An 86,808-nucleotide genomic window follows, 5' to 3' on the forward strand; every position below is an offset into this window, starting at 1 on the left:
TCCGCCGCCCGCGCGGTTCCCGCGCCCGCCCCTGCGGGGGCGGCGGGTCGGGCGGGAGCCGGCGGGGTCGACGGCGCCGCCCGCGGCCTCCGGGGAGGAGAAGAGCACCGGGACGCCCGGCCCGGGGGCGGCGGGGACGGCCGGGGGCGCGGTCCGGGGCTCCGGCACCCGCTCCGGCCCGCGGGTCTCGGCCGGGCTCGCGGCGCGCGCCACGATCCGGGCGTGGGTGATCAGCGGGGCGCACGCCTCGCAGATCTCGGCGAGCGTCCACACCTCGCCGACGGCCGGGTTGTGGATGAGGACGAGGAGGGTGCGGCCCGAGCACAGCGCCCGGGCCTGGTGGTGTCGGCAGCCGGCCCCGCCGCAGGCGCACGCGGCGTGGGGGCGCGGGGTCGCCAGCCGGGCGTGCGCCCGGACGTGCTCGGCGGCGAAGGCGCGCAGCGCGCGCACGTCCTTGGAGCGGTCGGGCATCCGGCAGCCCGCGGTGGTGCAGCTGACCCGCGCCGAGTGGTCGTGGTGGCCGGTGAGGCGAATGGTCCAGGTCCTGCCTGGCACACGGGATCCGAGTGGCATGCTCAACGCGCACAAGTCCGTTCGGGAGAGGAGGCGTTCGGTCTCTGTTTACCCCGAAGTCGGGGCCTCGACGCGTCCTGCCGGGGCGTGTCAGCCGGTGGCGTCGTCCTTCTGGTCGCCGTCCCGCAGGCCGCCGGGCCCGGACGGGGCGGACTCCCCGCCCGCCGCCCTCACCCCAGGGGGCCGGTCTCCGTCGCCGGGACGGCGGGTTCGCGCAGGCGGACGGCGTCCGGCCCCGCGGCGCCCCGCCGCTCGGCCCAGGCGTCGAGGGCCGCGCGGGAGGCGTGGTCGAGGTGGGCGACGCCGGAGAGGTCGAGCTCGACCCTGCGGTCCCCGGGCACCTTCTCCAGCGAGTCCAGCAGCTGGGGCAGCCTCAGGAAGGTGACCGTGCCCAGCAGGCGGACCCGGACGGCGCCGCGTCCGTCGTCGGTGCGCTCCACCCGGAGCTGCGAGCCCTCCCACGCGGCCTTCGCCACCGACAGGACGAGCCCGACGAGCACCCCTTCGAACATGCCGACCGCCAGGATCGCCACCGCCGTGGCGACCAGGACCAGCGCCTCGCCGCGGTGATCCCGCCACAACGCCACCACGCCCCGGAAGGGGATCAGCTTCCAGCCGGCGTGGACCAGGACTCCGGCGAGCGCGGCGAGCGGGACGAGCGCCAGCACCGCCGGGAGCAGCACGGCAAAGAGCAGCAGCCAGCCGCCGTGCAGGACGCGGGACGCCCGGGTGCGGGCACCGGCCTCCACGTTGGCGGCGCTGCGCACGATGACCGCGGTGAGCGGGAGGGCGCCGAGCAGGCCGCAGACGGCGTTCCCGGCCCCCTGGGCGAGGAGTTCGCGGTCGTAGTCGGTGCGCGGGCCGGGGTGGAGCCGGTCGACGGCCGCCGCGCAGAACAGCGACTCGGCGGAGGCGATCAGCGTGAAGGCGAGGACGGTGCCGAGGACGGCCGGTGACGCGAGGACGGCGAGCCCTTCCGCGCCCGGCGGGCGTACGGCCTCCAGGACGCCGTCGACCTCGACGGTGGCCACCGGCAGCCCCGCCAGGGCGGTGACGAGGGAGGCCAGGAAGACGGCGACCAGGGCGCCCGGGACGGCCCGCGCGCGGCGGGGGGCCCGGCGCCAGACCACCAGCACCAGGACGGTCCCGGCGGCCAGGGCGAGGGAGGCGAGCGCCTCGGTACTGCGGACGGCCTGGGCCGCGGCGGCGGGCAGTCCGGTGAGCTTCGCGAGGCCCGAGGCGGGCGCGGAAAGACCGGCGGCGGCGTACGCCTGCCCGGCGATGAGGAGCAGTCCGATCCCCGCGAGCATGCCCTCGACGACGGAGAGCGAGATGGCCCGGAACCAGCGCCCCCAGCCGAGCAGGCCCATCCCGGCCTGGAGCAGTCCGGTGAGGAGCACGATGGCGCCGAGGGCGGCGAGTCCGAAGGCGTGGACGGTCTCCAGGACGAGGACGGTGAGTCCGGCGGCCGGGCCGGAGACCTGGAGGCTGCTGCCGCGGAGGAAGCCGGTGACGAGGCCGCCGACGATGCCGGTGACCAGACCGAGTTCCGCCGGGACCCCGGAGGCGACGGCGACGCCGACGCACAGCGGCAGCGCGACCAGGAAGACGACGAGCGAGGCGGCGAAGTCCTGCCGCAGGTGGGAGAAGGAGCGGGCGGGGGCGGAGGGAGTGGAAGGCACGGGCGGTTCCTCACTGGCGCGCGGTGGGGCGCGCGTCGGTCCGACGGGGCGTCACGGGGCGTCGCCCCGGTCAGCACCGGAAGACCTGGAGGGCCGTCACGTCGGGGGCGGGCGGTCCGGTCGCCGCGCCCGGACTCCCCCGGCTGCCGTGCGGGCCGCCGGCGGTCCGTCGCCCGGCGGGCCCCGCGGAGCCCGGCGGTCCGGCCGGCCCCGCGGACGTGGCGCGGCGGTCGCGGTGGGGGGCGGCGCCGCGCGCGGCCTCCGTCTCGCCCTCGCCGCGCGGGCCGGGTTCGTACGCGTACGCGGGGGCGGACTCGGCGCGCGGCGGCGGTGCGGCGGCGCCCGGTGCGGCGGCCGTCCCGAGGACGCCGCAGACCACGAGGAGCAGGGCGACGAGGGTGCGCGCCAGGGCGCGCGGCGGGAGGAGGAACGACGCGGCCACCGTCCTCCTCTCCCTGGGGTCCCCGGCACGTCGGCGCGTGCCGCGTTCGCCCGTGCCACGTTTCCGCTCGGGTCAAGGAAGAGTAAACCGCGCAGGTGGGCGGCGCGGGCCGACAAGCGCGTGTACGAACGGTTTTCGATGGGAACCGGTCACGGTTCGGCTCAAAGAGAGGCGATCAGGCCGTCGAGCGGGGCCGGGACGCGGTCGGGGTCCAGGCCCTCGACGAGGACGCGGCCGTACCGGATCTTCCGCCCCGAGGTCGTGCCGAGGAAGCGGCGCATCCGCAGCAGCGGGCTCCGGTCGCGCTGGGCGGGCTGGTTCAGGAAGGTGCGCAGGGCGCGGCCCTCCCCCTCGGCGGCGACGAGTTCGCCGACCCGGTCCACGCCGAGGGCGCGGATCAGCTCGTCCTCCAGGTCGGCGACGCAGACGAAGAAGGCGTCCGGGTCGGCGCCGGCGGCGGCCAGTCCGCGGGCGTAGTGGGCGCGTTCGGCGTCGTCGCAGAGGCCGGTGAGGCGCAGGCCGAGGCCGGACGGGCCGAGGAGCCGGGCGTGCCGGGCGGCGTTGGTGGCGCCGTTCATGGAGAGCGCGCAGACGCCCTCGGCGGCGAGGTCCCGGCCCCGGCGGGCGGCCAGCGCCTCGACGGCGGCGACGTCGCTGCGCCCTTCCAGGAGCACCACGGTGCGCACGGGCAGGCGGACGGCGAGGTCGCGCGCGGTGTCGCCGGGTCCGCCGGCCGCCCAGGCGGTGACGGCGGTCCGGAAGGCGTCCATGTCGGTCATGGGAGGAGTCTGCGGGCCGGTCGGTCCGGACGGTAGCGGTTTTCCGCCCCGCGGCGGGGTCAGTAGCGCAGGGCGCTCGCGACCGAGGGGGTGACGGAGCCGGAGAGCTTGTGGGTGCTGCGGGCGGTGCCGTCGCCCGGCTTGCCGGCGGGCACGTCCGAGATCGTGAGGACGACGGCGTCGAGCAGCTTGCCGTCACCGTCCTCGAACCGCACCTGGATCGCGAAGGACCGCGCCTTGTCGTCCGTGTTCCGCACGGTGACCGGGACGGTGGTGCGTCCGTCGGAGTCGGTGGCGGGGTCGCCGAGCTCCACCTCGTCCCCGGCGTCGACGCCGTCCTTGATCTCCGCCATCTGCCGCTCGGCCTTGTCGGCCGCCTCGGAGGCGGCGTCCGTGACGCCCTCGGCGGCGGAGGCGACCGCAGAGGCGGCCTCGCTGACCGCTCCCGACACGGGGTTGTCGCCGTCGTCGGAGCAGCCCGCCGTACCCGTCAGGACGGCTCCCGCCAGCAGGCCGCCGGCGGCGGCCCGTACCCAGCGTCCGGTCATGTCGTGGTCTCCCTCGGCTCGCCCGTGCTCGTGGGCCCCAGTCAACGGCAGCGTCCGGCGCCCCGCATCCCGGGGCCCGGGTTCAGTGGCGGCCGAGGGCGATGACGGCGATGTCGTCGGCGAGGTGGTGGGTCCAGTCCCGGACGTCGTCGTCGAGGTGGCGGACGAGGTCGTCGGGGGCGTGGCGGCCGGCGGCGGCGAGCCGCTCGGCCAGCGGGTAGAACTCGCCGCTGGAGTTCCGCGCCTCGCTGAGGCCGTCGGTGTGGGTGAGCAGGGTGGAGCCGGGGGCGAGGGCGACCCGGTGGGGCCGCACGGCTCCCGCGTCCAGCGCGCCGAAGCCGAGCGGGAGGACGGCGGGGACGTCCAGCTCTCGGGTGTGTCCGGGGCCGACCTCCAGCGGGGCGAGGTGGCCGCAGTTCACGGCGTGGAGGTCCTGGCGGGGGCCGGAGTGCTGGAGGAGGAGGGCGGTGGCGAAGAGTTCCTCGTCGCCGCGGGCCAGGGCGGCCCGCCGGACCTGGCGGTCCAGGGAGGCGGCGACCTCGCCGAGGTCCTCGGTCTCGTGGGCCCGGCTGCGGAAGCAGCCCAGGAGGTCGGTGACGGTCTGGACGGCCTGGAGGCCCTTGCCGCGCACGTCTCCGATGAGGATGCGGGTGCCGTAGGGGGTGTCGAGCGCTTCGAGGAAGTCGCCGCCGATCGCGGTGCCGGCGGTGGCGGGGCGGTACAGGCCGGCGAGGCGGAGCCCGCCCAGCCGGGGCGGGACGGGGTGGAGGACCGCGCACTGGAGGGCGGTGGCGGTCTCCCGGGTCCGGGTCAGCCGCTCGGTCTGCTCGCGGCGCGACCAGGCGACGGCTCCGGCGGCGGCGCCCACGGCGAGGGCGACGATCACGCTCATGGGCTGGCTGGTGTCGGCGTCCACCATCACGTACTGGAGGACCGAGGCGGTGGCCACGACGACGGCGACGACGGGCCGGCCGAGGGCGAGCGCGGCGACCGCGACCACGACCGTGCCGACCCACAGCAGCTCGCGGGCCTCGGTCGGCAGCGGCGGGGGCCCCAGGGGCGAGGTGTAGGGCAGCGCCTGGGCGGCGGCGGTGCCGACGAGGATCGCGCAGGGCAGCAGGGCCGCGTTCACGCCCAGGTGCGGGCGGGGGACGGCGGCGAGGAAGCGGGCCATCTGCGGGGCCGCGGCCAGCATGGTGCCGAAGCCGATGAGGGTCACGACGGCGAACCCGCCGGCCAGGGCGTGCGAGGCGTGGTCGACCAGGGCGTGCAGCAGGGCGAGCCCGAGCGCGGCGAGCGGCAGCCCGAGGGAGGCTCCGGCCAGCGGGGAGACGTTCCGGTGGCGGACCAGGAGGCAGGCGGCGGCGCCGCCGACGCCGAACGCGGACAGCACGAGCGCCGTGACCGCGCCGGAGAGGCCGACGGCGGAGACGAGCGCGGGCACGGCCATCGTGAGGACCACCTGGGTGAAGCCGAGGGCGAGGCCCGCGACGAGCGCCCCGGTCCACACGGCTCCGGGCACCTGCTCGGAGCGGCGGCGCTCGGGGACGCGCCGCAGGGCCCGGGCCCGGGCCGCCGCGCAGGAGAGCACGGCGACGGTGAGCAGGGCGCCGACCCCGGGGTCCTGCCAGCCCCAGAGCGGGGCGAGCTGGAGGGCGGCCGCCAGGCTGACGGCGCACAGGACCTGGGAGACCGTGCGGACGGCGTCGGGCAGCGCCTCGCGGCCCAGCGGCCCGGCGTCGGGGAGCAGGCGGCGGACGAGCACCAGGGCGCCGCCGGCCGCGGCGGCCATGAGGGCGGCGGTGATCCGCCAGCCGGTGAGGGCGGCGGCGTGCGGGGCGAGGTTGACCGCGAGCACGAAGCCGGCGGACATGGCGGCGAGCCAGCCGCCCATGATCCGGCGGATCCGGCCGGGCATGGAGACGGTCGTCATGAAGGCGAGGCAGGAGACGAAGACGGCGGCGAGGGCGGCGGCGACCACGATCCGGCCGAGCACGTAGGTGGCGGGGCCAGAGGAGGTGGCGAGGGCGACGGAGCCGAGGCAGAGCGCCGCGAGCGAGCCCGAGAGGGCGGTCCGGCGGCCCTTGAGGTCGCCGGCCCGGCCGGTGGCCGCGAGGACGCCGATGGCGAGGCAGGCGCCGGCGATCTGGGCGACGGCGTTGTGCTCCGCGGTGACGCCGAGGTCCGTGTGGACGAGGGGAGCGACGGCCGCGTTCATGGCGGGCGCGACGACGTACAGGGCGGCGACCAGGGCCAGGACCAGGCCGATCAGCCGGGGGGAGACGGCAGGGCCGCTCCCCGGCGCCGGTGCGGCACCCGCCCCGTACGGCGTGGTGGTGCCGGTCATCGACAGAACCTCCTCGTGTTCCCCCGTGGACTTCCCCACCCACGAGGCTCCCAGCGAAGAGATGTACGGGCCCAGGGGCGAAAGGCCCTGAAGTCGTATCAACGCGTGCCCGTGGCCGTCTCCGCCCCTGTCCCCCAGGCCGCCCGGAGCTCGGGCAGCAGGGTGGTGCGGGCCCATTCCAGGAAGGGGCCCTGGTGGTCGCCGCCGATCTGGACGAGCGCGAGGTCGGTGAAGCCGGCCCGGCGGTAGGCGTCGGCGGCCTCGACCACCGCGCCGGGGTCGTCGCCGCAGGGGATGGCCCGGGCCACGTCCTCGGGGCCGAGGTGCTCGGTGGCCTGGGCGAAGCCCACCGGGAGCGGCAGCTCGGGGTTGACCCGCCAGCCGCCGAGGGACCAGCGGAACTGCTCGTGGGCGCGGGCCACGGCGGCGTCCCGGTCGGTGTCGTAGCAGAGGGGGAGCTGCCCGATCCTCGGCTTTCCGGTGCCGCCGTGCCGGTCGAAGTCCTCGATGAGCTCGCGGCGCGGTTCGACGGCGACGAGGAGGTCCGCCCGGCGGCCGGCGAGTGCGCAGGAGCGCGGGCCCGAGGCGGCGATGCCGATCGGGGGCGGCCGGTCGGGCAGGTCCCAGAGGCGGGCGGCGGTCACGTCGAAGTGACGCCCGTGGTGGGTGACGTATCCGCCGGCGAAGAGGGCGTCGATGATGTCGACGGCCTCCTCCAGGCGTTCCAGCCGGTCCCGGGCGGTGGGCCAGCCCGCTCCGGTGATGTGCTCGTTGAGGTTCTCGCCGGAGCCGAGGCCCAGCCGGAAGCGGCCTTCGGACAGCAGCTGCACCGTCGCCGCCTTCTGCGCGATCACGGCCGGGTGGTAGCGGAAGGTCGGGCAGGTCACGAAGGTCATCAGCGGGATGCGGCTGGTGGCCTGGGCGGCCGCCCCCAGCACGCTCCAGGCGTACGGGGAGTGTCCCTGTTCGTCGAGCCAGGGGAAGTAGTGGTCGGACACCACGGAGAAGTCGAAGCCGACCCGTTCCGCCTCGACCACGTGGTCGACCAGCTCACGGGGGCCCGCCTGCTCGGTCATCATCGTGTAGCCGAAATGTGTCATGCGCGGCGCCTTGCCGGGGTCGCCCGTCCGTAAACGGAAGCCGGGCGACCGCCGGGCGGCCGGGCGGGGGCCGGGGCCGCCCGGCGGGACGGGCTACTCGCGGAGCGGGGCCGCCGTGACCGCGGCCTTGACCGGGCCGACGACGGTGAGGGGTATGCGGACGTTCTCGCAGAAGCGGCGGACGCGGGAGAGCACGCTCAGGGAGGCGGGCGAGGGGTCGGCGGTGGAGAGCTGGACCCGGACGAGCCGGGGCCGGTGGGCCAGGGCCAGGGCCTGGGCCTCCAGGTCGGCCGCGGAGCGGCTGGTGAGGGCGAGGTCGCCGGGGAGCGACAGGTGCAGGACGCCCTCTTCGAAGGCGTGGCCGATGAGCATGACCGCCTCCTTCCGTCGTACGCCGTCCCACCGCCCGGAGGCGGTGGGACGGACGGTTTCCGTCAAGGCGTTGTGCCGGGCACGCTGGCACCAGGCTGGCAGACGCGGACCGTGTCCGCACCCGCACGGCCCGCAGCCCCCGGACCGGCGGGCCGGGCGAATCCGCTGGTGGGAAGGGGTCGCGCGGGTCAGCGGAACACGGTCGCCCCCGGCCCGGTCCGGCCGCCGTCCGCTTCGGCGGCGGCCCCGGCGTCCTCCAGGAAGCCGCCGGACTGGTGCTGCCACAGCTTGGCGTAGGTGCCGTCCGCGGCGAGCAGGTCGTGGTGGCTGCCCTGCTCGACGATCCGGCCGCGGTCGAGGACGACGAGCCGGTCCATGCCGGCGACGGTGGAGAGCCGGTGGGCGACGACGAGCGCGGTCCGGCCCTCCATCAGCCGCCACAGCGCGTCCTGGACGAGGAGTTCGCTCTCGGAGTCGAGGGCGCTGGTCGCCTCGTCGAGCAGCAGGACCGGCGCGTCGCGCAGGATCGCCCGGGCGAGCGCGACCCGCTGCCGCTGCCCGCCGGAGAGCTTGACCCCGCGCTCGCCGACCAGGGTGTCGAAGCCCTCGGGCAGCGCGTCGGCGAACTCGGTGACGTGGGCGGCCTCGGCGGCCCGCCGGACCTCGGCCTCGGTCGCCCCGGGCCGGGCGAAGGCGATGTTCTCCCGGAGGGTGCGGTGGAACATCGCCGGGTCCTGCGGTACGGAGGCGATGAGGCCGCGCAGGTCCGACTGGCGCATGCGGCTGATGTCCTGACCGCCGATCAGGATCCGCCCGCCGTCGACGTCGGTCATCCGCAGCAGCAGCCGGGTCAGGGTGGTCTTGCCGCCGCCGGAACGGCCGACGAAACCGACCTTGGTGCCGCCGGGCACGTCCAGGTCGAGCCCTTCGAAGAGCGGCTTCGCTCCCCGGTGGGCGAAGTGCACGCCCTCGAAGCGGACCGCGCCGGACCGGACCGCGAGGGGTTCGGGGTCGGGCGGGTCGACGACGGTCGGCGGTTCCAGGAGGAGTTCGGTGAACTGGGCGGCCTCCGTCATGGAGCTCTCCAGCCGCCGGTAGATCTGGTTGAACTCGAACATGATCCGGGTGGCGTTGGCGTAGTAGGTGAACGCCACGATGATCGCCTCCACGCCCCGCTCCCCCGCGCCGAGCGTCAGCGCGAGCACGAGCCCCAGCACGTTGGTGAGGACGGAGAGGGGAGCGACGAGGGTGTCGATGCGCAGGTTGCCGTAGTCCCAGGAACGCAGGGTGATCCGCCGCGACTCGGCGACCCGGGAGCGGTGTTCGGCGGCCTCCCGCCGCTCGGCGGCGAAGGAGCGGACGCTGTCCATGTTGGTGAGCACGTCGGCGACGTGGCCGGACACCCGGGCGATGGCCTGCTCGCGGTCGGCGACGATCCGCTGCCGGCGCCGCACCAGCGGGAAGACGCAGGCCCCGGTGAACGCGATCATGACCAGCAGCCCGATGACGAGCGCCGGGTCGTACTGCCAGAGGACCACCGAGGCGAACAGCAGCGGGACGAGGCTGCCCATCACCTGGAAGGTCAGGGTGTCGACGAAGTCCTCGAACCGCGAGGCGAAGCTGATGACCCGCTTGGTGAGCGAGCCGGCGAAGTTGTCGTGGAAGAACGCCGCGTCCTTGGCGAGGAGTTCGTCCATGCCGACGACGTAGAGGTGCTCGATGCCCCGGGCGTCGAGCCGGTTGAGGCAGTGGAAGCCGGCCCGCCACAGCGCCTCGCCGAGCAGCAGGACGCCGGCGAACCCGAGGGCGTAGGGCAGGACCGCGGAGAGGGTGGTGGGGCCGCCGTCGGCGACCCGGCCGACGAGTTTGGCGACCACGAGGGGGGCGAGGTACTGGATCCCGATGTTGCCGAGCGCCGGCAGCAGCAACGCCGGCACGGCCACCCGCCGGAGCCGGACCAGCTCTCCTCCGTAATGGCGGAGCGCGAGGTGGACGGAGCCTTTGCCCGGTCCGCCGCCGCGTTGTTCTGACGTTCCCATCACGACCTTCCGTCGTCGTACCGATACGTTCGGTGACGGAGTGTGGCGGAGGGCGGGCGCGCCGGTCCACGGGTTTTCCGGCGGGTCGGGGGGCCGGGGGGCGTACGGTCAGCGGCGCAGCGCGGCGGTGAAGGCGGCGAGTTCGCGCACGACCCGGTCCGGGTCCTCCCAGTACACGACGTGGCCGGCGCCCTCGTGGACGAGGAGGCGGGAGTCCGGGATCGCGTCGAGGATCAGCTGCTGGTCCGAACGGGTGAGGACGGGGTCGCGGTCGCCCCAGACCACGAGGGTGGGGACGAGGATCCCGGTGAGCGTGGCCGCGAGGTCGGTCTCCAGGAGGCCGCGCAGGGTCTCGCGCCAGACGCGGGCCGGGACCTTCAGGTTCTCGTCGACGACGGTCTCCAGGAAGCCGGGCGCCACCCTGCCGACCGCCAGCCCGCGGGTGAAGTCGGCGGCGAACGCCCGGTCCACGGGGTCCTCCAGCGCCCGGACCCTCTCCCGGAACCCGGGGACGCCGGGCTTGTCGGCGAGCAGGGCCGGGACGCCGAGCAGCACCAGTCCGGCCACCCGGTCGGGCCGCCGCCCGGCGACGATCCGGGCCTGGACGCCGCCGCTCGAACCCCCGACCAGGACCGCCCGCTCGATGCCGAGGTGGTCGAGGAAGGCGACCAGGTCGTCGGCGAAGTCCTCCGGGAGGTAGCCCTCCTCCGGCTTGCCGGCGTCGCCGTGGCCGCGCTGGGTGGGCGCGTAGGCGTGCAGGACGGACGGCATGGCCCGCAGCATCGGCTCCCAGGTCCACCAGGAGTCGGCGTAGCCGTGGACGAGGACGAGCGGCGGCCCGCTCCCGGGCCGCCCGGTCTCCGCGTACGGCAGCGTGGGGCGGCCGTCGCCGAGGACGGCGCGGTGCACGGCGACGCCGGCCATCGGCACCTCCTCGTCGCTCCCCCTTTTCCCGAACCGCGGACTTTCCCAGCGTAGGGAGGGGATTCCGCGGGTTCAACAGGAAAGCCCCCGCGGGGACGGGCCGCTTTTCCGGCGCATTCCGCGCGGCCCGGCCCTGCGTGTTCGCGTGGCCGGGGGCACCCCGGTGCGCGACCATACGGACGCGCCGTCGTGAGAATCCCGGCCGGCGGCGGGAAAGAAGCACGCACACAGGAAGAAGGCCGTACGTGACCGGCAGCGAGAGCGAGAACCCGGCAATTCCCTCCCCCAGCCCCAAGGACACCCGGCCCCGGACCAATCGGGACTGGTGGCCGAACCAGCTGGACCTCTCCGTGCTCCATCGGAACGATCCGCAGGCCGACCCCCTCGACCAGGGCTTCGACTACGCGAAGGAGTTCGCCGGCCTCGACGTCGAGGAACTGCGGCGGGACGTCATCGCCCTGATGACGGATTCGCAGGACTGGTGGCCCGCGGACTACGGCCATTACGGTCCGCTTTTCATCCGGATGAGCTGGCACGCGGCCGGAACGTACCGCATCGCCGACGGCCGCGGCGGCGGCGGGAGCGGCGCCCAGCGATTCGCGCCGCTGAACAGCTGGCCGGACAACGCGAGCCTGGACAAGGCGCGCCGGCTGCTGTGGCCGGTCAAGCAGAAGTACGGACAGAAGATCTCCTGGGCCGATCTCCTGGTTTTCGCCGGTAACTGCGCGATGGAATCCATGGGGTTCAAGACCTTCGGGTTCGGATTCGGCCGCGAGGACATCTGGGCGCCGGAGGAGATCTTCTGGGGCCCGGAGGACACCTGGCTCGGTGACGAGCGCTACAGCGGCGACCGGGAGCTGACGGGCCCGCTCGGCGCGGTCCAGATGGGCCTGATCTACGTCAACCCGGAGGGTCCGAACGGCAATCCGGACCCGCTGGCCGCCGCCCGCGACATCCGCGAGACCTTCGCCCGGATGGCGATGAACGACGAGGAGACGGTCGCGCTCATCGTCGGCGGCCACACCTTCGGCAAGTGCCACGGCGCCGTGTCCCCCGAGTACATCGGCCCCGAGCCGGAGGCCGCGCCGATCGAACAGCAGGGCCTCGGCTGGAAGAACGCCCAGGGCACCGGCTCCGGCGCCGACTCCCTCACCAGCGGTCTGGAGGGGGCCTGGACCAACCACCCGACCACCTGGGACAACGGCTTCCTCGACAACCTCTTCCGGTACGAGTGGGAGCTGACCACCAGCCCCGCCGGCGCCCAGCAGTGGAAGCCCACCGACCCGGCCGCCCAGGACACCGTCCCGGACGCGCACGACCCGTCGAAGCGGCACGCGCCGATGATGCTGACGACCGACCTGGCGCTGCGCATGGACCCGGTGTACGGCCCGATCGCCCGCCGCTACCACGAGAACCCGGAGCTGCTGGCGGAGGCGTACGCCAAGGCCTGGTACAAGCTCCTCCACCGCGACATGGGCCCGATCTCCCGGTACCTCGGCCCGTGGGTGCCCGAGCCGCAGCTCTGGCAGGACCCGGTGCCGCCGGTCGACCACGACCTCGTCTCGGACGAGGACATCGCCGCCCTCAAGGAGCGGATCCTCGCCTCCGGGCTGACCGTGCCCCAGCTGGTCACCACCGCCTGGGCGTCGGCGGCGAGCTTCCGCGGCACCGACAAGCGCGGCGGCGCCAACGGCGCGCGGATCCGGCTCGCGCCGCAGAAGGACTGGGCGGTCAACGACCTGCCCGAGATCGGCGAGACGCTGCGCGCCCTGGACGCGATCCGCGAGGAGTTCGCCGCCGGCCGGAGCGACGGCACCCGGATCTCGCTGGCCGACCTGATCGTGCTGGGCGGCTGCGCCGCGGTCGAGAAGGCCGCGGAGGACGCCGGCCACCCGGTGACCGTGCCCTTCGCCCCGGGGCGGACGGACGCCACCCAGGAGCAGACGGACGTGGAGTCGTTCGCGGTCCTCGAACCGCGCGCCGACGGCTTCCGCAACTACCTGCGGCCGGGCGAGAAGCTGTCACCGGAGACGCTGCTGCTCGACCGGGCCGCCATGCTCACCCTCACCGCGCCGGAGATGACGGTGCTGATCGGCGGGATGCGGGCGCTCGGCACCGGGCACGGCGGGACGCGCCACGGCCTCCTCACCGACCGTCCGGGCAGCCTGACCAACGACTTCTTCGTCCACCTGCTCGACATGGGCACGGAGTGGAAGGTCTCGGAGCGGGACGAGAACGTCTACGAGGGCCGCGACCGGGCCACCGGCGAGCCGAGGTGGACGGGCACCGCCGTCGACCTGGTCTTCGGCTCCCACGCCCAGCTGCGGGCCCTGGCGGAGGTGTACGCCGCGAGGGACGCGGGCGCGAAGTTCGTCCGCGACTTCGTCTCCGCCTGGTCCAAGGTGATGGAGCTGGACCGCTTCGACCTGCGCTGACACCCCGCCGCCGGCAACGGGCCCGGACACGGGCCGGCGCCCGGACGGTCGCAGCACGACCGTCCGGGCGCCGGATCCGCGCGGTGCGCCGGGGGGCGGGGGTCAGGTGGAGATCTCGGGGAGCAGCCCGGTGACCGGCGCGGCCTGGTCGGTGAGCTGGTGCAGCTGGTGGAGTTCGTTGACCCGGCTCAGGCCGCCGAGCTGCTCACCGACACCGGGGTAGCCGGCGCGGGCCTCCTCCGTCATGCCGGTGGTGGCGAGGGAGTCCAGTTCGGCGATCGGGCTGATCGGCGGGCCGAGCGGGCCCGCGGGAGCGGCGACGGCCTGCGAGGCGGCACCGCCGAGGCAGGTGAACGCGGCGGCGACGGCGAGGACCGAGGAGATGCGTCGAGGTGAGGTCACACCCTCACAACGGAACGTTCCGCCGGGGGACACGCGACCGGCCCCGGCGTCCTCCGAACGGGCCACACCGCCCCCGGGACGCCCGGCCGTCCCGGCCCCTCCGGGGGCCCGGAACCGCGCTGTAGGCTGGCCGTTCGAACCGAGGCCGACCCGTGTGCGGAGGGCAAGTGACCGAGCTCGTCCGCGGAACCCCCGGACTCGTGCGGGCGGTCAACGACCGCGCCGCGCTGCACCTGCTGCTCCGTCAGGGGCCGCTCACCCGGCCCGAGATCAGCCGGCTCACCGGCCTCTCCAAGCCCACCGCCTCGCAGGTCCTGGCCCGGCTCGAGGGCGCCGGACTCGTGGTCGGCGACGGGCTGCGCACCGGCCTGCCGGGCCGCGTCCCGGAGACGTACCGGGTGAACGCCGCGGCGGCCTACGCGACGGCCGTCGACGTGACGCCGGACCGGATCGCGGTGCGGACCGCCGACGTCACCGGCGCGGTGCTCGGCGAGGCGGAGGCGCCCGTGCCGGCCGGGCCCGGCCGGGAGGCGCTGGTGGAGGCGCTGCGGGCGGCGCTCGCCCTGGTCCCGGCGCCCCGGCCGCCGAGGCGGGTCGTGGTGGGCGTGCAGGGGGCGGTGGACCCGACGACCGGCCGGCTCGGCTACGCCAGCGAGGAGGACATGGCGGCCTGGCTCTTCCCCGGCGTGGAACGGAGCCTCGGCGAGGCCCTCGGGCTGCCCGTCCGGATCGAGAACGACGTGAACCTCGCCGCCGTCGCCGAGCGCGCCCACGCCGCCGCCGACTGCCCGGACTTCGTCCTCCTGTGGGCCGACGAGGGCCTCGGGGCGGCCCTCGTGTTCGGCGGCCGTCTCCACCGCGGCCACTTCGGCGGCGCCGGCGAGGTCGGCTACCTCCCCCTCCCCGGTGTCCCCACCGCCCGCGAGGCCGGCGACCGCTACGGCCGCCACGGCTACCAGGAACTCGCCGGCGGCGAGGCGGTGCGGGACCTGCTGCACGCCCACGGGGTGCCGGGCGCGGACTTCGTCGAGACGGTCGCGGAGGCCGTGCGGCGGGCGGGGTACGACGGGGCGGCGGCCGGGCCCGGAGCGGGCGGAGCAGGCGAAGTGGGCGGGGTCGGCGGGGAGGCCGTGGAGGCGGCGCGGGCCGGGCTCGGGGCGGTGGCGGGGCGGCTGGCCGCCGGGCTGGCCTCCATCGTGACCGTCGTCGATCCGGGCGTCGTCGTGCTCGCGGGGCGGCTCTGCGCGGCGGGGGGCGAGCCGCTACGGGCGCTGGTCGAGCGCGAGCTGCGGGTCCTCGCGCACTCCCGGGCCCGGATCCGGCTGTCGGCCGTGACCGGGAACCCGGTGCTCGACGGCGCGCTCGACCTCGCGCTGACGGCGGCCCGCGACGAGGTCTTCGGCGGGCCGCCGCCCGTCACACACCGTCCCTGACGCCCCCTCAGCGGCCGCGGGAGAGCCAGCCCTTGCGCTCGGCCGGGGCCGGGGTCCGCCAGGGGCTCGCCGGGGCGCCGCCGGGGAAGAGCGGCCCGGTGCGCGCCTGGACGCGCTTGAGGTGGGCGCGCCACGGTCCGTCCGCCATCTCGAACTGGACGATCAGGGGGCCTTCGGTGAGCGGGACGGTCTCGCGCCGCTTGCCGATCTCGTTGACCACGTTCTCGTCCCGGGGGAGGACGGTGGGGTCGTCGTGGCCCGCCAGTTCGAAGACGTTGACGATCAGGTTGTCGTCGCCCTTGTAGCGGATCGCGAGATCGGCCACGCCGCCGGTGTGCAGCAGCACGTCCGGTCCGCGGAAGTCCGCCTCCTGCTCGGTGAGCCGGCGGGCGGCGGCGAGCGGCGAGACCTCCACCCGCCAGTGGCCCTCGGCCTCCAGACGGAGCCGCAGGGTGCCGTGGGAGGGGACGACGGCGAGGACGCGGCCGAAGTACTGGTCCTCCGTGCTGTTGACGAGGTTGTCCTTCTCCTTGTTGCGCCGGTCGAGCACCCACAGCCCCGTGTACCCGGCGTCCGGCACCTCCAGCTGCACGACGACGGGCCCCGGCGGCAGCCCGTCCACCGTGATGACCTCGTTGTCGCGCCCGGTCTCCGTGTACGGCGCGAACACCGGCCCGTACGCCCACTCCTCGTCCTGCCCGGCCGCCACGGGAGCGGCCAGGGGCACGGGCACCGGCGCGGCCGGGTGCTGCGGCGGTACGGACGCGGGTACGGGCGCGGGCGGCGCGAACGCTGCGGGCGCCACGGGCGCGGGCCCCGGCGGCGGCGCGAAGGCCGGGGCGGGGGCGGCGGGAGCGGGAGCCGCGAAGGCGGGGGGCGTCGAGAAAGCGGGGGGCGCCGGGGAGGCGGGCGGCACCGGCGCCGGGGGCGCCTGCGGCTCCGTACCGGCCACGTGGACGCCGTGGTCGGTGGCCAGGCCCTCAAGGCCGTTGGCCCAGCCCTGTCCGACGGCCCGGAACTTCCAGCCGCCGGCCCGCCGGTAGAGCTCGCCGAGGACCATCGCGGTCTCCCCGGCCGCGTCCGTCACCTCGTACTGGGCGACCGGGGTGCCGTCGGGAGCGAAGGCCTCGACGCCGAGTCCGGGCACGTCGCGCAGGGAGCCGCGGTCCGTGGAGCCGACCACGAGGACGCGGGCGACGTCCGGTTCGAGGGCCGGCAGTCCGAGCTCCAGCCAGTCGGTGCCGTCCTCGGCCCTGAGGAGGCGCACGGCACCGTTCGGGTGCGCGGGCTGTCCGTGGAAGACCACGTCGGCGTCGCCCCGGACGAGCCCCCGCTCGGTGAGGAGGAGCGCCATCGCGTCCATCCCCCGGCCGCGCACGGCGATCCGCAACGGCACCGAGGGAACGAAGCCGTTACCCCCCTTGATCAGCGTCGTCATCGTGCTCGAACCCTTCCCTTCGTATCCCCACCCGGTCGAACAAGGAAGATCCTGCGCGACGCGCGGCCCGCCGACAAGTGCCGTCCCGGCGGGCGCCGTCCGCCGGGAGCCGCCGTCGGCGTTTCGGCCACCGGCCGCACGCGGCCCGCGCCGCGCGCACCAAGGGTCGGTGTATCCCGCACAGGTGCCCGATCGCTCTCCCATGCGGTTCCGGCGCCGACCGAAATACACGCGTTCGAAAGACGGCGGGCGTCGTTGATCCGCGTGACACCCCCTCACCCCCCTTTCCACGGAGGCTCCGTGCACCCTTCACCCCTCCCTCTCCCGCTTCCCCTCCCGCGCCCGCCCGCCCTGCCCCTTCCGCCGTCGGCCGTCCCGCCGCCGTCCGGCGGGGACGACCTCACGGAGGGCGTCGAGGAGGCGTACTGGGCCGCCTACGACGAGGCCGCGGCGCGTGCCACCGTGCCGCAGGTGCTGCTCCGGCTCCCCGCCATCACGGGGCGGATCGGGCGCCTGGCCTGGCGGGCCGATCCCCGGGCGACGGCCGTGGTGGCGGCCGGCCGCATCGCCTCCGCCGCACTCGGCGCCTTCGGGCTGCTCGCCTCGGTCGGCGTGCTGCGGGAGCTCTTCGCCCACGGACCGACGCCCGACCGGCTCCGCGCCGCCGTCCCCGCCCTGCTGCTCGTGGTGGGCCTCCTCGCGCTGCGGGCGCTGCTGGACGCGGCGGCGGACATGGCCCAGGCGCGGGTGACGCCCCGGATCCGTACGGCCCTGGAGTGCGAGTTCTTCCGGCTCACGGCCCATGTGCGGCTGGCGGCGGTGGAGGACGCGAACTGGCACGACGAGGTGCACCGCGCGTACGACCAGGGGCTGTTCCACGCCCGGCAGATCGTCGGCCGGGTCGTGACGCTCGCCTCGGCGGCCCTGGGCCTGGCCGGCACCGTCGGGATGCTGGGCACCCTCCATCCGGCGCTGCTCCCGCTCGTCCTGCTGTCCGTGCTGCCGGCCGGTGCGGCGGCGGTCCGCAGCGCGCGGGCCCGCTTCCGCTCGTTCAAGCGGTGGAACGCGCTCCAGCGCCGGGTGCGGGTCTTCTCCTGGCTCCTGCTCGACCAGGACGCGGCGGCCGAGGTCCGTTCGAACACGGCGGAGGGGGCGCTGCTGGACGAGCACCGGCGGCTGGTGACGCGCATCGCCGAGGAGGACACCCGGCTGGGCACCCGGGCCGCCCTCCTCCACCTGGGCGGGCGCGGGGTCGGCGGTCTCGGCACCGGGGTCGCCTACGCGGCGCTGGGCGGGATGGTCTTCGGCGGGTGGCTCGCGCCGGCGGCGGGGGCGGCGGCGGTCTTCGCGATCCAGGCCGGCCAGTCGGCGCTGACGCGCCTGGTCGAGACGGGCCAGCTGGTCTACGAGCACGCCCTGTGGGTGGACGACCTGCTGGCGGTCCAGGAGCGGTGCCGGAGCCTGCTGCCGCGCCCGGGCGGCTCCCCTGCCCCGGCCCGGGTCGGGACGGTGACCCTGGAGGACGTCTCCTTCACCTACCCGGGCAAGGACCGGCCGGCGCTGCGCGGGGTGACGATGACGCTGCGGGCCGGTGAGACGGTCGCCTTCGTCGGGTTCAACGGCTCGGGCAAGAGCACCTGCGCCAAGCTGCTCGCCGGGCTGCACGAGCCGCAGGGCGGGCGGATGCGCTGGGACGGCGTGGACGTGCGGACCCTGGACGGCGAGTCGGTGCGGGCGCGGGTGGCGTGCGTGCTCCAGGCGCCGGTGCGGTTCCCCTTCAGCGCGCTGGCGAACGTGACGGTGTCGGCGGGCTCGCTCACCGAGGCGGATCCCCCGCGGGTGATGGCCGCGGCACGGGCCTCCGGCGCCGACGGGGTCGTCGCGGGGCTCCCCGGGCAGTGGGAGGCGCTCCTGTCGAAGCGGTTCCGGGGCGGGCAGGAGCTGTCCGGCGGGCAGTGGGCCAAGGTGGCGGTGGCGCGCGGGCTGTACAAGGACGCGGCGCTGCTCCTGCTCGACGAGCCGACGGCGAGCATGGACCCGCCGTCCGAGCACGCCGTGTACGAGGCGGTCCTGCGGGACCGGGGGCGTACCGACCGGATCACGGTGCTGATCTCCCACCGGCTGGCGAGCGTGGCGGCGTGCGACCGCGTCTACGTCTTCGACGGGGGGCGCGTGGTCGAGGCCGGCACCCACGAGGAGCTGCTGGCCCTCGGCGGCACCTACGCGGGGATGTTCGCGCTCCAGGCGGGCGGCTACCGCGGCCGTGGGGACGGGAACGGGGACGGCTGAGGGAGGGTGGTACCGGCTTTCGCGAGTGCTCCGCGCGACGCGGGGCACTCGCGGGGGTGTGACTCCGGTTCCGTCCGGGCGCCGAGGAGGTGAGGACGTGCTGCACGACACGATCAGGGTCGACGCGCCGCTGCGGCAGGTGTACGACCAGTGGACGCAGTTCGAGGAGTTCCCCCGCTTCATGCACGGCGTGGTGGCGGTGGAGCAGACCGACGAGCGGCATCTGCGCTGGCGGACGGGCATCGCCGGGATCCGCCGGGAGTTCGACACCGAGATCGTGGACCAGCTGCCGGACGAGCGGATCGCCTGGCGGACCGTGGGCGGCGGGGCCCGCCGGCGGGGCGTCGTCACCTTCACCCCGGTCGACGCCACCCACACGCGCGTGCGGCTGGCGATGGAGGGGCGGCCCAAGGGGATGACGGAGCGGGCGGCCGTGGCGCTGGGCATCGTGTCGAGCCGGGTCTCCGGCGACCTCCGGCGGTTCAAGGACTTCGTCGAGGACCGCCACGCGGCGACCGGCGCCTGGCGCGGCCGCGTCCGCCCGGCGGACGCGGACCGGCCGCCGGCCCCGGCGCCCGGTCCCGTACCGCCTCCGTCCCCTGATCGGTCCGCGCTTCCGGATCCGTCCGCATCCACGGATCCGTCCGCGTCCACGCGTCCGCCTCCGCCTCCGGACTTCCCGCCCGGGCGGCGGCCGATGCCGCCTCACTGACCCGCCCCTCCTGGCATCCGAAAGGCTTCGTCATGGTCCCCCTCCTGCTCGTCCTCCTGCTCATCCTGGTGCTCTTCGGCACCGGCTTCGCCGTCGAGGCCCTCTGGTACATCGCCATCGCGGTGCTGGTCCTGTGGGTACTGGGCTTCCTTTTCCGCGGCTCGGGCTCGCGGTGGTACCGCTGGTGACCCGCGCCTTCGTCACCGGAGTCCGCCGCCCGCCCGGGCGGCGGACTCCTTTCACGGCAGCCCCGCTTTAGTTTGATTTTCAACTACCTTTCGGGGGAAGATGGGCCCACGCCCCGCCGCACGCGCGGGACGACGGTGAAGGAGCGGACAGTGAGCGACGTCGTGGCGGCATCGGCCGGGCAGCGCATCTTCCTCGACAAGCAGACCCCGGACGCCTACAAGGCCTTCGTCCGGGCGGCACAGACGGTCCGGAGCGCCGCCGACGACGCGGGACTCGACCGCGTCCTGGTCGAGCTGGTGAACCTGCGGGTCTCCCAGCTCAACGGCTGCGCCTACTGCCTCGACACCCACACCCGCGCCGCCCTCCTCGCCGGCGAGACCCCCCGCCGCCTGGGCGTGCTCGCCGCCTGGCGGGACACCGCGCTCTTCACCCCGCGCGAGCGGGCCGCGCTGGCCCTCGCCGAGGCCACCACCCACCCGGCCGAGGCCGACGCGCAGGAACGGGCCTACGCCGAGGCCCGCGAGGTCCTGGACGACGCCGAACTCTCCGCCGTCGTCTGGGTGGCCATCACCATCAACGCCTTCAACCGGGTCTCGATCCTCAGCAAGCACCCGGTACGACCGAGCTGATCACCACCGGCCCGGCCCGGCCTGGACCGCAGGCCCGGACCCTCGCTTGGACCGCTCGCTTGGACCGCCGGCAGCCAGGGCACGGCGAGTGAGGGACGGGCGGGCCGAGGGGCGGGAGCGGGCGCGCCTAGGACCGGGGCCGAGGGATCGGCAGGCGGAGGGGTGAGCGGGGGCGGGCGGGTAAAGTCGGTGGGTCGCCCCCGCCCGCCGGGTCATCGCCCGGGTGGTCGCCCTCCCCCGTACGACAGGTCGCTCCTCCTTGCCTTCCCCCGCCGCCTCCGCGCCCGCCCCCGCACCCGCCTCCGCTACGCCCACCCCGGCCGCGTCCCGGCTCCGCGGCCTGGCGCCCGACTGGCTGCGCGACCCCCGGGTGTGGCGGACCGAGGTGCTCGCGGGGCTCGTCGTCGCACTGGCGCTGATCCCGGAGGCCATCGCCTTCTCGGTGATCGCCGGTGTCGATCCGGCGCTCGGGCTCTTCGCCTCGTTCACGATGGCCGTCACCACCGCGATCGTCGGCGGCCGGCGGGCGATGATCTCGGCCGCCACCGGGGCCGTGGCGCTCGTCATCGCGCCGGTGAACCGGGAGCACGGCGTGCAGTTCATGATCGCCACGGTCATCCTCGCCGGCCTCTTCCAGATCGTGCTGGGGCTCGTGGGGGTGGCCAAACTGATGCGGTTCGTCCCGCGTCCGGTGCTGGTCGGCTCGGTGAACTCGCTCGCCGCGCTGGTCTTCCTCGCCCAGCTGCCCGAGACCCGGAACGTGCCCATGGCGGTGTACGTCCTGATCGCCGCCGGGATCGTCCTGCTCGTGCTCTTCCCCCGGGTGACGACGCTGGTGCCCGCGCCGCTCGTCACCATCGCCGTCCTGACCCTGGTCACGGTGGCCGCCGGGATCGCCGTGCCGACCGTCGGCGACCGGGGCGCGCTGCCGTCGGCACTGCCGGTGCCGGGCCTGCCCGACGTGCCGTTCACACCGGGCACCCTGGCGACGATCGCCCCGTACGCCTTCGCCGTCGCCCTCGTCGGCCTGGTGGAGTCGCTGCTCACCGCGAAGCTCGTCGACGAGCTCACCGACACGCCGTCGAGCAAGACCCGCGAGTCGGTCGGACAGGGCGTCGCGAACGTCGTCACCGGCCTCTTCGGCGGGATGGGCGGCTGCGCGGTGATCGGCCAGACGATGATGAACGTGAAGGTGGCGGGCGCCAGGACCCGGGTCTCCACCTTCCTGGCCGGCGCGTTCCTGATGGGCCTGTGCGTGGTCCTCGGGCCGGTGGTCTCGCGGATACCGATGGCCGCGCTGGTGGCGGTCATGGTCATCGTGTCGGTCGCCGCCTTCGACTGGGAGTCGGTCGCCCCGCGCACCCTCCGGCGGGCACCCGTCGGGGAGACCGTCGTCATGCTGGTCACGCTGGCGTGCGTCCTGGTCTCCCACAACCTCGCCCTCGGCGTGATCGTCGGCTCCCTCACCGCCACCGTCGTCTTCGCCCGGCGGACCGCCCGGCGCACGGTCGTCACCTCGGTCACCGACCCCGACGGGACGACGGTCGTCCACCGGGTCTCGGGCGAGCTGTTCTTCGCCTCCGCGGAGGCCTTCGCCGAGCGCTTCGACCCCGCGGCGGACCCGGACCGGGTGGTGATCGACCTGTCCGCCGCGCGGCTGTCCGACGCGACGGCCGTCGCCGCGCTGGACGCCGTCGAGGCGGCGTACGCCCGGCGCGGCAAGACCGTCGAGCTCACCGGCCTTGACCCCGCGGACGCCGCCCTGCGAGCCCGCCTCGGCAGCACGGCGGGTCCGGGTCCGGACCCGGACCCGACCGCCTCTTCGGCCTCGGACTCGGAGTCGGAGTCGGAGTCGGAGTCGGCTTCGGCCTCCGCTTCAGTCTCGGCCTCCGCCTCCGCCTCTGCTTCCGCTTCCGTCGGCTAGGAGGCCGGGGCCTCCCCGTCCGGCAGCGAGCGCGCCGCCACCCGGCGCAGGTGGCCGGCGAAGACCTCGGGCGCGTCCGGGGTGAGGGTGCGCAGCGCGACCATGGCGGTGATGACGACGTCGCAGAGTTCGGCCTCGACGTCCTCCCAGCTGTGGCTGGTGCCCTTGCGGGGGTTCTGTCCTGTGGCCCCGATCACCGCCTGAGCCGCCTCCCCGACCTCCTCGGAGAGCTTGAGGACCCGCAGCAGGATCTCCTGCCCCGGCGGCAGGGACTGATGGCGCGTGAGCCAGTCGTGGAGGCGGGTGACGGTGGTCCAGGTCTCTTCGTCGCTCATGCCCGCAGCCTGCCAGGCGCCCCGGTGACCACGGCCCCCGGCAGGTCGCGGGCACGGGCACGGGCACGGGAGACGCTAGTGGGCCTCCGCCGGGACGTCCTGGGGGTACCAGCGGAGCTCGACGGTGTTGCCGTCCGGGTCCTTCACGTAGACGGACTGGGCCGAGCCGCGGGCGCCCCAGCGCGGGACGGGGCCCTCGACGACGTCGAAGGCGCCGGAGCCGATGACCTCCTGCCAGTCGAGCGGGTCGACGACCAGGCAGATGTGGTCCACGTTGGACTCGCCCCGGGGCCTGGAGAAGAGGTCGATGACGGTGCCCTCGTCGATGCGCACGGACGGGAACGGCACCTTCCCCGCCCGCCACTCCTCCACCCGCTCCGGCGCGAGGCCGAGGGGGCCGGTGTAGAAGGCGAGGGACCGCTCGACGTCGGTGACGTTGAGGACGAGGTGGTCGAAGGCTTTCACGCGCATGCGGTGTCTCCCGTGTTTCCGTTCGGTGGTGCCGGCCGTACGGGGACGATGACCGCGACGGCGTCCGGCCGCGCCCGCTCGCCCGCCGGACCTCCGTGCGCGCGTACGCGCCCGTGACCGGCCCGCACCTCCCCCGTGCAGGTAGTGCCTATCACGGCGGACCGGCCCCCACCCACCCGTTTCCGGCGGGTCGTCAGGTCGCGCACCGAGGGTCGGCATTCCGCCGGCGGGCCGGGCCGGAGGAATCCCCCGCAATGGTCCACTTGCCGCCCCTATCATCCCCTTGGCCTGCCCGTTCCGCGCCTTCGACGGAGCCCCCGCGCACGACGTCCTCACCTGCGCGGCGCCCCCGTCCCGCCACCGTCGCCGCGCGACTGCCTCGTTGCTGAAGCCATCGCCCCGGGCTCGTTTCCACCGCCCTCCTGGGCATCCCCACATGGGATCCGGGATCCAAAGGCTTGGATCCGAGATCCGAAGGATTGGATCCGATACCCGGGATCCGAAGGATTGGATCTGGGATCCAGGATCCGAAGGCTTGAGTTCGGGATCCGGGATCCGGGATCCGGGATCCGGGATCCGAAGGCTTGAGCGCTGGATCCGACCTCCGACCTCCAACCTCCAACGCCCGCCTGAACAGGCATTCCATGGAAGCGCTCCCACTCCTCCAAAGACCCACCACATTCCAGCCGTGTCCGAAGTCTTGTCAGGTACGCGATCGCCCCCCTATCGTCACCCGCCAGAAAGCGCTTTCTAGCGCTTCGGCCCAGGGACGGGACTCACGACGACACGTCACGCGCCGCCACGGAGCGGCGCGGACGCCAACGAAAGGGCAGGCGAGCATGGGACGACGCTCCCCCTCCACGCGACTCCAGGCGGCCCTGGCAGCCTTCACGGTCGCGGCCGCCACCGGCGTGATCCTGACCATGCCGGAGGCCTCGGCCGCGGTCGCCGGCGGCGCCACCGGTTACGCGAGCCAGAACGGCGGCACCACCGGTGGCGCCGGCGGCCAGACCGTCCGGGCTACCACCGGCACCGAGATCCACGCGGCCCTCTGCGGGCGCGCCTCCAGCAGCACCCCGATCGTCATCCAGGTCGAGGGCACCATCAACCACGCCAACACCGCCAAGGTGTCCGGCGACAGCTGCAACACCGCGGCCGGGGTCATCGAGCTCAAGCAGATCAGCAACGTCACGCTCGTCGGCGTCGGCGCGGGTGCCGTCTTCGACCAGGTCGGCATCCACATCCGCGAGTCGAGCAACATCATCATCCAGAACGTCACCGTCAAGAACGTCAAGAAGTCCGGTTCGCCGACCTCCAACGGCGGCGACGCCATCGGCATGGAGAGCGACGTCCGCAACGTCTGGGTGGACCACAGCACCCTGGAGGCGTCCGGGGGCGAGTCCGAGGGCTTCGACGGCCTGTTCGACATGAAGGACAACACGCAGTACGTGACGCTCTCCTACAGCGTGCTGCGCAACTCCGGCCGCGGCGGTCTCGTCGGCTCCAGCGAGACGGAGCTGAGCAACGGTTTCATCACCTACCACCACAACCTGTACGAGAACATCGACTCGCGCGCCCCGCTGCTGCGCGGCGGCACCGCCCACATGTACGACAACCACTACCGGCAGCTGAACGAGTCGGGCATCAACTCCCGCGCCGGCGCCCGCGCCAAGGTGGAGAACAACTACTTCGAGGACTCCAAGGACGTCCTCGGCACCTTCTACACGGACGCGGCCGGGTACTGGCAGGTCGCCGGGAACGTCTTCGACAACGTGACCTGGTCCCCGAAGGGCACCGACTACAACCCCGCCGGTCCGAACCCGACCTCCAACACGACCGTCTCCGTCCCCTACGCCTACACCCTGGACAGCGCCTCCTGCGTCCCGGACGTCGTCGCGCGCACGGCCGGCGCCGGCAAGGGCCTGCTGGTCTCCGACGGCTCCTGCACCCCGCAGACCCCGAGCCCGACCCCCACGCCCACCGCGACCGCCACGGCGTCGCCCACGCCCACGCCCACCCCGACCCCGACGGCCACGGCCACCACCGCCCCGCCGTCCGGCACCAACCTCAGCATCGGCGCCGGTTCCGACGGCTCCAGCAAGGCCGACGGGACGAGCTACGGCAACGTCCGCGACGGCAGCCTCACCACCTACTGGTCGCCCGCCGGCACCACCGGCTCGGTGTCGATCAAGTGGGGCTCCCCGACGACGGTCTCGTCGGTCCGGATCCGCGAGGCCTCCGGGGCGGGCACCGTCACCGGCTGGCGCCTCCTGAACGCCGACACCGGAGCCGTACTCGCCACGGGCGGCGCGGCCGGCACGGTCACCTTCCCGGCGACCGCGCTGAGCAAGGTCACCTTCGAGATCACGGGCGCCACCGGCACCCCGCGCGTCGCCGAGTTCGAGACGTACGCGTAGCCGCACGGAGGAAGGGCCCGGTTCCCGCGTGGCGCGGGGACCGGGCCCTTCCTCCGTGTCGTCCGGAAATCAGCGGACCGGGGTCGCGTGGGCCGTCTCGAAGGCGGCGAAGGCGGCCTCCTGGCGCCATTCGAGGGCGGCCTTCGGGCTGCCCTCGACGAGCCGGCGGCAGGCCGTGGAGCGGACCGGGGTGCCGGGGCGCTCGCCGCGGCAGGCGGGGACGGTGCGGTAGCCCTCGGCCGTCGGGTTGCCGCGCCACAGGCTCGCGCCCGGGACGAAGGCGTACTCCAGCGAGGCGCGGGCGAGGTCCTTCAGCTCCGGGTACGACAGGCCGTAGGTGCGGGCCGCGTACTGGTACTCGTGGCTGATGTCGATCCGGGACACGCCGGGGTCGTCGGTGGCGAGCACCACCGGCACGCCGTAGGCGCGGTACGTCTCGAAGGGGTGCTCGGCGCCGCGTACGCCGAGGATCTGGGCGTTGCTGGTGAAGGGCACCTCGACGGCGACCTCGCGGGCGGCCATGGTGCGGGCGGTGGACCGCCAGCCGTTCTCGTGGACCAGGTCCACGCCGTGCCCGACGCGCTCAGTGCGGGCCACGTCGACGGCCTCGGCGATGTGGAAGGCGAGGTCCTCGGGCTTGACCAGGCCGGGCCACAGCTCGCCGGCGTGCAGGGTCACGTGCGCCTTCGGGTGGACCCCGCGCAGGTGGGCGAGCATCCGCATCTGGAGGCCGTAGTTCTTGAGGGAGCTGTCCCAGTCCTCCGGCTGGACCAGGTTGACGGCGACGAAGCGCTCGTCCCGCTCGGCCAGCCGCATGCCGAGCGCCATCTGCGTGAAGACCCGGACGGGCGTGCTGCCGCGCGAGACCTGGGAGATCCAGCGGACGGTGAGCCCGCAGGCGGGCCGCTCGCGCTCGGTGCCGCAGCCGGCCGCCTCGCGGAACTCGGCGTCGCCGTCGTCGGCCTCCTCGACCGCCTCCTCGACGAGGGCGTCGAGCCGGCCGTCGGCCGTGAGCTTCTTGTAGAGGGCGGCGAGGTCCGGGTCCCAGCCGACGCTGTCGGCCAGCTTGTTGGCGCTCCAGGAGGCCGGGCTGACCATCGTCTCCAGGTACGACTGGTTCTGCGCGGCGACGTCGTCGGCGAACTCGGCGAGCAGCTTGCCCCGGTGACGCCACGTCACCTCGCCGAACTTGCCGAAGGTGTCGAAGAAGTGGTCGTGGCCGTTGCCGTCCGACGGGAAGTCCTCCATGGACCAGGCGCGGACGAGCGCGTCGTGGAAGGCCCGGTCGCCCGCCGCGTCGGCGGCGGGCCGGGTGCCGGGGCCGCAGGGCGGGACGACCGCCGTCATGGTGGTGGTGTCGACGCAGAGGCCGTCCTCGGCGGCGAGGGTGATCAGGTACTCGGTGGAGACGGCTCCGGAGAGGTGGTTGTGGAGCTCTCCGCCCTTGGGCATCATCCGGAAGAACGCGCCGAGCCGGGCGGGCTGTTCGCGTACGGCCTCCAGGTAGGCGTCGGTACGGGCCTCGCCCGGGGTCGGCACCCGGGGCACGGCGGCGGGCCCCGCGGCCGGGAGGGCGGCGGCGGCCGGGGCGCCGGCGGGCTGGGCGGAGGCGGGGAGGGCGGCGCTCAGCGGCAGCAGGCCGAGCACGGCCACGGCGGCCGGCAGGAGCCGGCGGCGCGTGGCGGATCGGTGGGGCGTAGTCACCCCGGCATGATCGTGAACTCCGGGCGGCCCTCGGGGCCGGTGAGACGCCGCGCCGGGCCCGACCACCCGACCGGGTGACCGGATCCTCCTCGAACGAGTGGTCCCGGGGATCACGTTCGGGTGCCCGGCACCGGGCGGGGTGCCGGGCGGGGCCGGGCCGTCAGAGGCGTCGCAGGGCGCCCTCCGCGCGCAGGTCGGCCAGGGTCGGGTAGCCGTCGACGGCCATGATGAGGTCCGCCTCGGCGAGGAGGGAGCGCAGGACGTGCACGACGCCGTCCTCGCCGCCGGCCGCCAGGCCGTACGCGTAGGGGCGGCCGACGCCGACGGCGGTGGCGCCGAGGGCGAGCGCCTTCACGACGTCGGCGCCGGTGCGGACGCCCGAGTCGAAGAGGACCGGCAGTCCGTCGGCGGCCTCGACGACGCCGGGGAGCGCGTCGAGGGCGGGCAGGCCGCCGTTGGCCTGCCGGCCGCCGTGGTTGGAGCAGTACACGGCGTCCACCCCGCCGTCTCGGGCGCGGCGCACGTCCTCCGGGTGGCAGAGGCCCTTGAGGATCAGCGGCAGGTCGGTGAGGGAGCGCAGCCAGGGGAGGTCGGCCCAGGTCAGGGGGTTGCCGAAGACGCCGACCCATTCGAGGATCGCGGCCCCGGGGTCCTCCTCGGGTGCCTTGGCGAGGCGGGCCCGGAAGACGGGGTCGGAGGTGTAGTTGGCGAGGCAGTGGCCGCGCAGCTGCGGGAAGTTGCTCGCGGCGAGGTCGCGGGGGCGCCAGCCGGTGACCCAGGTGTCGAGGGTGACGACGATGCCCTGGAAGCCGGCGGCCTCGGCGCGCCGGACGAGGCTCTCCGCGAGGTCCCGGTCGGTGGGCGTGTACAGCTGGAAGAAGCCGGGGGTGTCGCCGAACTCGGCGGCGACGTCCTCCATCGGGTCCACGGTGAGGGTGGAGGCGACCATGGGCACGCCGGTGCGGCGGGCCGCGCGGGCGGTGGCGAGGTCGCCGTGGCCGTCCTGGGCGCAGAGTCCGACGACGCCGACGGGGGCCATGAACAGGGGTGAGGGCAGCCGGAGTCCGAAGAGGTCGACGCCGAGGTCCCGGGTGGCGGCGCCGACCATCATCCGGGGCACCAGGCCCCATCGTTCGAAGGCGGTCACGTTCGCCCGCTGGGTGGACTCGTCGCCCGCGCCGCCCGCCACGTAGGACACGACCGACGGGGGCAGCGCGGCGGCCGCCCGGGCCTCCAGCTCGCTGTAGGTCATGGGGAGGCCGGGGAGCACGCCGCCGAGTCCGGCGAGGTAGATCTCGTTCTGGTAGTCGCCGTACCGCCCGCCGAACGCGCCGCTCATCCTGGGGCCCCGCCCTTCCGTCGCCGTCCCGGGGCGGGCCCGTCCCGGCCGCCGGTGGCGCCCACGGTGCCAGTCCGCGGGCCGGAACGCCATGGCCCGGAGGGGGCGTGAGGCTCCCGGGCTTCACGGGATCGCCGCTCCTTGCCGTCGGGTGGCCGCGGGACCGGGCCCGGGCCCGGGCCCGGCGGTCCGGCGGTCCGGCGGTCCGGCGGTCCGGCGGTCCGGCGGTCCGGCGGTCCGGCGGTCCGGCGGCGAACATATTCCGGTGCGTTCCGGGGCGGACCGGTGGTGGAATCGCCGGATGCGCGGGAACGAGGAACGGACGACCGTGGTGGACCGGGGCCGGTTCGCCGGCTCGGTGACCCCCTGGGACGACACGGCGTGGCGGAGGGAGGTCCTCGGCTGGGCCGAGCGCGCCCTGGCCGGGCACGGGCTGGTGGAGACCGGCGCGCGCGAGGTACGGGTGCGCCCCTGGTCGGTCCTCGTCCGGTTCCGTACCGGCGCGGGCGAGCGGGACGCGGTGTGGCTGAAGGCCGGGGCCCCGTCGAACGCCTTCGAGGCCGGGCTCTCGGCGGCGCTCGCCGCGTGGGCGCCGGAGCACGTGATGACCCCGCTGGCGGTGGACGCGGGGCGCGGCTGGGTGCTGCTGCCCGACGGCGGACCGCTGTTCCGCGGGGTCCTCGACGCGGGCGCGGCGGGCCCGGAGTCGTGGGCCACGGCGCTGGGCCGGTACGGCGAGATGCAGCGGCGGCTCGTCCCGTACGCGGACCGGCTCGACGGGCTGGGGGTGCCGGGCGCCCGGACGCGGGAGCTGCCGGAGGTGTTCGAGGCGCTGGTCGCCGGCAATCCCCTCTTCGACGCCGACGAGCGGGCCGCGCTGCTGCGCCGGCGGCCCCGGCTCGTCGAGCTGTGCGCCGAGCTCGACGCGTACGGCCTGCCCGACTCGCTCGACCACTGCGACCTGCACGACGGGCAGATCCTCGCCCCGGCCCCCGGCCGCTTCACCTTCTTCGACTGGGGCGACGCCTGTGCCGCGCACCCCTTCGGCAGCCTCCTGGTCCCGGTCCGGGAGGTGCGGCGGCGGTACGGCCCCGGGCACGTGGCCCCGATGGTCGACGCGTACCTGGAGCACTGGACCGGTCTGGGGCCGTCGGCGGCGGAACTGCGGCGGGCCGCGGGTCTGGCGGTGCGGCTGGCGGCGCTGGGCCGGGCGGGCTCGTGGTTCCGGCTCTTCCCCGGCACGCCGACCGGCGACAGCGAGGAGGCGAGCGCCTACTGGGTGCGGGAACTCTTCGCCGCCGGCGACGAGCTGTGAGGTCTCCGGGGGCCCGCCGGTCCTGACTCCCCTGCAGCCCGACGCCGCGGGCCCGCAGTTCCTCCGGACGACCGGTCCGCTCGTCACCGCCGCCGGACTCGGCCGCGCCGTGGTGCCGCCCGCCGGGATCCACGGGGGCCGTGCTGGCACTTCGTGTCTCCGCCCGGTGCGGCGGCCCGGTCGCCGACGCCGGCCAGGATACCCGGAGGGGGTACGGGATTTCCCGGGAGGCCGGGGCCGTCGCGGCCCGTACGGACCGGGAGGGGCGTATGGCACCGCGTGCCTGGTCGGAGGGGACCGGGAAGTCGGCTGGACGGCGGGCCGGGAAAGCTGGAAACCTCGGCGATCGAGGACCCGATCACCGGTCCCGTACGTGCGCCGCCGCGAGGGGAGCGTGGCGCGGGCCCGTGATCGTCGCGTCCTCGAAGGCGCGTCCGCCGCACCCGTACGCGCCGGTACCGCGAGGAGGAGGACCACCGATGACCGCCGCCCGGGAAGAACGGCTGCAGCTCGACGCCGCGAGCGTCGACAACGCGAGGACGACACTGCTCCAGCTCCTCGCGCGGGCGGGGGTGTACTCCGGCGACGCCGAGGAGCTGATGGGCCTCGTCGAGGCCGGTGCCCTCGCCCGCGCGCACGAGGAGCTGTCCGGCACCGGCCGCCAGGCCCCGCCGGGCAGCGGCGAGCCCTACGCGGCGGGCTGGCGCGACGGCTCACGGGCCGTCACCGAGGGACTCGCGGGCCTCGCCGACCGGGCGCTGGGCAAGGCCGTCGCGGCGGAGGCCGAGGAGGAGCCGGACCCCCGGACGCGGGTCGGACGGATGGAGGTCGAGCGGGCCAAGGTGGCGGTCGTGCCGCTGTACCTCTCCTTCTCCGAGGAGTCCGACCTCGACCCCGAGGTCACCGAGCAGGTGCTCGCCTCCGCGCTGGCGACGATGGGGGCCCGGCAGCGGGCCGCCTATCCGGGGCGGCTGACGGCCTTCGCCGCCGACCACCGGCCCCATCTGGAGCGGCTGTACGCCACGTACGGGCCGGGCAGCGCGATCGCCATCCACGGCCGCTACACCCTGGTCCACTCCCCCACCAGCATCGCCGTCCTGGAACGGCTCGCCGCCCACCCGGCGGAGCTGCGGGAGGAGTGGGACGCGGCCGAACTCCCGCCGGCCTGGCTGGACGGTCTGACGCGCGCCTGGGAGGCGACGGCCTGACCCCGGCGCCCGCCCCCCTCGCGGGCCGGCGGGCGGGCTCACGGCGGGGGCGGGGAAGGGGAGAGGGCGGACAGGAGGGACAGGGGGGACGGGAGTGCGAAAAGGGGTGTGGACAGGGGTTCGAGGGGGTGGGTGCGATGCGTCACACGGGGGGCGGCAGGGGGTCGGCCCGGTAGCGCGGGGGGCGGGGGGGCCGCATAGGGTGGCGGCATGCCCAGAACTTCTCCGGCCCTTGCTCTCGACGCCCTCCTCGAAGGCAACCGTCGCTTCGTCTCGGGCACGCCCGAGCACCCGAACCAGGACGCCGCCCGCCGCGCGGAGCTCGCGCCCGGCCAGGACCCGTTCGCCGTCATCCTCGGCTGTTCCGACTCCCGGCTCGCGGCCGAGATCATCTTCGACCGGGGGCTCGGCGACCTGTTCGTCGTCCGCACCGCCGGCCACGTCCTGGGACCCGAGGTCCTGGGCAGCGTCGAGTACGCGACGAGCATCCTCGGCGCACGGCTCGTGGTCGTCCTGGGCCACGACTCCTGCGGCGCGGTCGCCGCGGCCCGCGCGGCCGTCGAGGAGGGCTTCGCGGCGAGCGGCTTCGTGCGGGACGTCGTGGAGCGGGTGACGCCGAGCATCCTGGCGGCCCGGACCGCCGGCCTGACGGCGGACAGCGACATCATCGACGAGCACATCCGGCACACCGCGGACCTGCTCCTGGACCGCTCCCGGCTGCTGTCCGAGCAGGTGGCGGCCGGCGAGGTCGCCGTCGTCGGCCTCGGCTACGAACTGGCCGGCGGCGGCGCCCGCCTGGTGAGCACGCACGGGGTCGTGGCGGAGGAGGGCGCTGCGGCGTGACGTCCCGTTTCGACTGCTCCGACCCGGCGGCCCGCGCGGCGGGCCTCGCCGAGGCCGCGGCGGCGGTGCGCCGCGGTGAGCTGGTGGTCCTGCCGACGGACACCGTGTACGGGGTCGGGGCCGACGCCTTCGACCCGAAGGCGGTCGCCTCGCTGCTGGCGGCGAAGGGCCGCGGCCGCCACAAGCCCTCCCCCGTCCTGGTCGACTCGGCCGCCGCGCTCGGCGAGCTGACCGACGGGCTCCCCGACGCGGCGCGGGCGCTGATCGACGCCTTCTGGCCGGGCGGCCTGACCCTGGTGGTGCGCCACCGGGCGTCGCTCGACTGGGACCTGGGCGAGACGGGCGGCACGGTGGCGGTACGGATGCCGGACCATCCGCTGACCCTGGAACTCCTCGCGGCGACGGGCCCGTTGGCCGTGTCCAGCGCCAACCTCACGGACCACCCGTCGCCGCAGGACTGCGACGCCGCGCAGGCGATGCTCGGCGGGTCCGTCGCGGTGTACCTGGACGGCGGCCGCACCGCCGGCGCGGTCTCGTCGTCGATCGTCGACCTCAGCGGCGGGACCCCGGTCCTCGTCCGCGACGGCGTCCTGCCGGTCGCCGAACTCCGCGCGCTCGTCCCGGACCTGATCGTCCCCTGACCCGCCCGTTCCCTCCCCGGCCCCGGTCCCGGCCCCGTGCGACATCGCGTCGCCCGGGGCCGGGGCGCTTTCGGTGCCCCAGGGGTTACGGGACGAGGCGGAGGAGGCGGTTCGGGGAGCCGGTGCCGGGGGTGGTGACCTTGCCGGGGGCCGTAACCGGCTATGAGCGCATGGCTCTTGGCGGAGCCGGCGGCGGAGCCGGCGCCCGGCGCGAGGCTGACGAGGCAGCTGCCGGCGACGGCGTCGGGCGAGCCCGCCGCGACGACGACGCCCTCGGCGGGGGCCGGGGCGGCCTGCGCGGGGGCCGCGGCGAGGCCGGTGGCGAGCGCGGCGACGGCGGCGGAGGCGACCGTCGTGCGGCGGGCGGTGCGGTTCGGGAGTGCCATGGTGAGGGGTTCCTCCTGTGGGCGGCGCGCCCCGGTTCGGGCGGCGCGGTCGGGGGTCGCGTGCGGTCGCACGCACCGCCGGGGGGAGGGGGCCTCCGCCCGGCGTGAGCAGGAGCCTGTGCCTCACCGTCCGGGCGGATCAAGGAAGTTGGCCGCCTGTCGTGCATCTGCCATGTCGCGGACACGGAGACTCCCCGATCCCCTGCCGAACCCCTACGAACCACCCCGCCCGCGCCCGCGTCACGATCCGGCCTCCACCCACGAGGACCGGCCACGGGGCGTGTGACGGGTACGGCGCCTTCGACGCGGTGAGGGGCGCTCAGGCGTCGAGGACGGCGGCGACGGCCTCGATCTCGACGAGCTGGTCGGCGTAGCCGAGCACGGTGACGCCCATCAGGGTGCTCGGCACGTCGTGGTCGCCGAAGGCGTCGCGGACGACCTCCCAGGCGGCCACCAGGTCGGCCCGGCGGGTCGTCGCGACGAGCACGCGGGTGCTGATGACGTCCTCGATGCCGGCTCCGGCGTCCTTCAGCGCCGTTCGCAGGTTCGCGACGCAGGCCGCCGCCTGCCCGGGGACGTCGCCGACGGCCACGGTGGCGCCGTCGGCGTCGAGCGGGCAGGAACCGGCGAGGAAGACCAGCCGGGCCTCGGCGGGCGCGGTCGCGGCGTACGCGTACTCGGCGACGTCGGACAGGGTGGCGGAACGGATGAGACGGACGGCGCGGGGCACGGGGGATCCTCTCGGCTGGGGCGGTCCCGGGGCCTCACCGGCCCGGCCGGGACACGGGAACGCCCCACCCTCTCAGGCCCGTCCCGGCACCTCGACCGCATTTCCGCCGGCGGCCCGGGGCGGCTCCCCGTACCGCACGGGCCCGATGCCGTCCGGGAGGAGGCGCAGCGCCGCCGCGACGGCCTCGCGCGCCGTGTCATGGGCCCGCCCCTCCTCCGACATGTGGAGTGCCGTCCGGAAGCCGCCCTCGCCGGTGCACCACAGGACCGGCCCCACCGGTTCCATGGCGGGACGGGTGGCGGACGAGAAGCGCAGGGCCCAATGGCTCGTGAAGGGGTACAGGGCCCTGAACCGCGGCTCCGCGTGGGCCGCTTCGACCAGGTCCCGGTGCGCGGGCGCCCAGGGGGTGGTCAGTCCGGCCGCCTCCACGCGCAGGCTCCGCCACTCGGAGTCCACCATGCGCGCGGGGTCGGGTCCGGTCAGTTCGAGGCGGCCGGTGGGGCGCGCGAAGGGGGCGGCCGCGTGGACGCCATCCGGCGACGCGCCGTCATGCCAGGCGCGGACCGCCCGCGCGACCTGGGCCAGGTCGTCCGTCGTGCCGCGGATCACGGACAGGCCCAGGAGCCGCTCGTCGGCCTCGGCCACCCACCGCCGTTCGTGCTTCCACGCGGAAACGCGCAGTGGCTCCCGGTGGGGCAGCGCGCTCCCGGCGTACGCGGCGGAGAGCGGTTCGTCGGCGGGTGAGGTCAGCGGTACGGCGTCGAGGGCACCGTCCGCGACGGCGCGGAGCGCGGCGGCGAGGCTGCCGGCGGCGGCGACGTCGGGGTACAGGGCGACGAGTTCGGGCGATGGTGACATGCCGAGGAGTCTGCCCTGGACCGGACACCGGGGTGGGGTGAGATGGGGTGGGGCGGGGCGGGGCGGGCGAGGGTGCCTGCCCTTTCAGCCGGTGGGGGCCGGTCCGGGCGGGGGCGGCCAGTGGCGGTGCAGGGCGTCGATCCGGAAGGGGTGGACGTGGCGGTGGCCGGGGGCGGTCCCGGCGGCCGTGTGGGGGTGGCCGGCGGGGAGTTCGGGGTGGGCGTGCTCCAGTTCCTCGGGGTCGCGGCGCGGCCAGAGCCGGGTGGCCGCGACGGTGGCGGCCAGGGCGACGGCGGTGAGGGCCGCGGCCGAGGCCGCGGTTCCCGCGCGGGACGCGAGCCAGCCGGCGAGCGGGTAGGTGAGCAGCCAGCAGCCGTGCGAGAGGGAGAAGCGGGCGGCGAAGAGGGCGGGCAGGTCGGGATCGGCGGCGGACCGGCGCAGCAGCCGCCCGCCGGGCGTGAGGACCGTCGAGGTGGCGGCGCCGAGGCAGGCCCAGAGGACGAGCAGGACGGGCCAGGCGGCCGCCCGGTGCGCGGCGGTCCACCCGGAGGCGAGCCCGGTGGCCAGCAGGCCGAGCCCGGCGGTGAGGACTCCGGCGGCCGGGAGCATGAGGGCGCGGTCGCCGGTCCGGCCGAGGAGCCGCGGGAGCAGCAGGGCCGCGGTCATCGAGCCCGCTCCGTACGCGGCGAGGGCGAGGGACACGTCCCCCGCCGTGCGCCCCAGCCCGTCCCGGACGAGTACGACGGTCTCCACGAGCACCATGGCTCCGGCGGCGGCGACGGCCAGGTCGAGCGCGAGCAGGGCGCGGAGCCGCGGGGTGGCGAGGAGGAGCCGGACGCCGAGGACCCGTCCGGCGGCCGGGCCGGGGCCGGTGTCCGCCGGGAGCCGCAGGGGCAGGACGAGGAGCGCGGAGAGCAGGAACCCGGCGGCGGTGCCGGTGAAGAGCCACCCGTACGGCACGAGGGCGAGGAGCGCGGCGGCGAGGACCGGGCCGGCCAGGCTCTCCAGGTCGTAGGCGAGCCGCGAGAGGGCGAGGGCCCGGGTGTAGTCGCGCTCCTCGGGCAGGACGCGCGGGATCGTCGCCTGGAAGGCCGGGGTGAAGACCGCCGAGGCCGCCTGGAGCAGCAGCACGAGCCCGTACACCTGCCACACCCGGTCCACGAACGGCAGGACCAGCGCGGTGGCCAGCCGCACGAGGTCGGCGCCGACGAGCAGGGTCCGGCGCGGCACCCGGCGGGCCAGCACCCCGGCGAGCGGTGCCAGACCCACGTACGCCGCCATCTTGAGCGCGAGCGCGGTGCCGAGCACGGCGGTCGCGTGCGCGCCGGCGAGGTCGTACGCGAGGAGGGCGAGGGCGACGGTCGCCAGGCCGGTGCCGGTGAGGGCGACGGCCTGGGCGAGGAAGAGGTGCCGGTAGGTGCGGTCGCGCAGGACGGACAGCATGGGACGCCCTCGTTCGGCGGCGGGTGCGGTCCCCTTCACCGTAGCGGACATGTGCATGAGTGCGCACATGTTTACGGGATGCCGGGGGTTTCGCGGATTCTTCCGGCTCCTCTCGGGCCCTTCCGGCTCCCCTCCGGTTCTTCCGGCTCCTCTCGGGCCCTTCCGGCTCCCCTCCGGCCTCTCTCCGGCCTCTTTCGGGCTCTTCCGGCTTCTCTCGGGCCTTCGGCTCAGTCGTGCCAGGGCTCCCCCGTCACCACGTGGTCGGCCCGGTTCAGCGCCTCGACCACCAGCCGCTTCAGGTGCCCGTCCGGCAGGGCGTACACCACCCGCCGCCCGTCCTTCCGCGCCTGTACGAGCCCGCCCAGCCGCAGCTTGGCCAGATGCTGGCTCACCGCCGGCCGCGCGGCCCCGCACGCTTCGGTCAGCGCGCCGACATCGGCCTCCCCGCGCGTCAGCACCCACAGCAGCTGCAACCGCGTCGGATCGCTGAGCAGCCCGAACACCTCGGCCGCCGCCGCGAGCTCCGCCGCCCCCGGCGTCCTCGGATGGACGGGGGACACGACCTGTTCACGCACGGGATCCGCCATGCGCCCATCGTAGGGAGCGCGGTCCGGTACGGGGCCCGGGCGCGTCCGACCCGGGCCCGGGAGCGTCCGCTTCTCGGGACGGGTGACCGATCCGTGGACCGTCGTGCGCGGTGGCGGGCTCTCGGGTGAGGATGCTGCGGACGGCCGGGAACATGGCCGGGAGCGAGGAGAGACGACGATGACCATCGAGTGGCGCTACACCATCCACCCCGGCCTCGGTGTGCTCTCCCTGGCCGGCTTTCTGGGGCAGGAGGCCGTGGGGCGGTTCCAGGGAGCCGTCGGCTGGGCCCTCGCGCGGGGCACCGGGCCCGTCGTACTGGACCTGACCGGGCTGCGCGGGTGGTCCGACGGCGGCCGCCTCGCCGTGTCGGAGGCCGCGCTGCGGCTCGCGGCGGAGGGGCGGGGCCTCGAACTGGCCGCCGTACCGGAGGGCGGGACACCGGCGGCCGGCGCCGGTTTCGGGGACGGGAAGGTGGTCGTCGCCGTGCACGGCGACCTCGCCGCCGCGCTCGCCGCCCACCGGGACCGGGGCGTCGAGGAACGCGAATGGCGTAGCGACGCCTGGCCCGGGAGCGGCTGAGGCCCCGCGCCCCGCCCTCGGCTCAGAACCAGTGCGGGCAGTGCGGCGGGCGCTCCGTGCGGAAGAGGGCGTCGGCGCGGGCGGCGGCTTCGGGGTGGTGGGCCCGGACGTGGCCGGCGCGGATCAGGGTGCCGGGGGTCGTACCGCCGAGGTAGAGGGAGCCCAGGTCGGAGACGTCCAGGGAGAGGTCGGGGTCCCGGTCCGTGGGGGCGCAGTCGGCCTTGCCGTCCCGGACGGTCAGCAGGTGACGGCCGCGCTCGCCGAGGAACGGGTCGTCGACGTCGAGGACGAGCTCGCCGTCCGCGAGCCAGCCGCCGCGCGCGGTCAGCGCGCCCGGGACGTCGAGCAGGCGCACCCAGAGCCAGTCGGTGTCGTCGGCCAGCCGCCCGGCGCGGAAGTCCGTCAGCCAGTGACGCAGCGGATGGCCGGGCGGGACCTGCTTGAAGACGACCTCGGTGACGAGGTCGTGGCCGAGCACGAACCGGGCGAGCTCCGCGAAGACGGCGTCGTCGGCCGTGATGATCTCGTCGACCGTGAGGGTCCCGGAGGCGACCGAGTAGGAGGCGTAGCCGTCCGCCGCCCCGCCGGCGTCCCGGTGGACCGCCACGTAGCGCGGCGCCGCCGCGACCGGCGGCTGGCCCGCGCCCCGCGCCCACCAGCGGTGCGGCCGCGCGAGCGCGCCGGGCTGGGCGCGGCGGTACCGCTCGTAGACCTCTTCGACGAGTGCGCCGCAGTCGGCCCGCCGCAGCAGTTCGACGGAGCCGGTGGCGGCTTCGGTGACGACGTCGGTGGCGGCTTCGGCCGCTCCGAGCGCCCGGGGCCGGTCGAAGGCCCCCCGGTGCCGGGACACGGCCACCCGCTGCGTATAGGTCGCGGGTCCGTAGCCGAACCGGCGGTAGATGACGGCCTCGGACGCCAGCAGCACGGAGGCGACCTCCCCGCGTGCGCGCAGGTCGGCGAGCTGACGCCGCATCAAGGCGGTGAGCACGCCCTGCCGTCGGTGCGTGGGCAGCACGCCCACGGCGGTGACCCCGGAGACGGGGACGACGGTCCGCCCCGGCAGGGTGAGCTCGAAGGAGTACGCACCGGCCGTACCGACCGGCCGGCCGTCCTCGGCCAGCGCCAGCAGGTTCCGGTCCATCTCGAACGCCGACCACCAGACCCCCGAGCCGTCCTCTCCCGGGGTCTCCGGAACCAGGCCGAACGCGCGATGCATGGTGTCGACGAAGACGTCGAGGTCCTCGTCTCCGGTGGACCGGATCTCCGTCACTGCCGCTTCCTCCCCATACGCGGGCACCGCACGTCGCGGCGTCCGTCCCGCACCCAGTGCAGCGGCGGTCCGGGGCCTGGTCAAACGGTTTAAACCGGCGGGGGGCGTCCGCACACCGGCACGCGGGGCCCGCCCGGGACGGGGCGCCGCCACCCGTCACCTGTCGGTCGTCAGCCGTTGTCCGTCCGCCGTTATCCGTCGGCCGTTATCCGTCAGCCGTTATCCGTCGGCCGTCAGCTGTCAGCTGTCAGCTGTCCCTCGTCGCCCACTGGCCCTCCGCCAGCGGCATCCAGACCTCGGAGAAGGTGAGGCCGTGCTCGCGGGTTCCGACCCCGCACGGGCAACCGAGCACGGTCACCCGCCAGTCGCACCTCACGGTCCACGGCCCGTCCGCCTCCCCGCACCCGGGGCAGCGGACGGTCTCCGCCGTCCACACGCCGGGGGCGGGCCTGCCGTGGCGGCGGAACCGGCCCGCGTGCGCGAGCCGCCAGGGCCCGATCGCCGGGGTGAGCGGCACCGCGCCCGGCGGCAGCGGCGCCGCCAGGCGCGTGAACAGGCCGGTCAGGCCGGGCAGCAGGGTTTCCCCGCACCGGTCGGGGCGCCCCCCGTGCCGTCCGCCGCGCGCACCGCCGTCCCGTACCTCGGCGCCGCCGCCGCGACGGGCGGGTTCGGAAAGGCGTGCCAGGGCAGGAAGGCGCGCGCCACGGCGGCGAGCAGCGCGGCGGCGGGCGGGCTGACCGCGCCCCCGTCGAGGTGGTGCAGGACGGTGCGCAGCAGGCGCTGGAACCGCCGGTCCCGCGCGGCGGCGTCCGCGCGCACCGGAAGCGGGGCCGCGAGGCGCGCCAGTACGGCCGCCGAGGCGGCGGAGTCCGCCGGCCCGGGCCGCCACCGCCCGTCCGCGAGCACCCTCTCGGCCCGCGCGACCCGCGCCGCCGTCCCCCGCATGGCGGGCGGCAGTTCGACGGCTTCGGGCAGCCCTCCGCAAGGCCCGCTCATACGCACGTCCTCGCTCTTCATTCCCGCCCCCTCCCATCTCCCATTCCGGCTGGTCCTGTCGGGAGCGACGACCGCCGGTCCCGGCCAAGGGAAAGGGAAGGCGATCCCGGCCGGGGGAGGGCGATCCCGGCCGGGGGAGGGCGATCCCGGCCGGGGACGGAGAGCGGCCCCGGCCGGAGGAGGCCCGTCCTCCTCGTTCCGCCAGGAGGGGAAAGGTCATTGACGGTACGTCAGTCGAGGCAGAACTCGTTGCCCTCGACGTCCCGCATCACGATGCAGGACTCGTTCTCCTCGTCCGCGTACAGCGTCTGGTCGTGGACCGCGCCGAGCGCGACCAGGCGCGCGCACTCGGCCTCCAGTACGGCCAGGCGCTCGTCGCCCACGAGGCCGGTGCCGGCCCGCACGTCGAGGTGCACCCTGTTCTTGGCGACCTTGCCCTCGGGCACGCGCTGGAAGTACAGGCGCGGCTCGTCGCCCACCGGAGGAATGGCGGCCCAGTCCGCGCCCCGCCGTCCGGGGGTCCCGCGGTCGAACTCGTCCCAGGAGTCGAAGCCCTCCGGCGCCGGCGGGGCGTCGTACCCGAGCACCGCGCGCCAGAAGCGGGCGACTCGCTCCGGTTCCGCGCAATCGAAGGTGATCTGGACCTTCTTGATCAACGACATCCGGCCATCATAGGGGCGGGCCTTCCACCGCCTCCTGGATTATTCGCGACGCCGACCCCCAACCCCCGACCCCCAGCCCTCAGCCCTCAGCCCTCAGCCCCCAGCCCCCAGCCCCCAGCCCCCAGCCATCCTGACCACCCCGACCTCTCCGACCTCTCCGACCTCTCCGACCGCCCCGGTCACCACGCCCCGCGGAGCGCATGCGCGATCATCACCGGCATGGATGCCCACTTCCTCGCCATCTCCCGAATCCGCCAAGCCCCCTCCGTGGCGGTCGTGGTGGACGTCATGCGCGCGTACACCGTCGCCGCCTGGGCCTTCGCCCGGGGCGCCGAGAAGATCGTGCTCGCCGAGTCGCAGGCCGACGCGCTGGCACTCACGGCCCGCCACCCGGACTGGGTGGCGCTGAAGGACGGACCGCCGGCTCCCGGCTTCGACCTCGTCAACTCGCCGGGCCTGCTGCGCTCCGCCGACCTGGACGGCCGCACCGTGGTGCAGAAGACCACGGCCGGGACGGTCGGCGCCCTCGCGGTGAAGCACGCCCCGCTGGTCCTCTGCGCCGGGTTCGTGGTGGCCGAGGCTACGGCGCGGGTCCTGCGGGCCGGCGGGTACGACGAGGTCACGTTCGTCGTCACAGGGGAGGACGGCCGGGCCGACGAGGACCTCGCCTGCGCCCAGTACATCGCCCTCAGAGCGGCCGATCCCCACGGAGGCGTCGGCCCCGAGACCGCCGGCTCCGGGATCGCCGGCTCCGGGATCGCCGGCCTCGGCACCACCACCGACACCGCAGGCACCGGGACCGACGCACCCGCCGCTCCCGACGCCCTCCACCCGGTCGCCGCCCCCTACCTCCGCCGCGCCGCCGCGTCCCGCGCCGCCGCAGAGCTGACGACCGGAGTGCGCGAGGGCGCGCATCCCGACGACGTCGCGCTCTGCCTCGAACTCGACCGCTTCCCCTTCGCCATGGCGGCGACCCTGGAGGACGGCCTGATGGTCCTGCGCCCCCACACAGGCCGCTGACCGGTCGGCGCTTCCTCACGGCCCCGTTCACAGACACGAACAAAGGTCGTTCATGTCTGTGAACAGCAATCACGTACACGCATATTGACGTGTCTCCGACACTCGCCCTAGCGTCGGCACCCGTGAGGAGAAAGCGCTTTCTCCCCGTGTCCGAGCCGCCTCCCCCACCAGGAGACACCGATGCGCACCACTCCCCTCGCCCTCAGCGTGGGCCTCGTCGCCGGTACCCTCGTCGCCCTGTCCGCCGCCGGCGGCGCCCAGGCCGCGACCGGGCGGTACGAGGCCGAGACCTCGCCCGCCGTCTGCACCGGCGCGATCGACTCCGACTGGACCGGGTTCTCCGGCAGCGGTTTCTGCAACGGCACCAACGCCGTGGGCGCGTACGCGCAGTTCACCGTCACGGCGCCCGCCGCCGGGTCGGCGACCCTCACCGTACGGTTCGCCAACGGCACGACCGCGAACCGCCCGGCCGATGTCGTCGTGAACGGATCGACCGTGGCGGCGGGGGCGTCCTTCGCGTCCACCGGCACCTGGACCGGGTGGACCTCCAAGACCTTCACCGTGCCGGTCGCGGCGGGCGCCAACACCGTCCGGCTCAGCCCGACGACCGCCGCCGGACTGCCGAACGTCGACCACGTCGAGCTCACCACCGCCGACTCCCCCGCCCCCTCCGGTCCGGCCCTCTACGTGTCGCCCGCCGGCACCGCGGGCGCCACCGGCACCCAGGCCGACCCGACGACGCTCGCCTCCGCGATCACCCGGATCGGGGCCGGCGGCACGATCTACCTGCGCGGCGGCACGTACGCGCACGCGCAGACCGTCACCGTCGCGGCGGGCAACAACGGCACCTCCGCCGCCCGCAAGACGATCGCCGCCTATCCGGGCGAGACGCCGGTCCTCGACTTCTCCGCGATGGCCGAGTCCTCCTCCAACCGGGGGCTGGCCCTGAACGGCAACTTCTGGCACGTGAAGGGGCTGATCGTCCAGCGGGCCGGCGACAACGGCATCTACGTCGGCGGCAGCGACAACGTCATCGAGCGCACGGTCACCCGCTTCAACCGCGACACCGGCCTCCAGCTGGGGCGGATCGGCTCCACCACCCCGCGCGACCAGTGGCCGGCCCGCAACCTCATGGTGAGCGTCGAGTCGCACGACAACGCCGACGCGGCCGGCGAGAACGCCGACGGCTTCGCCGCCAAGCTGACCACCGGGCCGGGGAACGTCTTCCGGTACGCGGTCGCCCACCACAACATCGATGACGGCTGGGACCTCTACACCAAGCCGGACACCGGCCCGATCGACCCGGTGACGGTCGAGTACTCCCTCGCGTACACCAACGGCACGCTCTCCGACGGGACCGTGAACGCCAACGGCGACCGCAACGGCTACAAGCTCGGCGGCGAGTCCATCGCCGTCGACCACGTCGTGCGCCGGAGCATCGCCTACCGCAATGGCAAGCACGGCTTCACGTACAACAGCAACCCCGGTTCGCTGAAGGTCTCCGAGAACATCTCGGTCGACAACGCGCAGCGCAACTACACCTTCGAGGCGGGGACGTCGGTCTTCCGCGGCAACACGTCCTGCCGCAGCACGAGCAGCGGCACCAACGACAAGCTCGTGGGCGACGTCGACGCGACGAACCAGTTCTGGTCCGGGACGAACGGCTCGCGCTGCGCGAACTACAGCGGCGCCCTCGGCTGGTCCTTCGCCTCGAACGGCTCGCTGGCCGTCACCTTCGGGGGCAAGTCCGTCACCTGGTGACCGGACGCACCGCGCGCGCCCGCGCCTGAACTTTCAGGCGCGGGCGCGCAGTTCCCTGCCCAGGGCGTACGCGGCCCGCAGGTCGTCGCCGTCGTAGCCGGCGCCGGCCAGGGCGCGCAGCCCGGGCGTGGCGTTGACCGCGACGGTGTGGCGCAGGACGGAGAAGAGCGGCACGTCCGAGCCGGAGTCGCCGTAGGCCACGCAGGAGTCGCGGTCGAGGCCGAGGGCGGTACGGAGACGGTCCACGGCGGTCACCTTGTCCTCGGGGACGAGGATCCCGGCCGGGTCGGGCGCGGAGCGGAAGGGCGGCGGCGGGAAGCCGGAGGCCACCACGTCGTCGACGCCGAGGCCGCGCAGCCTGCCGGCGAAGAAGTCCGGCGACATGGTGACGACGACGGCCCGGTCGCCCCGATCGCGGATGTCCGCGAGGACCTCCGCGAGTCCGCCGATCCAGGGCGCCCCGTCGAATGCCTCGGCGACGACGGCCGGGGTCAGCTCCCGCCACAGTCCGTACAGGGCGGCGGCGAAGCCGCGGGTGTCGATGATCCCTGCGGCGAACTCCGCCTCCAGGTCGCGGAGTTCGGCGAGGCAGCCGAGCCGGGCGGCGATCTCCAGGCTGGCCGAGGTGCCCCTCAGCAGAGTGCCGTCCATGTCGAAGACGTGCAGCAGCCGGCCGTCCATCGCCACCTCCCTCCGGGTCCGGGGGCCAGCGTACGCCGCGGACGGAGAAGGCCGACACCGCGCCGGCCGGGGCGATCGGGGCGGCGTGGCCGCCGACGACCAGGAGGTCGCAGGTGGTGCCTCCGACGAGGGCGGGGGTGGCCCGGGACCGGCGGGGGCGTCGAGCCAGAACGGGCCCGGCGCGGCGTCCCGCGGCGAGTGCGGGTGCTCCATGGGGGCGCCCTTCGGTTCGCGGAGGAGCCCGGTCGCGGAGCTCCTTCCGAGGTGTCGCCCATGAGACCCGGCCGCGGGCGGCAAGGTCAATGGGGTTGACGTAAGGGCCGGGACCGGTGCCAGGGGCGATCCGGGAGCCCTCGGCCGGGGAACTCCTCGCCCACCTCCAGGGCCTGCCGGCCCGCTGCAAGCTCCCGCGGAGCCTCCTCCTCGTCCCCGAACTGCCCCGCGGCGCCACCGGAAAGCTGCTGAAGGGCCCCCTCCGGTACCGCTACGGCAGCACCCCCACCGGCTGACCCTCTGGGGGAACCGCCATGCCCCTCGCCGTCCACGGCATCGACGGGATCCGCGCCCGGCCGGATGCCGACCTCGGCCACGGCTCCTGGGGCGAGGTCGCCCGGTCCCGCGTCGACACCTTCGGCGGCACCGTCGCCCACGACCGCATCGCCGCGGTCGAGGACGTCCGCGGCGGCGTCGAGGTCACCGTCGACCTCGCCATCGAGACCGCCGGCTCCGAGAAGCCGGCCCGCGTGGCCCAGGCCGTCCACCGCTTCCACGCCTGACCCGCCCGCACACCCCTCAGGGGCGGGTGCCGGTGCCGACGCCCGTACCCGACGCGTACCCGCGCGCCGGGTACGGTTCTCCCGCGTCCGGCGGAGGAAGGGGAGGGACCATGACGACGAGGCCCCGCGAGGTGGTCGGCCCCCTGGAACGGGGGCTCGCGGTGCTGGAGGCCGTCGCCGCCGGGGACGGCGGGAGGCGGGGGCTCGGCGAGCTCGCCCGGGCGACAGGGCTGGCGCGGTCCACGGTCGACCGGGTCGCCACCACGCTCACCGCCCTCGGGGTGCTGCGGGCCGAGGGGCGGGACCTGCTGCTCGCCCCCGGCGCGGCCGGGCTCGGCAACGCCTACCTCGACTTCTGCGGGTTGCCCGGACTCCTCGGCCCGCACGCCACCGCGCTCGCCGAACGGCTCGACGAGGCGGTGTCCCTGGCCGTGCCCGACGGGGACGGGGTCCGCTTCCTGGCCCAGGCGAACCGGCGCCGCGCGATGGCGATCGGCTTCCGGCCGGGGGACCTGCTGCCGGCCCGGCGCTGCGCTCCCGGCGCGCTGTTCGCCGCCGGGTGGGACGAGGAGCGGTGGGCGGGACACCCGGACGACCCCGGGTTCCGCGCGCGGGTCGCGCGGGCCCGTGAGCGGGGCGTGGCCGTCGACGACCAGCTGATCGAACCGGGGCTCGTCTCCGTCGCCCTGCCGGTACGGGACCCGGCGGGGGCCGTCGTGTGCGCGGTGAGCGTCGTCAGCCACACCAGCCGGCACGACGCGGCGGCCCTGGAGGCGCTGGCGGTGGCGCCGCTGGGGGACACGGTCGCGGCGATGGAGACCGCGCTCGCCGGCGGCCCGGCCCGGACCGCCGGAGCCGGGACCGGACCCGGTACGGCCGGGCCCGAAGGCGGGTCCGGTGTCGCCGGGTTCAAGGAGGAGCTGGGCTCCGGGTTCCTCCAGTCGCTGGCCCGGGGTCTGGACGTGCTGCGCGCCTTCGGAGCCGTACGGGGCCCGGCCCGGCTCACCGACCTCGCCCGGCTCACCGGACTGCCCCGGGCCACCGCGCGGCGTTCGCTCCTCACCCTGGCCCACCTGGGGTACGTACGGGAGGACCCCGGGGGCTTCGTCCTCCTCCCCCGGGTCCTGGAACTCGGCCACGCCCGGCTCTCCGCGCTCACCCTCCCGGAGATCGCCACCCCGCACCTGGTCCGTCTGGTGCGCGACGTGCGGGAGTCGGCGTCGGTGGCGGTGCTGGACGGGGACGACATCCGGTACGTGGCGCGGGTGGCGGGAAGCAGGCTGCTGCACATCGACATCGTGGTGGGCACCCGCCTGCCCGCGTACGCGACCTCGATGGGGCGGGTACTGCTCGGCGCCCTGCCGGAGGGCGAGCGGGACGGCCGGCTGGGGCGGATCGTCCCGGAGGCCCTGACGCCCCGGACCCTGACCGGGACCGGGGAGCTGCGGGAGGCGGTGGCGGCGACCGCGGAGCGGGGTTTCGGCTGGGTGGAGGAGGAGCTGGAGGAGGGTCTGCGGTCGGTCGCGGTACCGGTGCGCGACGGGGCCGGCCGGGTGGTCGCCGCGCTCAACGTGGCCCTGAACGCGGGCCGTTGTCCCCCCGAGGAGAGCCTGGCGACGCTCCTTCCGCAGCTGCGGGAGACGGCCGGCCGGATCTCGGCGGACCTGGCGGCGGTGGGCCGCCACGCACCCGTGCCGACGACTTGACGAGGCGTCAGCGTGCTTTCTTCCGGCTCCGCTTGAGGGCGCCGGCCGCGTCCGGGTGCAGCGCCTCCAGTGCCGTCAGCATCAGCTCCAGGGCGAAGGGGTAGCCGCTGTCCCGCATGTCGGCGACGAGGAGCGGGTACGTCGCCGCGATGTTCGGGTGGGTCTCGGCGGGCAGGCGGCCGTAGACCTCCCCCCAGACCTCGGCGTCCGCCTCTCCCGCCGCCTCCGGCAGCGCGGCGGCGGCCGCGTCCTGGGCGGCGAAGGCCAGCGCCTGGTCGACGAAGGCGTGGTAGACGCGGACCGCCAGCGGGTCGGGGAAGCCGCCGTCGCGCAGGATGCCGAGGATCTTCTCGACCGCCCGCGTCTCGTGCGGGCGGCCCGTCGTGCGGTGCGCCGCCAGCAGGGCGGCCTGCGGCTGGGAGAGGTAGGAGCGGTGGATGCGCAGGCCCATCGCGCGCAGGTCCGTCCGCCAGTCGCCCGTCGCCTCCCAGCCCTCCTGCGCCCGCCCCACGAGTTCGTCGGCGAGCGCGAGGAGCAGGGCGTCGGTGTTGCGGAAGTAGCGGTAGAGGGCGCTGGGGTCGGCGCCGAGGGCCGCGCCCAGTCTCCGTACGGAGAGGGCTTCGGCGCCGTGCTGGGCCACCAGGCGCAGCGCGGTGTCGACGATGAGCCGTTCGGAGAGGACGGCGCCCTGCTTGGTCGGCCGGCGGCGCTGCCGGTTTCCTTCGGGTACGACACGTGCGGACATGGCCGGGACCTTACGTCAACACCATTGACGTGTAAACGGCCCACGGGCTTCCATGGCGCCCGTCACCTGAACGGCGGCGCCGGTGGCAGCCGGCCGCCGCGGCCGGTGCACCTCCGTCCGGCGCCCGCCGCGCGGCGCCCCGCGCCCCGGCCGGCCGTCGTCCGCCCCGCGCCCTTCCGGCGCGACCGCAGCAAGGGAGCCGCCTCATGGCCCAGGCCGACCTCGTCTTCACGCGAGGCCCCGTCCTCACCCTGGATCCGGCACGGAGCCGGGCCACCTCGCTGGCCGTCACCGGCGACCGGATCACGGCCGTCGGCCACGACGAGGTGCGCGAACTGATCGGCCCCGGCACCGAGGTGGTCGACCTGACCGGCAAGCTGCTGCTGCCCGGTTTCCAGGACGCGCACATCCACGCGGTGGGCGGCGGCAGCGAACTCGCCGAGTGCGACCTCACCGGGAGCGTCGACGTCGCGGAGTACCTGGAGCGGATCCGGGCGTACGCCGAGGCGCGCCCGGACCACGAGTGGATCACCGGCGGCGGCTGGTCGATGGAGAGCTTCGAGGGCGGCATGCCGACCCGCCGGCTCCTGGACTCGGTCGTCCCCGACCGCCCCGTCCTGCTGTCGAACCGCGACCACCACGGGGCCTGGGCCAACACCCGCGCCCTGGAGCTGGCCGGACTCACCGCCGCCACCCCCGACCCGGCGGACGGCCGGATCGAGCGGGAGGCCGACGGCACCCCGAGCGGCATGCTCCAGGAGGGGGCGACCGGCCTGGTCTCGCGCTTCGTGCCGCCGAGCACCGCCGAGGACCGCCTCGCGGGCCTGCTGCGGGCGCAGCGGCTGCTGCACTCGCTGGGCGTGACGGGCTGGCAGGACGCCCTGCTCGGCTCGTTCAACGGCATGTCCGACCCGGCGGACGCCTACCTGGCGGCGGCCGGGGACGGCTCGCTGACCGCCCGGGTGACCGGCGCGCTGTGGTGGGACCGCGAGCGCGGGGCGGAGCAGATCCCCGAACTGGTGGACCGCCGCGAACTGTTGAACGCGGGCCGGTTCAAGGCCACCTCGGTCAAGATCATGCAGGACGGCATCGCGGAGAACTTCACCGCCGCGATGACCGCCCCCTACCTCGACGGCTGCGGCTGCGCGACCGCCAACACCGGGCTCAGCTTCGTCGACCCGGAGGCGCTGCGCGGCCACGTCACCGAGCTGGACGCCCTCGGTTTCCAGGTGCACTTCCACGCGCTCGGCGACCGGGCCGTGCGGGAGGCGCTGGACGCGATCGAGGCGGCCGTCACGGCCAACGGCCGCCGCGGCAACCGCCACCACCTCGCCCACCTCCAGGTCGTGCACCCCGGCGACCTGAACCGTTTCGCCGAGCTCGGCGCGATCGCCAACATCCAGCCCCTGTGGGCGGCGCACGAGCCGCAGATGGACGACCTCACGATCCCGTTCCTCGGCGAGGAGCGGGCGGCCTGGCAGTACCCCTTCGGCTCGCTGCTGCGGGCCGGGGCGACGCTGGCCGCGGGCAGCGACTGGCCCGTCTCCAGCCCGAACCCCCTGGAGGGCGTCCACGTCGCCGTGAACCGGCGCGCCCCGGAATCCCCGGACCGGAGGGTCTTCTACCCGGAGGAGCGCATCGACCTCCTCTCCGCGCTCACCGCCTACACGGCCGGCACGGCGCACGTGAACGGGCACGACGACGCGGGCAGCCTGATGCCGGGCAACCTCGCCGACCTCGTCGTCCTCGACCGGGACGTCCTGGCCGCGCCGGCCGACGAGATCGCCGAGGCGCGCGTGGAGCGCACCTACGTCGGCGGGGCGCTGGTGTACGGGGGCTGACGCGTCGGGGTCCGGGACCCGGGGCCCTGGATCCGAGATCTTGGATCCGATCTCCCGGATCTCGGATACAGGATTCCGGATCCAGGATTCCGGATCCCGGATCCCGGATCCCGGATCCCGGATCCCGGATCCCGGATCCCAGAGATCGGATCCCGGACCTTGGAGATCGGATCCCGGACCCTGGAATCCGGATCCAGTCCGGCCCCCTACCCTCCCCGCACCGAGGACCCTCGGACGTCCAGCCTGACCGGCACGAGCGCCCCGCCGGTCTCCCGCAGCCCCTGCTCCAGTACGGCGACGAGGTGGGCGATCCCCGCCTCGGCGACCGCGTCCGGGCGCAGGCTCAGCGTGGTCACCGGCGGTTCGGTGTGCAGGGCGGTCTCGTCCTCGCTGACACAGGCGAGGAGGAGGTCGCCGGGGACGTCGTAGCCGTGGCGGCGGGCCGCGTCCAGGACGAGCGGCGGGCTGGCCTCGGCGACGACCAGGAGGGCGTCGGGGCGGTCGGGTCCGGTACCCAGGGCCGTCTCCACGGCCTGGATCGCCGGTCCGTTGCCGGGCTCGGCGACCCGTACGGACAGCTCCGGCAGCCCGTGCGCGGCGCACCACGCGCGGTGCGCCGCGCCGATCTCGCGGTGGAAGCGGGTGGTGCTGTCGGGGATGACGAGCACCGGCCGGCGGGCGCCCTGGGCGTGGAAGTGGTCCAGGGCCTGTCCGACGACGTCGGTCGCGTCGACGTCCACCCAGTGGGCGCCGGGCCTGCCTTCCACGGACCGGTCGCTGAAGACCGGGATGCGGGCGGCCAGCAGGTCCTCGACGATCCGGTCGTCGGCGACGGGGTCGGCGACGACCACGGCGTCCAGGGGCAGGGCCGCCCACTCGCTCTGGAGGGAGCCGGCGGGCAGCAGCACCACCGCGTAGCCGCGCGCGAGCGCGGTGGCGGCGGTGGCCCCGGTGAGGCGGGCGAAGTACGGCGACTCCAGGAAGGTCCACGGGGTGTCGGCGAGCTCGCCGACGACGTAGCCGATCAGCCGGGCCCGTCCCGCGCGCAGCTGGCGTGCGGTGGCGTTGGGCCGGTAGCCCATGCGGCGCGCGGTGTCGCGGGCCTTCTCCCGGACCTCGGGGGAGAGCCGGCCGGTGCCGTTGAGGGCCGCCGAGACGGTGGTCTTGGACAGGCCGGCCTCGCGGGCCACGTCGACGAGCCGGACCCGCGGCGCCGGCCCCCCGGTCGCCGTGCCGTACGCCGGGGCCGTCGTGCCGTACGCCGGGGCCGTCGCGCCGTACGCCGGAGTGGCCACGCCGCGCTCCGGGGTCGCTCCGTCGTGCTCTGAAGCTTCGGTCATGCGGCCGATGGTGCCATCCCTCTGACCATTGCAGAACCGTTCCCGCAAAGCTTGCCCGGAACTCTTGTGCGGGAACGTTCCCGCATCAATACTCGCTCCATCTCCCCAGCGCCCGTCACTACACCCGTAAAGGGGTGGGTCTGCATGCGCACGCCCAGATTCATCGCACTCGCCTGTACCGCCGCCGTCGCGGTCTCCCTCACCGCCTGCTCCGGCGCCACCCGGCCGCAGCAGGGCACGGCCGACGGGGCCGGCTTCAAGCTCTCCCCGACCTCGCCGGCCGCCCAGGGCCCGCTCGACTCCTTCACGTGGTCGCTCTACGCGGAGCCGTACACCCTCGACTACGCCCTCGCGTACGACTACCCGCCGAACACCGTGCTCGCCAACGTCTGCGAGCAGCTGCTGCGGGTCACCCCCGACCTGAGGATCGAGCCCGGTCTCGCGGTGAAGTGGACGCGGCCCGACCCGCGCACCCTCGTCTACACCCTGCGTCCGAACGTGAAGTTCCACGACGGCACGGTCATGACCGCGGACGACGTCGTCGCCTCCCTGAAGCGGCAGATGGACCCGGCCACCGGCTCCCCGTGGAGCACCGCCTTCAAGACCGTCGACTCCATCGGGAAGAGCGGGCCGCTGGAGGTGACGATCAAGCTCGGCAAGGCCGACGCCCTCTTCCACGAGATGCTGGCGGCCTCCCCCGGCACCGTCGTCAGCGCCGCCTCCCTCGCCGAGCAGGGCGAGGACTACGGCACCCCCGAGGGCAAGCTGAACTGCACCGGCCCGTTCTCCCTGGAGAAGTGGGCGCAGGGCGACAGCATCACCCTGAAGAAGAACCCGGACTACTGGGACGAGAAGCTCGTCGCCAGGTCCGGGTCCGTCAAGTTCACCTTCATCGAGGACGCGGCCGCCCGCGCCAACGCCTTCCTGTCCGGGACGGCCGACGGCGGCTACATGGTGCCGTCCGCCTCCTTCGCCCGGCTCCGCGACAGCGGCAAGGGTTCGCTGCTCTTCGGCCCCAACACGGCCGCCGCCGACCTCGCCGTCCTGAACTTCAAGGGCGCCCTCGGCGACGTCCGGGTCCGCCGGGCCCTGTCGATGGCGCTGGACCGGAAGAACATCGTCAAGGCCGCCGCCGGCGGTGTCGGCGTCCCGGCCAAGGCCCCCGCGGCGCGCGGCGCCTGGGCGCTCGTCCCCGAGAAGACCGCCACCCACTACGACACGCTGCCCGAACCCGTCCACGACGTGGCAGGCGCGAAGAAGCTGGTGGAGGAGGCCGGGGCCACCGGCAAGAAGGTCACCGTCGCGACCAGTTCGATGGCCCCCGAGATCAGCGTCCTCGCCAACGCCGTCCAGGCGGCGGGCCGCGAGATCGGCCTGGACGTCAGGCTCCAGCCGGTCTCCCCGGACGCGTACAGCGGCATCTTCGTCGACCCGGCCGCCCGCGAGGGCCTGGACCTGGTCATCACCCACGGCTACGACAACACGCCGGACCCGCTGGAGTTCTACCAGTACCTGCGCACCGGCGACTTCGGCAACTACGGCAACTGGTCCGAAGCCGAGTACGACCTCGCCTTCGACCGCGCCAACACCGAGTACGACCCCGCCGAGCGCGCCGACCTGACCGCGAAGGTCCAGGAGATCGCGCTGCGCGAACTGCCGGTCATTCCGGTGTACGAGGCCCCGTTCTCGGTCTTCCTCGGCAAGAGGATCACCGGCGCGCCGACCGGCATCGCCCAGCTCTACTACCCGTGGGCCGCGACGATCGGGGCCGCCCGGTCATGACCCGTTTCCTCGTCGGCCGGCTCCTCGGCCTGGTGGCGGTGGTGTTCGTGACCTCGGTCGTCGTCTTCGGCACCGTCCACCTCGCCCCCGGCGACCCGGTCACCTTCCTCCTGCACGGCCGCCCCGCGACTCCCGAGACCGTGGCGGCCCTGCGGGCCGGGCACCACCTGGACGACCCGCTCGTGGTCCAGTACGGCAAGTGGCTCGGCGGCGTCCTCACCGGCGACCTCGGGCGCTCCGCCCAGTACCACCAGGACGTCACCGCGCTCCTCGGCTCGCGGCTGCCCGGCACCGCCCTGCTCGTCGGGTACGCGGCGCTGCTGGTCGCCGTGCTCGGTGTCGGCGCGGGCGTCCTCGCCGCGCTCCGCCCCGGCCTCCTCGACCGGACCGTGCTCATCGGCACCGGCGTGGCCACCGCCACCCCGTCCTTCGTGACGGCCATCGTGCTCGTCTCGGTCTTCTCGGTGCGGCTCGGCTGGTTCCCCGGGCCGGGCGGCGGGGCCGCCGAGGGCCTCGGCCCCCGGCTCCACCAGCTGACCCTGCCGGCCCTCGCGCTCGCCCTCGCCTTCGCGGGCCTGCTCGCCCGGGTCACCCGCTCCGCGATGCTCGACGAGCTGGGCCGCGAGCACGTCGAGGTGGCGCGCGCCCGGGGCGTCGCCCGCCGGGCCGTGGTCCGCCGGCACGTGCTGCGCAACGCGCTCGGCCCGGTCGTCACCGTCGGCGGCACCATGCTCGCCGGCCTGCTGATCAGCACCGCGATCGTGGAGACCGCCTTCGACGTGCCCGGACTCGGTTCGCTGCTCGTGCAGTCGGTCACCGCCCAGGACTTCGCCGTCGTCCAGGCGGTCACCCTGCTCAGCGTCGTCGCCTTCGTCCTCGTCAACCTCGCGGTCGACCTCCTCGCGCCGCTCGTCGACCCCCGTCTCTCCCCCGGGGAAGGCTCCTCATGACCACCACCCTCACCACGGCGCCGTACCGCGGGCCGGGCCCGCGCGGGCTGCGCCTCCTCGGGCAGGGTCCGCTCTTCACCGTCTCGGTCGCGGTGCTCGCGCTGCTCGTCCTCGTCGCCGTGTTCGCGCCGCTGCTCGCCCCGTACGACCCCGAGGCGCTGGACCTGGGCGCGAGCCTGGCCGGCACCTCCGGCGACCACCTCCTCGGCACCGACCAGTCCGGGCGCGACATCCTGTCGCGGCTGCTCCACGGCGCCCGCACCGGCCTCCTCGGCCCGCTCCTCGTCGTCGGCGTCTCCACCCTGCTCGGCACCCTGCTGGGCGTGGTGGCGGCCTGGCGCGGCGGCTGGGCCGACGCGGTCGTCTCCCGCTCGATGGACCTGGTCTTCTCCGTGCCGGGCCTGATGACGGCGATCCTGCTGGTCGCGGTCACCGGCCCCGGCATGACGGCCCCCGTCATCGCCATGGCCGTCGCGTACACCCCGTACGTGGGCCGGCTGGTGCGCGGCATCGCCCGGCAGGAGAAGGCGCGGCCGTACGTCGAGGCGTACGTGGTGCAGGGCTGGTCCGGCTGGACGGTCTGCGTCCGCCATCTGCTCCCCAACATCGCGCCGACCGTCTTCGCGCAGTCGGCGATGAACTTCGGCTACACCCTGATGGACCTGGCCGCCCTGTCCTTCCTCGGCTTCGGCGTCCAGCCGCCGACCGCCGACTGGGGAACCATGATCAACGAGGGCCAGGGGGCCGTCCTCCAGGGCGCGATGCTGCCGGCGCTCGCGCCGTCCGTGTGCATCGTGCTCGCGGTGGTCGCCTTCGGCATCGTCGGCGAGGGCCTCGCCGACCGCATCGCACGGCGGGAGAGCTGAACGCCATGAACCCCTCGACACCCCCTCCCGCCCCTCCCTCCATGAACCGCGGGACGCCCCCTCCCGTCCTGGAGATCGACGGCCTGGAGCTGCGGCTCCCCGACGGCCGGGCCGCCCGCCCGATCCTCGACGGCGTCAGCCTGACCGTGCGCGCCGGGGAGACCGTCGGCCTGGTCGGCGAGTCCGGTTCCGGCAAGTCCGTCGCCTGCCGCGGCGTCCTCGGCCTGCTCCCCCGGGGCTCCCGCGCCACCGGGCAGGTCCGGGTCTCGGGCCGTGACGTGCTCACCATGAACCGGACGGAGCTGGCCGCGCTGCGGGCCCGCGAGGTGGCGATGGTCTTCCAGGACCCGCGCGCCTCCGTCAACCCGCTGCGCCGGGTGGGCGACTTCCTCACCGAGGGCCTGCGGGCCTCCGGCATCCCGGCCGCCCGGGCCACCGCCCGGGCCGAGGAGCTCCTCGACGCGGTCGGCATCCGCGACCCGCGCGGGGCGTTGCGCCGCCGCCCGCACCAGTTCTCCGGCGGCATGCTCCAGCGGGTCGTGATCGCCGCCGCGCTGGCCGCCGAGCCGGCGCTGCTGGTCGCCGACGAGCCCACCACCGCCCTGGACGTCACCACCCAGGCCGAGGTCCTCTCGCTCCTGGCCCGGCTGCGGGCCGAGCGCGGCACGGGCATGCTCTTCGTCACCCACGACCTGGAGCTGGCCTCGGCGATCTGCGACCGGGTGTACGTGATGTACGCGGGCCGGATCGTCGAGACCCGTTCCACCGACGAGCTGTTCGACCGCCCCCGCCATCCGTACACCGCCGGTCTGCTCGCCTGCACCCCCCGGATCGAGGCCGGCGCGCCCGCGCCCCGGCCGATCCCCGGCCGCCCGGTGTCGCTGGCCGAGGCGCCGCCCGGCTGCGCCTTCGCCGCCCGCTGCGCGCACGCGGTCGCGCGGTGCGCCGAGGAGAGGCCCGAACTGGCGCGGCACGGCGAGGGTTTCGCCGCGTGCCTGCGCGCCGAGGAAGGAATCACGCTGTGACGACGGGCAGGGAGAAGGGGCTCGTGGTCGACGGGCTGCGCAAGCGGTACGGCGGGCATCTGGCGGTCGACGGCGTGTCGTTCGCCCTCCCGCCGGGCGGTTCGCTGGCGATCGTCGGGGAGTCCGGCAGCGGCAAGACCACCACGGTCCGGATGCTGGTCGGTCTGGAGCGCGCCGACGGCGGCACGGTCCGCCTGGACGGCCGGGACCGCTCGGCCCGGCCCCGGGGCCGCGCGGAGCGCCTGGCGCGGGCCCGGGACGTCCAGATGGTCTTCCAGGACCCGTACCTGTCGCTGGACCCGCGGATCCCGGTGCGCGGCTGTCTGGACGAGGTGCTGCGGCTGCACACCTCCCTGGACGCCGCCGCCCGCGGGGCCCGGGTCGCCGACCTCCTCGACCGGGTCGGGCTCGGCGCCCGCGAGGCGACCGCCCTGCCCCGGGGCCTCTCCGGCGGCCAGCGGCAGCGCGTCGCGATCGCCCGCGCGCTCGCCGTGGAGCCCCGGGTGCTGGTCCTGGACGAGGCGGTCGCGGCGCTCGACGTGTCGATCCAGGCGCAGATCCTGGACCTGCTCCGGGAGATCCGCCGCGAGGCGGGCATCGGCTACCTCTTCGTCACCCACGACCTGGCGGTGGTGCGGCACGTCGCGGACGACGTGCTGGTCCTGAAGTCGGGCCGGGTGGTGGAGTCGGGTCCGGTGGACCGCGTCCTCGGATCTCCCGAGCACCCGTACACGCGGCTCCTGCTGAACTCGGTGCCGCGACGCGGCTGGAACCCGGCGGCGGTCACGGGCCGGGGGTGACGGGCGGGACGGCGGGGCGAGGGCGGCAGGACGCCCCGCGCCTCGGTGAGGCACCGCTCCTCCCCGCCCTCGTCGTCCCGCCGGACCGCGGGGACGAAGGGGAGGCTCCCGTCCTGCCGGTCCACCGGGCAGTGGCCGCCGGCGGAGCTGCCGCGCGGGCCGTCGCCCCGGGTCCGTTCCGCCGAGCGCCGGAAGACGAGCCGGCCGACCGCCCGTTCCTCCACGCGGTAGGGGTCGGGCGTCGGCGGGGCCCTTCCCACGGCCGCGTCGGCGGCTCCCGGGCGAGGAAGGATCCGACGAGCGCGACCGTGCGTTCCCCGGAGATCACCGGGTCGTCATTCCGCACCCGTCACGCGGTCCAGCACGGCCCGGACCGAGCGGACGACGGCGTCCCGGGAGGCGTCCGTGCGGTCGAGGGCCTCGAAGCCGTGCCGGCCGTCCGGCACGTCGACGATCTCCAGGTCCGTGCCGTGCTTCCCGGCGGCGGCGAGGAACGCCTCCACCGTCGCCGCGAACGCCGGGTGTTCCCGCCCGGCGCGGACCAGGACCACGGGCAGCGGGCCGGCGCCCGCGAGCGCGTCGACCGGGCGGAAGCGCGACCCGACGGTCTCCCAGCCGGGCGGCGCGGCGAGGACGGGGTAGGAGAGGGCGAGGCAGCGCAGCCACGGCGGGGGCGCCGCCAGCCAGTGCGCGGCGAGCAGACCGCCGCCGGAGAAGATCCAGACGCCGATCCGGTCCGGGTCGACCCGGGGGTGGGCGCGGAGCCGTTCCAGCGCCTCGGAGACGTCGCCGGCGGCGCGGGCGTAGTCGGTCAGGGCGTGCAGCCGGTGGTCGACGGTGGCGCCGACGGCGCCGAGGCCTGCCAGGTGGCGGGCGTAGCCCCGGTAGAAGGGGGTGTCGCGCGGGGTGGGGACGCGGTCCGCGTCGACGGGGCCTCCGTGGACGAGGAGGACGGCCGGCCGGCGCCCCTCCCCGTCCGGCGCGTAGACGTCGAGCCGGTCGTGCCGCTCGTGCGGGACCTCCGGGGTGGGCAGCAGGAACTCCTGCTGTTCGTAGGAGGGCTGGTCCTCCCCGAGGGTGATCCGGCGCCCCTCCCCCGCGGCGGCCCGCAGGAGCAGGCCGGCGAGTTCGGCCGGGTGGGAGAGCATCGGCCAGTGTCCCGCGGCGAGTTCGAGGAAGACGTAGCCGGGTCCGGCCAGCTTCCGGAGGCGCGGCGGGCCGGTGCGGACGAGCATCTCGACGACGTCGACGCCCGGGCCGTCGCCCGTGCACATCACCGCGGCGGCCGGCACCCGCTCCACGTCGCCGCCGAGCCGGAGGGGTTCGGTGAGGGTGCGCGCGGGCTGCGGCACCGCGAGCCGGTCCAGGCGGTCCAGGTCCTCGGCGGAGAGCCCGTCGAGGCTCCCCCAGCGCGCCCACCCGCGGCCCCGGGGCGGCGGCAGCGGCGAGGTGTCGTGGCCGAGCCGGTCGCGGGCGGCCTCGTCGCGGACGAGGAGCAGGGCGGGGTCACCGTCCGAGGGGAGTCCGGCGGCGACGTACACCACCCGGGCGGCCCGGTCCGCCCGCCGGTCGGCGGCGCCGAGCACGGGGTGGATGCCGTAGTCGTGTCCGACGAGGACGACCTCCGGCTCGTCGATCCGGTCGAGGAGCGCGGTCAGTTCCCCGATGTGCGTGCCGAGTCCGGCGTCCGGGTCGGTGTCCAGGGTCACCGGGTACGGCTCGGCACCGGCCTGCCGCAGCCGCTCCGCGACCCCGTCCCACACCCGTTCGCCGGTGAACGCCCCTCCCACCAGTACGTACGCCGTCATCGTCGCCTCCTCGCGTCTCGTGGCCCCAGCGGCCTCCGGCAGACTAGGAACTCCCCCTGGGGGAGGTTCCACCCCGGACGCGGACGGCCGGGGCCGGCGGCGGGAGGTGCGGGGTGACGGACGCGGACGACGGCACGTGGAGCATCGGGGAGCTGGCCGGGCGGGCCGGGGTGACCGTGAAGACCGTGCGGTACTACTCGGACCGGGGGCTGCTTCCCGAGGCGGGGCGCAGCGGCGGCGGGCACCGGCGGTACGGGCCGGGTGCGCTCGTCCGGCTGCGGGAGATCCGGTCGCTGCGGGCCCTGGGGCTCGGCGTGCCGGAGGTGGCGCGGGCGCTGGAGGACGAGCGGCGGCTGGCGGACGTGGTCGCCGGGGAGCTGGCGGGCGTCGCGCGCGAGCGGGCCGCGCTGGCGTGGCGGGAGGCGTCGCTGCGGCTCCTGACGGAGTGCGGTCCGGCCGAACGGGCCGAGCTGCTGCCCCTGTTGGGCGCCGCCGCGCTGCCGCCCGGGCCGGACGAGGTGGTCCGGTTCTGGCGGCGGTCGCTGCCGGTCCGGCTGCCCGCGCCGCTGGTGGCGCGGGTGCTCGACGAGGTGGTGCCGGTGCCGCCGGACGAGCCGACACCGGATCAGGTGCGGGCCTTCGCCCGGCTGCGGGCGCTGGTCGGCGACCCCCGGCCGGAGCGGTCGCCGAGGCCGCCGCTGCCGGGCGAGCGGTACCGGGCGGCGGTCCTGTACGAGGGGCTGGAAGAGGCGTACGGCCTGGCGGGCGCGGAGGTGCGGGCGGGGCGGGCGCCCGGCGGCCGGGACGCCCTGGACTGCTTCGCCGGCGCGTACGCCCTGGCCCTCGGCGAGCCCGACTCGCCCGCCTTCCGCCGGCGTCTCGTCGGGCTCCTCGGCCGGGAGAGCACGGCGGTGATGGCGCGGTACTGGAAGCTGGTCGTGCCGCTCCTCCCGGCGGGCCGCCCCGCCCTCGGCCTGCTGCACCACCACCTCACGGAGGCCCTGGCCGTGCTGCCGGCCTCCTGACGGGGCCGCCCGGGAGTGTTCGGATGGTGGGCGTCGGGCCGTCCGACTGGTGGTCGGGGTGGTGGCGGAACTCCGCCGCGAGCCGGCGTCGTCGCAGGTCGGAGCAGTGCGGGACATGCTCCCGGTGGCGCAATACTGTGGCAACACCACCGGAACCGTACCCCGGTTACGTTCCCTGCCATGCCCGCCGAACGCACCCCCGCCGCCCTCCCGGTCGCCGCAGCCCGCCGTCGCCGGCTGCGCGCGGACCGGGCCCGGCAGCTCGCCGACCTGCTGCGGCACCAGATCCTGACCGGCGCCTTCCCCCAGGGGGTGCTGCCGCTGGAGGACGTGCTCGCGGCCGACCACCACGCCAGCCGGAACACCGTCCGGCAGGCCCTCGACCTGCTGCGCGGCGAGGGTCTCGTGGAGCGGCAGCCGGGGGTGGGGACGGTCGTCGTCGGGGAGAAGTACCCGCACGGCCTGGACCGGCTCCAGGGGCTCGCCGAGACCCTGCACGAGCACGGCAGGGTCACCAACGAGGTGCGGAACCTGGGCCCCGTGCGGGCGCCCGGTCCGGTGGCCCACCGGCTCGGTCTGCCGGACGGCTCGGACGTGCTCTGCGTGGAGCGGCTGCGCCGCCTGGGCGGGCTGCCGCTCTCGCTCGACCTGTCGTACCTGCCGATGGACGTCGGCGGTGAACTCCTCGGCTGCGACCTGGAGAACACGGACGTCTTCCGGCTCCTGGAGCAGCTGACCGGCGGTCCGCTCGGCCACGCCGACATCACCCTGGAGGCGGTGAACGCCGACGCGCACGCGGCGGCCGTGCTCCAGGCCCCGCGCGGCGCGGCCCTGCTGCTGCTGGAACGGCTCACCCATCTGCCCTGCGGCCGGCCCGTGGACCTGGAGTTCATCCGCTTCCGCGGCGACCGGATCACCATGAGCGGCGTGCTGCGCCGCTCCCTCTGACCCCTTCACGCCTTCCCGCTTCGCATCCCTTCTCCTGGAGCCCGCCATGCCCCTCGTGCCCCAGCGCGCCGACGTGCCCGTGACGATCGACGAATCCCGTTGCATCGACGGCTGCACCCTCTGCGTCGACATGTGTCCGCTGGACTCGCTCGCGATCCGCGAGGAGGACGGCAAGGCCTACATGCACGTCGACGAGTGCTGGTACTGCGGCCCGTGCGCCGCCCGCTGCCCCACCGGCGCGGTGACCGTCAACATGCCCTATCTGCTCCGGTGAAAGGCGCTGAACTCCCATGAACACGAAGAGACTCGCGCGGTCGCTGGCGCCGATCGCCCTGCTGCTCCCGCTCGCCACCGCCTGCGGCGGTCCGGCCGGCGCCGACGGGTCCGGCGGCGCCGTGACGGTGACCGTGGGCTACCAGTCGAAGACCATCAACACCGTGACCGCGGGCACCCTGCTGCGCTCGCTCGGCTACTTCGAGGAGGAGCTGGCCGAGCAGGGCCGGAAGGACGGGGTGCGCTACCGGGTCCAGTGGCAGGACTATGCGACGGGCGCGCCGATCACGGCCCGGATGACCGCCGGGAAGATCGACATCGGATCGATGGGCGACTTCCCGCTGCTGCTGAACGCGGCCCGCGGCCGGCAGCTGAAGGAGCCGACCCGGCTGGTCTCGGTGACCGGTTACAACCTGCGCGGCGGGCTCAACACCGTGGTCACCGGACCGGGTTCGGAGCTGCGGACGCTCGCCGACCTCAAGGGGAAGCGGGTGTCCACGAGCGTCGGGTCCGCCGCCGACGGCACCCTCGTCCGGGCGCTGCGCCGGGCCGGGCTCGATCCGGCGAAGGACGTCTCCAAGCTCAACCAGCAGCCCAGTGTGGGTGCTTCGGCGCTGGCGGGCGGCAGCGCGGACGCCCTCTCGCAGTTCGTGGCCTGGCCGGGCCTGCTGGCCTTCCAGGGCAAGGCGGAGGCGCTGTACGACGGGGCCGAGCTGGACCTGCCGACCTTCCACGGGGTCACGGTCCGTGAGGAGTTCGCGCGCGAGCGGGCCGGTGTGCTCGACGCCTTCCTGCGGGCGCAGCGGCGGGCGACCGACCGGCTGCGGTCGGCGCCGGTGGCGTCCGCCGAGTCCGTCGCGAAGGAGACGGGGCTGCCGGCGGAGGTGGTGTACCTCTACAACGGCGCCCAGGGCATCGCGACCTTCGATCCGGAGCTGCGGCCGGAGCTGCTGGCGGCGCTGAAGGAGGACGTGCCGGTGCTGCGGGAGGCCGGTCTGGTGAAGGACGTCGACGTGGACGCCTTCGTCGACCCGGCGCCGCTGAGGCGTGCCGTCGCCGCCGCCGGCTATCCGAAGGCCGGTGCGGCGAAGGCGGAGCTGTGGCTGCGCGGGCGGTCGGCGACCCGGGCCTTCGGCACGGCCGGGGAGCTGCTGGAGGCGGTCGCGGCGGCCGGGCCGGGGACGGTGCGGGCGGCGTACGTGCCGGACGCGGTGACGGGGACCCCCTGGTTCGCGGACCGGGCGGTGTGGGTGACCGACGGCGGGTCGTGGCGGGCGTTCGTGACCCGGGCGGCGGCCGGGCGGTGGGTGGCCGCGCATCCGGGTTCCCGGACCGTGGCGTACGCGGAAGCGGTGCGGGCGGCGGGCTCGTGAGCGCGGGCTCGCGCGCGGGGCGCCGGCTGGTCCGGGCCGGTTCGCTGCTCGCCGCGCTCGGCGCGTGGCAGCTGCTGACCGCGTACGACGTGAACCTGTGGCTGCGGTTCGAGCAGTTCCCGACGGTCGGCGAGGTCGCCTCGGCGCTCGCCGACCGGGTGGGCACGGCCGCCTACCGGCAGGACCTCGGGCACAGTCTGCGCCGGATCGTGACCGGCTTCCTGCTGGCGGCGGTCCTCGGCGTGGCCGCCGGGACGGCGATCGCCCGCTCGCGCTGGGCGGCCGACCTGCTGGGCCCGCTGGTGGAGGTGGTGCGTCCGGTCCCGGCCATCGCCCTGGTGCCGGTGGCGATCCTGCTGCTGCCGACGAACGAGCAGGGCATCGTCTTCATCACCTGCGCCGCGGCCTTCTTCCCCGTCCTGGTGTCGACGCGGCACGCGGTGCGGGCGCTGAGCCCGGTGTGGGAGGAGGCCGTCCTCACCATGGGCGGCGGGCGGGCCCGGGTGCTGTGGTCGGTGGTCCTGCCGGGCGCGCTGCCCGGAGTGTTCGGCGGGCTCTCGGTCGGCATCGGCGTGGCGTGGATCTGTGTGATCTCCGCCGAGATGATCTCGGGCGAGTACGGGGTGGGCTACCGCACCTGGCAGGACTACACGGTCGTCGACTACCCCGGCGTCTTCGTCGGCATGGTCACCATCGGCGCCCTGGGCCTGCTGACCTCGACCGCCGTGGAGCTGCTGGGCCGCCGGGTCACCGCCTGGCTCCCCCGCCCGGCGGCCCGGGGCGCGGCGCCCCGCGCGGGCGCCTCCCGCCCGGCCGGGGCCGCCCCCTCGGCCCCCGCCGCGTCCTCGGGTCCGGCCGCCCCCTCGGCCCCCGCCGCGCCCGCCGCCCCCGTACCCGCCCCCTCCCCCGAGAAGGAGCCGGTTCCATGAGCACCACCGCCCCCACCACCTCCCCCGTCACGCCCACCGCTCCCCCGGCTCCCGCCCCTCCCCCGCTCACCGGGGCCGAACTGGCCCTCGACGGGGTGCGGCTCGGGCATCCCGACGGGACCGTTCTGCCCGGGCCGCTGAGCCTGCGGGTGGCGCCCGGCGAGGTGCTGACCGTGGTCGGCCCGTCCGGCTGCGGCAAGACGACCCTGCTGCGGACGCTCGCCGGGCTGCTGCCGCCGTCGGCGGGCGGGGTCGCGCAGGACGGGGCGCCGGTCCGCGGCCCCGGAGCCGACCGGGCGCTGGTCTTCCAGCACGACGCGCTGCTGCCGTGGCGTTCGGCGCGGGCCAACGTGGAGCTCCCGCTGGCGATCCGGGGCGTGGGCCGGGCCGCCCGGCGGCGGGACGCGGAGGAGTGGCTGGAGCGGGTGGGTCTGGCCGGTCACGCGGCGAAGTGGCCGCACCAGCTGTCGGGCGGGCAGCGGCAGCGGGTGCAGCTGGCCCGCGCGCTGGCCGGCCGGCCGCGCGCGGTGCTGATGGACGAGCCGTTCGGCGCCCTGGACGCGCACACCAGGACCGGGATGCAGGACCTGCTGGCCGGGATCCTGGGCGGCACGGGCGCGACCGTCGTCTTCGTGACGCACGACGTGGACGAGGCGGTCCACCTGGGCGACCGGATCGCCCTGCTGCCCTCGGGCCGGGTGCTCGACGTGCCGCGCCCCCGGGACCGCGCGGCGCGGGACGCCCCCGCGACCGTGGAGCTGCGCCGCCGCGTCCTCGCGTCCCTCTGACCCCCTGCCCCCCGAACTCCCCCTGCCGGAAAGGCCCGTCGTGTCCTCCCCCCTGACCACCGTCCCCGCACTCGCCGACGCGCGGGAGCTCTCCTGCGACGTGCTCGTCGTCGGCGGCGGCACCGCCGGCACGATGGCCGCCCTGACCGCCGCCGGGCGCGGCGCCGACGTCCTCCTCCTGGAGAAGGCGCACGTCCGGCACTCGGGCGCCCTCGCCATGGGCATGGACGGGGTGAACAACGCGGTGATCCCCGGCCGGGCCCACCCGGACGACTACGTCGCCGAGATCACCCGCGCCAACGACGGCCTCGTCGACCAGTCGACGGTCCGTCAGACCGCCGTGCGCGGCTACGACATGGTGCGGCGCCTGGAGTCGTACGGCGTGAAGTTCGAGAAGGACGAGCACGGGGAGTACGCGGTGCGGCAGGTGCACCGCTCGGGGTCGTACGTGCTGCCGATGCCCGAGGGCAAGGACGTGAAGAAGGTCCTGTACCGGCAGCTGCGGCGGCGGGAGATGCGGGAGCGGATCCGGATCGAGAACCGCGTGATGCCGGTGCGGGTGCTGACCCGTCCGGAGGACGGGCGGGCCGTCGGCATCGCCGGACTCCACACCCGCACCGGCGAGTTCGTGGTGGTCCGGGCGGGCGCGGTGATCCTGGCGACGGGTGCCTGCGGCCGGCTCGGCCTGCCCGCCTCGGGGTACCTCTACGGCACGTACGAGAACCCGACGAACGCCGGGGACGGCTACGCGATGGCGTACCACGCGGGCGCCGCGCTCACCGGCATCGAGTGCTTCCAGATCAATCCGCTCATCAAGGACTACAACGGTCCGGCCTGCGCCTACGTGGCCAATCCCTTCGGCGGCTACCAGGTGAACCGGCACGGCGAGCGGTTCGTCGAGTCGGACTACTGGTCGGGGCACATGATGGCCGAGTTCGCGGCCGAACTCGCCTCCGACCGGGCGCCGGTGTACCTGAAGCTCAGCCATCTGCCGGAGGAGACGATCGGGGCGGTCGAGACGATCCTGCACTCCACGGAGCGGCCGACCCGGGGCACCTTCCACGCGGGCCGGGGGCACGACTACCGCACCCACGACATCGAGATGCACATCTCCGAGATCGGCCTGTGCGGCGGGCACTCGGCCTCCGGGGTCCGGGTGGACGCGCACGCCCGCACCACCGTGCCGCGCCTCTACGCCGCCGGCGACCTGGCCTGCGTCCCGCACAACTACATGATCGGCGCGTTCGTCTACGGCGACCTCGCGGGCGAGGACGCGGCCCGGTACCGGGCGTACGAGGGGGAGCTGGACCGGGCGCAGCTGGAGGCGGCGCACGCGCTGGTCTACCGGCCGCTGCTGAACCCGGACGGGCCGCCGCAGCCACAGGTCGAGTACAAGCTGCGCCGGTTCGTGAACGACTACGTGGCGCCGCCGAAGTCGGGGGCGCGGCTCTCCCTCGCGGTCGAGGCGTTCACCCGGATGGAGCGGGAGATCGCCGGGATGGGCGGGCGGACCCCGCACGAGCTGATGCGCTGCGCGGAGGTGTCGTTCATCCGGGACTGCGCCGAGATGGCGGCCCGTGCCTCGCTGGCCAGGACCGAGTCGCGGTGGGGGCTGTACCACGAGCGGCTGGACCACCCGGAGCAGAACGACGCGGAGTGGCTGTACCACCTGGACCTGCGCAGGTCGGCTTCCGGGGCGATGGAGTTCACGGCGCGGCCGGTGGAGCCGTACGCGGTGCCGGTGCCGGAGTTCACGCCGCCGGCCGGTCCGGAGCGGCCGCTGGGCGAGGTGGCGCTGGTGCCGGTGGCGACGGCGGGCCCGCGCGAGGCGCCGCCGACGGCCCGGGCCGTCACGGAGCCCGCTCCGGCCGCCGGTCCGGCCGGGCCCGCGGGCCCGGGCCCCCGGCTCCTGCGGCTCCTCTCCCTCGTCGAGGATGCCCCCGAACTCGCCTCCCTGGAGCCCTACTTGACGGACGCCGAGCCCGAGGTGCGGGTGGCGGCCGTCGCCGCCCTGGCCGAGACCGTGCCCCCCGGGACCGGCCCCGCGCTGGCGGCCCGGCTGGGGGACGGGGACGCGGCGGTGCGGTCCGCCGCCGCCGGGGCGCTCCGCGAGCTCGCGGAGGTCCTGGACGCGGACGGCGAGCTGGGGGCGGGCCTGCGCGCCGCCCTGGACGTGCCGGATCCGGCGGTGCGGGCGGTGGCGGTCGAGGTGCTGCGGGCCCGTCGGCTGGGGGACGCCGGGGTGTACGCGGCGGCGCTGGCCGACACGGCGACGGAGGTGCGGCTCCAGGCGGTGCGGGCCCTGGTGTCGGTGGACGCGGTCGGCGCGCTGGCCGGTGCCGTCGCCGATCCCGCGCGCGAGGTGCGGGTGGCGGTGGCCCGGGGGCTCGCGGCCGTGTCCGCGCCGGAACCGGGGCCGCTGGTCCCGCTGCTCGGCGACCCGGACCCGCTGGTGCGGGGAGCGGCCTTCGGGGCGCTGGCCACGGCCGGCTGCCCCGCGCCGCTGGCGGAGCGCGCGGTGGCGGCGCTGGACGATCCGGCGTGGCAGGTGCGGGCGGGCGCGGCGGCCGCGCTGCGGGCGGCCGGGGCGGAGCGCGCGGTGCCGGCGCTGGCGAAGGGGCTCGCGGACCCGAACGCCGACGTGCGCAAGGCCGCCGTGCTTGCGCTCCTCGGCCACGCCCCGGACCAGGGGGCGCGGGCCGCGCTGGCGACCGCGGCGGCCGACCCGGACGCCGACGTGCGGGCGTACGCGGCCCGCGGGCTCGTCGCCGCGGCCCCCTGACCGGGGGGCCGGTCGGGTGAAGCCGGGTGTGCCGGGCGGCGGGCCGGGGAAGGCGCGCGGGGTGGCGTCCGGCCGGCGGACGCTCGCTCGAGGAGGTGGTCCGGTGACGGGGCCGACGACGGCACAGGCGCTGGGCGCGCCGTGCTGGCTGAGTCTGGCGGCGCGGGATCTGGGCGCGGCGGAGCGGTTCTACGGCGCGGTGCTGGGGTGGACGTTCCGGCCCGGGCGGCTGGAGGCGGGCTCGGCGTACGTGGTGGGCGAGCGGGACGGGATCCCGGTCGCGGGGATCGCGGCCCTGGCGGCGGAGCTGGCGCTGCCGGTGGCCTGGACGGTGTTCTTCGCCGTGGAGGACGCGGACGCGGCGGTGGCCCGGATCCGGGAGCGGGGCGGCACGGTGGGCGTGGGTCCGGTGGCGTACCCGCCGCAGGGGCGGGCGGCGCTCGCCACGGACCGGGACGGGGCGGCGTTCGCCGTGTGGGAGGGGCGGCTGGTCTCGCGCTGGCACGTCGCCGAGCGGGGCGCGCCCGCGTGGGTGGAGCTGCACACCCGGGACGCCTTCGACGCGGCCGTGTTCTACGGCGGGGTGCTGCGCTGGGCGGAGCAGGAGCCGGGCGCCTGCGAGACCTCGTACGAGGAGGACCGGGTGGTGCTGCGGCGGGCGGGGGTGCCGGTGGCCCGTCTCGACAGCGGTCCGGTGGAGGCGGCCTCGCCGCGGCCGCAGCTGCGGCCTCGCTGGCTGGTGCGGTTCCGGGTGCCGGACCTGACGGCCTCGGTGGCGGCGGTGACGGAGCACGGCGGTTCGGTGGTGCCGGGCGGCGAGTGGGGCGGGGCCCGGGAGCCGGAGGCGGCCGGGAGCGGGGGCGAGCGGCGGGTGGTGGTGCGCGACCCGGACGGCGCGCTGTTCACGCTGGAGGCGGACGGGACGCGGTGAGCGGTACGGGTACGGGGCCGGCGGCTCCGTACCCGTACCGCTCCGGCGGGCGCCGGCCGGTGGTCAGGCGGCCCGGGCGGCCTCCGGGGCGGGGGCCCCGGCGGGGGCGGGGCCGGCGGGGGCGTGCCGGGCGGGGATGAGGGCGGCGACGGCCGAGGCGAGGAGGGCGACGGCGGCGCCGATGAGCATGGCGGCCCGGAAGCCGCCCTCGGACGGCAGGGTGTGGCCGCCGAGGGTGGTGGTCATCTGGGCGAGGACGACACCGATGACGGCGGCGGAGACCGAGGTGCCGATGGACCGCATCAGGGTGTTGAAGCTGTTGGCGGAGGCGGTCTCCTCGGCGGGGACGGAGCCCATGATGAGGGCGGGCATCGCGCCGTAGGCGAGGCCGACGCCGGTGTTGCAGATCAGGGTGACGACGAGCAGGCCCCAGGTGGAGCCCATGAGGGCGAGCGAGGAGGCGTAGCCGGCGGAGATGACGAGGGCGCCGACGGAGAGGGTGACCTTGGGGCCGCGGGCGGCGGACAGCTTGGCGCCGAGCGGGGCGAGCAGCATCATCGCGAGGCCCGCCGGGGCCATCCAGAGGCCCATCGCCATCATCGACTGGCCCAGGCCGTAGCCGGTGGCCTCGGGGAGCTGGAGGAGCTGCGGGACGACCAGCGACTGGGCGTACATGGAGAAGCCGACGAGCACCGAGGCGAGGTTGGTCAGCAGGACGACCGGGCGGGCGGTGACGCGCAGGTCGACCAGCGGGTCGCGGGTGCGCAGCTCCCAGAAGCCCCAGGCGAGCAGCACGACGGCCGCCGCGGCGAAGAGGCCGAGGGTGGTGGCGCTGCCCCAGCCCCAGGTCGCGCCCTTGGAGACGGCGAGGAGGAGGGAGACGAGGCCGGCGCCGAGGCCGAGGGCGCCGGGCAGGTCGAAGCGGCCGGGGGCGGGGTTGCGGCGGCCGGCCGGGACGAGGCGGTGGATGAGGACGGCGACGAGGACGCTGAGGGCGGCGGCGACCCAGAAGAGGACGCGCCAGCTGGCGTGTTCGGCGACGGCGGCGGAGAACGGCAGGCCGAGGGCGCCGCCGACGCCCATGGAGGCGCTCATGAGGGCGATGGAGCCGCCGAGCCTCTCGGGGGGCAGGACGTCCCGGAGGAGGCTGATGCCGACGGGGACGACGCCCATGCCGAGGCCCTGGAGGCCGCGTCCGACGATCATCGGGACGACGGAGTCGGAGAGGGCGCAGACGACGGAGCCGGCGATCAGGGGGACGGTGGAGGCGAGCAGCACGGTCCGCTTGCCGAGGGTGTCGCCGAGGCGGCCGGCGACGGGGGTGGCGACGGCGGCGGCGAGCAGGGTGGCGGTGATCACCCACGAGGCGTCGGAGGCACTGGCGTGCAGGAGCCTCGGCAGGTCGCCGATGAGCGGCACCACGAGCGTCTGCATGAGTGCCGCCACGATGCCGGCGAAGGCGAGGACGCCGACCACGCCTCCTGGGCGTGCTTCGGTCTGGGCGCGGTCCACGGGTCTCTCCCTGGGTGTCGTGGAGGCAAAGGCTTGTGCATCATGCACATTAATTGCATGATGCACAAGCTATGCATGATGCACATCATCTCGCCGCAGGGGAGAATGAGCCCATGGACAAGCCCGTGGAACCCGTGGACAAGGCCGTCGGCCCGGCCGTGGACGAGGCCGTGGAGAAGGCCACCGACCGCGTCGAGTTCGAGACGATGCTGCTGAGCCGCCACTCGCACCTCCACGCGCCGCGGACCCGCGTCGGCGGCGGCGGGCTCGACCGCAGCGCGTACGTGCTCCTCACCCGGATCCGGATGCACGGGCCGATGTCCATCGGGCAGCTCTCCGACGCCTTCGGGCTCGACGCCTCCACCCTGAACCGGCAGACCGCGGCCATGCTCCGGGCCGGGGTCGTCGAGCGCATCGCGGACCCGGAGGGCGGCATCGCCCGCAAGTTCCGCATCACCGAGGAGGGCGAGCACCGCCTGGCGGCCGACCGTTCCTTCAACATCGGCGGCCTCGAACGGATCATGGAGCACTGGGCGGCCGAGGACGTGATCCGCTTCGCCGACTTCCTGGAGCGCTTCAACCGCGACATCGAGCGGCTGGAGGGCCGCCCCTGGCCCCGCGACTGAGGCCGCGGGGTCCTCGGCCTCACCCGTCCGGCACGACGGGCTCGCTCCCGGTGCCCGCTCCGGCCAGGCTCGTCGGCAGGGACGCCCACGAGACGAGGTGCCGCCGATGCCCGCCGCCGCCCGCACCCGCACCGGCCCGTCCCTCGGTCCGCCCCTCGCCCTGATCGCGGCCCTCCTCACCGGCTGCGCGGCGACCCCGGCGGTTCCCCCCTCCCCCTCCCCCTCCCCCTCCCCCGCCACCGCGTCCGCCCCCGCCCAGGGCACCGGCCGGCTCCTCGTCACGTACGACGAGCCCCGGACCCCCGGCGACCGCGCCGCCCGCGCCTTCCTGCGGGAACACCGGGTCCTGGAGGACGCCGCCGACTACGCCGCCGCCCGGATCGCCCTGCCCCGGGACGTACCGCTGCGCGCGGCGAGCTGCGCGGCCCCCGACCCGCACTGGGACGGGGACACCGGGCGGATCACCTACTGCTACGGCTTCGTCGCCGGCGCCCGCGAGGTCTTCGCCCGCGTCGACACCGACGGCACCCCGGCCGAGCGGTCGGCCGCCGTCGACGCGGACGTCGTCGGCCTCTCGAACGGCGTCCTCCTCCACGAGCTCGGGCACGCCCTCGTCGACCTCTACGACCTGCCCGTCACCGGCCGCGAGGAGGACGCGGTCGACCAGCTCGCCGTCCTCCTGCTCGCCTCCGGCGACGAGCGGCACACCGAATACGCGATCTCCACGATCAACGCCTGGGGCGCGCTGTGGGAGGCGTCCGAGGGCGGCGATCCGGGTGTGGCCGGGTACTCCGACGTCCACTCCACGGACGGGCAGCGCTTCTTCAACTGGGCCTGCTGGCTGTACGGCTCCGACCCCGGGCGCTTCGCCGACGCGGTGGACGCCGAGGGCAACCCGGACGGAGTGCTGCCCCGGGACCGCGCCGCGCTCTGCCCGGCCGAGTTCCGGCGCGTGGACTCCGCGTGGCGCGCCCTGCTGGCGCCCCATCTCAAGCAGCGGTGAGTCTCACCATTCGAATCGCTTCGACGCGGACCCTTTACGCGCGCGCCACACAGGGGTAACTTCCCGCCGACGCAAGAACTTTCCGCAAGTTTCCGCACGCGCTTCCACGGGGGCCGATCCCCTGTCTCACCACCGGCCCCCGCCCCGGCGCGCCCCCGTCTGGAGTCCGCATGACCCCCACCCGCACACGGCCACGAGGGCGCGCACTCGCGCTGCTCGGCGTCGCCGCCGGTCTCACCGGCCTGGTGGCCGCGCCGTCCGGCACCGCCGCCTCGCCCCCCTCCCCCGCCGACGCCGTCCCGGCGGCGGCCGTCGCCGAGAACACCGCGACGGTGTACTACTGGACCAGGACCAAGAACTGGTCGGCCTACAACCTGCATTACGCGCCCGACGGCGGCTCCTGGACCGCCGTCCCCGGCACGGCGATGGAACCCGCCTGTACCGACTGGGTGAAGAAGACCGTCAGCCTCGGCTCCGCCGCGGGCCTCCGGGCCACCTTCAACAACGGCACCGGCACCTGGGACAACAACGGCGGCAAGGACTACGCCCTCGGCACCGGGAACATCACGGTGAAGGACGGCGTCGTCGCCCACTCCGACCCCTGCGCCGACACCCCGCCGCCGGCCTCCCACAAGGCGACGGTGTACTACTCCTCGGCCTCCCTCGGCTGGTCGACGGTGAACGTCCACTACCAGCCGGCCGGCGGCGCGTGGACGGCCGCGCCCGGCCTCGGCATGACGGCGGCCTGCACCGGCTGGTGGAAGCGGGAGCTGGACCTCTCCACCGCCACCTCCCTCAAGGCCGCCTTCAACAACGGCAACGGCGTGTGGGACAACAACGGCGGCTCCGACTACACGATCGGCACCGGCACCACCACCGTCCGGGACCGGGTGGTGACCGCGAACGCGTCCGACCCGTGCGCCGCCACCCCGCCCGACACCCAGGCGCCCACCGCCCCGGGCCGGGTCACCGCGAGCGCCGACGGCGTCTCCGTCCTGCTCTCCTGGGACGCCGCCACCGACGACCGCGGCGTGACGAAGTACCAGGTCACACGGGTCGGCGGCAGCACCGGCACGGTCGTCACGGACGTCGGCTCGACGGTCTTCTCCGACACGAACCTCGCCGAGCGGACCGCGTACACGTACACGGTGAAGGCCGTGGACGCCGCCGGGAACGTCTCGGCCGCCTCCGCGCCGGCCACCGCCACCACCGGCGACAGGCCCACCGCCCCGGCGAACGGCAAGCCGCTCGGCACCGACCCGCGCAAGGACCCGATCTACTTCGTCCTCACCGCCCGCTTCTACGACGGCGACGCCTCCAACAACCGGGGCGGCAGCCAGCACGTGAAGTCGGGGAACGCGGCCAACGACGACCCCATGTTCCGGGGCGACTTCAAGGGCCTGGTCCAGAAGCTCGACTACATCAAGGGCCTCGGATTCTCCGCCGTCTGGGTCACCCCGGTGGTGCTCAACCGCTCGGACTACGACTACCACGGCTACCACGGCTACGACTTCTACAAGGTCGACCCGCGCCTGGAGTCGGCCGGCGCCTCCTACCAGGACCTCATCGACGCCGCCCACGCCAAGGGCATGAAGATCTACCAGGACGTCGTCTACAACCACTCCTCGCGCTGGGGCGCCAAGGGCCTGTTCACGCCGACCGTGTACGGCGTCCGGGACACCCAGTGGAGCTGGTACTACGACGAGAAGCAGCCCGGCTTCGAGTACGACGGCCTGACCGTCGACCCCAAGTCCGGCAAGTCGTACTACAACGGCGACCTGTGGTCGACGGCCGAGCCCACCGGCAACACCTGCGTCAACTGGGGCAAGCCGACCGGCGGGAAGAGCGCCGAGGGCTACACGGTCTACAACTGCCAGTGGCCCAGCCCCACCTCGGGCATGTTCCCGAAGAGCCTCTACCACCAGTGCTGGATCGGCAACTGGGAGGGTGAGGACTCCCGTTCCTGCTGGCTGCACGAGGACCTGGCGGACTTCGACACCGAGAAGGCGACCGTCCAGAACTACCTGATCGGCGCGTACAACAAGTACATCGACATGGGCGTGGACGGCTTCCGCGTCGACACCGCCGTGCACATCCCGCGCACCACCTGGAACCGGCGCTTCCTCCCCGCGATCCAGGAGCGGGTCGCCCAGCGGCACGGCGCCGAGGCGGCGAAGAACTTCTTCGTCTTCGGCGAGGTCGCGGCCTTCGTCAACGACAAGTGGAACCGCGGCTCGGTCAACCACTCCGCCCAGTTCTTCACCTGGAAGGAGCGCAAGGAGTACGACGCCGACGACACCAAGGCCGCGCTGGAGATGTACGACTACGAGCAGCAGCAGGGCACCGGCAACCAGCCCACCTCCAGCAACGCCTTCCTGAACGGCAACAGCTACCACGCGCCCGACCACAGCCGCTTCTCCGGCATGAACGTCATCGACATGCGCATGCACATGAACTTCGGTGACGCCTACAACGCCTTCTCCAACGGCAAGGACTCGGACGACAGTTACAACGACGCCACCTACAACGTCGTCTACGTCGACAGCCACGACTACGGACCCAACAAGTCCAGCGAGCGGTACACCGGCGGCACCGACGCCTGGGCCGAGAACATGTCCCTGATGTGGACCTTCCGCGGCATCCCGACGCTCTACTACGGCTCCGAGATCGAGTTCCAGAAGGGGCAGAAGATCGACTGCGGGCCCACCTGCCCGCTGGCGACCACCGGCCGCGCGTACTACGGCGCCCACCTCGCCGGCACCGTCACCGCCTCCGACTTCTCGAAGGTCTCCGCGGCGAGCGGCCAGGTCGCGACCACCCTCCAGCAGCCCCTGGTCAAGCACGTCCAGCGGCTCAACGAGATCCGGCGGGCGATCCCCGCGCTCCAGATGGGCCAGTACTCCACCGAGGGCATCTCGGGCGGCATGGCCTTCAAGCGCCGCTACACCAGCGGCTCCACGGACAGCTTCGCCCTCGTCACGGTCTCGGGCGGCGCCACCTACAGCGGCGTCCCCAACGGCACCTACACCGACGCCGTCACCGGTGACGTGCGGACCGTCACCAACGGCACCCTGTCGGTCGGCGCCCCCGGCAAGGGCAACCTGCGGGTGTACGTCCTGAACGGTCCCGGGAAGATCGGCACGGCGGGTCCGTACCTGAAGTGATCCCGCGAGGAGGGGGCGGAGGAGGAGAACCGCCCCCTCTTCGGCATGTTCAAGTCAAGATTCTGTTACGTGGACGGGCTTGTCGGACAGAAGGCTTCCCTCCGCCCCCGCCCGTCTGGGATCTTGCGTCCACCCCACACATCACAGGGCCCGGCCGGCGCCACCCGCGCCACCGGGCCATCGGAGGACGCATTGTTTTCCCACATATCCGGCCGGATGAGAATCGCGGCGATCGCCCTCGGCACGACCCTGGCCCTCGCGGGCCCGGTCTCCTTCGCCCAGGCCGCCCCGCTCGACAACGAGCCGCTCGCGGCCTTCACCGCGAACGCCCGGGCCGCCCAGCAGGCACCCGCCGCCCCGGCCGCCTGGGCCGCCGGCACCCGCGCCTACCTGGTGATCACCGCCCCCGGTGACACCACCGCGGTCCGCAACGCCGTGGCCGCCAACGGCGGTTCGGTCTTCTCCTCCTTCGACGCCATCGGCGTCGTCGTCGCCCACTCGACCTCCGCCTCCTTCGCCACCACCATGCGCGGCGTCGCGGGCGTGCAGAAGGTCGGCGCGACGCGCACCTCGGACGTCCCGGCCGACGCCTACAACCCGGCGCTCCCGGCCAACCCCGCGCAGTCGGCGGCCCCGACGACCGAGCCCGTCCGCTCGGACATGACGCAGATCAAGGCCGACCAGGCCTGGGCGGTCAACCAGGGCTCCGCCACCGTCAAGGTCGGCATCCTGGACACCGGCGTCGACGACCAGCACCAGGACCTGGCGCCGAACTTCAACGCCGCCGACTCGGTCTCCTGCGCCTACGGCAAGGCGGACACCCGCACCGGCGCCTGGCGCGACGTCGACCAGCACGGCACCCACGTGGCCGGCACGGTCGCGGCGGCCAAGAACGGCAAGGGCGCCATCGGCGTCGCGCCGGGCGTGAAGATCTCCTCGGTGCGCATCGCCGAGCCCGGCAGCACCCTCTTCTTCGCCGAGAACACCATCTGCGGTCTGATGTGGGCCGGTGACCACGGCTTCAAGGTCACCAACAACAGCTACTACACGGACCCGTGGCAGTTCAACTGCCCGAACAACCTCGACCAGGCGGCCATCCTGGAGGGCGTGGGACGCGCCCAGGCGTACGCCGACGGCAAGGGCTCGCTCCAGGTCGCGGCGGCCGGCAACTCCAACGTCGACCTGGCCAACAAGACCACCGACTCGTCGAGCCCGAACGACTCGACGCCGGTGAGCCGCACGATCACCAACGACTGCCTCGACATCCCGGCCGAGCTGCCGGGCGTGGTCACGGTCGCCGCCAACGGCACCAGCGGCACGTCCAAGGCGTCGTTCTCCAACTACGGCCGTGACGTCATCGAGGTCTCGGCGCCCGGCGAGTCCGTGTACAGCACGGTCCCCGGCGGCAAGTACTCCTCGCTGAGCGGCACGTCGATGGCCTCCCCGCACGTCGCGGGCGTCGCCGCCCTCCTGGCCAGCGCCAACCCGGCGTACACCCCGGCGGACCTCCGCGCCAAGCTCGGCGAGCACGCCACCGACCTGGCCTGCCCGTCGGACGCCCGCTGCACCGGCACCACGGCGAAGAACAGCTTCTTCGGCGAGGGCCGGGTGGACGCCCTCAAGGCCGTCGGCGGCTCGACCCCGCCCCCGCCCGGGAAGTACTTCGAGAACCTCACCGACGTGACCGTCCCCGACAACACCACCGTCGAGAGCGCGCTCACCGTCAGCGGCGTCACCGGCAACGCGCCGGCCACCCTCAAGGTGGGCGTGGACATCAAGCACACCTACATCGGTGACCTCAAGGTCGACCTGGTCGCCCCCGACGGCTCGGTCTACAACCTGCACAACCGGACCGGCAGCGGCACCGACAACATCCTCCAGACGTACACGGTCAACGCCTCCTCCGAGGTGGCGAACGGCGTCTGGAAGCTCCGCGTCAGCGACAACGCGAGCGCGGACACCGGGAAGATCGACGCCTGGAACCTGACCTTCTGATCCGCACCTCCTGATCCGCAGGTCCCCGAGGGGGCCGGAGCGCCCGCGCTCCGGCCCCCTTCGCGTGCCCGGCCGAGAAAGTCCGTACCGAGGGGTAGCCCGCGCGGCACCCTTGCTATACGTTCCGTCTAACAAGCTTGCTAGACGCGATGTCTAACAAGCGAGGGACGACCTAGAGCCGACCGCGTGACCCAAGGAGCCGCAACGATGGCCAGCAGCACCGTTCGCCCGGACAACCACGACCAGGACGACGTCGCCGAACGGCTCCTCCGGTCGGCCGCCAAGCTCAGCTACGACCCCGCCGTCGAGGTCGACTGGGACACCCCGCTCGACAAGGGCTTCCACGGCCAGAGCCCCGAGTGGAACAGCCTCTACGGCACCGCGTACTGGAACGAGATGACCGAGGAGCAGCAGAAGGAGCTGACCCGCCAGGAGTCCGCCTCCGTCGCCTCCACCGGCATCTGGTTCGAGATGATCCTCCAGCAGATGGTCCTGAGGGACATCTACCGCACCGACCACACCGACCCCCGCTTCCAGTGGGCGCTCACCGAGATCGCCGACGAGTGCCGCCACTCGATCATGTTCGCGCGCGGCTCCCAGAAGCTCGGTGCCCCCGCCTACCGCCCCAAGCGCGCCGTCATGGAGCTCGGCCGGGTCATGAAGACCGTCGGCTTCGGCGAGGCCGCCTACGCCGGCATCCTCGTCGCCGAGGAGGTCCTCGACGTCATGCAGCGCGACTGGATGCGCGACGAGCGGGTGGTCCCCTTCGTGCGGACCATCAACAACATCCACGTCGTCGAGGAGTCCCGGCACATGCAGTTCGCCCGGGAGGAGACCCGCCGCCACCTCGCCCGCGCCGGCCGCGCCCGCCGCCACTTCCAGGCGCTGATCGTCGCCATCGCCGCGTACTACATCATCACCAGCCTGGTGAACCCCGAGGTGTACGTCCGGGCCGGCCTCGACCCCGAGCGCGCCCGCCGCGAGGCCGCCGCCAACGAGCACTACAAGGCCCGGCTCCGCGCCAGCTGCTCCGGCCTCATGGAGTTCCTCGGCGACGTCGGCATGCTGACCCGGCCCGCCAAGCGCTTCTACCAGCGCGCCCACCTCCTCTGACCCGACCCCGACGAGCCGAGCCGAGCCGAGCCGCCGACATGACCTACGCCATCACCCAGACCTGCTGCTCCGACGCCACCTGCGTCGCCGTCTGCCCGGTCAACTGCATCCACCCGACGCCCGAGGAACCGGACTTCGGCACCACCGAGATGCTCTACGTCGACCCGAGGAGCTGCATCGACTGCGGCGCCTGCGCCGACGCCTGCCCGGTCGACGCGATCTTCCCGGTCGACCGGCTCACCGGGCCGCTGAAGAAGTACGAGGCGATCAACGCCGCCCACTACGAGGGCCGCGAACCCGCCCCCGTCCTCGCCTCCCCCACCTTCCACCCCTGGGGCGAGCCCTCCTTCGGACGCTCGCTGCCCTCCGACTTCGCCCCGATCCGGGTCGCGGTCGTCGGCACCGGCCCCGCCGGCATGTACGCCGCGGAGGACCTGCTCCTGCACACCAACGCCGAGGTCACCCTCATCGACCGGCTCCCGGTGGCCGGCGGCCTCGTCCGCTACGGCGTGGCCCCCGACCACCCGGCCACCAAGGGCGCCGGCGACAGCCTCGCCCGCTTCCACACCCACCCCCGGGCCACCGTCCGGCTCGGCGTGGAGATCGGCAAGGACGTCACCCCCGAGGAGCTGGCCGCCCACCACGACGCGGTCGTGTACGCGGTCGGCGCCCCGTCCGACCGGCGCCTCGGCATCCCCGGCGAGGACCTCCCCGGCAGCCTCTCCGCCACCTCCCTCGTCTCCTGGTACAACGCCCACCCGGAGACCGCCCCCGAAGCCGTCGCCCTGGGCACGGCCGAGCGGGCCGTGATAGTCGGCACCGGCAACGTCGCCCTCGACGTCGCCCGCGTCCTCGTCACCGACCCCGAGGCCCTCGCCGCCACCGACATCGCCGACCACGCCCTCGCCGCCCTGCGGGACTCCCGGCTCCGCGAGGTCGTGCTGCTCGGCCGGCGCGGCCCCGAGGACGCCGCGTACACCGCCTCCGAGATCCTCGCCCTCGGGCACGTCCCCGGCGTCGACCTCGTCGTCGACACCCACGACCCCCGGATCGCCGAGGCCATCGACGCCGCCGCCCCCGGCGACCGGGCCGCCCTCCTCAAGGACACCGCCCGCGAGACCGTGGACTGGACGCGGGGCCCCGGCACCGGACGGCGCCGGATCGTCCTGCGCTTCCACTCGGCACCCGAGGAGGTTCTCGGCCCGGACACGGTCCGCGCGGTCCGCGCCGGCGGCGCCGACGGCCCCGCCGAGATCCCGGCCGGCCTCCTCGTCCGCGCCATCGGCTACCGGGGCGTCCCCCTCGCCGGGCTCCCCTTCGACGAGACCACCGGCACCGTCCCGCACACCGCGGGCCGGGTCGACGGCATGACCGGCACCTACGTCGTCGGCTGGATCAAGCGCGGCCCCTCCGGCGGCATCGGCGCCAACCGGAGCTGCGCCGCCGAGACCGTCGGCAGCCTCCTCGCCGACGCCGTCGACGGCCGCCTCCCGAAGCCGTCCGGCTCCGCGAAGGACTTCGCGCGGCTCGCCCGCGGCCGCAGCGGCCGGCTGGTGGACGCCCGCGGCCTCGCCGCCATCGACCGCGCCGAGCGGGCCCGGGGCGCGGCGGCCGGCCGGCCGCGGGTCAAGCTCGCCACGGTCCCCGAGCTGGTCGCGGCGGCCCGCCGGAGCCGGCTGCGCGGCCCGGTGGGCTGACACGGGCGGGGCGCGCGCGGAGAAGGCGCATCCGAACGGGACGGCATACGGGGCGGGTGTGGGGGCACTCGCCCCGTATGACCGGCCGAGGGGTCCCGCACGACGACGGCCGCGGGGAGAGCCCCGCGCAGCGGGCAGACCGGCGCTGGGGCGAACTCCTACAGGAACTGCGGGTCGCCCAGACGGGCACCCAGATCCTCTTCGGCTTCCTCGTCGCCGTCGTCTTCCAGCCGCGCTTCGCCGAGCTGGGCACGACGGACCGGACCATCTACGTGGTCACGGTGTTCCTGGGAGCGGCGACCACGGGGGCGCTCGTCGCCCCGGTCGCGGTGCACCGGCTGGTGGCGGGACGCCGGCTCAAACCGGAGACGGTGAACTGGGCGGCGCGCCTGACGCTGGTCGGCGTGGTGCTGCTCTACCTGACGATGGTGTCGACGTTCCTGCTGATCATGCGCATGGTGCTGGACGACGCCCTCGCGGTCTGGCTGGTCGTCGTGATGGCGCTGTGGCTGGCGCTCTGCTGGTTCCTGGTGCCCGTCGTCGCCCGGCGGCGCGGCACCAACGGCGGCAACGGCAACGGCAACGGCAACAACGGTACGGGCGACAACTACGGCCCGTGGCCCCACTGAGGATCCGGCCCGGGACGGCGGGCCGGCGGACGGTTCCGGATCAGGCGGCGACGGCGAGCGGACGCCGCAGCACGATCGCGTTCAGCCCGACGGCGAACGGCGCCGTGTCCGTCAGACCGAGCCCGAGCACCTGCTCCTTCGGCAGCTCGACGGTCACGTCCACGCAGAACGCGAGCGCGTGCAGGGCCTCGCCCGCGCCCTCGTCCTGGAGGGCGAAGAAGAGGTCACGGTAGTAGCGGGTGCGCTCCCCGGACTCCTCGTAGAACGACAGACCCGGCTGCCCCTCCTGCTCGCCGAGACCGGTGAACGCGGCGACCAGCTCCCGCTCCACCGTCCCCCAGAAGCCCGCCTCCGCGCACTCGGCCGGCAGGGCCTGGCGGACGGCCTCCTTCAGCGAGAGCACCATGACGAGCAGCGGCGCGTACTCCTTGAGGCCCCAGCCGCGCACCATCCGGACGACGGTGCTGTCCGGGACGGCCGCGGCGGCCTTGTGGATGGCCTCGAAGTCGAAGTTGACGGTGGCGGGGGCGATCGCCTCCTGGAAGACGCGGTCGATCGACCGGGCCTCTTCGAGGCGGTCGGGCGCCACCTCGACGACGGTCCTGAAACTGGCGGCCAAAGGCTTCTCCTGTTCTCTCGCCGCCCGCCGGAGCGGGCGTTCGATCATCAGGAGGAGTATGCCGAGGGCACCGCTCAGCGCCCGCGGCGGGGCTTCCCGCCGCGCCCGGCGGCACCGCCCTTGCCCTTGGCGGGCTTCGCGGGCTTCTGGGACCGGGCCGGCTTCGCCCCCGCCGCCTTCTTCGCGGGCTTCGGGGCCGCCTTCACGGTCTTCTGCCCCTTCTGGGCCTCCGCGCGCCGCCCCCGGGTGCTGTTGACCGTCCGGCCGCGCACGATCCCGATGAACTCCTCCACCAGGTCGGGGGCCTCCTCGGCCTTCGGCCAGGAGAGCGCCACCCGCGACTGCGGGACACCGTCGATCGTGCGGTACGTGAGGTCCTTGCGGTGGTGCAGCCGGGCCAGCGACTGCGGGGCCACCAGCAGCCCCACCCCGGCGGCGACCAGCTCGACCGCGTCGGCGGTGGTCTCCGGCCGCTGGAAGGCGGGCCGCCCGGGCGGCGCCTCCCAGCCGAGGGTGTCGTCGAGCGGGTGCAGCACCAGCTCCTCCGCCAGGTCCTCCGGGGTCAGTTCCTCGGCCGCGGCGAAGTGGTGGTCCTTGGGCAGGATCACCACGCTCGTCTCCTCGTACAGCGGGATCGCGCTCAGGTCCTCGCCGTCGACCGGCAGCCGCAGCAGCGCCGCGTCGGCGCCGCCGTCCCGCAGCGCCCCGAAGGCCTCACCAGGCGTGACCTGCACGAGCCTGAGCGGCACGTCGGGCAGCCGCTGCTCCCAGATCCGCACCCACTTCGAGGGCGTCACCCCGGGCACGTAGGCGAGCCGGAAGGCCGTGGCGTCGGGGGCGGGGGCGAGCGGGGAGTCTGTCACCCCGCAAGATTACCCGCCGCCGGGCCTCCCACCCGCGCGGACGGCCCCGTCGGCGCAGGTGGGAGGGCGGCCGTGGTCGGAGGAGGCCCGGGGCCTCGATACCCTTGACCCCATGACGTCGCACCAGAACTCCCAGACGATGAAGCCGGCCACCGCGGCCAAGAAGCTGGGTGTGTACCTCGAGGCCACCCCCGCCGAGTTCCAGGAGGGTGTCGTCTCGCGCTCCGAGCTGAACGAGCTCCAGGCGAACCCCCCGGCCTGGCTGAAGGAGCTGCGGCAGAACGGCCCGCACCCGCGCCCCGTGGTCGCCTCCAAGCTGGGCATCTCCATCTCCGGTCTCGCCCGCGGCGGGATCACCGAGGCCCTGACCACCGAGCAGATCGAGGCCCTGAAGACCGAGGCCCCGGAGTGGCTGGTCCAGGAGCGCGCCACCCAGGCCGACGTCCGCAAGGAGACCGTCCGCATCAAGGAGCGCAACGCCCAGCGCGCGGCCGAGCGGGCCGCCCGCGAGCAGGGCGCCTGATCCCCTCCTGACCCACCGGCGTGGCGCGGCGCCGGGCGAGGGAGGCATTCCCTCATGAACCTGGAGAGCGATCCTCCCGTCGTCGCCGCCGTGGACGGCTCCGAGCACAGTCTCCGCGCCCTCTCGTGGGCGCTGGGCGCCGCCGAGGCACTGGCCGTGCCCCTCGTCGTGGCGCACGTCCGCTCCGAGGCCCTCCAGCTGGGTGCGGCCCGGATCGCCTCGCTGGGCGCGGAGCCGGAGCTGCCCGACACGGTCCTGGACGCGGTCCGGACCGTCGTGGAGGAGCGCGGCCACGCGGTCCCCGTGCGGTACGTCTCCCTGGACGGCGCCGTCACCGACGTCCTGCCCGAGGCCGCCCGGGGCGCGCGCCTCCTGGTGACGGGCTCGCGCGGCCACGGCGGCTTCGCCAGTCTCCTGCTCGGTTCCACCGGCCGGTCGCTGGCCGCCCGCTCGCCCTGTCCGCTGGTGGTGGTCCCCCACGAGGCCCGGACGGCGTCCCTGGACAGCGGCCCCGAGGCCGGCCGCGTCCTGCTCGGCCTGCACCCGGAGGAGACCCCGGACGAGGTGATCGACTTCGCCTTCGGGACCGCCGCGCTCCGCCGCGTCCCCCTGGAGGCCGTGACGGCGCTGCGTCTCCCGCCGACCCCGTCCGCACTGGTCGCCGCACCCTCCCCCGCCTTCCAGGTACCGCCTCCGCTGCCCCTGGCGGACGAGGGCGAGCAGCTGCTGTCCGAGGCCCGGCGGGAGCAGGAGGCCCGTCTGCGCCCCTTCGCCGCACACCGTCCGGACGTGGAGCTGGTGCGGACGGTGGTCCCGGGCGACGCGGCCGTCCTGCTGGTCGACGCCTCCGCGGACGCGGCCCTCCTGGTCGTGGGCCGGCACCACCGCCACCGCATCGCCGAGCTCCTGGTGGGTTCGGTGGCCCACGCGGTGCTCCACCACGCGGCCTGCCCGGTGGCGGTGGTCCTGCCGGCGGCACCTGGTAGACAGGGCGCATGACGCCCGACGTGTACGCCTCCGATCCCGCCGCCGCCTCCCGCAACACCCGCCCGCCTGCCCCGAGCGCCGCCCTGGGCGCCGGGATCGTCGTCCTGGACGGCGACGGCCGGGTCCTCCTCGGCCTGGACCACTCCGGCGTCTGGGAGCTTCCGGGCGGCGGGGTGGAGCCGGGCGAGTCGATCGAGGAGGCCGCGGCCCGCGAGCTGGCCGAGGAGACCACCCTGCGCGCCGGGCCGGCCGACGTGGAGGTCATCGGCCTGCTCCTCGACACGGTGACCTCCTCGCGGCTGACCCGGCTGACGGCGGCCACGGTGGTGCGGAGCTTCGAGGGGACCCCCGCCGTCGCCGAGCCCGCGAAGATCGCGCACTGGCGCTGGACCTCCCCGGACGAGCTGCCCCGGGCCCTCTTCCTGCCGTCCGCGCAGGTCCTCGCCGCCTGGCGCCCCGACCTGGCCCTCCCCCGGGCCCCCTTCCACCGCTACGGCCTCACCCGGCTCCCGCACTGAACCCGGCCGCGCCACCGCGCGGGCCGGGCCGGTCGTGACTAGCGTGGGCAAGGACCACGAGCCGCGCACCACGTCACCGACCGGAAGCGAGAGTCACGTCATGGCCGCACGACCTGAAGGCACCCCGGTCTGGACCGACGCGATGTTGACCGAGGACGAGGCCGCCAAGACGTTCTACGCCGACGTGCTGGGCTGGACCTTCGGCGAGGCGTCGACGGAGTTCGGCAACTACACCCAGGCGTACAAGGACGGGAAGGCGGTGGCCGCCGTCGTCCCGCCGATGCCCGGCGGCGACGCCCCGCCGCGGTCCGCCTGGTGTCTCTACCTCGCCTCGGACGATGTCGCCGCCACGGCGGAGAAGATCAGGACGGCGGGCGGCACGGTGCTGATGGAGCCGATGAAGGTGGGCGACTTCGGCTCGATGTGCATCGCCCAGGACCCGTCGGGCGTGACCTTCGGCCTCTGGCAGTCCGGCGTCCACCAGGGCTTCGAACTGGAGGGGGAGTCCGGCTCCTACGTGTGGGCCGAGGTCTTCACCCGCGAGCCCGGGAAGTCCGACGCCTTCTTCACGAGCGTCTTCGGCTACCGCACGAAGAGGATGACCGGCGAGGACATGGACTACAAGGTCTTCGACCTCGGCGCCGACCCGCTCCTCGGCCGCATGACGATGACCGCAGCCGACTTCCCCCCGGAGGTCCCGAACTACATCCAGGTCTACTTCGCCGTCGACAACTGCGACCTGGCGGTCGCCGCGGCCGAACGCGCCGGCGGGCGCAAGATCTTCGGCCCGATGGACAGCCCCTTCGGCCGCTTCGCCTCCCTCCTCGACCCGCAGGGCGCCGCCTTCGCGGTGATCGACGTCCGCACGACGGTCGGCGAGATGCCTCCCATGGAGTGACCCGCGGGGGTACGGGACCGGCGCGGCGCCCCGGCCGAGGGGCGCCGCGCCCTCCCCGTCCGCCCGGTCTCAGGTGGAGTCGCGCACGGCGATGATCCCGTTGAACACCCCGACGTAGGCGGTGCCGTCGGGCCCGAGCGTGACGGGCGCCCAGTTGTTGTCGTAGGCGAGCCCGGTCCCGGTGAAGCGCGAGAAGACCCGGTCTCCGGTGCGGAAGTCGACGGCCGTGAGGTACCAGGCGTCGATCCCGAGGGAGTTGGGCCGCTTCTCGTAGAAGTAGAGCAGCCCGTTGGCGGTGGAGAGCTTGGGCACGGTGGACGGCGACCGCACGTCGCTCTCCCAGACGACGTCGCACCCGCTGCCGTCGCCCCGCACGTCGATCCGGTTCGCCCCGCCGGTGACGCTGCGCCCGAATCCGAGCGACGAGGGGTTCTCGTACCCGTAGTTGTTCTCCACGACGAGGCTGTCGCCCCAGCTGATCAGGGAGTTGTCGGTGGTCGACGCCCCGGAGCGGAAGACCGGCACCTTGCACACGAGCCGCTCCGCCGTCGGCACGTCCGCTCCCCGCCGGTAGACGAGGACGTTCATCCGGTCGTCGGCGTTGTCGGTGATGGCCACGTACTGTTCGCGGCTGCCGAAGAGGTCGGGCGTGGTCCCCGAACCCTGGTTCACCGAGCCGGGCTTGGTCCCGGTCCCCCGGTCGTACTCCTCCCGCCAGACGGCCTGCGGGGTGCCGTCGTCACCGGCCCGGAAGGCGTAGAGCGCGTGGTCGGTGACGATGGAGACGCCGTCCTCGGCGACGGAGAAGGAGTTCTGGATCTCCTCCCCGTCGAGCTGGACCGCCCGCAGCGTCCCGGTGGCGGGGTCGACGGTGCCGACGCGCCCGAGGCGGGTGACCCACCAGATCCGCCCGTCCCAGTCCGGCATCACGGACGTGACGGGGTCGCACTCCCCGTCGGGGAACAGGTTGGTCCAGCTGACGCAGTCGTGCGGCACCAGCGGGGTGAGGTCCCAGTCGTCCTCGACGGTGAACTCCCAGCCGCCGTCGGCCTTCCGGCCGTGCGCGATCCGCAGCACGTGCTGCCGGGAGTCGGCGAGGACCACCCGGTCGCGGTCGTCCAGGTAGAAGTAGGCCCCTCCGGACGTGTCCTTGAAGATCTTCTCGAAGTCGAGCCGGGTGACGGCCTCGACGGTGGAGGACCGCTGCGGCAGCTTGTACTCGGCGAGGGTGTCCAGGCTGCGCGGGTCGAGGAGCTTCAGGAGGAAGCCGGTGAAGGTCCCGCAGACGGTGATGAGCCGCCCGCCGGCGTCGAAGGTGGCGGTCGCGCACTCTCCGCCGACGGGGGCGATCTGTTCACTGGTGACCCTCGGTTCCCGCCCGAGCGGCGCCGGATACGGGTGGGTCCCGCTGCCGGCCCCGTCGGCGTGCATCCCGCTGCGTCCGTTGGGGGCGAGGTACGGATGCTGGGCGGGCCCGGCGCCGGGCAGCGGCCTGGCGGTGGCCGGGGCCCCTTCGTAGTGTTCGACCAGCCGGTGCCCGAGGGCGAGCGGTATCTCGTCGGCCTGGGCGACGGGTGCCGATCCCGCCAGCAGCAGGGCGGAGAGGACGCCGGCGACGACCGCCGCGCGTCCCCGCCGTCGGGGTGGACGTGTGCTCAAGGCAGCTCCTAGGGATGCGTCGGACAGTCGCGCCGACCGCCGACGCTAGGCCCGCCCCCAGGAGAAGAGAAGCGAAGCGCCCCAGGCTTCACGAGAACGCAAAAATGCCTCAACCCCCGGACGGTGTCCGGGGGTTGAGGCTAAAAATTGTTCGGCGGCGTCCTACTCTCCCACAGGGTCCCCCCTGCAGTACCATCGGCGCTGAAAGGCTTAGCTTCCGGGTTCGGAATGTAACCGGGCGTTTCCCTAACGCTATGACCACCGAAACACTATGAAGTTGAACTCAACCGGATAGGGAGTTCGTTACTTCAGAACTAACACAGTGGACGCGAGCAACTGAGGACAAGCCCTCGGCCTATTAGTACCGGTCAGCTCCACCCATTACTGGGCTTCCACATCCGGCCTATCAACCCAGTCGTCTACTGGGAGCCTTACCCTCTCAAGGAGGTGGGAATACTCATCTCGAAGCAGGCTTCCCGCTTAGATGCTTTCAGCGGTTATCCCTCCCGAACGTAGCCAACCAGCCATGCCCTTGGCAGGACAACTGGCACACCAGAGGTTCGTCCGTCCCGGTCCTCTCGTACTAGGGACAGCCCTTCTCAATATTCCTGCGCGCACAGAGGATAGGGACCGAACTGTCTCACGACGTTCTAAACCCAGCTCGCGTACCGCTTTAATGGGCGAACAGCCCAACCCTTGGGACCGACTCCAGCCCCAGGATGCGACGAGCCGACATCGAGGTGCCAAACCATCCCGTCGATATGGACTCTTGGGGAAGATCAGCCTGTTATCCCCGGGGTACCTTTTATCCGTTGAGCGACGGCGCTTCCACAAGCCACCGCCGGATCACTAGTCCCGACTTTCGTCCCTGCTCGACCCGTCGGTCTCACAGTCAAGCTCCCTTGTGCACTTACACTCAACACCTGATTGCCAACCAGGCTGAGGGAACCTTTGGGCGCCTCCGTTACCCTTTGGGAGGCAACCGCCCCAGTTAAACTACCCATCAGACACTGTCCCTGATCCGGATCACGGACCCAGGTTAGACATCCAGCACGACCAGAGTGGTATTTCAACGGCGACTCCACAACCACTGGCGTGGCCGCTTCACAGTCTCCCACCTATCCTACACAAGCCGAACCGAACACCAATATCAAACTGTAGTAAAGGTCCCGGGGTCTTTCCGTCCTTCTGCGCGAAACGAGCATCTTTACTCGTAGTGCAATTTCACCGGGCCTATGGTTGAGACAGTCGAGAAGTCGTTACGCCATTCGTGCAGGTCGGAACTTACCCGACAAGGAATTTCGCTACCTTAGGATGGTTATAGTTACCACCGCCGTTTACTGGCGCTTAAGTTCTCAGCTTCGCAACCCCGAAAGGTCACTAACCGGTCCCCTTAACGTTCCAGCACCGGGCAGGCGTCAGTCCGTATACATCGCCTTACGGCTTCGCACGGACCTGTGTTTTTAGTAAACAGTCGCTTCTCGCTGGTCTCTGCGGCCACCCCCAGCTCAGGAAGCAAGTTCCATCACCGGTGGTGGCCCCCCTTCTCCCGAAGTTACGGGGGCATTTTGCCGAGTTCCTTAACCATAGTTCACCCGAACGCCTCGGTATTCTCTACCTGACCACCTGAGTCGGTTTAGGGTACGGGCCGCCATGAAACTCGCTAGAGGCTTTTCTCGACAGCATAGGATCATCCACTTCACCACAATCGGCTCGGCATCAGGTCTCAGCCTTGATGTGTGACGGATTTGCCTATCACACGGCCTACACCCTTACCCCGGGACTACCACCGCCCGGGCTGGACTACCTTCCTGCGTCACCCCATCGCTTACCTACTGTCACCTTGGTTCGCCGGCTCCACCACTTTCCTTTCCCCGAAGGGTCCGGAACGGCTTCACGGGCTTAGCATCAGCGGGCTCGGTATTGGGCGTTTCAAAGCGGGTACCGGAATATCAACCGGTTGTCCATCGACTACGCCTGTCGGCCTCGCCTTAGGTCCCGACTTACCCTGGGCAGATCAGCTTGACCCAGGAACCCTTAGTCAATCGGCGCACACGTTTCTCACGTGTGTATCGCTACTCATGCCTGCATTCTCACTCGTGAACCGTCCACAACTCGCTTCCGCGGCTGCTTCACCCGGCACACGACGCTCCCCTACCCATCACAGTCCCCGTTGGGGGTATGTACTGCAATGACACGACTTCGGCGGTACGCTTGAGCCCCGCTACATTGTCGGCGCGGAATCACTTGACCAGTGAGCTATTACGCACTCTTTCAAGGGTGGCTGCTTCTAAGCCAACCTCCTGGTTGTCTCTGCGACTCCACATCCTTTCCCACTTAGCGTACGCTTAGGGGCCTTAGTCGATGCTCTGGGCTGTTTCCCTCTCGACCATGGAGCTTATCCCCCACAGTCTCACTGCCGCGCTCTCACTTACCGGCATTCGGAGTTTGGCTAAGGTCAGTAACCCGGTAGGGCCCATCGCCTATCCAGTGCTCTACCTCCGGCAAGAAACACGCGACGCTGCACCTAAATGCATTTCGGGGAGAACCAGCTATCACGGAGTTTGATTGGCCTTTCACCCCTAACCACAGGTCATCCCCCAGGTTTTCAACCCTGGTGGGTTCGGTCCTCCACGAAGTCTTACCTCCGCTTCAACCTGCCCATGGCTAGATCACTCCGCTTCGGGTCTTGAGCGTGCTACTGAATCGCCCTGTTCGGACTCGCTTTCGCTACGGCTTCCCCACACGGGTTAACCTCGCAACACACCGCAAACTCGCAGGCTCATTCTTCAAAAGGCACGCAGTCACGA

General features: G+C 74.4%; 74 protein-coding genes and 2 rRNA genes (1 of these 76 cut by a window edge). 43 read left to right on the top strand and 33 right to left on the bottom strand.

The window, feature by feature from the left end:
- The 10 genes from ACF1ED_RS10310 to ACF1ED_RS10355 all read right to left on the bottom strand — a co-directional run.
- Positions 1 to 555, bottom strand: the 5' portion of a protein-coding gene (locus ACF1ED_RS10310; RefSeq protein ID WP_391758574.1) for a hypothetical protein. It extends 9 nt beyond the left edge of the window; 555 of the gene's 564 nt are visible here — the first part of the coding sequence; it begins with the start codon at positions 553 to 555; its stop codon lies beyond the left edge, outside the window.
- Between the two features lie 188 nt (positions 556 to 743).
- Positions 744 to 2,255, bottom strand: coding sequence for a SulP family inorganic anion transporter (locus ACF1ED_RS10315; protein ID WP_391758576.1), 1,512 nt, complete (start codon positions 2,253 to 2,255; stop codon positions 744 to 746).
- Between the two features lie 70 nt (positions 2,256 to 2,325).
- The gene (locus ACF1ED_RS10320) at positions 2,326 to 2,697 is read right to left on the bottom strand and encodes a hypothetical protein (RefSeq protein WP_391758578.1); all 372 of its coding nucleotides are present in this window, start codon (positions 2,695 to 2,697) and stop codon (positions 2,326 to 2,328) included.
- 161 nt (positions 2,698 to 2,858) lie between these two features.
- Positions 2,859 to 3,476 (bottom strand): TOPRIM nucleotidyl transferase/hydrolase domain-containing protein, encoded by a 618-nt coding sequence (locus ACF1ED_RS10325; RefSeq protein WP_391758580.1) that lies wholly within the window; start codon positions 3,474 to 3,476, stop codon positions 2,859 to 2,861.
- Positions 3,477 to 3,535: 59 nt separating this feature from the next.
- Positions 3,536 to 4,024 (bottom strand): hypothetical protein, encoded by a 489-nt coding sequence (locus tag ACF1ED_RS10330; protein ID WP_391758582.1) that lies wholly within the window; start codon positions 4,022 to 4,024, stop codon positions 3,536 to 3,538.
- A gap of 82 nt (positions 4,025 to 4,106) precedes the next feature.
- Positions 4,107 to 6,371, bottom strand: a complete 2,265-nt coding sequence (locus tag ACF1ED_RS10335; protein ID WP_391758584.1) for an MFS transporter — start codon at positions 6,369 to 6,371, stop codon at positions 4,107 to 4,109.
- A 98-nt stretch (positions 6,372 to 6,469) separates the two neighbouring features.
- Positions 6,470 to 7,471 (bottom strand): TIGR03557 family F420-dependent LLM class oxidoreductase, encoded by a 1,002-nt coding sequence (locus ACF1ED_RS10340; protein ID WP_391758586.1) that lies wholly within the window; start codon positions 7,469 to 7,471, stop codon positions 6,470 to 6,472.
- Positions 7,472 to 7,564: 93 nt separating this feature from the next.
- Positions 7,565 to 7,843, bottom strand: a complete 279-nt coding sequence (locus ACF1ED_RS10345; RefSeq protein ID WP_391758588.1) for a hypothetical protein — start codon at positions 7,841 to 7,843, stop codon at positions 7,565 to 7,567.
- 188 nt (positions 7,844 to 8,031) lie between these two features.
- Positions 8,032 to 9,882, bottom strand: a complete 1,851-nt coding sequence (locus ACF1ED_RS10350; protein WP_391758590.1) for an ABC transporter ATP-binding protein — start codon at positions 9,880 to 9,882, stop codon at positions 8,032 to 8,034.
- 108 nt (positions 9,883 to 9,990) lie between these two features.
- Positions 9,991 to 10,806, bottom strand: a complete 816-nt coding sequence (locus ACF1ED_RS10355; protein WP_391758592.1) for an alpha/beta fold hydrolase — start codon at positions 10,804 to 10,806, stop codon at positions 9,991 to 9,993.
- A gap of 245 nt (positions 10,807 to 11,051) precedes the next feature.
- Between ACF1ED_RS10355 and katG the strand changes: the two genes are divergently transcribed.
- Entirely contained in the window at positions 11,052 to 13,241 is a 2,190-nt protein-coding gene (gene katG, locus ACF1ED_RS10360; RefSeq protein ID WP_391758594.1) for a catalase/peroxidase HPI, read from the top strand.
- A gap of 102 nt (positions 13,242 to 13,343) precedes the next feature.
- Here katG and ACF1ED_RS10365 read toward each other — a convergent pair whose 3' ends face one another.
- Positions 13,344 to 13,643 carry a hypothetical protein gene (locus ACF1ED_RS10365; RefSeq protein ID WP_391758596.1) on the bottom strand — a complete coding sequence of 100 codons (300 nt, stop codon included), beginning with the start codon at positions 13,641 to 13,643 and terminating at the stop codon, positions 13,344 to 13,346.
- Between the two features lie 167 nt (positions 13,644 to 13,810).
- Here ACF1ED_RS10365 and ACF1ED_RS10370 point away from each other — a divergent pair, with 167 nt between their 5' ends.
- Positions 13,811 to 15,076, top strand: a complete 1,266-nt coding sequence (locus tag ACF1ED_RS10370; protein WP_391758598.1) for an ROK family protein — start codon at positions 13,811 to 13,813, stop codon at positions 15,074 to 15,076.
- A 7-nt stretch (positions 15,077 to 15,083) separates the two neighbouring features.
- Here the strand turns inward: ACF1ED_RS10370 and ACF1ED_RS10375 are convergent, their stop codons facing one another.
- The gene (locus ACF1ED_RS10375; RefSeq protein ID WP_391758600.1) at positions 15,084 to 16,514 is read right to left on the bottom strand and encodes a TerD family protein; all 1,431 of its coding nucleotides are present in this window, start codon (positions 16,512 to 16,514) and stop codon (positions 15,084 to 15,086) included.
- Between the two features lie 300 nt (positions 16,515 to 16,814).
- On the opposite strand from ACF1ED_RS10375, the gene ACF1ED_RS10380 reads away from it, so the two are divergent.
- From ACF1ED_RS10380 to ACF1ED_RS10400, 5 genes are all read left to right on the top strand, one after another.
- Positions 16,815 to 18,803: an ABC transporter ATP-binding protein gene (locus ACF1ED_RS10380; protein WP_391758602.1), complete on the top strand. Its 1,989-nt coding sequence runs from the start codon at positions 16,815 to 16,817 to the stop codon at positions 18,801 to 18,803.
- A gap of 97 nt (positions 18,804 to 18,900) precedes the next feature.
- Positions 18,901 to 19,515: an SRPBCC family protein gene (locus tag ACF1ED_RS10385; protein ID WP_391758604.1), complete on the top strand. Its 615-nt coding sequence runs from the start codon at positions 18,901 to 18,903 to the stop codon at positions 19,513 to 19,515.
- Positions 19,516 to 19,547: 32 nt separating this feature from the next.
- On the top strand, positions 19,548 to 19,703 hold the full coding sequence (locus ACF1ED_RS10390) for a hydrophobic protein (RefSeq protein ID WP_391758606.1): 156 nt from the start codon (positions 19,548 to 19,550) through the stop codon (positions 19,701 to 19,703).
- A gap of 150 nt (positions 19,704 to 19,853) precedes the next feature.
- A complete protein-coding gene (locus tag ACF1ED_RS10395) occupies positions 19,854 to 20,333 on the top strand; it encodes a carboxymuconolactone decarboxylase family protein (protein WP_391758608.1) in 480 nt (159 codons plus the stop codon).
- Between the two features lie 340 nt (positions 20,334 to 20,673).
- Positions 20,674 to 22,257 (top strand): SulP family inorganic anion transporter, encoded by a 1,584-nt coding sequence (locus ACF1ED_RS10400; RefSeq protein ID WP_391758763.1) that lies wholly within the window; start codon positions 20,674 to 20,676, stop codon positions 22,255 to 22,257.
- Here the strand turns inward: ACF1ED_RS10400 and ACF1ED_RS10405 are convergent.
- The gene (locus ACF1ED_RS10405; protein ID WP_391758610.1) at positions 22,254 to 22,592 is read right to left on the bottom strand and encodes a MazG-like family protein; all 339 of its coding nucleotides are present in this window, start codon (positions 22,590 to 22,592) and stop codon (positions 22,254 to 22,256) included. The two genes, ACF1ED_RS10400 and ACF1ED_RS10405, sit on opposite strands and share 4 nt — an antisense overlap.
- A gap of 75 nt (positions 22,593 to 22,667) precedes the next feature.
- Positions 22,668 to 23,063: a VOC family protein gene (locus ACF1ED_RS10410; protein WP_391758612.1), complete on the bottom strand. Its 396-nt coding sequence runs from the start codon at positions 23,061 to 23,063 to the stop codon at positions 22,668 to 22,670.
- A gap of 839 nt (positions 23,064 to 23,902) precedes the next feature.
- Between ACF1ED_RS10410 and ACF1ED_RS10415 the strand changes: the two genes are divergently transcribed.
- Entirely contained in the window at positions 23,903 to 25,480 is a 1,578-nt protein-coding gene (locus ACF1ED_RS10415; RefSeq protein WP_391758614.1) for a polysaccharide lyase family 1 protein, read from the top strand.
- A gap of 69 nt (positions 25,481 to 25,549) precedes the next feature.
- Here the strand turns inward: ACF1ED_RS10415 and ACF1ED_RS10420 are convergent, their stop codons facing one another.
- Together ACF1ED_RS10420 and ACF1ED_RS10425 are read right to left on the bottom strand one after the other, a co-directional pair.
- Positions 25,550 to 27,184, bottom strand: coding sequence for an adenosine deaminase (locus tag ACF1ED_RS10420; protein WP_391758616.1), 1,635 nt, complete (start codon positions 27,182 to 27,184; stop codon positions 25,550 to 25,552).
- A gap of 160 nt (positions 27,185 to 27,344) precedes the next feature.
- The gene (locus ACF1ED_RS10425; protein WP_391758618.1) at positions 27,345 to 28,523 is read right to left on the bottom strand and encodes an alpha-hydroxy-acid oxidizing protein; all 1,179 of its coding nucleotides are present in this window, start codon (positions 28,521 to 28,523) and stop codon (positions 27,345 to 27,347) included.
- Positions 28,524 to 28,824: 301 nt separating this feature from the next.
- Between ACF1ED_RS10425 and ACF1ED_RS10430 the strand changes: the two genes are divergently transcribed.
- From ACF1ED_RS10430 to ACF1ED_RS10445, 4 genes are all read left to right on the top strand, one after another.
- Complete coding sequence (locus tag ACF1ED_RS10430) at positions 28,825 to 29,838, top strand: aminoglycoside phosphotransferase family protein (RefSeq protein WP_391758620.1); 1,014 nt, start codon at positions 28,825 to 28,827, stop codon at positions 29,836 to 29,838.
- A gap of 479 nt (positions 29,839 to 30,317) precedes the next feature.
- A complete protein-coding gene (locus ACF1ED_RS10435) occupies positions 30,318 to 31,046 on the top strand; it encodes a hypothetical protein (RefSeq protein WP_391758622.1) in 729 nt (242 codons plus the stop codon).
- A gap of 210 nt (positions 31,047 to 31,256) precedes the next feature.
- Positions 31,257 to 31,889: a carbonic anhydrase gene (locus ACF1ED_RS10440; protein WP_391758624.1), complete on the top strand. Its 633-nt coding sequence runs from the start codon at positions 31,257 to 31,259 to the stop codon at positions 31,887 to 31,889.
- Positions 31,886 to 32,530 (top strand): L-threonylcarbamoyladenylate synthase, encoded by a 645-nt coding sequence (locus ACF1ED_RS10445; protein WP_391758626.1) that lies wholly within the window; start codon positions 31,886 to 31,888, stop codon positions 32,528 to 32,530. The genes ACF1ED_RS10440 and ACF1ED_RS10445 overlap by 4 nt, the downstream gene beginning before the upstream one ends.
- Before the next feature lie 705 nt (positions 32,531 to 33,235).
- On the opposite strand, the gene ACF1ED_RS10450 is transcribed toward ACF1ED_RS10445, so the two are convergent.
- The 4 genes from ACF1ED_RS10450 to ACF1ED_RS10465 all read right to left on the bottom strand — a co-directional run bounded on the left by ACF1ED_RS10450 (position 33,236) and on the right by ACF1ED_RS10465 (position 36,534).
- Positions 33,236 to 33,646 carry a RidA family protein gene (locus ACF1ED_RS10450; protein ID WP_391758628.1) on the bottom strand — a complete coding sequence of 137 codons (411 nt, stop codon included), beginning with the start codon at positions 33,644 to 33,646 and terminating at the stop codon, positions 33,236 to 33,238.
- A 72-nt stretch (positions 33,647 to 33,718) separates the two neighbouring features.
- Positions 33,719 to 34,504, bottom strand: coding sequence for a DUF6193 family natural product biosynthesis protein (locus ACF1ED_RS10455; RefSeq protein WP_391758630.1), 786 nt, complete (start codon positions 34,502 to 34,504; stop codon positions 33,719 to 33,721).
- A gap of 84 nt (positions 34,505 to 34,588) precedes the next feature.
- Positions 34,589 to 35,947: an MFS transporter gene (locus ACF1ED_RS10460; RefSeq protein WP_391758632.1), complete on the bottom strand. Its 1,359-nt coding sequence runs from the start codon at positions 35,945 to 35,947 to the stop codon at positions 34,589 to 34,591.
- Between the two features lie 227 nt (positions 35,948 to 36,174).
- Positions 36,175 to 36,534, bottom strand: coding sequence for an ArsR/SmtB family transcription factor (locus ACF1ED_RS10465; protein WP_391758634.1), 360 nt, complete (start codon positions 36,532 to 36,534; stop codon positions 36,175 to 36,177).
- A 178-nt stretch (positions 36,535 to 36,712) separates the two neighbouring features.
- Between ACF1ED_RS10465 and ACF1ED_RS10470 the strand changes: the two genes are divergently transcribed.
- The gene (locus tag ACF1ED_RS10470) at positions 36,713 to 37,114 is read left to right on the top strand and encodes an anti-sigma factor antagonist (RefSeq protein ID WP_391758636.1); all 402 of its coding nucleotides are present in this window, start codon (positions 36,713 to 36,715) and stop codon (positions 37,112 to 37,114) included.
- Positions 37,115 to 37,136: 22 nt separating this feature from the next.
- Here ACF1ED_RS10470 and ACF1ED_RS10475 read toward each other — a convergent pair whose 3' ends face one another.
- The 3 genes from ACF1ED_RS10475 to ACF1ED_RS10485 form a co-directional block, all read right to left on the bottom strand.
- Positions 37,137 to 38,330 (bottom strand): GNAT family N-acetyltransferase, encoded by a 1,194-nt coding sequence (locus ACF1ED_RS10475; protein WP_391758765.1) that lies wholly within the window; start codon positions 38,328 to 38,330, stop codon positions 37,137 to 37,139.
- Positions 38,331 to 38,945: 615 nt separating this feature from the next.
- On the bottom strand, positions 38,946 to 39,380 hold the full coding sequence (locus ACF1ED_RS10480) for a hypothetical protein (RefSeq protein WP_391758638.1): 435 nt from the start codon (positions 39,378 to 39,380) through the stop codon (positions 38,946 to 38,948).
- A 230-nt stretch (positions 39,381 to 39,610) separates the two neighbouring features.
- Positions 39,611 to 40,042: a VOC family protein gene (locus ACF1ED_RS10485; RefSeq protein ID WP_391758640.1), complete on the bottom strand. Its 432-nt coding sequence runs from the start codon at positions 40,040 to 40,042 to the stop codon at positions 39,611 to 39,613.
- A 219-nt stretch (positions 40,043 to 40,261) separates the two neighbouring features.
- On the opposite strand from ACF1ED_RS10485, the gene ACF1ED_RS10490 reads away from it, so the two are divergent.
- Together ACF1ED_RS10490 and ACF1ED_RS10495 are read left to right on the top strand one after the other, a co-directional pair.
- On the top strand, positions 40,262 to 41,062 hold the full coding sequence (locus ACF1ED_RS10490; protein WP_391758642.1) for a 2-phosphosulfolactate phosphatase: 801 nt from the start codon (positions 40,262 to 40,264) through the stop codon (positions 41,060 to 41,062).
- A 180-nt stretch (positions 41,063 to 41,242) separates the two neighbouring features.
- Positions 41,243 to 42,823 carry a carbohydrate-binding protein gene (locus tag ACF1ED_RS10495; protein ID WP_391758644.1) on the top strand — a complete coding sequence of 527 codons (1,581 nt, stop codon included), beginning with the start codon at positions 41,243 to 41,245 and terminating at the stop codon, positions 42,821 to 42,823.
- Between the two features lie 33 nt (positions 42,824 to 42,856).
- Here the strand turns inward: ACF1ED_RS10495 and ACF1ED_RS10500 are convergent, their stop codons facing one another.
- Positions 42,857 to 43,504 (bottom strand): HAD family hydrolase, encoded by a 648-nt coding sequence (locus ACF1ED_RS10500; protein ID WP_391758646.1) that lies wholly within the window; start codon positions 43,502 to 43,504, stop codon positions 42,857 to 42,859.
- A gap of 329 nt (positions 43,505 to 43,833) precedes the next feature.
- Between ACF1ED_RS10500 and ACF1ED_RS10505 the strand changes: the two genes are divergently transcribed.
- From ACF1ED_RS10505 to ACF1ED_RS10515, 3 genes are all read left to right on the top strand, one after another.
- Positions 43,834 to 44,013, top strand: a complete 180-nt coding sequence (locus ACF1ED_RS10505) for a hypothetical protein (RefSeq protein WP_391758648.1) — start codon at positions 43,834 to 43,836, stop codon at positions 44,011 to 44,013.
- An 18-nt stretch (positions 44,014 to 44,031) separates the two neighbouring features.
- Positions 44,032 to 44,280: a hypothetical protein gene (locus ACF1ED_RS10510; protein ID WP_391758650.1), complete on the top strand. Its 249-nt coding sequence runs from the start codon at positions 44,032 to 44,034 to the stop codon at positions 44,278 to 44,280.
- A 110-nt stretch (positions 44,281 to 44,390) separates the two neighbouring features.
- Positions 44,391 to 45,986 carry an IclR family transcriptional regulator C-terminal domain-containing protein gene (locus ACF1ED_RS10515; RefSeq protein ID WP_391758652.1) on the top strand — a complete coding sequence of 532 codons (1,596 nt, stop codon included), beginning with the start codon at positions 44,391 to 44,393 and terminating at the stop codon, positions 45,984 to 45,986.
- Between the two features lie 7 nt (positions 45,987 to 45,993).
- On the opposite strand, the gene ACF1ED_RS10520 is transcribed toward ACF1ED_RS10515, so the two are convergent.
- Positions 45,994 to 46,731: a TetR/AcrR family transcriptional regulator gene (locus tag ACF1ED_RS10520; protein WP_391758654.1), complete on the bottom strand. Its 738-nt coding sequence runs from the start codon at positions 46,729 to 46,731 to the stop codon at positions 45,994 to 45,996.
- A gap of 206 nt (positions 46,732 to 46,937) precedes the next feature.
- Between ACF1ED_RS10520 and ACF1ED_RS10525 the strand changes: the two genes are divergently transcribed.
- Positions 46,938 to 48,572 carry an amidohydrolase gene (locus tag ACF1ED_RS10525; protein WP_391758656.1) on the top strand — a complete coding sequence of 545 codons (1,635 nt, stop codon included), beginning with the start codon at positions 46,938 to 46,940 and terminating at the stop codon, positions 48,570 to 48,572.
- Positions 48,573 to 48,778: 206 nt separating this feature from the next.
- On the opposite strand, the gene ACF1ED_RS10530 is transcribed toward ACF1ED_RS10525, so the two are convergent.
- Complete coding sequence (locus ACF1ED_RS10530) at positions 48,779 to 49,912, bottom strand: LacI family DNA-binding transcriptional regulator (RefSeq protein ID WP_391758658.1); 1,134 nt, start codon at positions 49,910 to 49,912, stop codon at positions 48,779 to 48,781.
- Positions 49,913 to 50,056: 144 nt separating this feature from the next.
- On the opposite strand from ACF1ED_RS10530, the gene ACF1ED_RS10535 reads away from it, so the two are divergent.
- Genes ACF1ED_RS10535 through ACF1ED_RS10555 form a run of 5 tightly spaced genes read left to right on the top strand, consistent with a single transcriptional unit; the run spans position 50,057 to position 55,335 of the window.
- The gene (locus ACF1ED_RS10535) at positions 50,057 to 51,694 is read left to right on the top strand and encodes an ABC transporter substrate-binding protein (protein WP_391758660.1); all 1,638 of its coding nucleotides are present in this window, start codon (positions 50,057 to 50,059) and stop codon (positions 51,692 to 51,694) included.
- Complete coding sequence (locus ACF1ED_RS10540) at positions 51,691 to 52,644, top strand: ABC transporter permease (protein ID WP_391758662.1); 954 nt, start codon at positions 51,691 to 51,693, stop codon at positions 52,642 to 52,644. Before ACF1ED_RS10535 ends, ACF1ED_RS10540 begins: the two co-directional genes overlap by 4 nt.
- Positions 52,641 to 53,510 carry an ABC transporter permease gene (locus ACF1ED_RS10545; protein WP_391758664.1) on the top strand — a complete coding sequence of 290 codons (870 nt, stop codon included), beginning with the start codon at positions 52,641 to 52,643 and terminating at the stop codon, positions 53,508 to 53,510. The genes ACF1ED_RS10540 and ACF1ED_RS10545 overlap by 4 nt, the downstream gene beginning before the upstream one ends.
- 41 nt (positions 53,511 to 53,551) lie before the next feature.
- Positions 53,552 to 54,535 (top strand): ABC transporter ATP-binding protein, encoded by a 984-nt coding sequence (locus tag ACF1ED_RS10550; protein ID WP_391758666.1) that lies wholly within the window; start codon positions 53,552 to 53,554, stop codon positions 54,533 to 54,535.
- Complete coding sequence (locus ACF1ED_RS10555) at positions 54,532 to 55,335, top strand: ABC transporter ATP-binding protein (RefSeq protein WP_391758668.1); 804 nt, start codon at positions 54,532 to 54,534, stop codon at positions 55,333 to 55,335. The genes ACF1ED_RS10550 and ACF1ED_RS10555 overlap by 4 nt, the downstream gene beginning before the upstream one ends.
- Positions 55,336 to 55,670: 335 nt before the next feature.
- Here the strand turns inward: ACF1ED_RS10555 and ACF1ED_RS10560 are convergent, their stop codons facing one another.
- Positions 55,671 to 57,143 carry an alpha/beta hydrolase gene (locus ACF1ED_RS10560; protein WP_391758670.1) on the bottom strand — a complete coding sequence of 491 codons (1,473 nt, stop codon included), beginning with the start codon at positions 57,141 to 57,143 and terminating at the stop codon, positions 55,671 to 55,673.
- Between the two features lie 113 nt (positions 57,144 to 57,256).
- On the opposite strand from ACF1ED_RS10560, the gene ACF1ED_RS10565 reads away from it, so the two are divergent.
- The 8 genes from ACF1ED_RS10565 (at position 57,257) to ACF1ED_RS10600 (ending at position 66,192) form a co-directional block, all read left to right on the top strand.
- Positions 57,257 to 58,168, top strand: coding sequence for a MerR family transcriptional regulator (locus ACF1ED_RS10565; protein ID WP_391758672.1), 912 nt, complete (start codon positions 57,257 to 57,259; stop codon positions 58,166 to 58,168).
- Between the two features lie 180 nt (positions 58,169 to 58,348).
- On the top strand, positions 58,349 to 59,116 hold the full coding sequence (locus tag ACF1ED_RS10570) for a GntR family transcriptional regulator (protein ID WP_391758674.1): 768 nt from the start codon (positions 58,349 to 58,351) through the stop codon (positions 59,114 to 59,116).
- Between the two features lie 46 nt (positions 59,117 to 59,162).
- A complete protein-coding gene (locus tag ACF1ED_RS10575; RefSeq protein ID WP_030497738.1) occupies positions 59,163 to 59,390 on the top strand; it encodes a ferredoxin family protein in 228 nt (75 codons plus the stop codon).
- Positions 59,391 to 59,406: 16 nt separating this feature from the next.
- Complete coding sequence (locus ACF1ED_RS10580; protein WP_391758676.1) at positions 59,407 to 60,762, top strand: ABC transporter substrate-binding protein; 1,356 nt, start codon at positions 59,407 to 59,409, stop codon at positions 60,760 to 60,762.
- Entirely contained in the window at positions 60,759 to 61,691 is a 933-nt protein-coding gene (locus tag ACF1ED_RS10585; protein ID WP_391758678.1) for an ABC transporter permease, read from the top strand. Before ACF1ED_RS10580 ends, ACF1ED_RS10585 begins: the two co-directional genes overlap by 4 nt.
- Positions 61,688 to 62,479, top strand: a complete 792-nt coding sequence (locus ACF1ED_RS10590) for an ABC transporter ATP-binding protein (RefSeq protein ID WP_391758680.1) — start codon at positions 61,688 to 61,690, stop codon at positions 62,477 to 62,479. Before ACF1ED_RS10585 ends, ACF1ED_RS10590 begins: the two co-directional genes overlap by 4 nt.
- 40 nt (positions 62,480 to 62,519) lie before the next feature.
- Entirely contained in the window at positions 62,520 to 65,261 is a 2,742-nt protein-coding gene (locus ACF1ED_RS10595) for a fumarate reductase/succinate dehydrogenase flavoprotein subunit (protein WP_391758682.1), read from the top strand.
- Positions 65,262 to 65,364: 103 nt separating this feature from the next.
- On the top strand, positions 65,365 to 66,192 hold the full coding sequence (locus ACF1ED_RS10600; protein ID WP_391758684.1) for a VOC family protein: 828 nt from the start codon (positions 65,365 to 65,367) through the stop codon (positions 66,190 to 66,192).
- Between the two features lie 63 nt (positions 66,193 to 66,255).
- Here ACF1ED_RS10600 and ACF1ED_RS10605 read toward each other — a convergent pair whose 3' ends face one another.
- Positions 66,256 to 67,704, bottom strand: coding sequence for an MFS transporter (locus ACF1ED_RS10605; RefSeq protein ID WP_391758686.1), 1,449 nt, complete (start codon positions 67,702 to 67,704; stop codon positions 66,256 to 66,258).
- Between the two features lie 206 nt (positions 67,705 to 67,910).
- Here ACF1ED_RS10605 and ACF1ED_RS10610 point away from each other — a divergent pair, with 206 nt between their 5' ends.
- The 7 genes from ACF1ED_RS10610 (at position 67,911) to ACF1ED_RS10640 (ending at position 77,931) form a co-directional block, all read left to right on the top strand.
- Positions 67,911 to 68,330 carry a MarR family winged helix-turn-helix transcriptional regulator gene (locus ACF1ED_RS10610; protein ID WP_391758767.1) on the top strand — a complete coding sequence of 140 codons (420 nt, stop codon included), beginning with the start codon at positions 67,911 to 67,913 and terminating at the stop codon, positions 68,328 to 68,330.
- A gap of 106 nt (positions 68,331 to 68,436) precedes the next feature.
- The gene (locus ACF1ED_RS10615) at positions 68,437 to 69,333 is read left to right on the top strand and encodes a DUF4344 domain-containing metallopeptidase (protein ID WP_391758687.1); all 897 of its coding nucleotides are present in this window, start codon (positions 68,437 to 68,439) and stop codon (positions 69,331 to 69,333) included.
- Positions 69,334 to 69,503: 170 nt separating this feature from the next.
- Positions 69,504 to 72,497: a carbohydrate binding domain-containing protein gene (locus tag ACF1ED_RS10620; RefSeq protein ID WP_391758689.1), complete on the top strand. Its 2,994-nt coding sequence runs from the start codon at positions 69,504 to 69,506 to the stop codon at positions 72,495 to 72,497.
- A 222-nt stretch (positions 72,498 to 72,719) separates the two neighbouring features.
- Complete coding sequence (locus tag ACF1ED_RS10625; protein ID WP_391758769.1) at positions 72,720 to 74,492, top strand: S8 family serine peptidase; 1,773 nt, start codon at positions 72,720 to 72,722, stop codon at positions 74,490 to 74,492.
- 207 nt (positions 74,493 to 74,699) lie between these two features.
- The gene (locus ACF1ED_RS10630) at positions 74,700 to 75,605 is read left to right on the top strand and encodes a diiron oxygenase (RefSeq protein WP_391758691.1); all 906 of its coding nucleotides are present in this window, start codon (positions 74,700 to 74,702) and stop codon (positions 75,603 to 75,605) included.
- A 38-nt stretch (positions 75,606 to 75,643) separates the two neighbouring features.
- Positions 75,644 to 77,302, top strand: coding sequence for an FAD-dependent oxidoreductase (locus ACF1ED_RS10635; protein WP_391758693.1), 1,659 nt, complete (start codon positions 75,644 to 75,646; stop codon positions 77,300 to 77,302).
- 77 nt (positions 77,303 to 77,379) lie between these two features.
- Positions 77,380 to 77,931, top strand: coding sequence for a DUF6328 family protein (locus ACF1ED_RS10640; protein WP_391758695.1), 552 nt, complete (start codon positions 77,380 to 77,382; stop codon positions 77,929 to 77,931).
- 40 nt (positions 77,932 to 77,971) lie between these two features.
- Here the strand turns inward: ACF1ED_RS10640 and ACF1ED_RS10645 are convergent, their stop codons facing one another.
- On the bottom strand, positions 77,972 to 78,550 hold the full coding sequence (locus ACF1ED_RS10645) for a Type-2Aa cytolytic delta-endotoxin (RefSeq protein ID WP_391758697.1): 579 nt from the start codon (positions 78,548 to 78,550) through the stop codon (positions 77,972 to 77,974).
- Positions 78,551 to 78,624: 74 nt separating this feature from the next.
- Positions 78,625 to 79,413: a LysR family substrate-binding domain-containing protein gene (locus tag ACF1ED_RS10650; protein WP_391758699.1), complete on the bottom strand. Its 789-nt coding sequence runs from the start codon at positions 79,411 to 79,413 to the stop codon at positions 78,625 to 78,627.
- 112 nt (positions 79,414 to 79,525) lie between these two features.
- Between ACF1ED_RS10650 and ACF1ED_RS10655 the strand changes: the two genes are divergently transcribed.
- The 4 genes from ACF1ED_RS10655 to ACF1ED_RS10670 all read left to right on the top strand — a co-directional run bounded on the left by ACF1ED_RS10655 (position 79,526) and on the right by ACF1ED_RS10670 (position 82,339).
- Positions 79,526 to 79,936 (top strand): DUF5997 family protein, encoded by a 411-nt coding sequence (locus ACF1ED_RS10655; RefSeq protein ID WP_391758701.1) that lies wholly within the window; start codon positions 79,526 to 79,528, stop codon positions 79,934 to 79,936.
- Between the two features lie 54 nt (positions 79,937 to 79,990).
- Entirely contained in the window at positions 79,991 to 80,935 is a 945-nt protein-coding gene (locus tag ACF1ED_RS10660; RefSeq protein ID WP_391758703.1) for a universal stress protein, read from the top strand.
- Positions 80,932 to 81,441: an NUDIX domain-containing protein gene (locus ACF1ED_RS10665; RefSeq protein WP_391758705.1), complete on the top strand. Its 510-nt coding sequence runs from the start codon at positions 80,932 to 80,934 to the stop codon at positions 81,439 to 81,441. The genes ACF1ED_RS10660 and ACF1ED_RS10665 overlap by 4 nt, the downstream gene beginning before the upstream one ends.
- A 100-nt stretch (positions 81,442 to 81,541) precedes the next feature.
- Positions 81,542 to 82,339 (top strand): VOC family protein, encoded by a 798-nt coding sequence (locus ACF1ED_RS10670; protein ID WP_391758707.1) that lies wholly within the window; start codon positions 81,542 to 81,544, stop codon positions 82,337 to 82,339.
- 69 nt (positions 82,340 to 82,408) lie between these two features.
- On the opposite strand, the gene ACF1ED_RS10675 is transcribed toward ACF1ED_RS10670, so the two are convergent.
- The 3 genes from ACF1ED_RS10675 to ACF1ED_RS10685 form a co-directional block, all read right to left on the bottom strand.
- Positions 82,409 to 83,998, bottom strand: a complete 1,590-nt coding sequence (locus ACF1ED_RS10675; protein WP_391758709.1) for a hypothetical protein — start codon at positions 83,996 to 83,998, stop codon at positions 82,409 to 82,411.
- A 149-nt stretch (positions 83,999 to 84,147) separates the two neighbouring features.
- Positions 84,148 to 84,264: ribosomal RNA gene (rrf, locus tag ACF1ED_RS10680) — 5S ribosomal RNA — on the bottom strand.
- A 72-nt stretch (positions 84,265 to 84,336) separates the two neighbouring features.
- A 23S ribosomal RNA gene (locus tag ACF1ED_RS10685) occupies positions 84,337 to 86,808 on the bottom strand; the annotation flags it as partial.

The organism is Streptomyces sp. NPDC014656 (genome assembly GCF_043084305.1).
Taxonomy (GTDB): domain Bacteria; phylum Actinomycetota; class Actinomycetes; order Streptomycetales; family Streptomycetaceae; genus Streptomyces.

Excerpts from the sequence above, each read along its gene's own strand:
- ACF1ED_RS10610 (WP_391758767.1), top strand. The coding sequence starts at position 67,911 with ATGCTGCTGAGCCGCCACTCGCACCTCCACGCGCCGCGGACCCGCGTC.
- ACF1ED_RS10465 (WP_391758634.1), bottom strand. The coding sequence starts at position 36,534 with ATGGCGGATCCCGTGCGTGAACAGGTCGTGTCCCCCGTCCATCCGAGG.
- ACF1ED_RS10535 (WP_391758660.1), top strand. The coding sequence starts at position 50,057 with ATGCGCACGCCCAGATTCATCGCACTCGCCTGTACCGCCGCCGTCGCG.
- ACF1ED_RS10460 (WP_391758632.1), bottom strand. The coding sequence starts at position 35,947 with ATGCTGTCCGTCCTGCGCGACCGCACCTACCGGCACCTCTTCCTCGCC.
- ACF1ED_RS10490 (WP_391758642.1), top strand. The coding sequence starts at position 40,262 with ATGGATGCCCACTTCCTCGCCATCTCCCGAATCCGCCAAGCCCCCTCC.
- ACF1ED_RS10455 (WP_391758630.1), bottom strand. The coding sequence starts at position 34,504 with ATGTCACCATCGCCCGAACTCGTCGCCCTGTACCCCGACGTCGCCGCC.
- ACF1ED_RS10670 (WP_391758707.1), top strand. The coding sequence starts at position 81,542 with ATGGCCGCACGACCTGAAGGCACCCCGGTCTGGACCGACGCGATGTTG.
- ACF1ED_RS10520 (WP_391758654.1), bottom strand. The coding sequence starts at position 46,731 with ATGTCCGCACGTGTCGTACCCGAAGGAAACCGGCAGCGCCGCCGGCCG.
- ACF1ED_RS10540 (WP_391758662.1), top strand. The coding sequence starts at position 51,691 with ATGACCCGTTTCCTCGTCGGCCGGCTCCTCGGCCTGGTGGCGGTGGTG.
- ACF1ED_RS10390 (WP_391758606.1), top strand. The coding sequence starts at position 19,548 with ATGGTCCCCCTCCTGCTCGTCCTCCTGCTCATCCTGGTGCTCTTCGGC.
- ACF1ED_RS10475 (WP_391758765.1), bottom strand. The coding sequence starts at position 38,330 with ATGCATCGCGCGTTCGGCCTGGTTCCGGAGACCCCGGGAGAGGACGGC.
- ACF1ED_RS10570 (WP_391758674.1), top strand. The coding sequence starts at position 58,349 with ATGCCCGCCGAACGCACCCCCGCCGCCCTCCCGGTCGCCGCAGCCCGC.
- ACF1ED_RS10435 (WP_391758622.1), top strand. The coding sequence starts at position 30,318 with ATGACCGCCGCCCGGGAAGAACGGCTGCAGCTCGACGCCGCGAGCGTC.
- ACF1ED_RS10560 (WP_391758670.1), bottom strand. The coding sequence starts at position 57,143 with ATGACGGCGTACGTACTGGTGGGAGGGGCGTTCACCGGCGAACGGGTG.
- ACF1ED_RS10345 (WP_391758588.1), bottom strand. The coding sequence starts at position 7,843 with ATGCTCATCGGCCACGCCTTCGAAGAGGGCGTCCTGCACCTGTCGCTC.
- ACF1ED_RS10510 (WP_391758650.1), top strand. The coding sequence starts at position 44,032 with ATGCCCCTCGCCGTCCACGGCATCGACGGGATCCGCGCCCGGCCGGAT.
- ACF1ED_RS10550 (WP_391758666.1), top strand. The coding sequence starts at position 53,552 with ATGAACCGCGGGACGCCCCCTCCCGTCCTGGAGATCGACGGCCTGGAG.
- ACF1ED_RS10500 (WP_391758646.1), bottom strand. The coding sequence starts at position 43,504 with ATGGACGGCCGGCTGCTGCACGTCTTCGACATGGACGGCACTCTGCTG.
- ACF1ED_RS10665 (WP_391758705.1), top strand. The coding sequence starts at position 80,932 with ATGACGCCCGACGTGTACGCCTCCGATCCCGCCGCCGCCTCCCGCAAC.
- ACF1ED_RS10470 (WP_391758636.1), top strand. The coding sequence starts at position 36,713 with ATGACCATCGAGTGGCGCTACACCATCCACCCCGGCCTCGGTGTGCTC.
- ACF1ED_RS10485 (WP_391758640.1), bottom strand. The coding sequence starts at position 40,042 with ATGTCGTTGATCAAGAAGGTCCAGATCACCTTCGATTGCGCGGAACCG.
- ACF1ED_RS10480 (WP_391758638.1), bottom strand. The coding sequence starts at position 39,380 with ATGAGCGGGCCTTGCGGAGGGCTGCCCGAAGCCGTCGAACTGCCGCCC.
- ACF1ED_RS10615 (WP_391758687.1), top strand. The coding sequence starts at position 68,437 with ATGCCCGCCGCCGCCCGCACCCGCACCGGCCCGTCCCTCGGTCCGCCC.
- ACF1ED_RS10405 (WP_391758610.1), bottom strand. The coding sequence starts at position 22,592 with ATGAGCGACGAAGAGACCTGGACCACCGTCACCCGCCTCCACGACTGG.
- ACF1ED_RS10495 (WP_391758644.1), top strand. The coding sequence starts at position 41,243 with ATGCGCACCACTCCCCTCGCCCTCAGCGTGGGCCTCGTCGCCGGTACC.
- ACF1ED_RS10330 (WP_391758582.1), bottom strand. The coding sequence starts at position 4,024 with ATGACCGGACGCTGGGTACGGGCCGCCGCCGGCGGCCTGCTGGCGGGA.
- ACF1ED_RS10640 (WP_391758695.1), top strand. The coding sequence starts at position 77,380 with ATGACCGGCCGAGGGGTCCCGCACGACGACGGCCGCGGGGAGAGCCCC.
- ACF1ED_RS10325 (WP_391758580.1), bottom strand. The coding sequence starts at position 3,476 with ATGACCGACATGGACGCCTTCCGGACCGCCGTCACCGCCTGGGCGGCC.
- ACF1ED_RS10350 (WP_391758590.1), bottom strand. The coding sequence starts at position 9,882 with ATGGGAACGTCAGAACAACGCGGCGGCGGACCGGGCAAAGGCTCCGTC.
- ACF1ED_RS10635 (WP_391758693.1), top strand. The coding sequence starts at position 75,644 with ATGACCTACGCCATCACCCAGACCTGCTGCTCCGACGCCACCTGCGTC.
- ACF1ED_RS10515 (WP_391758652.1), top strand. The coding sequence starts at position 44,391 with ATGACGACGAGGCCCCGCGAGGTGGTCGGCCCCCTGGAACGGGGGCTC.
- ACF1ED_RS10375 (WP_391758600.1), bottom strand. The coding sequence starts at position 16,514 with ATGACGACGCTGATCAAGGGGGGTAACGGCTTCGTTCCCTCGGTGCCG.
- ACF1ED_RS10660 (WP_391758703.1), top strand. The coding sequence starts at position 79,991 with ATGAACCTGGAGAGCGATCCTCCCGTCGTCGCCGCCGTGGACGGCTCC.
- ACF1ED_RS10410 (WP_391758612.1), bottom strand. The coding sequence starts at position 23,063 with ATGCGCGTGAAAGCCTTCGACCACCTCGTCCTCAACGTCACCGACGTC.
- ACF1ED_RS10590 (WP_391758680.1), top strand. The coding sequence starts at position 61,688 with ATGAGCACCACCGCCCCCACCACCTCCCCCGTCACGCCCACCGCTCCC.
- ACF1ED_RS10655 (WP_391758701.1), top strand. The coding sequence starts at position 79,526 with ATGACGTCGCACCAGAACTCCCAGACGATGAAGCCGGCCACCGCGGCC.
- ACF1ED_RS10335 (WP_391758584.1), bottom strand. The coding sequence starts at position 6,371 with ATGACCGGCACCACCACGCCGTACGGGGCGGGTGCCGCACCGGCGCCG.
- ACF1ED_RS10525 (WP_391758656.1), top strand. The coding sequence starts at position 46,938 with ATGGCCCAGGCCGACCTCGTCTTCACGCGAGGCCCCGTCCTCACCCTG.
- ACF1ED_RS10530 (WP_391758658.1), bottom strand. The coding sequence starts at position 49,912 with ATGACCGAAGCTTCAGAGCACGACGGAGCGACCCCGGAGCGCGGCGTG.
- ACF1ED_RS10545 (WP_391758664.1), top strand. The coding sequence starts at position 52,641 with ATGACCACCACCCTCACCACGGCGCCGTACCGCGGGCCGGGCCCGCGC.
- ACF1ED_RS10425 (WP_391758618.1), bottom strand. The coding sequence starts at position 28,523 with ATGAGCGGCGCGTTCGGCGGGCGGTACGGCGACTACCAGAACGAGATC.
- ACF1ED_RS10355 (WP_391758592.1), bottom strand. The coding sequence starts at position 10,806 with ATGGCCGGCGTCGCCGTGCACCGCGCCGTCCTCGGCGACGGCCGCCCC.
- ACF1ED_RS10430 (WP_391758620.1), top strand. The coding sequence starts at position 28,825 with ATGCGCGGGAACGAGGAACGGACGACCGTGGTGGACCGGGGCCGGTTC.
- ACF1ED_RS10415 (WP_391758614.1), top strand. The coding sequence starts at position 23,903 with ATGGGACGACGCTCCCCCTCCACGCGACTCCAGGCGGCCCTGGCAGCC.
- ACF1ED_RS10580 (WP_391758676.1), top strand. The coding sequence starts at position 59,407 with ATGAACACGAAGAGACTCGCGCGGTCGCTGGCGCCGATCGCCCTGCTG.
- ACF1ED_RS10440 (WP_391758624.1), top strand. The coding sequence starts at position 31,257 with ATGCCCAGAACTTCTCCGGCCCTTGCTCTCGACGCCCTCCTCGAAGGC.
- ACF1ED_RS10340 (WP_391758586.1), bottom strand. The coding sequence starts at position 7,471 with ATGACACATTTCGGCTACACGATGATGACCGAGCAGGCGGGCCCCCGT.
- ACF1ED_RS10620 (WP_391758689.1), top strand. The coding sequence starts at position 69,504 with ATGACCCCCACCCGCACACGGCCACGAGGGCGCGCACTCGCGCTGCTC.
- ACF1ED_RS10630 (WP_391758691.1), top strand. The coding sequence starts at position 74,700 with ATGGCCAGCAGCACCGTTCGCCCGGACAACCACGACCAGGACGACGTC.
- ACF1ED_RS10575 (WP_030497738.1), top strand. The coding sequence starts at position 59,163 with ATGCCCCTCGTGCCCCAGCGCGCCGACGTGCCCGTGACGATCGACGAA.